The 112,195-nt window shown below is 55.6% G+C and carries 114 protein-coding genes, 27 tRNA genes and 1 other RNA gene (2 of these 142 only partly in view); 52 read left to right on the forward strand and 90 right to left on the reverse strand.

All coding sequences use genetic code 11. The features are described 5' to 3' along the window. A protein-coding gene (locus tag FHS27_RS03235) for a UvrD-helicase domain-containing protein (RefSeq protein WP_184301676.1) crosses the window boundary here: on the forward strand, positions 1-1,414 show its 3' portion. The gene continues 50 nt to the left of window position 1, outside the view; 1,414 of the gene's 1,464 nt are visible here — the last part of the coding sequence; its start codon lies beyond the left edge, outside the window; the stop codon is at positions 1,412-1,414. A 150-nt stretch (positions 1,415-1,564) separates the two neighbouring features. On the opposite strand, the gene FHS27_RS03240 is transcribed toward FHS27_RS03235, so the two are convergent. From FHS27_RS03240 to FHS27_RS03405, 34 genes are all read right to left on the reverse strand, one after another. Then, the gene (locus tag FHS27_RS03240; RefSeq protein ID WP_184301679.1) at positions 1,565-2,380 is read right to left on the reverse strand and encodes a metallophosphoesterase family protein; all 816 of its coding nucleotides are present in this window, start codon (positions 2,378-2,380) and stop codon (positions 1,565-1,567) included. A gap of 117 nt (positions 2,381-2,497) precedes the next feature. Next, complete coding sequence (locus tag FHS27_RS03245) at positions 2,498-4,156, reverse strand: TROVE domain-containing protein (protein ID WP_184301681.1); 1,659 nt, start codon at positions 4,154-4,156, stop codon at positions 2,498-2,500. A 562-nt stretch (positions 4,157-4,718) separates the two neighbouring features. Beyond that, positions 4,719-5,090 carry a hypothetical protein gene (locus FHS27_RS03250; protein WP_184301684.1) on the reverse strand — a complete coding sequence of 124 codons (372 nt, stop codon included), beginning with the start codon at positions 5,088-5,090 and terminating at the stop codon, positions 4,719-4,721. Between the two features lie 968 nt (positions 5,091-6,058). Then, positions 6,059-6,129, reverse strand: a tRNA-Cys gene (locus tag FHS27_RS03255). Positions 6,130-6,204: 75 nt separating this feature from the next. Then, positions 6,205-6,402, reverse strand: coding sequence for an SEC-C metal-binding domain-containing protein (locus tag FHS27_RS03260; RefSeq protein WP_246419046.1), 198 nt, complete (start codon positions 6,400-6,402; stop codon positions 6,205-6,207). Positions 6,403-6,711: 309 nt separating this feature from the next. Continuing rightward, on the reverse strand, positions 6,712-7,569 hold the full coding sequence (locus FHS27_RS03265) for a slipin family protein (protein WP_221224846.1): 858 nt from the start codon (positions 7,567-7,569) through the stop codon (positions 6,712-6,714). Positions 7,570-7,733: 164 nt separating this feature from the next. Further along, positions 7,734-7,805 (reverse strand) — tRNA-Arg (locus FHS27_RS03270). Positions 7,806-7,830: 25 nt separating this feature from the next. Next, a tRNA-Thr gene (locus FHS27_RS03275) sits at positions 7,831-7,904 on the reverse strand. Positions 7,905-7,919: 15 nt separating this feature from the next. Further along, a tRNA-Arg gene (locus tag FHS27_RS03280) sits at positions 7,920-7,991 on the reverse strand. Between the two features lie 13 nt (positions 7,992-8,004). Beyond that, positions 8,005-8,090 (reverse strand) — tRNA-Ser (locus FHS27_RS03285). Positions 8,091-8,277: 187 nt separating this feature from the next. After that, positions 8,278-8,350 (reverse strand) — tRNA-Val (locus FHS27_RS03290). A gap of 10 nt (positions 8,351-8,360) precedes the next feature. Next, positions 8,361-8,436: transfer RNA gene (locus tag FHS27_RS03295), tRNA-Leu, on the reverse strand. A 175-nt stretch (positions 8,437-8,611) separates the two neighbouring features. Continuing rightward, positions 8,612-8,695: transfer RNA gene (locus FHS27_RS03300), tRNA-Leu, on the reverse strand. 13 nt (positions 8,696-8,708) lie between these two features. Then, a tRNA-Leu gene (locus FHS27_RS03305) sits at positions 8,709-8,782 on the reverse strand. A 12-nt stretch (positions 8,783-8,794) separates the two neighbouring features. Then, positions 8,795-8,866 (reverse strand) — tRNA-Leu (locus FHS27_RS03310). Between the two features lie 5 nt (positions 8,867-8,871). After that, positions 8,872-8,942, reverse strand: a tRNA-Ala gene (locus FHS27_RS03315). Between the two features lie 18 nt (positions 8,943-8,960). Further along, positions 8,961-9,034, reverse strand: a tRNA-Leu gene (locus FHS27_RS03320). Positions 9,035-9,098: 64 nt separating this feature from the next. Then, positions 9,099-9,368: a hypothetical protein gene (locus FHS27_RS03325; RefSeq protein ID WP_246419047.1), complete on the reverse strand. Its 270-nt coding sequence runs from the start codon at positions 9,366-9,368 to the stop codon at positions 9,099-9,101. 50 nt (positions 9,369-9,418) lie between these two features. Beyond that, a tRNA-Val gene (locus FHS27_RS03330) sits at positions 9,419-9,490 on the reverse strand. Between the two features lie 19 nt (positions 9,491-9,509). Next, positions 9,510-9,580 (reverse strand) — tRNA-Trp (locus FHS27_RS03335). Between the two features lie 123 nt (positions 9,581-9,703). Further along, positions 9,704-9,787: transfer RNA gene (locus tag FHS27_RS03340), tRNA-Ser, on the reverse strand. A 21-nt stretch (positions 9,788-9,808) separates the two neighbouring features. Then, positions 9,809-9,883: transfer RNA gene (locus FHS27_RS03345), tRNA-Glu, on the reverse strand. A 107-nt stretch (positions 9,884-9,990) separates the two neighbouring features. Next, positions 9,991-10,063: transfer RNA gene (locus FHS27_RS03350), tRNA-Asp, on the reverse strand. Positions 10,064-10,157: 94 nt separating this feature from the next. Then, a tRNA-Gln gene (locus FHS27_RS03355) sits at positions 10,158-10,232 on the reverse strand. Positions 10,233-10,341: 109 nt separating this feature from the next. Beyond that, positions 10,342-10,413, reverse strand: a tRNA-Gly gene (locus FHS27_RS03360). Positions 10,414-10,498: 85 nt separating this feature from the next. Continuing rightward, positions 10,499-10,570 (reverse strand) — tRNA-Asn (locus tag FHS27_RS03365). Between the two features lie 8 nt (positions 10,571-10,578). Continuing rightward, positions 10,579-10,649 (reverse strand) — tRNA-Gly (locus FHS27_RS03370). Positions 10,650-10,702: 53 nt separating this feature from the next. Further along, positions 10,703-10,773: transfer RNA gene (locus FHS27_RS03375), tRNA-Thr, on the reverse strand. A 20-nt stretch (positions 10,774-10,793) separates the two neighbouring features. Further along, positions 10,794-10,866, reverse strand: a tRNA-Lys gene (locus FHS27_RS03380). Positions 10,867-10,892: 26 nt separating this feature from the next. Beyond that, positions 10,893-10,965, reverse strand: a tRNA-Ile gene (locus FHS27_RS03385). 11 nt (positions 10,966-10,976) lie between these two features. Beyond that, positions 10,977-11,049: transfer RNA gene (locus FHS27_RS03390), tRNA-Lys, on the reverse strand. Between the two features lie 169 nt (positions 11,050-11,218). Further along, positions 11,219-11,291: transfer RNA gene (locus tag FHS27_RS03395), tRNA-Pro, on the reverse strand. A gap of 57 nt (positions 11,292-11,348) precedes the next feature. Next, positions 11,349-11,420: transfer RNA gene (locus FHS27_RS03400), tRNA-Phe, on the reverse strand. A gap of 407 nt (positions 11,421-11,827) precedes the next feature. Beyond that, positions 11,828-12,286 carry a DUF1569 domain-containing protein gene (locus tag FHS27_RS03405; protein WP_184301687.1) on the reverse strand — a complete coding sequence of 153 codons (459 nt, stop codon included), beginning with the start codon at positions 12,284-12,286 and terminating at the stop codon, positions 11,828-11,830. An 87-nt stretch (positions 12,287-12,373) separates the two neighbouring features. Between FHS27_RS03405 and FHS27_RS03410 the strand changes: the two genes are divergently transcribed. The 4 genes from FHS27_RS03410 (at position 12,374) to FHS27_RS03425 (ending at position 15,258) form a co-directional block, all read left to right on the forward strand. Further along, a complete protein-coding gene (locus FHS27_RS03410) occupies positions 12,374-12,766 on the forward strand; it encodes a CoA-binding protein (RefSeq protein ID WP_184301689.1) in 393 nt (130 codons plus the stop codon). After that, positions 12,763-13,323, forward strand: a complete 561-nt coding sequence (locus FHS27_RS03415; RefSeq protein WP_184301692.1) for a GNAT family N-acetyltransferase — start codon at positions 12,763-12,765, stop codon at positions 13,321-13,323. Before FHS27_RS03410 ends, FHS27_RS03415 begins: the two co-directional genes overlap by 4 nt. Before the next feature lie 56 nt (positions 13,324-13,379). Next, positions 13,380-14,438, forward strand: coding sequence for a hypothetical protein (locus tag FHS27_RS03420; protein ID WP_184301695.1), 1,059 nt, complete (start codon positions 13,380-13,382; stop codon positions 14,436-14,438). Positions 14,439-14,751: 313 nt separating this feature from the next. Then, on the forward strand, positions 14,752-15,258 hold the full coding sequence (locus FHS27_RS03425; RefSeq protein WP_184301698.1) for a lactoylglutathione lyase family protein: 507 nt from the start codon (positions 14,752-14,754) through the stop codon (positions 15,256-15,258). Between the two features lie 56 nt (positions 15,259-15,314). Here the strand turns inward: FHS27_RS03425 and FHS27_RS03430 are convergent, their stop codons facing one another. From FHS27_RS03430 to FHS27_RS03440, 3 genes are read right to left on the reverse strand one after another with little or no spacing between them, the layout of a single operon-like run. Further along, the gene (locus FHS27_RS03430; protein WP_184301701.1) at positions 15,315-15,869 is read right to left on the reverse strand and encodes a sugar O-acetyltransferase; all 555 of its coding nucleotides are present in this window, start codon (positions 15,867-15,869) and stop codon (positions 15,315-15,317) included. After that, positions 15,866-16,201, reverse strand: a complete 336-nt coding sequence (locus FHS27_RS03435) for a DUF1801 domain-containing protein (RefSeq protein WP_184301703.1) — start codon at positions 16,199-16,201, stop codon at positions 15,866-15,868. The genes FHS27_RS03430 and FHS27_RS03435 overlap by 4 nt, the downstream gene beginning before the upstream one ends. 11 nt (positions 16,202-16,212) lie before the next feature. Further along, positions 16,213-17,004 (reverse strand): tRNA-binding protein, encoded by a 792-nt coding sequence (locus FHS27_RS03440; RefSeq protein WP_184301707.1) that lies wholly within the window; start codon positions 17,002-17,004, stop codon positions 16,213-16,215. 260 nt (positions 17,005-17,264) lie between these two features. Between FHS27_RS03440 and FHS27_RS30710 the strand changes: the two genes are divergently transcribed. The 3 genes from FHS27_RS30710 to FHS27_RS03455 are packed head-to-tail and all read left to right on the forward strand — an operon-like array spanning position 17,265 to position 17,958. Further along, positions 17,265-17,468 (forward strand): hypothetical protein, encoded by a 204-nt coding sequence (locus FHS27_RS30710; protein ID WP_221224847.1) that lies wholly within the window; start codon positions 17,265-17,267, stop codon positions 17,466-17,468. A 3-nt stretch (positions 17,469-17,471) separates the two neighbouring features. After that, a complete protein-coding gene (locus FHS27_RS03450) occupies positions 17,472-17,762 on the forward strand; it encodes a TIGR03643 family protein (RefSeq protein WP_221224848.1) in 291 nt (96 codons plus the stop codon). A 4-nt stretch (positions 17,763-17,766) separates the two neighbouring features. Further along, positions 17,767-17,958 (forward strand): hypothetical protein, encoded by a 192-nt coding sequence (locus tag FHS27_RS03455; RefSeq protein ID WP_221224849.1) that lies wholly within the window; start codon positions 17,767-17,769, stop codon positions 17,956-17,958. A gap of 5 nt (positions 17,959-17,963) precedes the next feature. On the opposite strand, the gene FHS27_RS03460 is transcribed toward FHS27_RS03455, so the two are convergent. From FHS27_RS03460 to FHS27_RS03505, 10 genes are all read right to left on the reverse strand, one after another. Next, positions 17,964-18,584 (reverse strand): HD domain-containing protein, encoded by a 621-nt coding sequence (locus tag FHS27_RS03460; protein WP_184301716.1) that lies wholly within the window; start codon positions 18,582-18,584, stop codon positions 17,964-17,966. Then, positions 18,569-19,294, reverse strand: a complete 726-nt coding sequence (locus FHS27_RS03465) for a DNA alkylation repair protein (RefSeq protein ID WP_184301719.1) — start codon at positions 19,292-19,294, stop codon at positions 18,569-18,571. Before FHS27_RS03465 ends, FHS27_RS03460 begins: the two co-directional genes overlap by 16 nt. 1 nt (position 19,295) lies before the next feature. Continuing rightward, positions 19,296-19,541 (reverse strand): hypothetical protein, encoded by a 246-nt coding sequence (locus FHS27_RS03470; RefSeq protein WP_146395796.1) that lies wholly within the window; start codon positions 19,539-19,541, stop codon positions 19,296-19,298. Positions 19,542-19,688: 147 nt separating this feature from the next. Beyond that, positions 19,689-20,144: a hypothetical protein gene (locus FHS27_RS03475; protein ID WP_184301722.1), complete on the reverse strand. Its 456-nt coding sequence runs from the start codon at positions 20,142-20,144 to the stop codon at positions 19,689-19,691. Then, the gene (locus tag FHS27_RS03480; protein ID WP_184301725.1) at positions 20,141-20,950 is read right to left on the reverse strand and encodes a radical SAM protein; all 810 of its coding nucleotides are present in this window, start codon (positions 20,948-20,950) and stop codon (positions 20,141-20,143) included. The genes FHS27_RS03475 and FHS27_RS03480 overlap by 4 nt, the downstream gene beginning before the upstream one ends. Then, positions 20,922-21,941 carry a hypothetical protein gene (locus tag FHS27_RS03485; RefSeq protein WP_246419048.1) on the reverse strand — a complete coding sequence of 340 codons (1,020 nt, stop codon included), beginning with the start codon at positions 21,939-21,941 and terminating at the stop codon, positions 20,922-20,924. Before FHS27_RS03485 ends, FHS27_RS03480 begins: the two co-directional genes overlap by 29 nt. Next, positions 21,938-22,651 (reverse strand): glycosyltransferase, encoded by a 714-nt coding sequence (locus FHS27_RS03490; RefSeq protein ID WP_184301731.1) that lies wholly within the window; start codon positions 22,649-22,651, stop codon positions 21,938-21,940. Before FHS27_RS03490 ends, FHS27_RS03485 begins: the two co-directional genes overlap by 4 nt. Next, the gene (locus FHS27_RS03495) at positions 22,644-23,381 is read right to left on the reverse strand and encodes a glycosyltransferase family 2 protein (protein WP_246419049.1); all 738 of its coding nucleotides are present in this window, start codon (positions 23,379-23,381) and stop codon (positions 22,644-22,646) included. Before FHS27_RS03495 ends, FHS27_RS03490 begins: the two co-directional genes overlap by 8 nt. 23 nt (positions 23,382-23,404) lie before the next feature. After that, on the reverse strand, positions 23,405-24,739 hold the full coding sequence (locus tag FHS27_RS03500; RefSeq protein ID WP_184301737.1) for a glycosyltransferase family 25 protein: 1,335 nt from the start codon (positions 24,737-24,739) through the stop codon (positions 23,405-23,407). A gap of 13 nt (positions 24,740-24,752) precedes the next feature. After that, positions 24,753-25,325: a hypothetical protein gene (locus FHS27_RS03505; protein ID WP_184301740.1), complete on the reverse strand. Its 573-nt coding sequence runs from the start codon at positions 25,323-25,325 to the stop codon at positions 24,753-24,755. On the opposite strand from FHS27_RS03505, the gene FHS27_RS03510 reads away from it, so the two are divergent. The 5 genes from FHS27_RS03510 (at position 25,317) to FHS27_RS03530 (ending at position 28,102) form a co-directional block, all read left to right on the forward strand. Then, positions 25,317-25,610, forward strand: a complete 294-nt coding sequence (locus tag FHS27_RS03510) for a hypothetical protein (RefSeq protein ID WP_184301743.1) — start codon at positions 25,317-25,319, stop codon at positions 25,608-25,610. The genes FHS27_RS03505 and FHS27_RS03510 overlap by 9 nt on opposite strands. Then, positions 25,611-25,910 carry a hypothetical protein gene (locus FHS27_RS03515; RefSeq protein WP_184301746.1) on the forward strand — a complete coding sequence of 100 codons (300 nt, stop codon included), beginning with the start codon at positions 25,611-25,613 and terminating at the stop codon, positions 25,908-25,910. 264 nt (positions 25,911-26,174) lie between these two features. Beyond that, positions 26,175-26,702, forward strand: coding sequence for a hypothetical protein (locus FHS27_RS03520; RefSeq protein WP_246419050.1), 528 nt, complete (start codon positions 26,175-26,177; stop codon positions 26,700-26,702). Between the two features lie 27 nt (positions 26,703-26,729). Then, complete coding sequence (locus tag FHS27_RS03525) at positions 26,730-27,296, forward strand: hypothetical protein (protein ID WP_184301749.1); 567 nt, start codon at positions 26,730-26,732, stop codon at positions 27,294-27,296. Positions 27,297-27,475: 179 nt separating this feature from the next. Then, positions 27,476-28,102, forward strand: coding sequence for a hypothetical protein (locus FHS27_RS03530; protein ID WP_184301752.1), 627 nt, complete (start codon positions 27,476-27,478; stop codon positions 28,100-28,102). 125 nt (positions 28,103-28,227) lie between these two features. Here FHS27_RS03530 and FHS27_RS03535 read toward each other — a convergent pair whose 3' ends face one another. From FHS27_RS03535 to FHS27_RS03605, 15 genes are all read right to left on the reverse strand, one after another. Then, complete coding sequence (locus FHS27_RS03535; RefSeq protein WP_184301755.1) at positions 28,228-29,019, reverse strand: hypothetical protein; 792 nt, start codon at positions 29,017-29,019, stop codon at positions 28,228-28,230. Beyond that, positions 29,019-32,555, reverse strand: a complete 3,537-nt coding sequence (locus tag FHS27_RS03540; protein WP_184301758.1) for a phage tail tape measure protein — start codon at positions 32,553-32,555, stop codon at positions 29,019-29,021. Before FHS27_RS03540 ends, FHS27_RS03535 begins: the two co-directional genes overlap by 1 nt. A 238-nt stretch (positions 32,556-32,793) precedes the next feature. Further along, on the reverse strand, positions 32,794-33,294 hold the full coding sequence (locus FHS27_RS03545; protein WP_184301761.1) for a hypothetical protein: 501 nt from the start codon (positions 33,292-33,294) through the stop codon (positions 32,794-32,796). Between the two features lie 22 nt (positions 33,295-33,316). Continuing rightward, the gene (locus FHS27_RS03550) at positions 33,317-33,730 is read right to left on the reverse strand and encodes a hypothetical protein (RefSeq protein ID WP_184301764.1); all 414 of its coding nucleotides are present in this window, start codon (positions 33,728-33,730) and stop codon (positions 33,317-33,319) included. Positions 33,731-33,757: 27 nt separating this feature from the next. Beyond that, positions 33,758-34,315 (reverse strand): hypothetical protein, encoded by a 558-nt coding sequence (locus FHS27_RS03555; protein ID WP_184301767.1) that lies wholly within the window; start codon positions 34,313-34,315, stop codon positions 33,758-33,760. Continuing rightward, complete coding sequence (locus FHS27_RS03560) at positions 34,312-34,755, reverse strand: hypothetical protein (protein ID WP_184301770.1); 444 nt, start codon at positions 34,753-34,755, stop codon at positions 34,312-34,314. Before FHS27_RS03560 ends, FHS27_RS03555 begins: the two co-directional genes overlap by 4 nt. Beyond that, complete coding sequence (locus tag FHS27_RS03565; RefSeq protein WP_449224076.1) at positions 34,752-35,123, reverse strand: hypothetical protein; 372 nt, start codon at positions 35,121-35,123, stop codon at positions 34,752-34,754. Before FHS27_RS03565 ends, FHS27_RS03560 begins: the two co-directional genes overlap by 4 nt. 5 nt (positions 35,124-35,128) lie before the next feature. After that, positions 35,129-35,419 carry a hypothetical protein gene (locus FHS27_RS03570; RefSeq protein ID WP_184301775.1) on the reverse strand — a complete coding sequence of 97 codons (291 nt, stop codon included), beginning with the start codon at positions 35,417-35,419 and terminating at the stop codon, positions 35,129-35,131. Positions 35,420-35,423: 4 nt separating this feature from the next. After that, on the reverse strand, positions 35,424-36,371 hold the full coding sequence (locus FHS27_RS03575) for a hypothetical protein (protein ID WP_184301778.1): 948 nt from the start codon (positions 36,369-36,371) through the stop codon (positions 35,424-35,426). Next, positions 36,368-36,973, reverse strand: a complete 606-nt coding sequence (locus FHS27_RS03580; protein ID WP_184301781.1) for a hypothetical protein — start codon at positions 36,971-36,973, stop codon at positions 36,368-36,370. Before FHS27_RS03580 ends, FHS27_RS03575 begins: the two co-directional genes overlap by 4 nt. Positions 36,974-36,987: 14 nt before the next feature. Continuing rightward, positions 36,988-37,335 (reverse strand): hypothetical protein, encoded by a 348-nt coding sequence (locus FHS27_RS03585; protein ID WP_184301784.1) that lies wholly within the window; start codon positions 37,333-37,335, stop codon positions 36,988-36,990. A gap of 8 nt (positions 37,336-37,343) precedes the next feature. Beyond that, the gene (locus FHS27_RS03590; RefSeq protein WP_146459085.1) at positions 37,344-37,673 is read right to left on the reverse strand and encodes a DUF2190 family protein; all 330 of its coding nucleotides are present in this window, start codon (positions 37,671-37,673) and stop codon (positions 37,344-37,346) included. A 63-nt stretch (positions 37,674-37,736) separates the two neighbouring features. Next, on the reverse strand, positions 37,737-39,752 hold the full coding sequence (locus FHS27_RS03595; protein WP_184301787.1) for a phage major capsid protein: 2,016 nt from the start codon (positions 39,750-39,752) through the stop codon (positions 37,737-37,739). After that, on the reverse strand, positions 39,724-41,217 hold the full coding sequence (locus tag FHS27_RS03600) for a phage portal protein (RefSeq protein ID WP_184301789.1): 1,494 nt from the start codon (positions 41,215-41,217) through the stop codon (positions 39,724-39,726). The genes FHS27_RS03595 and FHS27_RS03600 overlap by 29 nt, the downstream gene beginning before the upstream one ends. Before the next feature lie 68 nt (positions 41,218-41,285). Continuing rightward, positions 41,286-41,510 carry a hypothetical protein gene (locus FHS27_RS03605; protein WP_246419051.1) on the reverse strand — a complete coding sequence of 75 codons (225 nt, stop codon included), beginning with the start codon at positions 41,508-41,510 and terminating at the stop codon, positions 41,286-41,288. 378 nt (positions 41,511-41,888) lie between these two features. Here FHS27_RS03605 and FHS27_RS03610 point away from each other — a divergent pair, with 378 nt between their 5' ends. Next, a complete protein-coding gene (locus FHS27_RS03610) occupies positions 41,889-46,778 on the forward strand; it encodes a phosphorylase family protein (RefSeq protein ID WP_184301792.1) in 4,890 nt (1,629 codons plus the stop codon). Positions 46,779-47,021: 243 nt separating this feature from the next. Here FHS27_RS03610 and FHS27_RS31505 read toward each other — a convergent pair whose 3' ends face one another. Further along, positions 47,022-49,280 (reverse strand): terminase gpA endonuclease subunit, encoded by a 2,259-nt coding sequence (locus FHS27_RS31505; protein ID WP_184301794.1) that lies wholly within the window; start codon positions 49,278-49,280, stop codon positions 47,022-47,024. Beyond that, positions 49,270-49,476, reverse strand: a complete 207-nt coding sequence (locus FHS27_RS03620; protein ID WP_184301796.1) for a hypothetical protein — start codon at positions 49,474-49,476, stop codon at positions 49,270-49,272. Before FHS27_RS03620 ends, FHS27_RS31505 begins: the two co-directional genes overlap by 11 nt. Positions 49,477-49,750: 274 nt before the next feature. Here FHS27_RS03620 and FHS27_RS03625 point away from each other — a divergent pair, with 274 nt between their 5' ends. The 10 genes from FHS27_RS03625 to FHS27_RS03670 all read left to right on the forward strand — a co-directional run bounded on the left by FHS27_RS03625 (position 49,751) and on the right by FHS27_RS03670 (position 53,800). Beyond that, positions 49,751-50,608: an amidoligase family protein gene (locus FHS27_RS03625; RefSeq protein WP_184301799.1), complete on the forward strand. Its 858-nt coding sequence runs from the start codon at positions 49,751-49,753 to the stop codon at positions 50,606-50,608. 306 nt (positions 50,609-50,914) lie between these two features. After that, positions 50,915-51,190, forward strand: coding sequence for a hypothetical protein (locus FHS27_RS03630; RefSeq protein ID WP_184301801.1), 276 nt, complete (start codon positions 50,915-50,917; stop codon positions 51,188-51,190). A gap of 72 nt (positions 51,191-51,262) precedes the next feature. Further along, the gene (locus FHS27_RS03635; RefSeq protein ID WP_184301804.1) at positions 51,263-51,472 is read left to right on the forward strand and encodes a hypothetical protein; all 210 of its coding nucleotides are present in this window, start codon (positions 51,263-51,265) and stop codon (positions 51,470-51,472) included. Between the two features lie 159 nt (positions 51,473-51,631). Next, complete coding sequence (locus tag FHS27_RS03640; protein WP_184301807.1) at positions 51,632-51,886, forward strand: hypothetical protein; 255 nt, start codon at positions 51,632-51,634, stop codon at positions 51,884-51,886. A gap of 5 nt (positions 51,887-51,891) precedes the next feature. After that, an RNA gene (locus FHS27_RS03645) (hammerhead ribozyme type II) lies at positions 51,892-51,962 on the forward strand. A 29-nt stretch (positions 51,963-51,991) separates the two neighbouring features. After that, positions 51,992-52,498: a winged helix-turn-helix domain-containing protein gene (locus FHS27_RS03650; RefSeq protein WP_184301809.1), complete on the forward strand. Its 507-nt coding sequence runs from the start codon at positions 51,992-51,994 to the stop codon at positions 52,496-52,498. Positions 52,499-52,510: 12 nt separating this feature from the next. Next, the gene (locus FHS27_RS03655; RefSeq protein ID WP_184301812.1) at positions 52,511-52,744 is read left to right on the forward strand and encodes a hypothetical protein; all 234 of its coding nucleotides are present in this window, start codon (positions 52,511-52,513) and stop codon (positions 52,742-52,744) included. Between the two features lie 262 nt (positions 52,745-53,006). Then, positions 53,007-53,240, forward strand: coding sequence for a hypothetical protein (locus FHS27_RS03660; RefSeq protein WP_184301814.1), 234 nt, complete (start codon positions 53,007-53,009; stop codon positions 53,238-53,240). 11 nt (positions 53,241-53,251) lie between these two features. Further along, positions 53,252-53,467 carry a DUF4314 domain-containing protein gene (locus FHS27_RS03665; protein WP_184301817.1) on the forward strand — a complete coding sequence of 72 codons (216 nt, stop codon included), beginning with the start codon at positions 53,252-53,254 and terminating at the stop codon, positions 53,465-53,467. A 12-nt stretch (positions 53,468-53,479) separates the two neighbouring features. Beyond that, entirely contained in the window at positions 53,480-53,800 is a 321-nt protein-coding gene (locus FHS27_RS03670) for a hypothetical protein (RefSeq protein ID WP_184301819.1), read from the forward strand. A gap of 57 nt (positions 53,801-53,857) precedes the next feature. Here FHS27_RS03670 and FHS27_RS03675 read toward each other — a convergent pair whose 3' ends face one another. The 19 genes from FHS27_RS03675 to FHS27_RS03765 form a co-directional block, all read right to left on the reverse strand. Further along, a complete protein-coding gene (locus FHS27_RS03675; RefSeq protein WP_184301821.1) occupies positions 53,858-54,145 on the reverse strand; it encodes a hypothetical protein in 288 nt (95 codons plus the stop codon). After that, entirely contained in the window at positions 54,142-54,900 is a 759-nt protein-coding gene (locus tag FHS27_RS03680) for a hypothetical protein (protein ID WP_184301823.1), read from the reverse strand. Before FHS27_RS03680 ends, FHS27_RS03675 begins: the two co-directional genes overlap by 4 nt. 7 nt (positions 54,901-54,907) lie before the next feature. Then, positions 54,908-56,218, reverse strand: a complete 1,311-nt coding sequence (locus FHS27_RS03685) for a DNA modification methylase (RefSeq protein WP_184301825.1) — start codon at positions 56,216-56,218, stop codon at positions 54,908-54,910. A 475-nt stretch (positions 56,219-56,693) separates the two neighbouring features. Continuing rightward, on the reverse strand, positions 56,694-58,871 hold the full coding sequence (locus tag FHS27_RS03690) for a bifunctional DNA primase/polymerase (protein WP_184301827.1): 2,178 nt from the start codon (positions 58,869-58,871) through the stop codon (positions 56,694-56,696). Further along, positions 58,871-60,532, reverse strand: a complete 1,662-nt coding sequence (locus FHS27_RS03695; protein ID WP_184301829.1) for a DEAD/DEAH box helicase — start codon at positions 60,530-60,532, stop codon at positions 58,871-58,873. Before FHS27_RS03695 ends, FHS27_RS03690 begins: the two co-directional genes overlap by 1 nt. Then, positions 60,529-61,050: a RusA family crossover junction endodeoxyribonuclease gene (locus FHS27_RS03700; protein ID WP_184301831.1), complete on the reverse strand. Its 522-nt coding sequence runs from the start codon at positions 61,048-61,050 to the stop codon at positions 60,529-60,531. The genes FHS27_RS03695 and FHS27_RS03700 overlap by 4 nt, the downstream gene beginning before the upstream one ends. Before the next feature lie 93 nt (positions 61,051-61,143). Beyond that, entirely contained in the window at positions 61,144-61,602 is a 459-nt protein-coding gene (locus tag FHS27_RS03705; protein WP_184301833.1) for a DUF669 domain-containing protein, read from the reverse strand. A gap of 2 nt (positions 61,603-61,604) precedes the next feature. Further along, complete coding sequence (locus FHS27_RS03710; protein ID WP_184301836.1) at positions 61,605-62,390, reverse strand: ATP-binding protein; 786 nt, start codon at positions 62,388-62,390, stop codon at positions 61,605-61,607. A 39-nt stretch (positions 62,391-62,429) separates the two neighbouring features. Beyond that, positions 62,430-62,699: a hypothetical protein gene (locus FHS27_RS03715; RefSeq protein WP_221224852.1), complete on the reverse strand. Its 270-nt coding sequence runs from the start codon at positions 62,697-62,699 to the stop codon at positions 62,430-62,432. Between the two features lie 79 nt (positions 62,700-62,778). After that, a complete protein-coding gene (locus tag FHS27_RS03720; protein ID WP_184301841.1) occupies positions 62,779-63,396 on the reverse strand; it encodes a hypothetical protein in 618 nt (205 codons plus the stop codon). A gap of 186 nt (positions 63,397-63,582) precedes the next feature. After that, positions 63,583-64,770: a hypothetical protein gene (locus FHS27_RS03725; protein WP_184301843.1), complete on the reverse strand. Its 1,188-nt coding sequence runs from the start codon at positions 64,768-64,770 to the stop codon at positions 63,583-63,585. Next, complete coding sequence (locus tag FHS27_RS03730) at positions 64,679-65,917, reverse strand: hypothetical protein (RefSeq protein ID WP_184301846.1); 1,239 nt, start codon at positions 65,915-65,917, stop codon at positions 64,679-64,681. Before FHS27_RS03730 ends, FHS27_RS03725 begins: the two co-directional genes overlap by 92 nt. A 148-nt stretch (positions 65,918-66,065) precedes the next feature. Beyond that, positions 66,066-66,467 (reverse strand): hypothetical protein, encoded by a 402-nt coding sequence (locus FHS27_RS03735; RefSeq protein WP_184301848.1) that lies wholly within the window; start codon positions 66,465-66,467, stop codon positions 66,066-66,068. Further along, positions 66,464-68,029, reverse strand: a complete 1,566-nt coding sequence (locus tag FHS27_RS03740; protein WP_184301850.1) for a recombinase family protein — start codon at positions 68,027-68,029, stop codon at positions 66,464-66,466. Before FHS27_RS03740 ends, FHS27_RS03735 begins: the two co-directional genes overlap by 4 nt. Then, on the reverse strand, positions 68,026-68,502 hold the full coding sequence (locus FHS27_RS03745; protein WP_184301852.1) for a DUF2924 domain-containing protein: 477 nt from the start codon (positions 68,500-68,502) through the stop codon (positions 68,026-68,028). The genes FHS27_RS03740 and FHS27_RS03745 overlap by 4 nt, the downstream gene beginning before the upstream one ends. Next, positions 68,502-68,867: a hypothetical protein gene (locus FHS27_RS03750; RefSeq protein WP_184301854.1), complete on the reverse strand. Its 366-nt coding sequence runs from the start codon at positions 68,865-68,867 to the stop codon at positions 68,502-68,504. Before FHS27_RS03750 ends, FHS27_RS03745 begins: the two co-directional genes overlap by 1 nt. A gap of 210 nt (positions 68,868-69,077) precedes the next feature. Then, positions 69,078-69,479, reverse strand: a complete 402-nt coding sequence (locus FHS27_RS03755) for a hypothetical protein (protein ID WP_184301856.1) — start codon at positions 69,477-69,479, stop codon at positions 69,078-69,080. Between the two features lie 338 nt (positions 69,480-69,817). Further along, positions 69,818-71,104: a DUF4303 domain-containing protein gene (locus FHS27_RS03760; protein WP_184301858.1), complete on the reverse strand. Its 1,287-nt coding sequence runs from the start codon at positions 71,102-71,104 to the stop codon at positions 69,818-69,820. 61 nt (positions 71,105-71,165) lie between these two features. After that, complete coding sequence (locus FHS27_RS03765) at positions 71,166-71,771, reverse strand: nitroreductase family protein (RefSeq protein ID WP_184301859.1); 606 nt, start codon at positions 71,769-71,771, stop codon at positions 71,166-71,168. Between the two features lie 892 nt (positions 71,772-72,663). On the opposite strand from FHS27_RS03765, the gene FHS27_RS03770 reads away from it, so the two are divergent. From FHS27_RS03770 to FHS27_RS03785, 4 genes are read left to right on the forward strand one after another with little or no spacing between them, the layout of a single operon-like run. Continuing rightward, on the forward strand, positions 72,664-72,876 hold the full coding sequence (locus FHS27_RS03770; RefSeq protein WP_184301862.1) for a hypothetical protein: 213 nt from the start codon (positions 72,664-72,666) through the stop codon (positions 72,874-72,876). After that, positions 72,873-73,364 carry a DUF2924 domain-containing protein gene (locus tag FHS27_RS03775; protein WP_184301864.1) on the forward strand — a complete coding sequence of 164 codons (492 nt, stop codon included), beginning with the start codon at positions 72,873-72,875 and terminating at the stop codon, positions 73,362-73,364. The genes FHS27_RS03770 and FHS27_RS03775 overlap by 4 nt, the downstream gene beginning before the upstream one ends. Further along, positions 73,361-74,935: a recombinase family protein gene (locus tag FHS27_RS03780; protein ID WP_184301868.1), complete on the forward strand. Its 1,575-nt coding sequence runs from the start codon at positions 73,361-73,363 to the stop codon at positions 74,933-74,935. The genes FHS27_RS03775 and FHS27_RS03780 overlap by 4 nt, the downstream gene beginning before the upstream one ends. Then, positions 74,932-75,351: a hypothetical protein gene (locus tag FHS27_RS03785; protein WP_221224853.1), complete on the forward strand. Its 420-nt coding sequence runs from the start codon at positions 74,932-74,934 to the stop codon at positions 75,349-75,351. Before FHS27_RS03780 ends, FHS27_RS03785 begins: the two co-directional genes overlap by 4 nt. A gap of 8 nt (positions 75,352-75,359) precedes the next feature. On the opposite strand, the gene FHS27_RS03790 is transcribed toward FHS27_RS03785, so the two are convergent. Then, positions 75,360-76,253: a hypothetical protein gene (locus FHS27_RS03790; RefSeq protein WP_184301871.1), complete on the reverse strand. Its 894-nt coding sequence runs from the start codon at positions 76,251-76,253 to the stop codon at positions 75,360-75,362. A 49-nt stretch (positions 76,254-76,302) separates the two neighbouring features. Continuing rightward, positions 76,303-76,734, reverse strand: a complete 432-nt coding sequence (locus FHS27_RS03795; RefSeq protein ID WP_184301873.1) for a hypothetical protein — start codon at positions 76,732-76,734, stop codon at positions 76,303-76,305. 188 nt (positions 76,735-76,922) lie between these two features. On the opposite strand from FHS27_RS03795, the gene FHS27_RS03800 reads away from it, so the two are divergent. The 10 genes from FHS27_RS03800 to FHS27_RS03845 all read left to right on the forward strand — a co-directional run bounded on the left by FHS27_RS03800 (position 76,923) and on the right by FHS27_RS03845 (position 91,650). Continuing rightward, positions 76,923-77,837, forward strand: a complete 915-nt coding sequence (locus tag FHS27_RS03800) for an anti-sigma factor family protein (RefSeq protein WP_184301876.1) — start codon at positions 76,923-76,925, stop codon at positions 77,835-77,837. A gap of 9 nt (positions 77,838-77,846) precedes the next feature. After that, entirely contained in the window at positions 77,847-80,174 is a 2,328-nt protein-coding gene (locus FHS27_RS03805; protein ID WP_184301879.1) for an efflux RND transporter periplasmic adaptor subunit, read from the forward strand. A 15-nt stretch (positions 80,175-80,189) separates the two neighbouring features. Beyond that, positions 80,190-84,167, forward strand: a complete 3,978-nt coding sequence (locus FHS27_RS03810) for an efflux RND transporter permease subunit (protein WP_184301882.1) — start codon at positions 80,190-80,192, stop codon at positions 84,165-84,167. 361 nt (positions 84,168-84,528) lie between these two features. Then, positions 84,529-84,693 carry a hypothetical protein gene (locus FHS27_RS30940; protein ID WP_246419052.1) on the forward strand — a complete coding sequence of 55 codons (165 nt, stop codon included), beginning with the start codon at positions 84,529-84,531 and terminating at the stop codon, positions 84,691-84,693. A 180-nt stretch (positions 84,694-84,873) separates the two neighbouring features. Further along, positions 84,874-86,553: an efflux RND transporter periplasmic adaptor subunit gene (locus tag FHS27_RS03820; protein ID WP_184301885.1), complete on the forward strand. Its 1,680-nt coding sequence runs from the start codon at positions 84,874-84,876 to the stop codon at positions 86,551-86,553. A gap of 12 nt (positions 86,554-86,565) precedes the next feature. Continuing rightward, a complete protein-coding gene (locus tag FHS27_RS03825) occupies positions 86,566-89,787 on the forward strand; it encodes an efflux RND transporter permease subunit (protein WP_184301888.1) in 3,222 nt (1,073 codons plus the stop codon). Positions 89,788-89,824: 37 nt separating this feature from the next. Further along, a complete protein-coding gene (locus tag FHS27_RS03830) occupies positions 89,825-90,190 on the forward strand; it encodes an RND transporter (protein WP_184302395.1) in 366 nt (121 codons plus the stop codon). 104 nt (positions 90,191-90,294) lie between these two features. Continuing rightward, positions 90,295-90,783, forward strand: a complete 489-nt coding sequence (locus FHS27_RS03835) for a thioredoxin family protein (protein WP_246419054.1) — start codon at positions 90,295-90,297, stop codon at positions 90,781-90,783. Continuing rightward, positions 90,776-91,378: a cation transporter gene (locus FHS27_RS03840; protein ID WP_184301891.1), complete on the forward strand. Its 603-nt coding sequence runs from the start codon at positions 90,776-90,778 to the stop codon at positions 91,376-91,378. Before FHS27_RS03835 ends, FHS27_RS03840 begins: the two co-directional genes overlap by 8 nt. Positions 91,379-91,497: 119 nt before the next feature. Continuing rightward, positions 91,498-91,650 (forward strand): hypothetical protein, encoded by a 153-nt coding sequence (locus FHS27_RS03845; RefSeq protein WP_184301894.1) that lies wholly within the window; start codon positions 91,498-91,500, stop codon positions 91,648-91,650. An 82-nt stretch (positions 91,651-91,732) separates the two neighbouring features. Here FHS27_RS03845 and FHS27_RS03850 read toward each other — a convergent pair whose 3' ends face one another. From FHS27_RS03850 to FHS27_RS03870, 5 genes are all read right to left on the reverse strand, one after another. Next, positions 91,733-92,788 (reverse strand): hypothetical protein, encoded by a 1,056-nt coding sequence (locus FHS27_RS03850; protein ID WP_184301896.1) that lies wholly within the window; start codon positions 92,786-92,788, stop codon positions 91,733-91,735. 261 nt (positions 92,789-93,049) lie between these two features. Next, on the reverse strand, positions 93,050-93,373 hold the full coding sequence (locus FHS27_RS03855; RefSeq protein WP_184301899.1) for a hypothetical protein: 324 nt from the start codon (positions 93,371-93,373) through the stop codon (positions 93,050-93,052). Positions 93,374-93,510: 137 nt separating this feature from the next. Next, positions 93,511-93,840, reverse strand: a complete 330-nt coding sequence (locus tag FHS27_RS30715; protein ID WP_221224854.1) for a hypothetical protein — start codon at positions 93,838-93,840, stop codon at positions 93,511-93,513. Between the two features lie 689 nt (positions 93,841-94,529). Further along, the gene (locus FHS27_RS03865; RefSeq protein ID WP_184301900.1) at positions 94,530-95,264 is read right to left on the reverse strand and encodes a hypothetical protein; all 735 of its coding nucleotides are present in this window, start codon (positions 95,262-95,264) and stop codon (positions 94,530-94,532) included. Between the two features lie 127 nt (positions 95,265-95,391). Continuing rightward, on the reverse strand, positions 95,392-95,757 hold the full coding sequence (locus FHS27_RS03870) for a hypothetical protein (protein WP_184301903.1): 366 nt from the start codon (positions 95,755-95,757) through the stop codon (positions 95,392-95,394). A 297-nt stretch (positions 95,758-96,054) separates the two neighbouring features. Between FHS27_RS03870 and FHS27_RS03875 the strand changes: the two genes are divergently transcribed. The 14 genes from FHS27_RS03875 to FHS27_RS03940 all read left to right on the forward strand — a co-directional run. Next, positions 96,055-96,606: a hypothetical protein gene (locus FHS27_RS03875; protein WP_184301907.1), complete on the forward strand. Its 552-nt coding sequence runs from the start codon at positions 96,055-96,057 to the stop codon at positions 96,604-96,606. Positions 96,607-96,928: 322 nt separating this feature from the next. Beyond that, entirely contained in the window at positions 96,929-98,443 is a 1,515-nt protein-coding gene (locus tag FHS27_RS03880; RefSeq protein ID WP_246419055.1) for a TolC family protein, read from the forward strand. Positions 98,444-98,697: 254 nt separating this feature from the next. Further along, complete coding sequence (locus FHS27_RS03885; RefSeq protein ID WP_184302456.1) at positions 98,698-99,240, forward strand: hypothetical protein; 543 nt, start codon at positions 98,698-98,700, stop codon at positions 99,238-99,240. Positions 99,241-99,487: 247 nt separating this feature from the next. Further along, complete coding sequence (locus FHS27_RS03890; protein ID WP_246419056.1) at positions 99,488-100,975, forward strand: efflux RND transporter periplasmic adaptor subunit; 1,488 nt, start codon at positions 99,488-99,490, stop codon at positions 100,973-100,975. 11 nt (positions 100,976-100,986) lie between these two features. After that, on the forward strand, positions 100,987-104,238 hold the full coding sequence (locus FHS27_RS03895; protein ID WP_184301913.1) for an efflux RND transporter permease subunit: 3,252 nt from the start codon (positions 100,987-100,989) through the stop codon (positions 104,236-104,238). Positions 104,239-104,278: 40 nt separating this feature from the next. Next, positions 104,279-104,947: a hypothetical protein gene (locus FHS27_RS03900; RefSeq protein WP_184301915.1), complete on the forward strand. Its 669-nt coding sequence runs from the start codon at positions 104,279-104,281 to the stop codon at positions 104,945-104,947. A 50-nt stretch (positions 104,948-104,997) separates the two neighbouring features. Then, positions 104,998-105,525 carry a hypothetical protein gene (locus tag FHS27_RS03905; protein WP_184301918.1) on the forward strand — a complete coding sequence of 176 codons (528 nt, stop codon included), beginning with the start codon at positions 104,998-105,000 and terminating at the stop codon, positions 105,523-105,525. A 147-nt stretch (positions 105,526-105,672) separates the two neighbouring features. After that, entirely contained in the window at positions 105,673-106,455 is a 783-nt protein-coding gene (locus FHS27_RS03910; protein WP_184301921.1) for a hypothetical protein, read from the forward strand. A gap of 55 nt (positions 106,456-106,510) precedes the next feature. Beyond that, positions 106,511-107,740: an ABC transporter permease gene (locus tag FHS27_RS03915; RefSeq protein WP_184301923.1), complete on the forward strand. Its 1,230-nt coding sequence runs from the start codon at positions 106,511-106,513 to the stop codon at positions 107,738-107,740. Positions 107,741-107,808: 68 nt separating this feature from the next. After that, positions 107,809-108,492, forward strand: a complete 684-nt coding sequence (locus tag FHS27_RS03920) for an ABC transporter ATP-binding protein (protein ID WP_184301926.1) — start codon at positions 107,809-107,811, stop codon at positions 108,490-108,492. A gap of 198 nt (positions 108,493-108,690) precedes the next feature. Continuing rightward, positions 108,691-109,452 carry a methyltransferase family protein gene (locus tag FHS27_RS03925; RefSeq protein ID WP_184301929.1) on the forward strand — a complete coding sequence of 254 codons (762 nt, stop codon included), beginning with the start codon at positions 108,691-108,693 and terminating at the stop codon, positions 109,450-109,452. Continuing rightward, positions 109,449-109,682 (forward strand): BON domain-containing protein, encoded by a 234-nt coding sequence (locus FHS27_RS03930; RefSeq protein WP_246419058.1) that lies wholly within the window; start codon positions 109,449-109,451, stop codon positions 109,680-109,682. Before FHS27_RS03925 ends, FHS27_RS03930 begins: the two co-directional genes overlap by 4 nt. A gap of 101 nt (positions 109,683-109,783) precedes the next feature. Then, entirely contained in the window at positions 109,784-111,217 is a 1,434-nt protein-coding gene (locus FHS27_RS03935) for a trypsin-like peptidase domain-containing protein (protein ID WP_246419060.1), read from the forward strand. Beyond that, positions 111,198-112,195, forward strand: partial view of a heavy metal translocating P-type ATPase gene (locus FHS27_RS03940; RefSeq protein ID WP_184301935.1) — the beginning only. It continues 1,477 nt past the right edge of the window; the window shows 998 of its 2,475 coding nt (coding positions 1-998); it begins with the start codon at positions 111,198-111,200; its stop codon lies beyond the right edge, outside the window. Before FHS27_RS03935 ends, FHS27_RS03940 begins: the two co-directional genes overlap by 20 nt.

Here is a 112,195-nt window from a genome sequence, read left to right on the forward strand (position 1 = left end):
GATGGTCGATCAGATCGAAAAGGCCATCCAAGAGCTTACTCCATGTCGACACCTTGCGGCCATTACCTACACCAACGCCGCTACGAACGAAATTCGCGAGCGTCTCGCTCGGCGAGTTCATCTTCCCCGCAATGTTTTTATTGGTACGACTCACACCTTCGTTAGCCGATTCATCTTAAGGCCGTTTGCTACCTTGATGAATGAGTTGCCGGAACAACGCATCTACGTGGCTTTTCAAAATGACAAGCCTCCAATGGTAAGAAACTCGATCAAGAAAAAGATGAGGGCGAAGGGGATTGTGCCCTATGAGGACATGCTTGCAACGGCCGTAACTCTTCTTTCCAATCCAAAGATCCGGGCTCGAATTGGAGGACGTCTGCAATTCCTCTTTATCGATGAATTCCAGGATGTAGACAAACGTCAGTTGAAGGTCTTCGACCAATTGCGGATTGAGAAACAGACTCGAATCTATGTGGTCGGCGATCCTGAGCAGTACATCACGAGCCATGCTTATGCCGGTACAAACATGAAGGCGCCGACATTTGAAGAATTACCCTTCAATGAGTTTAAATCGAAGTCAAGGTTGCAAGAGCGTCTGGTCAATCACCGCGCGAATGGAGAACTGGTTGAATTCACAAACCAGTTCAGGACAGACATTCAGCAAGATGCTCACAAACCCAAGCGTGGTGTTCCTGCGGTTTTCTGCTGCAATAGCCACAGGGTGCAAGATATGGTGCTGCAGTTTCGGGATGTTTGTCAGTCAATCTCTTCGCAGGAAAAAGTTGAACAACGCCTGTATCTCTCACGCCAGAATGATTGCTTTGATCCGGTCAGAGTTGAGTTTGGAATCAGGCATTCTGCTGGCAATGGCAAGAAAACAAAGACGCTTCTCGGAGACGCTAGTGAACTACTTTCGCAGGCGGCTGGTGCAAGTCCTCGAGAAGTTCAAGCAAAGTGTCTATTCGACAATCTGACATGGCGAAAACACTGCTTGTCTATTCTCCAACTGTGTCGCGAAGGCTCCCTCGACGAAGCAGCCGTATGGACTTACGCTAAACGTCAGCTCGGGCTTGATAGAAAGTCTAGCACACGAAATCTCTCTAGCTTGGTGTTCTCGCTAAATGCGGCGGTGGCAATCGGAACACGAGAAGAATCGACCGAGTTAAGCTCGTCAATTCACCGAGCCAAAGGTTTGCAGGCCGACGGTGTTTTAGCGGTTGCAAGGACGCAAAACGAACTCCTCCGATGGCTCGAAACCGATCCAAAGGAGCGAACAAGAAATAAATCGGATGATTGTCGAATTGGCTATGTTGCAGCAACACGCGCAAGAGAATTGTTGTGCTACGGATGCATGGAGCCGATTGGCTCTGATGCGAAGAAACAGATCGGGTCGTTGGGGATTGTCGATTGCTGAAGCCGCGTGCTACTCAAACATATTCAGGTTCGTTCTATCTGTTCTTTTACATCTCATTCGTAACCAGGGACCACGACGTGATCGTCGTCGCTGTGCAAATTTTCATTGCTAGGCAGTACACCTGCTCGTTAAAGAAGGTGATAGGCGGGTTTAGCAATTGTTCTCTGTCAGGATAACGACTCTTGCGTCCACGTTGAGAACCTGCGTTCCGCAGGAGAGCTCGGCGAAAGGCTCCGGCCAATGTGAATGGCCCCTGACAACAAGTGAATTGGCGGATTGCTCGAAGACTTCTCGTATGCGCGGTGATCCACGGAAGCCACTGGCAGTAGCGTCAGGTCCCTCGTGCATGAGTGTGATCGCTGGCACCTCGCACAGGAGCATGCCTAGCGTCTCGATGTAGTCGTCTTCGGTACGTCGCCAAGGACGTCTTGGGTTTCCAGGGATACCGCTCAGTCCGGCGATCGAAACGCCGCCGATCGTCACGTGATCGTTGTCAAGGAAGTGAACCGGGCCAGTGAAGCTCGGCCTGTTCGCACCGTCCGCGAACGTGTCGTGGTTTCCTGCGACGCCGGCAACCCAGTCGAACTCAGCGGCGAACGCGTCCCAGACTGGCCGTACTTCGCCGGAGCCGCCACGCTTGTCGAGTGCCGGGACAGTGTAGAAATCTCCGGCAAGCAAGACGCCGATGTCTCCCTTTGGCAGACCGAGACTGGGAAGTACATCCGCTCTCAGCATCGCCGGAAGGACTTCGCCTAGAAGCCGCAGCGGCTGTCGACAAGCCGACTCGAAAGTCTCGCGTCCTTGCAGGTCGGCGGTTGCGACAATCGCTGAAGTTCCCGTGGGCAATGCATCAACGAAGCCACGATGAACCGGAACGACATCGTTGTAGAAGTCGCCAGGACCACGACCTGCATTCAGAAACTGGATTTCGGTAAGCAGTTTCGATTCGATGGATGTGATTCTCATAGCCAACTGAGACACTATCGCCACGCATCGGTTCAGTACAGCATCCTCACGCGAAACAAAAAAACGCCCGCGGGGATTGCTCCTCCGCGGGCGTTTCGGTTTTGTTCGTCTTTTGACTTACAGTTCGACGGATTCGACTTCGCGGACGAAGCGGGATGCGTCGTTTTCTAGGAACGATGAGACGACGTTGAACACGGCGTCACTGAAGCCGCCGATGTTGAGAATGTCGTCTCGCTCGGGTGCCTGGCTGGTTCCGTAGGGTTGAATGTCGATGCAGACTAGCTTTGGATCGACAATGCCGAGTCCACGCTGGGTCTTCTTGAACTTCTCCCATTGGGTCATCACACCGGTTGAGCCGTTTTGGCCGTAGCCGTAACGACGTCCCGAGGTGATCCAGCTTTCGTTGTCGCTGACCAGCACGATGCCGGCAAAGGCTTGCTTTGCGTAGCGTGTGTTGGCTTCAACGAACGGCAACGAGCAGTCCGTTCCTCCTCCTCCGTACTTCGACAAGCGTGCTGACAGTGACAAAATCGAATCACTTGGATCGACCTTAACCTTGTAAGCTTGCGTATCGAACGGAATCACGACGCTGTCTGGGTTGCGACGCAGAATCGCTGCTGCGAACAGTGCCGCAACATCGACGCATCGCATCTTCGACGTTCCGCCGCGACCACGGTTGCCGGTGACGGCACATCCCATCGAACCTGACGTGTCGAGTCCGATGATGACTGGGCCTGGCAACTTTGGCACGTTTCCGCACGCGATCTCGGCAGCGTCATGCAACGCCGTCTTGATCTTGCTTGGAACCTCGTCCGATGCGTTCATGTAAGCCGCCAGGAACTGGTACGGGAACTGACGGCTGCGAGCAATCGCGTCGCGGTCAGCCAGTTGGCCGGCCACGTAGTCGATCACCGCGTTGTCGGTTCCTGCGAATCCGAGGATTCCAGGCTTCTTGAATGCGTCGTGACGCAGTAGCGTGTTGAGGTTCATTCGCAGTGCTTGCGGTCCCATCTGTCGGGCAATTGCCTTCCAAACGAGCGGACCCTTGGCCGCGTCGGCCAGCAAGTCCCATCGAACTTGTAGGTCGCCAGCGATCAGCGTTTGGGCTTCGGCCGTGTCGGCTGCTCGGTAAGCGACCAGCGATTGCACCGTCGATGGCAAGTGGTCAACCGTTGCAGGTGCCCACTTCTCGACTGGCTTATCGGTCAGCCATCCAAACAGTGCTCGACGAGCGTCATCCTTTGGCGTCGGACGTGCCATTCGCAAGATGTCTCGCAGGCTTGGATCGTTTCCGATCGAAGCTGAAAGCAACTTGCCAACAGACGCGTCGTTCAGCCAACGCTGGAACGCACGCTGCAGCGAAGACGATAGGCCCTTGCGACCGAACTGTCCCGAGCGAGTCATTTGGAAAACGGTGCGCAGAACGCGACCGTTGTCCGCGACTCGGTCGAAGACTTGGTGCATGAGCTTGGTGTCTCGCGTCGACAGCACGACGAGCAACGCCGCTGGCATGTCCTTCATGTAAGCACGCTCACGTGAATAGACGGCCAGCTTTGCTAGGAATTCGTTGTCGTCGATCTCGTCGATCAGCTTTCGCATCGCGTCGAGTTGGTTTTGCGCGGACGCGTAGTAGACGTTGCCGAACGTGCCGGTCGCCGCCATTTGCGCGAGCGCGTGCTTCGCGGACAACTTGTACGCTGGGCCACCTGCTTCGTTGACGACAGTCGCACGTGGCAGGACGCTGGTGATGCTTTGGAATAGAGACTTGTTGGCCATGGTGACCTCCTTACGAAAAAGCGATTCGACGAAGTTTGGTGCAGAGGTTGCTCCCAAATGAGCTTCGCCCCGGTGTGGGGCCGCGACCGAGAAACGCCTCGGCGCGGTTGGAGTCGGGACGACAGGAATCGAACCTATGGACTCCACTCCGGCAGTCGGATCGTGTGTCTTGCCACCGCGTGGAAACGCCCCGAACGAAGTGGGGCCGTTTCGCAGCACGATGGTTTTGTGTTGTTGCATCGAAAAGCACTCGGCGAAGGGTTGGTCAGAGACCCGTGTCACTTTCGTGAAAGCTAGCGGGGCGGGGCTCGAACCCGCTGGACCTTTCGGTCGTGCCATGTACTCCGAGCCGGCAGCCGAGTGTGTTTCGATGTGTTGTGTGTTGAAGTAGTGATGCAAAAAAGGCGCGATCGACGAAGTTGTGATCAGAGGGTTTACGGCGCTCTACCACTGAGCTACGCCCCTGAGTTTCTGAATGAAAGTTGGGGCGGTGGGACTCGAACCCACGACATCCGGCTCCTGAAGCATGTACTCCGAATCGGCAGTCGATCGTGTGCGCTAACTATTTCGTTTTCTTCTTCGCAGCCTTTCGCATTTGTTTCCAAAGCGAGCGGCCGTTGTCCCGGTCAAGCCGGACGAGTTGTTGCTGCCGTGTGTCGAAAGCGGTCAGGTTGCCCTTGGGTCGCTTTACATAAACGAACGGCAAGCAAACGGCGACGACTTTGTGCAGTTCGCCGACTGCACGTGGCAGGTAGCGAGTCCTTACGGGTTCGTCGATTGGTTGTGAGATGCCCGAGCAGCTCCATAAGTAGGACGGAAGCTCGATGATCTCGCTGAGGATGGTGACGTAGTCACCTTTGGCGATGTCTTCGCCAGCGATCCTGGCCGCGACGGTGGTCACGGTTTTGGATCGGCTTTCGGTTGTGGTTTTCATGTTTCCGCAATCGGTGAAAGAATGAATTGTGCATGTGTGTTCTCTGTTGAGCAGCGAGCTGGATTACTCGCGGCCGGTCGTAATGGCGAAACAGGAATGTAAAACACGCATAGTTCAGTCTCTCGAGACGATTGTGGAAAACGCGACTAACGAAGTGGTTGATCAGAGAAAATGTTCTGCCAATTAAACTACGAGCGAACCGAAGTTTGCTCGGTGGGAATCGAACCCACACCTTTCGATTAAGAGTCGATGTACTCCGATGCGGCAGTTAGTCGTGTACGGTGGGCGACGAAGTTTGTGGTCAGAGGTTTTTTCCTGAGCTACTGGCAACCTTGCGTTTGACAGGCGGGGCTTGAACCCGCGACCTCGTCGCTCTCACGACGCGCTCTAACCTATGTACTCCGAACCGGCAGTCGCCTTGTATTGTTGTTGTTTGAAAAAACGATCGACGAAGTTTGTAAACCAGACAGATTCGATGCTCTACCAACTGAGCTACGAAGCGAACACAAGGTTCACATCGGTGGGACTCGAACCCACGACACCCGAGGTGATGTAGTCCGATTAGGCAGTCAATCGTGTATTGGTGGCGACGAAGTGTTAACTCAGATCACTAACGTGTAGGAATCGAACCTACCGATCGTGTTGCCACGATCTCCAGACTCACTGGACGCAATCATTGGTGGATGGATTCCAAGCCGGCAGTCGCCATGTTTTGTAAAAGTCCAACGAAGTTGTTGTTGAGAGGGTAAGAACGTCCGTTTCAGCGGTTGCTGATCGTTGACTGGCCCCTTCGTCTGCAAGAGACTCAGACGCCATTCACTAGCCGGTCGCCCGACATCGCTACCTTAGGCTCCTCATGTATTCCCAGCAGGCAGTTGAACTTTGTGTTGTGATCGACCAACGAAGGAGTGTGAATCAGACGGGCCTTTAGCAAAGATGTAGTCCGATTCGTCAGTTGGTCGACCAAGAAACGCTGGTGGGAGTCGAACCCACTTGAACCGGGTTGCAGCCGGCCGCCTAGCCATCTGGCTCCAGCGTTTTGTCGCTCGCGGGTTTGCCACGAGCGTGTTCTTTCAGTCGTCGTCCCTAAAAGTAGTCGTCGCGGTTGACGCCATCACAGACGCCCCGATCGTAGGCAGCAACGTTTGAATCGCTGACCGCTGCCACATGGGCATCGGTCGTTGCGACCGAGCTTTTCCTCGAGCTGCTTGCCTTGGATGATTCGGACTCCGCGTTTGACTTTCGTTTCCGACGGGTAGCCTTTACGACGTTTGCTCATCGGCTCGAAAGCAGAGGTCTTCGTCGCAGTCATGTTGGTTGTCGTGTCGCATTGGTCTGCTCCGGCTTGAGAGTGAAAGTATTGAATCCTTCAAAGACGGACCGACGAAGGGACAACTCAGATGGTTCACATTTTCAAGATGTAATCCGAGTCTGCAGTCGATCAGTCAGTGCTCTCGCCAGGAATCGAACCTGGTCTACGACCTTCGCAAAGTCGCGTGCGAATCCGGCACACTCCGAGAACATAGGCAGCGCCGGCAAACATTGCGTGCCGGCACTGCGTAAGTGACATCAATCGACTCGGTATGGTTCGCATCCTTCGCGAATCATTCGTCATCGACGATTATTCATCGTGACTGACTCGGCCTCTTTCGAGATCGAGATACAGTCGTGCGTTGGCGTTCTTTGCCAAATCACGAAGCGTTTCAAGCTCAGCCAATCGCAACAGCGCTGGGTGTCCTTCCAACACTCCTGCTGCCTTCGCTCGTTGCTCGTAGGCTTGCGTTTCCGCGTCCACCTTTGCTCGCAACGATTCGGCTTCCGCTTGCTCTCGCAATCGAAGTGCTTCTGCGTCCGTCGAAGCATCTCGCCGCGTGATTTCCGCTCGCGATTCGGATTCGATCTGCTCGACTTCCGCTCGCGTTCGTGCTTCCACCAACTGGGCTTGGCTTTGTCGTTCCGCCGCCAACACGCGATTCATGATCTCCTGCAGGTTTCCTGGGAAGATCAAGTCCTTCACGTCGGCTCGACGAATCGCAACACCGTATCCATTCGCTGACTCCGTCACGTCCGAAAGGATGTCTTCACTTAACCGGTTTCGGTTGGTCAGGATTTCTTCCAGATTCATCGACGCCAGCGAACGACGCGCCGCCAATTGCACGTCGCTGTAAAGTCGATCCTCGAACACGTCCACTGTGTGGATCGCAGCCTTCGGATCGGTCACGCGGAACTGCACCAGGATGCTCACGCGAATCGCGACCTTGTCTGCGGTCAGGATTTCCTGGCCCTTGATCGTCAGTTCGCGTTCGCGGATGTCGACCAGCATGCACTCGACCGTTGGCAGTTCCTTGAACCACTGCTTGTGCGGTGGAATCTTGTACCGGCCGGCTTCGAGCACCTTGGTTAGCTTGCCGTCTTCGTAGTACAAGCCGCGGTGCGTGTCCTTGATGATGAACTCTCGTCCTGCACCTGTAATCATCATATCGCACCTCCTTTCGATGTTTGCGTTTCACGAATTGTGTAAGGAGCCTCGGAGCGGAGCCGATGTGGAGAACAAGCTTTCAGATGTGGAAATTCTGAGCGTTCATTCCGAGAGGTGATCGCAGGAACCAAATGGTTGCTCGCTCCTGACGCCGCCGAGGCAAGTAACCCGTCCAGGAATCGAACCTGGTCCGACAGTTTCGAAGACTGCCATGCTATCCAGCACACCCACGAGTCATGTTATTGGTCATTAAGTTACAAGAGCCGACGACTGGGTTCGCACCAGCATGATCTGCTTTACAAGAGCAGCGTCTTTCTGAATCGAGCCACGTCGGCTTGGTGTCGTATCAGTAGCCCGACCAGGAATCGAACCCGGAACTTCTGGTTAGAAGCCAGAGGTGATTTCCGTTTCACCATCGAGCCGTTTGCAAACAAGCGGAAGGCGAGGGAGTCGAACCCTCATCACCCGAAGGTGGCACGCGTTAGCAGTGCGGCCCGGCAAACCGTATCCGGCTGCCTTCCGTAAACTAAAATTGAGAGTGGACCGGACGGGAATCGAAACCTTCCACCGACTTTGCAAGAGTCAGTCGCCGCCTTGGAACATGCCAGCCCATTTGTTTTCATCAGAGGTCCGTCCGGGAATTGAACCCGGTCTTCGTCCATACCACAGACGCGTGCTGCCGCAACACTTACAGACCGATTGCATCAGTGATCACGGATGGAATCGAACCATCGGTCTCCTGCTTGTCACGCAGGCGTCTTAGCCGCTGGACCACGCGATCGTTTTGTGAGTAGTCGAGACAGGAGTCGAACCTGCAAAATCACAAGCCTCTCATGCTTGCCGCTTTGCCTGTTTGCGTACTCGACCATCGGAAGTAGCGGATTCGGGGGTCGCACCCGACGTGCCTGGCATATGAAACCTGGCTGGGCACTGGCCCATCCGCGTTGTTGTTTGCATTGAAAGTTGCAGGTCTCGGTATCGAGCCGAGCACACCGACCTCATGAAAGTCAGTTGGACACCTGTCGCACCTGCAGTGTTGAAGTAGCCAAGGCGAGAGTTGAACTCGCACGCCACTGTGGGCACGACATTCTGAGTGTCGCGTGTCTACCGGTTCCACCACTTGGCTGTTTGCATCGAAGTACTGCGGGAGGGAGTCGAACCCTCAAACACGAACGTTTGAAATTCGCCGCTTTGCCGGTTTGCGTACCACAGCATGTTAAATGAGTACTGAGGGCGGGAGTCGAACCCGCAAGCACTTGTTCCTAAGACAAGCGGCTCGCCGTTGGCCTACCTCAGCGTGAGTGGAGCACCGGGGAATCGAACCCCGATTTTCTGCGTGCAAAACAGATGTCTTCCCGTTGGACGAGCGCCCCGTGTTGTTTCTTTGTCAGTGCCCAGAGCAGGAGTCGAACCTGCAAACACTCGGGTTTAAAGCGAGCCGCTCGGCCGGTTGGCGTACCTAGGCGTTGATCGCTGGTGCCGCGGGAAAGGACGCGACCGACCGCGTCCTTCCCTTGGCTGCCAACGTGTTACGCATGCAATCGAGGAGCACTGTCGCCGGTCGACTTGCGATGGTTCTTGATCGCCTTGTGCGTATCAGGAATCTGGTCGCCTTCGACGATCACATCGCCGACGCACTCGACCACCCAGCCGTCGACCCAACCGACGTTGTCGTCTTTCAGCCTCAGCGCGCGGCCGACCTTCGCAAACTCGTGCGGGATGTACGATGTCGTTCGCACTGATCCGCCGGCGATGCTGCGTCTCATCGCACATTGCACGTACTTCACATTGCTGGACATTATCGTTCTCCCTTGGTAAATGAAAGCGATCGTCACTCCGACGCCAGCAGTAGTCCCGGATGGAATCGAACCATCGTTTCCTGCATGTAAAACAGGTGTCGTCGCCGTTGGACCACAGGACCATGTTGTCGATCCGAAGAGCACGTCCCCAAGGATTTGAACCCTGACTAACTGGTTTGGAATCAGCAGTGCTACCGTTACACCAGAGACGTGTGAAACTTTTCAAAACAAGTGGGAACGCAAGGAATCGCACCTCTCGCCGACTACCACACAATTAAAGGCAGAAGGGTTACAACCTCCCGTGTGGAAACGCTCCCATGTATCAATCGAACAAGCGGAAGCCGTGGGACTCGAACCCACAACGGTTTTTGACCGCAGCTGTTTTCAAGACAGTGTCCTCATCCGGCCGGGTGACTTCCGTAGTGCGTTATCAAACGCAGTGACGTGAGCGGGAATCGAACCCGCGGACTCCTGGATGAAAACCAGACGATTCTGCCATCAGAATCTACCACGCCGTTTGGTTGCTTCGATCGAAGCGAGTACCGCATAGGAGTTTCGATCTCCTTCCTGCTGCCTGAGAAGCAGCCGACCTAGCCAGTAGTCGAATGCGGCGAATTGAAAGCGATGGCAACGGGAGTCGAACCCGCAGCGACTTGATAGACAATCAAGCTTCCTTCCCAGAGGAAATTGCCACCGAAAATGTTCGCGTCAGGTGACCAACCGGAATTGAACCGGCGCCAAACTCATTCACAGTGAGTCTCTGGAAACCAACACCAGATCTGGCCACAGCACCGGAGACTGGAATCGAACCAATGAACTCCTCGTTCAGAGCGAGGTGCAGCGACCAACAACTGCTACTCCGGCGTTTGGTCTTCAATAACAACAGCACTCCGTCCGGGAATTGAACCCGATCTGCGAGCTTCAAAGGCTCACGTCGCGACTACGCGCCGGAGAGAGTTTTCACAATCGAAAGAGTGTCCTGCGGGAGTCGAACCCACCTAGCCGGATTGGAAATCCGGAACCTTTGCCGCTCGGCCAAGGACACGAAATATGCGGAAGTTTGAAGGGCGAGGTGTGGAACGAAGCGAGCTATTCCACACTTCTCGCTTCACCCTTCAAACTTCGCGAAGCTCCGGCGGATGGACTCGAACCATCACTCGTCTCCTTAACAGGGAGCCGCCTTACCATTGGGCCACACCGGATTCTGCAAAGCGCCCAGTGGGAGTCGAACCCACACTTCCGCCATGGCAAGGCAGCAGGCTACCGCTACATCATGGGCGCAAAAATGCATCACTACCAAATTGTCAAAGATCAATGACGCCGAAGCGTTCAAGAGCACCGAGCCGGAATCGAACCCGCATCACCTCGTTACGACGGAGGAGTCTTGCCGTTAGACCATCAGTGCTTGTTTCCAAATGTCTCAAGTGGGATCGGTGAGAATCGAACTCACATCGCTCGGATTAAGAGTCCGATGCATTACCTTGTCTGCCACAATCCCATGTGTGTCGTTGTTGTTTCGTTCAGTCGGCGTGGCGGGAATTGAACCCGCGACCGTCGCCTTATAAGGACGCCGCTCTCACCCCTGAGCTACACGCCGATGCGTAGCAATGGGGCCGAAGGGAGTTGAACCCTCACCGAACGGATTAAAAGTCCGTCATGCTGCCAGTTACACCACAGCCCCACTTTTTCAGTCGCGGCTATGCGTTTCAATCGCAATGAAGGCAGCATGTTGGTTTCTCTTTCGTGTTGTTGTTGCAAGTGGTAGCCCCGAGGATCGAACTCAGCGCGACCCGCGTATCAGGCGGATTTGGGCGACCAGCCCTCGACTACCATGTTGTCGTTTCAAAAAGTCGGACACCTCGGAGTCGAACCGAGAGCCTCCTGGTCCCAAACCAGGCGTGCTTCCATCTGCACCTGTATCCGATGTTGCTTGTTCCTCTCACCGCGGATGATTCCGTCGGCGCATATTTTCCTTGTCAGTGGGCCGGGAGGCGCTCGAATCCTCGTCTGCGGTTCTTCAGACCGCCGCTAGACCGTCTCAGCTACCAGCCCAAATTGGGTTCGTTGTTGGGGTTGTCCGTTCGATGCGGACACGAAAAAAGGCTCGATGTCTTGGTGACACCGAGCCTTCATGAAGAAGTCGTTCGCTAATGAAAGCAAGTGTCACATCAGACGCGGATACGCCGGGGCATTATCTGTATTCAACGGTTGCCCGCCGAAGAGACTGCCTTCGTGTATCTGTTCGAGTCGACTGGATTGGGTTCTTGATAACATCAGAAAGCTCGTTACTCGCTCGTCTGTGAATGTGACTTGTGTGTTCGGAGAGATAGACTCTCTCGCGGCCAGATGGTTCGCCAAAAATGTCAGCTTCTGCAAAAAACATTCTTAGCCGACAATGCCTCACACGAACATGAAACGCCGCTCAGACTCGAAAGTACTCATAGCACGCGAAAAAAGAATTAGTCGCGGGGTTTTAGGAAACGCAGGTGATGAGCGGCATGTGCAGTATGAATTTGCTCAATCCTCTCACGCGGCAATCGCTCAAACGCTGGATGCGGAGCGTAGTCGCCAAGGTGAGCGTAGAACCGAGCCACGCTCGCAGCGAAAGCGTCAACTTCTCGAACGTCATCCAGTTCCACGGGCGGAACGAACATCGACGCTGTACGAATTCCGCGAGGTGAATCGCCGCTGACAACTTTCGGCAAGAGGATCCGTCGCATTGCAGGACGCAAGAACGCAAACAGTGACATCCACTTCGGATAACCATCGACACTCGGATCTTGCACGAGTACCAGATGGCGGCAGATTTGCCCGAGCGACCAATTGCCACTGCGGTCGTAGCCGCTCCTCAGAAGAGACCGCGCCTCGTCAATCGCCGCGTTCAGATCATCGAAGTGTAGTTCACGCAGTTGTTCCATGAGGTTAGTTTAACGCGATAGAGCATTGTTGAAACCGTAGTTGCAAGCTTTGTTGATGCAGAGCCAACCCTCGATAAGAAACTCGTTATGCACTCAATCGAAAAGTTTCTCGCAGCGAAAACTTATGCAGTCGCCGGCGCCTCGGCCCGCACACACAAGTACGGTTACAAGGTCTTCAAAGCCCTCCTGGCCGCCGGCCGCGAGACGTATCCGCTGAACCCGGTCACCGAAGAAATCGAAGGCCACAAGGCTTATCCGAAAATCGCGGACCTTCCCATCGTCCCCGAAGCACTGTCAATCATCACGCCACCAGAAGTCACCCGGCAAGTCATCGCCGACGCAATCGAGGCTGGCGTGAAGCACATCTGGATGCAGCCTGGGGCGGAACACGAGCAGGCCAGTGAATCGGAACGCGAAGCCGGCATCAACGTCATCGACGACGGCAGTTGCATTCTCGTGCTCTTGGCCCGCCAATCATGACACAAGCCGAAGTGAAGATTCGCAACGCCACGGAGCAGGATCGCGCTGCGATTCTTGCGGTCCATATGAATGCCTTTGGCGAGGCCGATGGAGAAGTGATCGCCAAGCTCGTCGATGAGATGCTCGATGACGATTCCGGCGAGCCAATGCTGTCGCTCATCGCTGAATCGGACGGCGAACTCTTCGGGCACCTACTCTTTACATCCGCGAGCATCGAACCGGACCATGCCCAAGTCAGTGCAAGGATTCTCGCACCGCTGGCGGTTGTGCAAGATCGACAACGTCAGGGGATTGGCGGTCGTTTGATCGAAACCGGGTTACGCCTGTTGGAGGAATCCGGCGTCGACCTCGTCTTCGTTCTGGGCTATCCCGACTACTACTCGCGGTTCGGGTTCCGGCCCGCAGGTGTCCAGGGTATCCAAGCAACCTACCCAATCCCACCTCAAAACGCAGACGCGTGGATGGTGACGGAGCTGACGCCTGGAACGATCGAGAATTGCAAGGGAACCGTCCGCTGCTCAAAAGCCTTGGACCATCCGAAATACTGGTCTGAGTGAGCGAACATCTAGTTTGCTCCTTAAACACTGCCTCGCGACTAGTTGAAGTGAAACCCATGTTCCGCCACATCCATCGAATCCTTGTCACATCGCTGGCGGCGATTTCTTGCCTCGGATGCAACTCGCAGTCCGTCGACCCGCCGGTTGGCACGATGGCAGACCGCAAGCTTGGATTTGGGGTGACCGAGGGCAGCATCGGTTACGAACTCGCATTTGCATCGGCGAAAAACGCTGGCATTCAGTTCATCGAACTGCCTCAGCAATGGGACGAAGTCGAAACTGCTCCGGCGAAATACGAGAGCGAGTTTGCCGCGATGGCGAACGAAGTCTACCCAGCGATCGACACCGCCATAGTCCTATCGCTGAACCCGATCGACACCAACACACTGAGAATCCCCGAGCACCTACAGGACACGCGTTGGGACTCGCCTGAACGCATCGACGCATTTTGCAAATGGGTGGACTGGACGTTAGCTCAACTTCCCGAAGCGACCATTCAAGCGATCGCGGTCGGCAACGAAGTTGACGGCTTGTTCGCAGATCATCCTGATGAACTTGCGGGCTACACCACTTTCTTTAATGCCGTCGCCGACCACATTCGTACTCATCATCCCAATATTCCGATCGGCGTCAAAATCACGTTTGCGGGACGGACTGGCACACTCGCGTCCGAGTACGCAAAGCTTGAAACGTCGGCGGACGTTTGCATGTTGACCTACTACCCACTCGATGAGACGTTTCAAGTCCGACCGCCATCGAGCATCGAGGCCGACTTCGCCACGATGATGGAAGCCGCAGCAGGCAAGCCAGTGCATCTGCTCGAGGCCGGCTATCCAAGCGGTAGTGCTTGCGGCAGCTCGCTGGCCCAGCAGGCCGCATTTGTCGACGCGATGTTTGCCGCTTGGGACAAGCATGTCGAAGCCGTTCCGGTGATCAACTTCGTCTGGACGTGCGACCTGTCCGAGTCCGAAGTAAACGCGATGACGAAATACTACGGCGTCGAACTACCGGCGTTTGCCGAATATCTTGGAACGCTCGGTCTGCAAACCAACGATGGAAAGAACAAGCCAGCCTGGAATCGCGTGCGAGAAAACGTGGCAAATCGAGCGGACTGAAACGCGTTGACAATGCCACCCCTGCCATTGGTGCCACAACGGCATTTTTCGACGTAGTCAAGCGTACGCTCGCTTGGAGAGCGGAGAAGCGATGGGCAAAGTCGTCGTTGAAAACTAGTCACCTTCAAGAAAAGAACATTCAACAACGTCATCGACGACGGATCATGCTTGCTGGTACGATTGGCCAGAAGTTCAGCGATCTTGTATGACGTTGCAAAGGTTCCACGTGCCCAAGTCCACCGAAAGGTGCTGACCAGGCGTGATAGCCAACGCACTGCGTTCGCCAACCCCGCACTCCACCGAATATCTCCCTATGACATATCCACGAAGCTTCTCCCATATCGGGATTTCCGTCACTGACTTGGACCAGGCCGTCGAGTTCTACACGAAAACGTTGGGATGGTATGTGATCATGCCGCCCACCGAAATTAAATCGGACGACTCGGCGATTGGAGTCATGTGCGATGATGTCTTCGGAGAAGGCTGGGAGCGATTCCGAATCGCCCACCTTGCGACCGGTGACCGAGTCGGTGTCGAGTTGTTCGAGTTTAAGAACGCCGAAAAGCCAGCGGATAACTTTGAGTACTGGAAGACCGGCGTCTTCCATTTCTGTGTTCAGGATCCAGACGTCGAGGGCCTCGCGAAGAAGATTGTCGCCAACGGAGGCAAGCAGCGGATGCCGGTCCGCGAGTACTATCCCGGCGAAAAACCCTACCGCATGGTGTACTGTGAAGATCCTTTTGGAAATATCATCGAGATCTATTCACACAGTTACGAACTGACGTATTCAGCCGGTGCTTACCAGTCGGATTCCGACTGAGCGGCGATCTTCGTCGTCAAGTCGAGAACGATGGTTTTAATTCCACGGGCGTGAGGTCACGCGAGACTGCGAATCACCTTGGCCGGGTTGCCCGCAACGACGACACCAGGCGGCACGTCCTTCGTCACGACGCTACCGGCACCGATGACGCTGCGATCACCGACGCCCACGCCGGGGCAAATGACCGCCTTGCCGCCGATCCAAACATCGTTGCCGATCGTGACTGGCTTGCCGAATTCTTGAGTGCGCCGCAATTCAGCTTCGAGCGGATGCGTGGCGGCATAGATGTGAACGCCGGGAGCGATGAAAACTTTGTTCCCGATCCGAACTTCGCAAACATCCAAGATCACACAATCGAAGTTGAAGTAGACCTTCTCCCCGAGATAGATGTTGGTCCCGTAGTCACAGCGAAAGGGCGGTTCGAGCCAAACGGAATTGCCGCCGCTGCCAAACAGTTCCTTCAAGACGCTGCGTCGTAGCTTTTCGTCGCAGGGTGCACTCGTGTTGATCGTTTGGCAGCGTGTCCGCGCCATCATTCGAGCCTCGGCCAACTCCGGGTCATTCGGATCATAGAGCTCGCCAGCCAACATTTTCTCCCGTTCACTTGTCACGACGATTTCGCCCCAAGCTTTGCGGCAGCCTTCGTGAATCGTTTGACGATCTTTGCATCGACATCATCCAGGCTTTTGTACGTCAGGTGCCGTCGGAACTTGCCGCCGCCTTCGAGCAAGCCATCAGGATCGTCGAGTTCGTTTCCTTTGGCGAACGACAGTTGCACGTGTGCCTTGTACGGAAACACACCACAGAACTGCCCCTCCTTCTCGTCCGGCTTCAACGTGTAAAGCGTCCCACCGTACTTCGTGACCTTGGTCGATTTCGGTACCGCCGCCATCACCAGTGAATCGAGCAATTCAACGAGGTTCTGTTTTTCTGCATCAGTCATGGTGGTTCTCGCTATGCCAACTTGGCTCCGTTGGGAATCGACTTGTCCGGGACCGCCAGGATGACCGATCCGTCGTCGCGATAGAATCCGACGATCAGAAACTCAGACATGAACGTACCGATCTGCTTCGGCGGAATGTTCACGACGCCGATGATTTGCCGTCCCACCAGCTCGTCTTTGGTGTAGTTCGCTGTGACCTGAGCACTAGTGCGTTTCGTGCCCAGTTCCGCACCGAAATCAGCCGTGACCTTGTACGCTGGTTTGCGAGCCTTGGGAAGATTTTCGACAGCGGTGATCGTGCCCGCTCGCATATCGAGGTTCTCAAACGCCTGCCAAGCGGTGACGCCAGTTTGCATCCCCAGTTCCGCGAGACACAAGGCGATCACTTCTTCGGCGCGACGCTCCCGAGTCTCCACCTTCTTCGCCGATGAGACGCGAAGGCATTGAGCACGGCGTTTGCCGGCGGTCCATTTGTCCCACACCGACATCGCTGCATCGTTCGCTTCGAGAGCAAACCGCAACTCCTTCGGAACAACCACCGCTTCGGAGTCCGCGATGTCGAAACTGACACTTGCCGTATCGCCGGGCGAGATGCCGCACAGCTTTTGCAGCTTCTTTGACACCATGAAGCACCACTTGCCCTTGTCAGGCATCAAACCGCATTCGATCCGAATGCCATTGATTTCGCCGTCAATCCGCAGACGCTTCGATTTGCTGAAGTCCAACTGCGAAACAATGTGCTTCGGCAAGTAGACCAGCGTCTCGGTGATCTTGACGTCGAAGTTGAAGGGATAGTCACTCATGGTGTTTCAAATCGTCGGCTCGTAAGTTGTATGGCGTGATTCTAGACGATCGAACGAAGTCGCCCGAGCCCAGAACGAAACGTCGAATCGAAACGAGCCGATCGTTTGACCGACAGCAATAATCATGTATTAGTACCGCAGACGAAATTGGCGATCCACATCGCTATGACCTTCAAGATCGCTACCTTGCGCTGACCCGAACGGAATTACCTGCCAAGGCAAGTCTCGACGGTTGGATCGTGAAGGACGATCATTGCTTCATGCGAATCATCCTCGATCAGTTGTTTCAGGGCTGTTGGTACGACCATCTCGACCGACGCCTTGTCGCCTATAAACAATTGAACAACCAAAAACTCACCCAAGCGATCGCCTTAGCCGAAACCCTGCTCGCTGGCGACACAGAAATACTCGCTCACTGGAATCGTGAAAGCCTCCAATGGCGAGGCAAACTCAAAACGAACTGAATGATGGCCGATCTCAAACCCAACGAATCCAGCGACGAACTCACGCGAGGCCAGATTGACCGCATCATCATGATGGCGTGGGAGGATCGGACGAGCTTCGACGCGATCCGCGACCAGTTCGGCCTCACGCCTGGCGACGTCATCAAGCTGATGCGACGAGAGATGACCGCCAGCTCGTTCAAAATGTGGCGAAAGCGAACGCACGGCCGAACAACCAAACACGAGGCCAAGTTCGCAGAAACCAACGCTGGCGATGAACAACGTCGTTTCCGAGCCAAATCGCAGCGAGGCTAGCGAAGTGGCGAAGATCAAACGCATTCGCACGAAACCCTGTTCGCGATGTACCGAGACGAACGATGTGCTCTACCGAGTTCGCATCGAAGAGGACGGCGACTGGATCTTCGTCTGCCCGGCCTGCCTAGAGAAGGTCAAGCCAGCCAACCCGCACTATCAATACGGCGGCACCTGGAAGAGTAAGAAGCGGCACTGAGAACGTCAGGCGATTTCGCCGCTCTCACGCATGAACTGGTCCAGAAACGTTTGCATGAACGCTTCCCGGTCCTCGGCCATTCGCCGGCCAGCGTCAGTGTTCATCAACGACTTGAGCTTGAAGAGCTTTTCGTAGAAGTGACCGACACCCGTTTTGGCATCGCTCGCCTCAGCTAGGTAGAACGGTTGACCGAATGCCGCGCCGTATTCAATCGTGCGTACGATCCCGATCGCCCCAAGTGCGTCAAGCCGATCGGCATCCTGAACGACCTGACCTTCAAGCGATAGCGGTTTGGCCGACTCGCCTTTGCGAAACGAAATGTTGTCGACGATGTGAGCGACGTGTTCAATCAGATCATCCTCCGCACCCAGACCACTCAGGATCTCACGAGCGAACTCGGCACTACGCTCAACGCCGTCATGAAACTTGGCATCGCCGACATCGTGCAGCAATGCCGCCAGCTCAATGATCGCCAAATCGCCTCCGGCCTCCGCTTGAATCGCGCGAGCCGATGCCAGCACCCGCAGCACATGATCCATGCCGTGACCGGCGGTTTGTCCGTCCATACGTTCACGCACGATGGTCTCGACTCTATCAACAAGCTGCCGGGTCACTGGGTCATCCATTTCGTTCGGTCTTCCCTCGACAACTTTTCAATTGAGTAACGAAGCATCGTTCGCGGCATCGCCTTAGCGTGCTTCTTCAAGAACTTTTCCAGTTGACGCTGGTCGCGATTGCCCATTTCCCGAAGCATCCATCCGATCGCCTTGTGCATCAAGTCGTGCCCGTCGCCCATCAGACGCTCGGCAAGTTCGACGATCTCCTCGAACTCGTCATTCTTGATGAGCGACAAAGTAGCCAATACTGCCACACGTCGCTCCCACAACACGTCGCTGGCGGCAAGCCGATCCAGCACGCCACGCTCGTCAAAATGCTCCACCAACCATGCCCCAAGGATTTTTGGAGCGGTCGTGTCAACGATGTCCCAGTTGTTCACCGCACCAAGATTCGCCAAGTAGAACTCCACGATCTCGCGACATTCAAAATCGCGATGAGGATTCTTCGGTTTCGCTGCGGTCTCATACTGACCAACCAGAATCAACATTCCGGTCAATCGGCACTCATGCCAAGGGGAAGCAAACAGCTTCAGCAATTCATCCCGCGACAAATCACGAAACTGTCGAGCCACTTTTCGCTGGTCCGGCACCACGCAACCAAGAAACCGATCGCCCTCGCCGTACCCGCCGGGCACAGCCTTAAAGAACCCAGGCAAGAACGCTGCCTTATCTTCGCGAGCCACCTCACGAAGGGTTGATAGAACCTGCTTCGCCGTCATCCTAGCGACGCCGAGTTCCTGCACGCTTCAGACCCTTGGCGACGAAGTCGAACGCATCGGCTGGTTTGTAGTCTTCGAGCACGTCGAAAAAGCACGCTAGGACTCGCTTGGTCTCGGCGACGTTGATTTTCACACCTTGCGTGTCAGCTTTTCTGGCAACCTGATCGTAGATGTCGTTGAGTGTTGATGCTTTCTTCTTGGCAGGCGTTTTCTTGACGGCTGCTTTGGTTGCTTTCTTCTTGGCCACTTCGTGTCTCCATGTTGAAATGAAACGTTTCGTTACGAAGTGCTAGTTGTACATTCCGTTCAACAAATCGAATACCGGCGATGCAAAACGACACAAGCCAGCGTGATGCTGGCTTGTGTGTAAAAAGGTTTTGCGTGACTACGAATTTCAATCGTCGTACAAGCCTGGATAGCTCGGCCAATCGTCGCTCCAATCACCTGGATGCACGACGGGATAATCGGGCATTCCAGGATAGGCTTCGCCGGGGTGACCTGGCGGCAAGTTGTCAGGAGCCGAGTAGCCGGGCGGGACGTGATAGGGATGGTCCGGCGGCAGTCGCGGCCAAACGTGAATCGGCGGCGGTGACTCGATCACAACCGGTTCTTCGGGTGGAGCCGGCCAAGGGTAGTCGTCGGGCCACCACGGCGGACGTGGGCCAGGATCGGGTGTGCCTGGCGGATATTCGTCGGGCCACACCGGTGGTGGCGGCAACGGCGGCGGTGTGAGGATGATTGGCCCATCGTCGTCTTCCTCGGGATCGTACGGCGGTTCGCTGCCAGGCGGATCAAACGGCGGCACGAAAGGATACGGCGGCATTTCGGGATAGTCGGAAGGATACGTCATCGCAGGGCACTCCGTTGCAAAGGATCGGGATGGGAGAATGCGGTGCGTTTGCTGGGACACAAGCCGCACTGCGGGATGGCTTTGGTTTCGAGGAAGGTTTTCAATTCAGCGTCAGTGGCGTTGGGCGAACACGCTTGGTAGTCGCGGAAGAGTTGCCACTGAGGTAAGTCGTGCAAACGCAGTTTGGATTCGAGCTTGGCGAAATAGGCTAGTGCGGGACATTTCCAAAGCTTGCCTTCGTAAAGCTGCGTGCAAGTCTTCTGCATGCAGACTTTGAATGCGGCGTCCGGCCGTGAGTCGAACGGCATTGGTTTACCGTTGGCGACCTTGTATTGACGCATCCAGCCGCGATGCGACTGTCGTATTTTGATGCAGATTCCGGGAAACTGTTCTCGCCAACGCCAAACGAGGTGTTTGACTTCGCGGAATCGTTTGACGTATTCATCGTGCGTCCCGTGCTGGCTGACTTCGAGTCGGCAATTCGTTTCGACGAGTACTTTCGGTAGCTCGGGAAACCGATGCAGGAAAAACCCGTTGGATACCAGCATCAAGTTGCTGTCCCAATGCTGCCTCGCGAGCTTGATATGTTCCAGAATCGCGGAGTTCAACAATGGCTCGCCCCCGAGCAACGCGACCCGAGTCGGCTTCAGACGATTCGACCACCTCTGGTAGTCAGCATCGGCTTGCTCGATCGTTGGCATCGCACCGGGCAAATGATGGTCGCTGTAGTGGCTGCATTGCTGGCACGACAGATTGCAGCCATGAGCCAAGTGATATTCAAGTGCCGGCAAGTTGTAGCGTTGCATCAGCATCCTCCTTGACGCGAAGGCGGAACCGTCGAGCGTTGATTCCAAGCTGCAGCAGAAAACGGGTAAGCACCAGGTGCGACGATCCGGTTTCGGTATGGCTGAGCATTCGTCGATCCAATCTGACCGGCTCGTCGGACCAGTGGCCTGTGACAATCAATTCTGGATAGATAGCCAGCAAGTTCGCGGCGAATTGCGGTGTGAAAATCGGACCGACGTCGTATTCGGTCGGCGGATCGTCGCCCCATTGCTGCATCAGTTCTTGCGAATGAACGTTGCCTGGAAATGGCAACTCGGGTGGATCCCGCCGTTGCCAACGACAATCGCCAAGGTGATCCTTCGAGCGACCGACGAAATGATAGATATAGGATTGCATGACCGGATTGATGGCCCAGGCGGGCGAGTAGACCATGCTGACGTTGAAATCGGGCGGCAAGAATTTGATGTAGCCAGGATGATCGTTGTAGAGCTGGTTGATGATTAGCGACTCGTCGGTGGCTTGGTCGCTGGCTCCCCAAGTTGGAATTAAATGCCGGATGATGCGAGCGAACATCAGTCCATACATTTCGGTGCCATACAGATAGAGACCTCCGTTGGGGTGCAGCCAAGTGAGTGCTGGCCGAACACCGCATCGCCGAGCCCAAATCTCGTGAGCCCGCTGTTGCCAACCGCCATTGTCGATGCGATTGTTTGCAGACTGACGCTCAGCCACCAATCCAAACTGGTTCGGAGTCAGTAGATCAAACGGCGAAGGGCAGTCCGATCGGATCAGCATGTCATTGTCGAGTTGCAGCACGTGTGCCGGCCCAAACTCTTGTTGGACGTGATCGCAAACAAACATCTTCTGCCAAAACGGATGCACAGGGTGTAGGTGCTCGCTAATCCAAAGCACCTCCGCGCCCCATCGTTTTGCGGCTGCCTCATAGCTTTCCCGCACGTTCTGTGATGCTCGCCGTGGTGGCAAGTCGAGGACTGCAATGATTCGCTTCATTTCCATACGACTTTCTCCAATCCGTGTTTGTCTAATCCGGCTTTCAAAAACTCTGGTCGTCGCCGCTTGTAGCCAGTCGGGTCGACGTGCTCGTGTTTGAACGAGTGATTCAGATCGACCGCGACGTTCATGCCAGCGATTTTTGCTCGCCAGAAGAAGTCCCAGTGTTCTTCGACCTTCAGCGATTCATCCCAACGGATCGCTTGCAAGATGTCGCGGTAGGCAACAAAGCAGTTGCCGACGTAGTGACACCAGCGAATCGAGCGCCGCTGTCTGTAACTGCCGAATGCGATCCGCAGAGTTCTCCCGTCGACTCGTAGCATTCGCGGACGTTCCTCGTTGTTACTGAGGGCTGCCAGCAAATCGAGGTCGTGATGTTTGTTGAGCGTCGCGATCAAGTCGGGCAATCGCGTTTGATTCGTAACGAGGTGATCGTCATCCGCGAAGATGACGATCGGTGTGTCGCCAGCATCGAGCAACCGATTGCGACCAGCGGATAGTCCGATGTCGTACTCGGTCTCGATCAGTCGATCGACCATTGCAGCTTCGTCGGGGCACACGGCCGAGAATCGCAACTCTAGTTTTCCGTCATCGAGGACGTGGATCAGCGGACGGTTTTCGCCATAGTGTTCGTGAATGCTGCGAACGAGTGCGGCACAGCAATGCGGACGATGAATCGTCTTGATGCAGAAAGTGGCTTGATTACGCACGGACGATTTGACCTCCTGGGTAGCGCAAAGAGTGGAAACCGTGCTTGCGAAGCCCCATCGCTCGGAACTTGGATCGACCACGCAGATCGCGGTAGCCTGTGCCGGCAACGTGGGCATGGACAACCGAGCAATCAGTGGCGACCGCGATTTGAAGCTTGGCAAGGTGACTCGCTCGGTAGAAGAACTCCCAGTGCTCGTAAGTTTTCAGGGCTTCGTCCCAACGCAGCGTCGCGATCGTTTCCTTACGAGCCAGAAACGCATTGCTGACCATGTCGCACCACGCGACGGTGCCGATGCGTTTCCTTTCACCACGATGCATCCAGATGCGTTTGCCGTTCATTAGCGGCGAAAGCATCGTGGGGCGACCACCTCCACCTTGGCGTACGGCGAGGATGTCAAGTTCGTGGCTGGCGAAGTACTCGCAAACGCGGTCGATGTGAAAGTCCGCCGTGACAACATGATCGTCGTCGAGCAGAAAGATGTACTCGGTTTGCGATGCGTCGATTGCTGCGTTACGTCCGACCCCAACGCCCACGTCGTGTCGATCAAGATTGATGATCGTGCAATGCTTGGCGGTTTCTGGATACTTCTCGCTGAAACGTAGTTCCGGTCGCCCGTCATCGACGACGACGATCGTTGGGTTTGCAATGTGCTCACGCAGCGATTCGACCAGACGATGGCAGGACCACGGACGGTGAATCGTCTTGATGCAGAATGTAATGTCTGCCATTGAAATACTTTTCACCATGTTGCTCACCCAAACTTTCGGAGATCAGGATTGACGTGCTCGATCGCCGACTGGATCTCATCCTGCGTCGGCGTGATGCCGAGAAACTCGACCAGATTGCCGATCACTTCTTCGGGATACGTCACCAACTCGGCGAACTCGATCCGGAATACTGGCACGTCGGGATGTTCAGCGATGAAGTTGTCTCGGTGATCGCGGAGACTGTGTTGCAGAACTTCACACTGCTCATCGTTTGCCGCGAACCATTGGCCACGATGTTTCTCGCTACGGTTCTGCAGCGAACGAATCGAGGCCTCGATGTCTCTTTCGACGGAGACGATTCGCAGTGAATCGCCCAGCCCGGCGTGAAGGTGATTCACGAACCGACACAGATGCGGATACTTCGCCCCAGCGACCGTCTTGTCACGGTTCGCTTCCGATTTTCGACTGACGATCCACGACTTGAGCATCTGAGTCAGTTGGTCGTCGCTGACATTCGGGTCCGTCGCCGGGAAACGCATCACCTTTTCGCAAAGCTGCGACAATCCGAGTGCCTCGCCGCCTCCGGTCGCTTCGTAGCCACCGAGTTGATTGCCCATGTGTACGCCGAGATGGTGCATGACCATCGCGACGCACGAAGTGCCGGCGCGGTGCGGGCCGAGCACGGCGAAGAACGGTGCGTCCGAATGGTCGGCGTTCTTGGCGTCATTGAAGAACCGCGTTTGACTCCATTTGCGACCGCAGATGTTGGATTTCGTGGGCAGTTGTCCAACGAGCCAGCGATCGGGCGTGTAGACCGCGATGGATTCCTTCTGGATGTTCTTGCCTTGCACGAGAGCTTGGTAGCGACGCTGGATCAATCGACCGAGGTGGTGGTCGATGTGATGCTTGGTGTGCCAGTCGTTCCACGTTAGATGGCGATAGAGTGTCTTCATCGCCTCACGCCCGCGCACCATGAACGCGTGTGTGCGGTTCACGTTGTAGGGGCGATAGACATGTTCGCTAACTTTGTGAGGAGGGTTCTTGCCGGCGTACAAGTGCTGTCCGCCGAGATACGCCATGCCCCAGTCGGCTGGCAGTTCCGCAATGAACTGTTGCAGCCGATCACAGAAGTCGTCGCCGAATCCGGCGTCGTCTTCAAACACGACGTAGGAGTCGATGTGTTCGAGCAGGCATTTTTCGAGAATCAGCAGATGCGATCGGTAGCATCCCCACGCTCCGTTGCCCGCTCGCCACTGCGGGGGTGTCGCGACGCGGCGGCCGTCGATCGCAGTAAAGCGTTCGGGTTCGGGGAACGGCCACGGTTCGGGAAGCTGCCGCATCCAATCCTGCAGTCGATCGTCACGGCGATCGAGGTTCATCAAGAAGCAGCGTTCAACGATCGAATTCGTCCTCCGGATCGTCCTGGTCTGGTTCGGGTGCCCCTTCGGGGAATTTCCGCTCGTACTTGCGGATGGCAGTTTTGACGAGACTGCGGGCGACTGTTGCTGTAAACCTTCCATGGGGGAGTCCTCTTACTTGAGCTTCTTCGAGTAACCAATCGACGATGGTGTCAATGTTTCGGCGGCAACCTTCGGCACCCCAGTCGTTCATCGTGTCGACACGGGTTTCGCAGTTGCATGTTTCACTCGGCTTGGCAAACCAAGCGATCATCTTCTTGAGTTCGTTGCCGGGGCCAGGCCGGTAGCTGCTCATCTTCAGCGTTGCCGGCATCAGGTTGTCGTCCGGCAGGTAGTTGCGAAGCAGGGCTTCCAACTCGGTGACATCTTGTTTGCGGCGTTTCTTGTTGACCAATGCCATGCCGATCGTGACAACGTTGATCGCGCATGGGTTGTCGTTGGTCTGGCACGCGTTGCAGGCGACTGGCGTGGTTTGCACGCGACAACCGGCGAGTTGGCATGCCACTTCGCATTGGTTGTCGGGTGTTAAATGAGGGCAATGCATCATGCTGTCATCCCCGCTACTGCTCCATCGAATGAACCGGACGAACTGGGTGGGTCACCGGGGTCTTCACAATCGCTGTCAACCAATTCCCAGCCACACGACCAAATCCAGGTGCTGTTGCACGGTTCACTCGATCCGCTGCTGTCTTCGGAAGGTTCCTCGGTTGAATCGCTCTCGCTCGGTCGATCGGATCCGTCGCTGCTATCGGATGCACTTTCACTAGGACGATCAGAACCGTCGCTGGGTGGATCTGAATCGGATGTCGAGTCGTTGCTTTCGGATGGTTGATTGCTGTCGCTGCCAGATGAATCGCCGACGCTCGGATCATCACTAGTGCTGGGACGATCGCTGTCAGAACCATCCGATCCCGATTCGCTCGTCGACCGTGAGGTTGAATCTGAACCAGATCCACTCGATGAAATTGGCACACTGGTTGAGTCATCACTTCTCGAATCGCTGCCAGAATCTGAAGTGCTTGTTGATCGTGAATCGGAACCCGATCCGCTTCCGGATGCTAAATCGCTCTCGCTGCCTGATCCTGACCCACTGCCTGAATCCGATCCGCTGCCTGATGTAGAAACGCTTTGACTTCCGCTGACTGAGGCACTGTCCGAATAAGATCCCGAAGCACTCGCTGAGTAGCTTTGCGAGTCAGAACTGCGGTCGATGCTTGATTCGCTTTGAGAATCGCTTCCCGACTCACTGGCTGACGGCGATGTTGATTCAGATTGCGACTGGGAATCCGATTCTGACTGACTCGATTCAGAATCGCTTGCGCTGCTCGTTGACGAATTCCAACTGTAGGAAGGCACGCTCTCCGAACCTGACTCGCTACGTGATTCACTTTCCGACGTGCTTGATTCAGACTGGCTTGATTCCGATGTCGATGATTCGCTGGTCGACGACTCACTCGCGGATGTGGACGATTGCGAACTGCTGATGGATGGCGTGCTGCTTGATTCGCTTGACTGTGAGGTGGATGAATCGCTTGACGAACCTGATTCGCTTGATTGCGAGTCGCTCGACGACGATTCACTCGCCGATGAACTCGATCCTGAAACACTTGGCAGGCTGATCGACGTACTGGAATCGCTCGATTCGCTTGTCGATGAGTCGCTGGACTGGGAATCGGACGAACTATCTGATGAATCGCTGGATGCGGACGAGGATCCCACGGAGCTTGATGAACCACTGATGCTGGGCAGACTGGTCGATGTACTCGAATCGCTGTTGGATGAATCGCTCGATTGCGAATCCGACGAACTGCCTGACGAACCGCTCGATGCCGACGACGAACCGTCTGAACTGGATGAACTGCTCACGCTTGGCAGACTCGTCGATGTACTCGAATCGCTGCTGACCGACGAATCGCTCGATTGACTACTGCTGTCGCTGCTTGATGAGGACTTGGAACTATCGCTTGAATCGCTGCTACTGGATGCGGACGAACTAAGGGAGGAATCGCTGCTGTCGGATGACGAAGAGTCTGAGGATGAATCGCTGCTGGGTGACGACTTCGATGAAGACGAAGAACTGCCGGAACTGCTACTTGATGAGGGGCTGCTTGATGACGAACCACTGCTCGACGAGGAAGACGGGCTGCCGGACGACGATGAAGACGAGCCGCTACTCGACGAACTAGATCCAGACGAACTGCTGCTGGATGACGACAGGGAACTGCTGGAACTCGACGACATGCTCGACGAGCTTGAACTACTCATGCTCGAACTACTGGACGAGCCACTGCTGCTCGATGAACTTCCCGATGACGAGGATGACGAGGGCGACGAAGAACTGCTGGACGATGAGTCGCTGCTAGAACTACTGCTGGAACTTGAGCTCGACGAGCTGCTGGAGCTTGATGAACTGCTCGAACTGCTGCTTCCGTCGCAACAACGGCAACCGATCGTCAAGTATGCCGACGTGTCTTCGTGGAAGTGGCAGACGATCTGTTGGCTCGCCAACAACGCGTAGTCGCAAACGTTGTAAACCGAAACGGCAGGACCGATCGGCTTCCATCCGCCATCAAACCGTAGCTCGCGAGCCGTTCCCCATGACTTTGCTTTGATACGTTTCGTTGGCTTGCATAGAAGCGTTTGTTTCGGCGGGTCGATCACCCAAGATCGCTGGCCGTCAAATTGCACTTCAAGGTATTGTTTCGGCGAATCGGCGATCGGTCCGCGAATACGCTGCGCCGAGTGATTCCGAGCGGTGATTCGTACTGTGTCGCCTGCCGGATCCTTGACCGCTTCGATCTCGCCTGCTTTATCGAGTTGATAGAGGTCACAGTCTGCGCTGCCGGTCCGCATCCCTCGTCGGCCAGCGATGCCACCAATCGGAACCTCGACAAGGTAAACCGGATCAGCGGGCCGACCGACCCGAACGACTGCCCATTGGTCACCGAGTTGGTTGAGGTCGCGTCGCCAGAGAATCTGTGCCGATCCATCCGGTTTCGATTGCAGTGTGTCACCGGCCGATTCGCCAACATCCGCAAACTTGTGCCAAGTTTTGACGACGTTGACTCGCGCGGCCACAACGCCATCGAACACCACGCGTCCGACTTTGTCTTCCGCGATCGGTTCGATGGCGACCCCAACGCGACCAGTGTGTTCATCTTCTGTAGGCCGAACGCATCGGATTGTCGCGTCGCGAACGAAGCGGGCCAGTTCCATCGGCCCAACGGTCGGATCGGTCAGCGGCGACTCGAAACCAACGATCCCGCCAATTGGGACCGTCGTTGCCGACAGGTTGTGGACGCGAACGGTTGCAGCATTCCGTAAATGCGTGCGTGGACCACCTCCGCCTGGCAGTCGATTGCGATGCGAGGCTTCCGCAGCAACGAGCAGACGGTTGTATTCAGCGGCGGTGATCGCGAACTGATCGCCTGGTTTCACGCGTCGGGTCATCAGTTGATTCCCAACACGTTGAAGTTTCCTCCGTGATAGACCTGCTCAACGTAAGCTGCCTCAGGAACTTGCAGCACGCGATCGCCGACCACTTTCTCGCCGTGCTTGACCCACAAGTAGTCCCAACCTTGCTTCGTGATTCCGGTGATGTTGCCAACCGTCATCGCGAACTCGTTCGGTCGAGCGGCGAAGTGGTAAGTCACGTCGACCCAGTTCTGTTCGTCTTCGCCGCCTTCGCCACCAAGGAACAGAGCTTCACCGGGAGAGAAGATCGACCACGGCGTCGAGTTCACTCGCCCGGTCATCGCAACCATGGCGAGCAGATATCCCGTCGAAACGAACTCAAACTTCTTGCGAACGGAGAATTCAAACGCAGGGACAGTGATGTCAACGCCGGCGACGCCAGAATCGCTAACGCCGATCGCACCGTGATAAACGGGGGCTACGATCCCCGGCGCGGAGTAGATGCCACGAGTCTGCAGCGATTGATTCAGATGGGTTGTCGCTCCGGTTGTACTGAACGAGACCGGATCGAGTTTGGTTTTGTTGATCGTGACGCTAACCAAAGCGTGCTTCTGGTTAATGAACTCCGAGTCGATTTGCAGATACGGAATCAGGTCCTTGTGATTCGCCTTGTAGTATTGATACAAAGAACTCGCAGCGGCAGCCGGATCCACAGCCCCGCCGTTCGTCGCGACGTAGGAAGTGAAATCGGAATGCAATTTCCCCCGCGACGCCTTTTCGGAGAGAGCCGCAACCTCAAAGTTGTATCCACCGGTTGAGAGCGACATCAGCTAAACACCAACCCTCCCGACTGTGAACGTTCAACAAGTCGTCGAGTGTTCTCGGCAGTCTGGATGATTGCCCGCTTCATGTCCTCACTGAATTCGCCACCGGACATCGCAGGCAGTTGTAGCTGCGACGTGCTGCTAGTGATCGCGGAGTCAAACGCAGCGAGTGAACGCCCGACGGAAGCGAATGCTTCGGTAATTGCAGCAATGTCGAGTGTCGGCGCGGTTTCGAGGTCAGACCGACTTTCGGAATCCAACAGATCGGGCTGATTGTTAGCTTCTTGCAAGTCGACCGTCGCATCGCTTTCGTGAACGATTGGCGGATCGACTGATTGCGAATCGGTTTGCACCGAGACACTCGGTGGATTCTGCGCCGGCGACTCGATGTTGATCGGTTTTTGGCTGATCGCGACCGAAGGCGCATTGACCTCCGGAACAACCATCTGGGGCGCGGTGACATCGGGCGTGTCCGACGCAGGTAACTTGACGTCGGGTATCTGAACATCAGGCGAAGCGATAGCCGGATCGCTCGCAGCATTCACGACGACATCTGGCGCGGGCACAACGGGTGCGTCCCCCGCGACTACTTCGACGCTCGGAGCATTAACAACGATGTCGGCAACGTCGTTTCCTGGCTCGCCAATCGGGTTTGGCTCGTTGGCCTGCTCAGGCTGCAGTTTCAATTGTGGCGCGACGATGACTTCGATGGGATCATTCTCTGCCGCAATCGGATCGAGTTTCTTGAGTGGTTCAGGAGCCTTTTGCGGAATCGTCGACGCTCCACTGCCAAGTCCCAAACCACGCGCATCAAAATTGCCGGCGACTTCGGTGCGGTCGGTTTCCGGACCGTTTGCGAACTGGTCCATCGCCGCTTGAGCGTCTGGGTTCAGGTCGAGACGGAGGTCTTTTGCATTGGGAGGTTGCAGCTCGGGATTGTCGATGCCGGGCAGATCGACGCCGGGAATTTCGACTGCGCCGGGCTCAGGCATTTTGGGCGGAGCGACCGGAGGTTCCGGGGGAGCAGCGTCGTCTGCATTTGGCGCAGCGTCCGAAGGGGGCGTCGCATTGTTGGCACGTTCTACGGCAGCATCAAAGTCGGCCTGAGCGGTCGAGATTTGCTCGTCGCGTTCTTTGCTGCGATCTTCAGCCGTGGGCCGCTCTGCTTCGCGTGCGGCTTTCGCTTCCGCTCGCATCTGATCGAGCGTGCGTTGCACCCCGACCGTTGTGTCGTCGATGATTTGTTGACGATTGGACTGCGCCGCGTCGTTTTCGCGAAACTGTTGCTCCTTGGATTGGTCAACAACCGCGTTCTTCGCGTCGGTCTCTTCGTCGATCGCCCGCATATCAGCGTCGATGTCCTGCCCCTCACGAGCCTTGCGACGGGCGTCGAGTTGTGCGGCGATGCCTTTCTGCATTTCGACGCGATTGGCCTCGATCTGCTCCTTTCGCTTCGATCGGCGGCGCTGACGCTCGATGATCGCTTGCTGACGTTGTTGTTCTTCCGCAGCATCGGCCGCTCGAGTGTCAGCGTCAATCTTCGCCATCTCGACATCGACATTGATGTCGTCGTCGAAGAGGCCTTTGAGTTTGATCCATGCTTTCTTGAGGAATCCAACGGTTGAATTCCACATCGACTTCACTTGGCCGACGAACACGGTCCAGGTGTCGGCAAGGTAATCGACGGTTTCAACCCATGCGTTCTCAACGCCGGCCAATGCGTTGATGAGCACTCCGCCGATCTGTACTGACACATCGCCGGCGATGTCAACAAGTTCGTGAAGTTTGAGAAACCCTTTTTTGAGGAACCCGATCGTGTTGTTCCAGCCTTTCTGCACGGCAGACGTGAGAATCGTCCAACCATCGGCCATGAAACCGAGCGTGCTGTTCCAGACGCCAGCGAGTCCCGACAAGGCACCAATCAGAACATCCCCGATCGCGTAGGCGGAATCAGCCCACACATCAGAGATATATTGAGTGAAGTCGGCCCAGAGGCCTTTGATGTAGGTCATCCCTTTGACCCACTGGAGTTTCAAATACGTCCACAGGACCTCGGTGGCCGCAGTGATGTCGCCGGCGGCCAGTGCATTGGCGATCGCACCGAATGCGGCGAGGGTATCAGCTTTGAGTGTCTCGAAAACACCTTTGAGATACTCGACTGCCTGGCCGGCGATCCCAGTTGAATAGAGAAAATAGCCACCGAGCGCGGCGACTGCCGCGACAACGAGGCCCAGCGGCGTGAAGAGAAGTCCAACGGCGGAGACGATCACGCCGATCGAAGCACCGATGAATGAAAAGATCGACGCGAGTCCACCGACTGCGAATGATGCAACGGCAGCGAACGAACCGAGGGCGAACAATGCCGCGCCGATCGTGAAGATAGCTACGGCGCTCGCCGCAGCGATCTTCACGATCTTTTGGTTCTTGTTGATCCACTCGATCACTCCTGACGCCGCGCGACTGAAGGCTTGCACCATCGTCGTGACGCTGCCTTCGAGCGATTCACCGATGGCGATCGCGACTCCCTCGATGGATGATTTGAGGATTCGGAACGCTCCGCCGAGTCCGCCTTCCATTTCTTCAGCGGTTTTGCCAGCGATGCCGCTTGCCTTTTGCAGTTCGGAATACAACTCGCGGGTATCGGAAACGCTCTTCCCGATCGAACTGGCCGCGGTGATGCCGAGCAGTCCGAAAACCTCGTTCAGTTTCTCAGCTTTTTCGGCCGTTCCCATTTTCGCGGTTGCTGCAGCGACTTCGCCAAGAATATCGACGAGTGATCGAGCGTTGCCCTTCGCGTCCTTGGTTGTGACGCCAAATGTAGTTTTGAACTTCTCGCTTTCGGCGGCACTGATCGTCAGCAACCGTCGCATTGCGTTACCGGCAGAAGAGCCCTGGATGCCCATGTTTCCGAGCGTGCCAAGGATAGCGAGCGTCTCTTCGAGGCTCATGTTCGCGTCGGCGGCGACCGGGCCCGCGTAAGACAACGCCTCGCCGAGAGATTCCACCGTATTAAACGACTTGTTTGCGGCAGCGGTCAGGCCATCGGAAACTCGTGTCGCTTCGCCAGCTTCCATCCCGAACTGGCGAATCGTCGCAGCCATGATCCCAGAGGCCTGCGTTGCATCCGTGCCAGTGGCACGAGCCATGTTCATCACGGCGGCAGTCATCTTCTCGATCTGCTCCGGTTTGAATCCGGCGCGACCAAGTTCGGTCATCAAAGATGCGACTTCGCTGGCAGAGTAACTTGTCGTTGCTCCGAGCTTCTTCGCGGTGTTGCGAAGTGACTCAAGTTGCGATCCAGTCGCCTGGGTGATCGCAGCGACGCCCCGCATGGCGTCGTCGAAGCTGGAGAAGATGGCGACGCTGCCGGCCAGTGGTGCCGCCGCAGCCGCCCCGAATCCCATCAGTTTGGTGCCAAGCAACCGCGTCGACGCACCGAACGATTCCAGACGCTTCTGAGCCGACCGCAAACCCTTTACAAATGCTGCATCCTTGGTCAGCAGTTCGACGTAGGCGGATCCGGCTCGGACTTGGGACATGGAGAATCGTTCTCACGGGGTTGGAATCGTGTGCCAAGCAGATGGGCGACTTGTTCAACAGTGGCTTTCACCGGAACGGACCGCGTGACTGTGTAGGGATTGAAGTCATCGGGCTTGAACGGTTTCCGGCGACGCTTTCGATCGCGATTGATTTCGGCAGTCAGCGCCATCACGCTGCTGGCGATGTGCCAGTCGTGCTGGCGTTTCGCTTCGGCCATTTGGACAAGCTGTCGAAGCGTCAGTGGTCCGGGGTCGACTCCGATGATGCCGGCGAGTCGGATGATGAGTCGCTCAATGTCGGCACCGCGAGTTTGCGCTCTAGGTCCTCCACAATCCGGTCCACCAGATTCGGATCGTCCAGTCGCTGCTCGATCGCCGCCAAGCCCCGCGTCTCGATCATCTTCTGCTTGTCGGCCGCCTTCCGCAGAAGACGGCGACGGGACTCCGGGAAGTACGCGACCAACGCATCGACCAATGCCTTGCATGCTTCGTCGATCGAGTCGCCAGCCAGGCCCTCGGCGAACGACTCGTCGTCAACGTCTTGTTGGTCAGCTTGTGGTTTGCAGATGGCGAACAACACATCGCCCAGCAACAATGGGTCGCTCGACAACCGAGTGACCAGGTCACCGTCGATCGCGTCGAGCAATCGCACGTCGGTGAGAGCCTTCACGCGGCGAAGCGTGGTGTTGTCGATATCGACGATCCAGACGCGACCGCGACGATCAATGAATTTCTGCATGGAGTTCCATTCCGAGGATTACTTAGGGCGTGCCGCTACCGACGTTCATGCCGCTGCCGGACGATGATTGGGTTGGTTTCAAGGTGACGTCGGCCGACACGACTTCTTCAAGGTTTTGATTGACATTGAAGTTCATGACTTCACATGTCAGCGTCAGCGAGCCACCGGCATCAGAAATGCCAACGTCTGTCGGCGTTCCGCTGCTCCATAAACCTTGCAGCATCCCGAACGCGGTGTCGCCGTTCTTATTGAGCACCGTGAATTCGATGGACGCGTCTTTCAGAGTGCCGACTGTGGCTCGCCAGCCGTTGTTGTCACGAGTCGATGCGTCGGCCTCGGCCTTTTCGAGATTGACCGTCAAGTCTTTGACGTTCTTGATCTCGGCCCCGTCGATGGTCAGAACGGCATCGAGACCGAGTTTCACTTCTGCTGACATGTTTCGATTCCATCCTGGGTCGAGAGACTATTTCACCGAGTCGCGCCAGAACTTTGGCAGGCGAGCTTGGTTGGCGATGAGGGCTGGTTTCATGAACGGGCGTTTCGGATAGCGTCGTGGCTTGCCGGCTCCACGTCGTTCGTTCTCTTCTTCGATCAGTCGTGTGGCTCGGTTGGCTTGAGAGACCGTCAGCAACTTGATGCGGGCGAACTTGCCGGGCTGTTTCGCTCGGATCGGACCGTGCTCGCCGACGCGAAACCGATGTCGCTTCAGTTTGCGTCGCTTGGTAACAACGCCACCGAATTCGTGCAGGTTCCATAACCGGCCAGCGATTTCATTCACCGGACCGATGACGGCTTCTTCGCGTTCGCGGTCCACCTCGTAGCGGAGTACGCGACGAAGCATTCCGGTCGGCGAACTGGGCGGAGATCCGGGGTTGGATGGCTTCTTGCGTTTGCGGATGGATCGTTTGGCGGTTGTCCGGACAGTGCCAGCTGCATGACCGAGGCTTTTGAAGGTCGCTTGGTTGACCTTCTTTTTCAGTTGGCCCGGTGTGAAATGCACGCGAGCCCGAATGTGCATCATTTCGCCAGCTCAAACGTCAACGAAAGCAGACTCGTGAATTGGTTGAACTGAGTCCAATGCTCGGAGGAGTACAGGACGGAGTTTTCAACTTTGATACAGCGGGCCGCCACGAACGAATTGAGTCGTTTGAGCCGGAAGTAGTCGGCCAGTTCTTCGACAAAGAACACCAGCGGGTCAATCTCTTTGGCATCGCCCTTGCTGAACTTCTTCTGAACTGCGACGTCGATTGTCGCGTGATACTTGTTCGACGCACGATCGAGCGGCAGGTATTCAACCTCGCGAGGTACAACGGTGACCCGCAGTTCCTTCATGTCTTCGAGATCGAAGTTGGGGACGTAGAGTCGCTGCGCGGAGAGGTTGGTCTTGCTGAAAGAGCCGGCGTTGATTTCCGCGACGACGCTTTCGGCAATTTGAATGACGGTGGCAGGCGTTGCTGTCATGTGATCGTGTCAACCAGTTTGGTGTGGATGCGGAGTTTGACGCGAAAGGGATCGCTGTATCGCCATGGCGGCTCATTCCCGATCGACATCAGCTCGTAAACGAAGGTCGTGTCGCCATCGGTTTCAAGGATGCGATCGCCACGTCGGGGCCAAGTGCCGATGTCCGATTGCAGCAAGTCCTTCGTGTTAATCAGAAAGTCGCGGACCTGAGCACGCGTGATGACACCGTCACCGTCGTCCTGTTCGTATTCCGACTTGCCGATCGTGGCGGTTAACTCGACGGAGACATCGTCGCGTTGATAGACCACGTCTTGCGAGGCATGCTTGGTCAGCTTCTCAGCCAACCAGGACTGCCCGCGATGCAGCATGTCGGTCACGATTTGCGTGCCGCTGGTTTCGCTGGGGCTTTCAACAATGTCGATGCCTTATCACTCAACTCGTCCAGCCACGCTTCGTTGGATCGCCGTTGGTACTCGCTGGCGATCGCATCGGATTCCTCCTGCAATTGCTGCTCACGCAGATTGACTGGAGTTGCTGGCGATTGAAAGGGATTGAGAACGCTAGCTGCCTGATTGCTGTCCTTGTCACGCGTTTTCGATGGCAACAAGGCGACGGCAATCAACAGCAACACCACGACGGTTGCGATTCCGGTTAGTAACGTCATTTGCTCACATACCTCGCTTGATGAGAATGAATCCGAGTAGAAAGACGGCAAGCACGATCATCGCGATGGTTGCCAGTTCGCCTGCCGATGCCCAAAGCAAGGCATTGCGAGTTTCGTTCGCCCTGTCGAAGAGAACGTCACGCACACCATCGCGATCTCGGTTACCCGGTCGCCAGCCGTCGGTCGGTTCAACCGGACAGTACCCGTCGGGGCAGTCCTCGGAGTTGAGTTGCAACTTCGGCGAGATCGCGTCGTCCCACGAATAGCCTCGCGTCTTCAGTGCGCCAGTCTTTTGGGCTTGCCGAGTCTGTTGGTAAAGTTGATAGCCCTGGTGAAGATCGGCGTACAACTCAGCCGCCGTGGCCGGCAACATCGTTCGGCCTGCCGCATGAACGTGTCCGCCTGTGTTGTCCTGAAACAGCACGACAGGAAACTGTTCGACGGGAACAATGCTGGCGAATCGCGTTTGATAGAGTGCATTTCCAGACGTGTAGACCTGGAAGTCACAGTCCGTCCGTAGCTTATACAGCTTCGGATCATGGTTGAACCAATCGAGTAGTTGCTTGCTCTTCGCATCACTGCCGATAAACAAGGCGATTTGATACTTCTTCTTTGATGGTTGAGGTTGCGGTGCTGCGACCGGCACCACGGGTTGTGGAGCAATCGTCGGTGTGTAGATCGTTGTCGGCTCGCATGTCGGACAGATCGAAACCGACTGCTGTTTGATCTCGCCTTGAGCACTCAGGTTTACTGACTGCGGCTCGTCAAGCTTTTCGATCCTGCCTACGCGCGGAGCAGGCGGCACGGCATTGGGGACACTCCAAGCATCGTCGTCGGGCTGGACGGTTGGACACGGACGAAGTGCCGTGAACACGGTGCCAAGGAGTACGGCGTGAATGATCGCCAACGCGACGAGCCCCAGGCTCAATCGAATCCGAATTCCATCGTTCATTGAATCACCTCATAACTTCGATAGGGCAGGGAACTGGCTGGGTCGTCGAGGACCGTGAGTGCGAATCCGCCATAGCCAGCCCAAAGGCGAACGAACTGTTCGCGTGGCGTGAGTTCAAACCGGCCGGGATAGTTGTTGTCGAGAATCGCTGCGTATTGCCGTCCGTCCCGATTCACCCAGCCGACGAAAGTGCAACAGTGGGCTGGCTTCCACCACAGAATCGCTCCGCGTCGTGTCGCCGTTGCCCAATCGAGAAAACGCGGGTCGGCTTTGATCGTGTAGCTGTAGTCGATGTCGGCCGCATTGAGTCGGCTTCGCAAACGCGAGTCATATTCACCGTCGCTGTACGTCGACCGCCAACGTTCGCCGAGTTCAAACTCGTTGAGCCAACGCAAGTGATTAACCAGCGACGCGTGAACGCAACTTCCTTGATTGAGTTTGCCGGTCCAATTGCGTTGATGCAGCTTGTTGGGCAAGTTGGCCGCGGGTTGCTCCGGCGCGGGGGCTGGAAGCGGACGCACCTGGATTGGTCGCTCTGGCAAACAACCGCTCGCCAGACACAGGACGCACGCGGCAATGATGGCTCGCAGTGTTGCGTTCATGCAGTGAGTGCTCCTTAACTCTTGAAAATGACCCATAGGATCGGATTGATTTGTTCGACTGTCGAAACGAAGCGAATGGGCAGTCCACACATCACTTCCGGCTTCAAGTAAAGCGGCTTGGACGTGTTGAAAAGTTTGCTGCCCGTTGTGGACGAGCGAACGTAGTAACCGAGCTGCACGATTTCTTCGTCTGGCAATAAAGCTTGCACCCGCCACGTCGCTTCAGTCGAAGCGACGGCGATGCAGAAGCACGTTGCGAACGGCGATGCCCTAAGCCACTGGCTGGTCTTGCGGTCGTCGGCGAACACGAGACGTTCGATCGCCTTGGCCCGGTCGGCCGTTACTTGGCTGATCGACGCCATGACCACCCTTATTGACTCAGTCGAACGCGGACGGTCGGTGTGTTGGTGCCAGCGGAAAGCACGGCCTTGCCGAGCAGCTTGTTGCCGGTCGCAGTCGTCACCGATTGGCCAGCGGTCGCGTCCCAGTACACCTTGGCACCGGCCGACACCGAGATCGCGGGATCCTTGGCGACGTCAAAGACCCCTTCGACGCTGATTGCGCCCAGCACGTTGGCTTTGATGTCGTGTTTGGTGATGCCGACCAGTTCGCCTTGAACGACGACACTGCCGGCAGGGAGGTCGGCGTCGGGTGTGTAGTCGACCGCCGCTCCCTCTTGAACAAAATCTGCTGCGGACATGAGAACCTCAAACGAGAATGGATGGTTTTGTTTCGACGACAGGCAAGATGCCTATCCCACGGATCACGCTTCGCCGGTGACCTTCACTGCGGCGCGGTGATCTTGAGAATTCACACCGAAGTCGATGTAGGAGCGGAATCCCATGCCGAGCATGTTCGGAGGCATTTCGACTCGTTCGATCACCGGCGTGCGACGACCATTGAGGAAAACGATCTCGAACGCAGGCAGGATGTTTGGGTTGGCGAACAGAAACCAAGCCTTGCCGCTCGCGCCGGTGTAGTACGAGTCCGACAAATGCGGGGTGCTGATGACGCGGTACTTGTTGCGGTGCGGGTTGTCGACGGGAATCTTGGTCGGTGAGCCCTGAGCGTCGATCATCAACTGAGCTGAACCCATCAGCAGTTCCGCCTCGGTTTCCAGCTCGACTGGAACGACCAAGTACTCGGGCCGAATGTTGATTGGCTTTTGATCCTTCGGCTTGTTGCCAGGGCCAGCCTTCTGTTTACGGAACGTGGTCTTGGCAACGGTCAAACTGTCCGGCCCGAACTTCGTGTCGGTCCCAGTGAGCAAGTTGCCATTTCCGCCACTGAAGAATCCCGCGTTCTTGAGCAGTAGTGTGAAGAACAAGTCGTCGATTGACTCGGCACCCGAGCGTCCCATTTGACGCGGGATGTCCATGAAAGCCGACAAGTCATCGTTGATGATGTCTTGCCGAGTCAGCATCAAGATTTGACCGTAGGTGTCCGCCTTGTTGCTGTACTTCTGCTCGGACAACTTGCCGTGTTTCAGTTCACCGTCGGGAGCAACTTGTTCAAACCCGCCCGTTCCGAGCAAACGGTAGCGTGAGACTTCCTTGAAGTCGGACACGGTGCCGACGCTACACAGATCAAATGCAGCGATCGGCGTGTTGGTGTAAGCCGCCAGCAGCGTCTTGTTCATCACGTTTTCGAGGATGCTCGGCAGGCTCATCGTTGAGAACCCAGCACGGATCGTCGCGGTTCCGTCACCAAAGACACGCGGTACGTCGATGCCTTCCATGCGAGCGCACTCTGCGACCAGCTCTTTCAAACCAATGTTTCGCATCGGATCAGCCTGGTTCAAGGTGCGTTCACCATAGCTGGCAAGCAACGTTTTTTCGTCAATACCGACCGACAAACATGCCGCGGCTTCGAGGATTTCGCGAGTGAATCCGGGTTTAGACGTACCTGACTCAGGAGCTTTCGGTCGTTCGCTTCGCAAAACAGTCAACTCCGTTTTCGTGACACTCCATCCTTGTTCAATCGCATCGGCCTCGATTGACGCGTGTTTGTTGTCACACACCTTGCGAATCCCGGCGATGCGACGCGACTCGGCCGCGGCCTGAGCCCGCATCTCGGCAACCGGCGATGATCCTTGATTGGATTTGGGCTTCGGCTTCGTGCTCATGTTCAAACTTGCGTTAACGGGTTCGAGGTCGTCGGTTTCTTCGTCCGTGTCGGTTGATTCGTCGACGTCGGCGTAGTTGCCAGCGGCGACGCGGGCCTCCGTATCGTCGTCGGCTCCGAGAGCGACGAACGAAACCTCGCCGAGCGTTGACTTGCGAGCGACATAGACCGGCCCTTTGAACTCGCGGCCGTTGGCGTTCGCCGTTTTTCCTTCAGGGATGAAGACAACCTTATCGGCACTCGCACCCAGTGAGGCTTGCCAGGGAAAACCGTTTTCACTGGTCGCGATCACTTCCTGAGCCGTCGCACCCACGCCCGAAATCACGCCAGCGACTTCGAGCGACTTGTCAGTGATCGCGATGTCGTCCGTATGCCCAACGATGCTGCCACGATCGTGGTCTTTCAGAATCGGACGAGACTTCCGAGTCACACGCAGACCGGCTAGGTCAACAACGACCGGATATGGCCAACCGCCAAGCCGCATTGCACCACCGGTGTAGGCGGTCATGGAGAACTTACGCAGCGAAGGCTTGCCCTCTTCCGGCGTCTCGGCGGCAGCGAGCGTGATCGTCGCCGCGTCATCACAAACGATTCGCAGCGAACTTGGGACGGATTCGGCGTCGGCTTCAAGCGGCGCGTGCTGTGTCTTCGGCATTGTCTTCCGTGACCTTGGTTGAGGATTGGGGTTGAGTTTCATCGCTGGCCGACAGACCAAGCTCACGCATCAGCGACACTTCTTTGGCCCGCTGTTTGAGTTCCGTCTCCCAATCACGCCCCTGCCGCGCGAATTCGATGGCCAGAGTTGTCGTATGACTGGCGAGACGGATCTTTTGAGCATTGGCCTCTTTGGCGGGATCCACATGCTCGTGACCATCCCAGAACCATTGATGCTCGAACGTAGAATCGAGTGTGCGAAGCGAATTGGGCAGATAGCCCTCGATGAGAATGGCTTCGCGAAGCCAAGCACTCAACAAGCGATCCAGTACGACGCGAGCGAGTTGGGTTTGCTCAACTCGGATCGACTTGAAGTAGGTTTGGTGATCGAGACGCCCTGACGCGTAGTTGTATCCCGAAGAATTACCGGCGGCGACGTTGAAGGGCATATTCAAACAACGAGCGATCTCGTTGAGAATCTCTTTCTTAAACTCGGCGTACGTCGTACTGGGCTGCTCCGACTTCATCTGAGCCATCTTCCAGCCGCCGGGCATTGTGAGCAGCATTCGCTTCTCAAGTTCGATCGGCTCGAACGGCTCGGCGGAGTCGGCTTCTCCATTCGCCGGAGCGTCGGTGTACAGGATGCCGGCGAACTCGGCAGCAGTTTCGGCGGCGGCAAGTACTGCCAATGTGAAGCGTCGCAGTTGCGCGAATAGAGGCAACGCTGGCGTGATGTCGGGAATGCCGCGAATTTGTCCTGGTCGATCGCAGCGAAAGTAATGCAGCACTGCAGCGGCCGGCACCGTGTCGAATTCTTCGTCGATCGTGAATGTCACATCGCCAGGATGTTCACGCAGGACGTCGTAAGTGATCGGGTTTCCGTCGTCATCAAACTGAATGCCGTCGATGTATCGCGAGCGGTCAGCAACCAGTGTTGGTGAGGCAACTTGGTCCGCCTCGATCAATCGCAGATCGAGTTTTACTTTTGCGTCGATTCGCTCGTTGCTAGTCAGCAACCCGAACGATTCACCGTCCGAAACACGAGCAAGCCGCATCGTCCGCAGCTTTTCGGCCAATCCAACCGCCTCGGCCCACCCAAAGAATTCCGCCTCGACGAAACGATTCGCGGCATCGTCCGGTGTCAACATTTGCAAACGCGGCCCGGTGCCAACCACGTCATTCGCCAGCGTCAGCGTGATCCCGCGAGCGTAACTGTTGTTGGCAACCTCGTATCGCGACCGATTACGAAGCGTACGTCGCACGTCCGTGCTATTCGCAGCCGCAGCCGACAATCCGTCGGCACGCGACCAATGTTTCATGTTGTCGAGAGTCGTATTCGCGGCATCGTACTTCGCACGAAGCCGCGAAAAGAAGGGCTGCCGGGATGAGCGTCCCGGCGCGGATGAAGAGCGGGAAGGCCCACCACGCCATGCTTGCTCGATAATCCCTGACAACATCTTCAACATCCGTGTTGTAATCCTATTGCCTTCCCCGGCAGCCCTATGCACTTCGCAAAACGGAAAGAAAAGAAAGATCAACCAGCCGACGGCGGCACGAACTTGTTAAAACGCAAACCACGATTCGGCTTACGAACCGCGTCCTTGCCAGCGAGATGCTTGTCCGCAGCGATTTGCTCAGTCAGCTTGTGCTGTTCAACCGAACCGGCATCGCCAAACGCTTTCGCCGGCCCCGATGCGTTCTCGCGAATCTCGTCTTTGAGGTCGTCTGGCATTTCGTCGTAACCATGAGGTGAAACCAATGTCTCTCTCAGGGTTACTTAGGCGAAGCGAGTGGTAGGTAAACCAAAAAATGTGCTGCGAAACGAGCATCCTCCTCTGGTATCTCTCGCGAGGAACCACAATTCGCGTCCCAAAGCGTCGCTAAATGACACCCAAAGTCCGAGAACAGTAAGAATGCTCCGGTGTCGGCCGCCGGAGCGCGCAATGAGGCGGATCCCGGTGTGTTGGATCATCTGTGCCTGCGATTCTGTTCCTGTAAAACGCATTGCGAAATCTTGTCGTGCGAACGTCTTTTCCGGATGACGTTGACGAGTGGCGATGGGGATACCGACAAAATCTGCCGTCGGTGTTACAGTTGCATCTGGCAACTTGAACTTCGTTGGGGAATCCAGACAAATATGTCAGACACGATCAAAATCGAAGAAATCGACGGTCGTATCGATTTCGCCGTGCTAACGATTAGAGATGACGAATTCCGTGCCGTGCTTGATCGGTTCAAGCCGTCTCGCACCGTGCTGGGTGGAAAGCTTATCTATGAATTCGCGACTCTCACGAACCGAATTGGCGAGGAAATCACCGTTGTTGTTTCGCGGACAATAGATCAAGGTCATGGTGCCGCTCAGACTCATGCACACAGCATCATTAGTGACCTTTCTCCGTCTTGGTTGGTTCTTGCGGGAATTGCCGGTGGTTGTCCGGACAAGGAATTCACGCTCGGCGATGTGCTTCTTGCGAGCCGTCTAATTGACTTCTCGGTTACTGCAGCAATACAAGACGAAGGCCTAGAGTTCAGGACGACTGGCGGTCCCATGCACCGGGACGTTGAACGCCTTCTTGGTTGGTTACCGGCAAAAGGTGACACTCTTGGCCCATGGAATTCCAACGAATCGCTCAATGCAGCGAAACCACGGATCGAACTGCCCAGTTCCACTGAAGATACGAGCTTGTACGGTCCGACCGACTTCCGAAAAAAAGTGCTTGACGCAATAGAACACCATTTCCCCTCGAATGGCGATCTGCGGCCGCCGATTTTCCGGCCAGATGTACTTGCAACTTCAAACGTACTCCTCAAGCAATACGAATTGCTTGAGGAATGGAAGAAGGCAGCACGGCAAATCTCTCATGTTGAAATGGAGGCAGGGGGTGTATACCACGCCGCCCGCCACGGAGGCGAGCACGAGATTCCGCTACTCTGCGTCCGCGGGATCAGCGACATCGTCGGATATAAACGCAGTGGTGAGTGGACAAACTTCGCGTGCCAGTCGGCTGCCGCACTATTCCAAGCGTTACTCATCCAGTTACCGAGAGATGTTTGGGGTAATTCACTGTCTAACAGTCGGCAAATCTCGGTCGGGCCAGAAAGTGCTCGCGAGAGTACGATGCCGACCGTGGGAGCTATGTCCGCCGCATTCAAGCAGTCGTCGCAGACGCTGATGTCAATGGTAGTTGACGATGACGAGCGAATCGAGCGTGTCGAAGAAAATGAGATTGAATCCACACTTAATGAAAAGACAACAGCCTTACTCCTTGGTCCACCGGGTAGCGGAAAAACGTGCCTTCTCGCAAAGGTAGCGCAAGATGCGACTGATCGCGGCCTTGTCACGTTAGCTTTGAAGGCGGATATGTTCCCGCATGATCTTTGCTTTGGCGAATGGGGGAGACGAGTCCTCGATTTGGATGTCGCTTTGTTTGACGCCGTAAAGGCAGTGTCTACAAATACATCCGTGTTGGTCGTTGTCGATCAACTCGATGCTCTTGCGAGTACAGTTGATCTTACGTCGAGTCGGCTGAACGAAATCGTCGAGTTTGTCGCCCGATGTTCCGAGCTACCAAATGTGTCTGTTCTTTGTTCGTGCCGCGACTTCGATTACACGTATGACACTCGTTTTCGCCGGCTAAACTCCAAGACAATCTCGCTCGCTCTTCCTACGTGGGAAAGTGTCTCCGAACGTCTCACCAGCCAGGGCATACCCAACGCCAATGATTGGTCGGACGAATTCAAGGAAGTTTTGCGAACTCCTCAGCATCTCGGTGTATTTCTCCGAAGCTACTCCGATACTGGGAATGTGTCGCCGTTCGACTCTTACCAAACAATGCTCGGTGACTCTTGGTCACGCGCCGTCGTGTCGAATGAGGAGCGACAACTGCTCCAAGACCTGACGAAAAAGCTAGTAGCGACCGAGTCAATTTGGACTCCCCTCGTAAGTTTTCAAGAGTGTTCGTCAACAATCACAGCACTGCAGGCAAAAGGCATCTTGCGTACAGAAGACCAATCTCTTGGTTTTGCACATCAAACTCTCTTGGAGTATGCGAAGGCACGGTTCTTCACGGAGTCTGAAGTTTCGCTCTGCACGTTCGTATTGGAGTCAGGACGGCAAGATTCCGTTTTAGTGAGACCAACGGTTTGGTCCGTGCTTACATATCTACGTCGTGCGGACGAACGCCGCTATCGCGAAGAGATCGAACGTCTTTTTTCCAGCGAACTGCGGTTGCATCTTCGATTTCTTCTGATTGATTTCGTGTGCCGTCAAGACAAACCCCATGAGTTTGAAGTTGCCTTGATCGGAGTGCGACTCTCGCAACCGGACGAGCGTACTAGAATCTTGATCGCGATTCGCGGCAAAGAGCGATGGTTTCGTGCATTTCATGCAACGCACTTTCCAGATATCATGCGACTGGAGCCTTACGATCAATGGCCGATGGTCGCATTAGTATCTGAGTCATGGGACTTCGCCTTTTCCGAGTGCCTCAAGCTTGTCACTAAACATTGGCTGCCGCACGAAAAATTTGACCAGCTGACACACCGAGTAATTCGTGAATGCGGACGCTGGACCGGCGAGACAATTGCAGTCGTAAATCGACTCATTGATCGCGACAACTCGGACGAAGCACCATATTGGATCGAAGACCTTGTAGCGACTGTTTCCGCGAGTGCACCAGAAAAAGCGGGAGCACTCTTCGTTCGTGCAATGACGAGAATCGAATCGAACTTAGATGCGTCCGATCGTTCCCCAAGCCGCTATGACAGTCCAATCGAGCGATCAAAGGGATGGTACGACTTACCAGAAATCGCGAAGGCGTCGCCGTCAAGCTTCTTGTCTGATGCATGGCCATGGGCTGTCAAGGCAATTCAAAAACACCATAAAGAACACGTTGGATCGGTGCTTTATTCGTACGCTGGGTATTGTCTGGCGATGGAGGAGAACGAATGGCGTCGTGAGTCGTCTGTCCTTACGGCGATAGACGCGGCAATTGATGCGGTATCACAGGATGATCCAAAACAATTCATCGAGATTACTGAACCAACTTGGCGATCTGAAAACGCCGTTGTCCATCGACTCATCTGTCGCGGACTCGTCAAATGTGCAAGATCGCATCCTGGCAAGTGCCTTGATTACCTACTCGGCGATCGCCGACGAATGTCCGTTGGACGGTACGCCGAAACGCGTCAGTCAGACTCCGTTGCTGTAATAAAAGCTATTTACCCTGCATTGGACAAATCGGAACAGACGCGTCTTCTTAACGCGATCCGAAGTTGGTCAAAGTATAGGGATGATGTAGACCAATGTGAGGATCAAAAAAAGTGGGACCGCGAAGACCGGCTTCATTTACTAAGTGCGATTCCTGGCAATCTGCAGTCCCCTGAGCTAGCGAGTCAGATCGCAGACGAAAAGATAGCGATACCAGAATGGGATCGGGAGCGAATTCGGTCGCGTAGTGGGTTTGTCCGCCAAATACCACCAATGACAACCGATGAAATGCGATCGGCTAGCGATGCAGAAATCGTTGATGCGTTCAGTAAGCCTACCGTCGATCGGTCTATGCGAGAGAGGAAGGAAATTGATGGCGGATGGGAAGAACCTGGTGATGCTACGGCATGCGAGGGTGAGCTCGCTGAGTTAACCAAGGAGAACCCACGACGTGGCATGGCGATTATGCGAACACTCGCGAATGCCGGGCGAGTTCAACATGTGGGGCGTGCGTTTCGAGCGCTTGGTGAGTCGGATATTGCGTCACAGGACATATTTGATTTCATCGTCGAGATTGAGCCGTACGGACGGACGTCTGAGGATTTCCGATACGACGCTTCTTTTATGCTCTACCATCGGAGTGAGCGCAAGATCGGACTGCCAGATGAAATATGCGATTTGCTCGAAGAGTGGCTGCAAATGCCATGGGATCATGAGTCAAGCACTTTGGTCAAAAGTGACCCGAAGCCCTGGGAAGGAAAGGAGACTATTCTTTGGGAGCGGACTGGCGGCATCTTGGATACCGACAAGTCATTCTTCACTCTGATGGCACTTACTGCTGGCCTACTCGATGGAACCCCACCCGATTTCGACGAATGGATTCGCGTGTTAACTGAACATCTGAGTCGAGAAGTCTCATCGTCAACATGGCAGACGTTTTGTCCGGAGCTTCGCTGGTTGAGACTTGAGACTTGTGATCGTGACGATGCTCGCACGCTGTTGACGACCGTTTTTTCAAAATTTCCAAGTCTCCCAAGGACTGCGTCAGGTTTGCGTTTGATTGCTTATGTGAGTGATCTTCTTGAAGAAACCGAAATGCAGACGCAGTTGCGTTCTATGCGGAATTCGGACGATGCGTTGACGCAGCAAGGCTACGGTGAGTTGCTGACTGTACTCGCGATGCGGGAGGACGAGCACAGATGGGCAAGCGAATGGCTAGATGCTGAGCTTGCGAGCGTATCAGGCAATGCTGCGTTAGAACCGGTTGCAGTTGGCATCGGATTTGCCGCTTCACGTCTTTGGAGCGAACTTGACCAACCAGGCAAAGCATCATCCATACTCGTCCAGCTGTTGCGTTCAAGTAGCGAGAAAGTCTGGCATGCCACTGGTACTGTATTCTGGATGAGCAAATCCATAGAGGCCGGAGAGCCCACTGAAAAACTACTTGGTGCGTTTGCAAATTACCCCCTCGCTCTCGATGCGCGTGCGACCTCGGAAATGCTTGAGCATGCCTGTGCAATCCTGCCCCATTGTCGTTCCGCAATTCTAAGAGTCTGCCAAGCATTGGTTGAGACTCGGTATGAAGAACTAAAACAAATGGGATTTGACGCATACACCGTTGGACCATCACTCGTGGAGGTTTCAATGACGCTTCAGCGATTCCAGGACACAAGGTCCGGTGGGCTCGCATTGCTAGAGAACCTGCTTCGAGCTGGCTTAGACGATGCAGATGCCGTTCTTGATGAAGTTGACCTTCATCCAAAAGGAACGAAAAGCAAACCCCGACGCCCGCGACGAAAAAGACGCCGCAAGAGCTAGTCCCCATGATCGCGTCAACAAATAGGGATGAGAGCATTCAAAATGCTTCGGGTTCATTGTCCGACTCAGATTGGAGAATCATCAAAGCGAGCGAGGTTCGGCAACTTCCGGCGTCCAATTGAATCCGTGAACTCTACATGGTTTGGAGACTTAAGCGTTTTTTGCGATGCACCGCCAGAACGCACCGGTGGCCGACGCCGGAGTAATTCAGAATCGGGAATCGCCTACCGAAAACGATTTAGATCATCCCCTCCGCCTTTGCTGAAGTTCCTTGAAACTAACTCGTCCTCGTCGAATTCCAGCCCGATTGTCTGTGCCAAACAACAACGCCCCTTGCATCGACGACGCGACGGCGGTGCCGACTAGGCAGTCGAGCCAGTGGTTGTCAGGTTGCTCGGGGCGGGCTTTCCATTCGTCGACGGTTCGGCCGCGGCCTTCGGTTTTGATGTAGTACTCGGCGGTGATTTGTTCGGCGAACATTCGGTGTTGCTCGGTACGGTCTCCGAAGATGGAGAGGCAGCCTCGGTCGCCCATGGCGACCGCGAGTCGTGCGTGCGTGAAGGACTTCCACCAATTTGTGTCGTAGATGACGTGGCGAATGGCTCGCTTGCCGTGGACCGAGGGTACTCGCCAATTGAGACCGACGCGATCGCCGGGCCGGCGTTTGTATTCGCTGAATGGACTGGACGATGCGCCGACGAAACGACCGTGCGAGGGAAGTAAGATTGAGGCGTGTGGGCTTTGTCGGCAGAACTGGTAGACGACGTTGGTGGAGTGGCCCCAGTTGGCGTCGATGAGGCAGCGTTCGATCTTCATCGCTGCGCCATCGTCGCGTTGCCATTCACGGCCTAGCAAGTCGGTGGTTAGCTTTTCCATGCCGGCGTAGAGCGAACCTTCGAGACCCGTGCCTTCGGTGGCGAGTGTGTGCCGGGCGTCGCGGAGCGTGAAGTAGGAGCGTTTTTGGTCGGGGAATGAACCGTAGTCGACGATGTAGCCAGTGAAGTCATCTTCCCAAGCGGCGACGACGTAGAAGAGCAGTTTGCCTTGGACGTCGATGAATGCGGTGAGGTGATTGGCGGCGATGGGGATACAGCACCGATCCATTCCGTTGATCTTCTTCGCGACCTGCTCGGCGATGAGTTGGTCGGCGTCGACCGTTTCGGCGGGCAGCGGTTCGTTTTGGTATTCGGCGAAGAACGCAGCTTCGTCTTGAAGCTTCAAGTTCATCGCGTGTTGGATCGCGGAGAGTTCGTCGTGGTTGAAACGTTCTTTCCATGCGACGTCGGCACCTTCGTCCATCGCTGTCTTGTTTTTGCGATAGAACTCGGTGCCCGCCGCTCCGCCATCGCCGGCACGCAATCCTTCGGCACGGATCTCGGCGTAGCGTTCCCACAAAGTTTCGTTGGTGGGAAACGAATTGACCATTCGCGTTCGCGAGCCGTTCCATTCGGGATGCTTGTCGCGGTCGAGAATGCTGTCGGCCATATCGCCAGGGCGAATGACCGTGCACGGCATGATGCCGGAGATCTTTTTGCCTGGGCCGGCGAGCCCGAGTACCGCGCCAGCGAGGATCGCTTCGCGGTTGGCACACTGTGATAGCGAACGAGCGGACTCGTCGGTTTGCGGGTCGTCGAGCACGACTAGGGACGGCCGAACGGTTTTGCCGTCGGGGCGTTTGAACTTCATGCCGCGGATTCGGCCGGTCAGGCCGGCGACTTTGATGATCGCGCCGCTGGCTTTGCTGCCTTCGATGCTGGGCAGTACGACTTCTTTGGCGGTCCAGCCGATTTGCGTGCGTTTACCTTGGTGCAGTTGTCCGTTGGCTCGGTTGGCGATTCCGTCGAGGGCTTGGATCGGAAAGCAGACCTCGGGGTAGTCGGCCAAGAGCAGATCGTTGCCGTCTAGTTCGGTCTTGATGGATTCGAGCATGTCGCAGGCGTGACCTTCGTCGCTTCCGATCAAGCATACGAAGTCACGATAGCCGTTGAGGACTGCCCAGATGCAGGCGACTTCGGCCAACGAACTCTTGCCGCTACCTCGCGCCATCGCCAGCGAGAACAAACCGCCTCGAACGACGGCTTCCTCGATCTTGTTGATGACGGCGATGTGGTCCGGAGACCAAGAGAGATGGAACGTCAGCGAGAAGTAGGCTTCGCAAAAGTACCGGAAGCTGCCGGCGGCTTTTGCTTTGCGTTCCGGATCGGCGACCGGCGGAAGCTCTCCGATGTCGCGACCGGCGAGTGACTTCGCTGCGTTTCGTTCGCGCGAGTAGTCCTTGTGTTTTTCGTAGGCATCGGTGTCGTCGGCTTTGGGGCGGTGGCGGTCTTCGATCAACAGGCCAGCGAACTTCAGCAAGTGAACGCTCTTGCCGTCACCGATGCGATGACCTGCGCGCGTGCGATAGCGATGGAGTTGTCTTTCGTTGATGACTTCGCCGAGCGGTGTGCTGTTGAGTAGTCGGCAACACTCGCTCGGTCGTAGCTTCGCTGGGTCAAGTTGCACGTCGTGTCTCCTGGAGTAGCCACGCCACGTAGGCGACCACGTTGAGCGTTCCGTCGGCGTTCGTTGGTGCGCCGGCGGCAACGTCGGCCTCGATTTGCTCGGGCGTGATTCGCGTTTGGTAGGCGTTACTGATCGCCGTCGCGGCGTCTTTGATCGGCAGCGAGTTAATCGTCACTGATTTGCGTTTGTCTTCCATGACGGCTCTTGATTTGAGGGCTTCGCGACACGCCGCACACGTTGGCGACTGTCGCAAACGTTTGCATGTTTGGCATGGTTAGCCGCATGTTTTTGCACGGCACGTTGGGCCAAAACTGGCCGCGTGTTCGCGTCTGAAAAAACATGCGGAATCATTCAAAACGTTGGGCTGACTTCGCTTGATGTGTTCCGAAACCCATGGCTCATGTGTCACACGCGGCCGGCAAAACGCCACGCGAAACACAACCACCTAGCCACCTTTCGGAGACACAACCATGCACGCCAACGACATCGCCTTCGGTATCGAAATCGAAACTCACCTGCCCGGAAACGACACCACGCCGATCGGCGGATACCACAACGGGTTGCCGGTCGCTTGGCTGCCCGAAGGCTGGAAAGCAGAACGCGACAGCAGCATTCGCACGCCGGTAGGACGCAAGAACGCCGAGTTCGTATCGCCTATCCTTCGCGGATACGAAGGACTTCAGAACGTAGAGCGAGCGGTCGACGCGATCAAAGCACGCGGAGCTCGGGTCAACGAAAGCTGCGGCCTTCACATCACCATTACTTGGAACGGCGACGCAGCGGCCTTGGCTCGGCTGATAAGCCTGATCGGAAACCACGAGCGAGCCATCTACGCTTCGACGGGTACCAAGCGACGCGAACGAACTACCTGGGCAAAGCAAATCAAGAGCTACGGCAACAAGGACGCAGCAAAACGAAACTGCGAAACCGACCGCTACCACCTTTTGAATTTGACGCACCTCGCTCGCCGCCGAAACCGGATCGAGATTCGAGCCTTCGCCGGCACGCTCAACAAAACCAAACTGCTCGGCTACATCCAAATGGTATTGGGATTGGCCGAGTTGGCTTTGACGACGCGACGCTGCAGCGGCTGGGACTACACCAAGCGGCCTGGAACCAAGAGCTGCTGGGATCGCAACGGCGCGGGCGAAGGCGAAACGGAACTCAACCGGCTTTACTACCGCCTTGGCTGGACCATCGGCTGGCGTAAAGGAGCCCTTCGTACCAAACGATACGGCGAGCTTTCGGCCGGCGAACAAACCTGCGACTGGAAACCGGTCAAGAAGAAGCTTTTGCAAATGGCTCGTAAGTACGACCAAGCGGTCTAAACGGCCGGCCAACGTCTTTCCCTCCACGCCGCGGCCTTCACCGCGGCTTTTCTTTTGCGCATTCGTTTCCTTCAAAACGTTGGCGTTTTCTGGCGCACGTGTCGCGTCGTTCGCATAAGTAACCCTAAGGGGCCGAGTGTTTCGATGACGCCGACACGAGGCCTTTGTGGGGCACGTCGGCGAGATCAAGAAACATGCAAAAAGACTGCATTTTGCAGGGCGAATGCGATTGCTGTCTCTCGAAAACCATGGCTCATGTGTGTCATCGCAAGACGAATTTTCCTTCCTACCAACGGAGACCCAACGATGACGATTGACGCCCTGATCGAACTGCTGAGCGAGTACCGCGAACAACACGGGCCAGATGCCGAAGTGCGTTTGATGACGCAAGAGAACTGGCCCTTTGAAAACCGAATCGCTGGCATCACGAGCGGCGCGGAGATGAACGAAGCGAGCGAGGAAGACCCCAGCGAGTACTTCGACGACCAAGACGTCGCCGAAGACGCGATCGTCTACATCGTCGAAGGCGGACAGATTTGCTACGGCAGTAAGCGAGCCTGGGAAACCTGCCGCGATTGCTAGTCGCCGACCTTGCCAACGCGGGCTTCGCTCGAAGCCCGCTTCCTTTCCCTTTTTTAACCAAGAGACATAACCATGGCCAACGCCAAGATCGAACACGCCTACACCGCCGCGCACATACAAGCCCTGACCTTGCTCGAAGACCTGCACGAATCGGTCGAAGACTTGCCGGCACCAGGCAGCGAAACCGCCCCACTGAATTGGGAGCACGTCGGTTCCTTGCAGCACCTTTGCGAACAGCTCCGCGAACTGAAGGAACATTTCGGGAAAAACTTTCGAGCATGAATTCGCCACACGTTCGGGAGTTATGCGAGTTCTGGAAAAACGTTGAAAAACATTTCCAGAACTCGCCGAGATTTGCTTGATGTGCTTTGAAAACCATGGCTCATGTGTCTTAACGCCCAGCGGCAAAACGTAACGAACCTTTCCACCGGAGAACAAACCATGGCCATGAACGAAACCCAAACCGCCCGCGCCGAAGCCCTTCGCCCGCTCTTCGCAAACATGGACCCACACACGGCCCAAGAGATTCGCGAAAGCTACTACCGCATCGCCGAGAACCTTCGGCCTTTGGTGAACGCCCTCGAGATCGCCGACCTTGACCACGGCGGTCCGGCCGGCCCGCTGCTCGAAGAGCACTACATCTTTTGCGAGCTGCTGGAAAAGCTCGACCAGAGCGTTTTGGGTGCGGTCCTGTAAACCGAAGCCGAAACGCCAGCACGGAGGCTTGGCGTCGCGGCGGGTGGTACCCGTCGCCTGACGATGGCAGCCAACCACGAACCTTTCCCTTTCGGAGAACGAACGATGAAGAAGGCAGACGTAAAAGTAGGCGGCGAGTACTACGCCAACGTGACCAACAAGAAGGTCGTCGTACGAATCGACTCGACCAACACGGCCGGCGGCTGGAACGCCACGAATCTTACGACCAACAAAAAGGTCCGGATCAAAACGGCTCAGCGGTTGCTCGGTAAAGCACGAGCGACGACATCGGCCAGTGCGGCCGGCGAAACGCGAGCCCCCAAACGAGTCGCAAAGAAAACGAACGGGGCCGACGCGGGGAGTGTGGCGGCGACGGCCGGCGACAAGAAGCTTTCGTGTATCGAGGCGGCGTTGAAAGTCCTGGGCGAAACCGAGGAAACGATGAACGCCCAAGAAATGATTGCCGCGATGACGGACGCCGGCTATTGGACGAGCCCCGGAGGCAAGACGCCTCACGCGACTTTGTACTCGGCCATTCTTCGCGAGCTTTCCAAAGGGGAAGACAGCCGTTTCATCAAAGTCGAACGCGGTCGCTTTGCCGCGCGAGCGTAGGGGGATCGAACCATGAAGCATTTCTACGACCTGCGGACCGTCGAGGACTTGGAAGAGGGCGAAACCGCGACGCCGGAAACTGGCCTGAGATACGAACTGCGGTCGATCCGCAACGAGATGATTGACGCCGGGCCGGTGCGCGACGTCATACGACGCGGCGACGCCTTGTACGCCAGAACGGACGCCGGCGAATCCTTCCCGGTGACGGGGGCCGACTCGCACGTTTTGGTACCGATCGGCTTGTAACTGGCCGTATGTTCTCTCTTGGCGAAACTTCGCCGACAACGCCCGACGTTTGTAACGTGCGGGCGTTTCGTCGTGACGGGAAACACAACGCCGACCTTCCAAGCGACGCGACACGAGGCCACGTCGCGGCTCGTTGGGCGTGTCGGAAAAGAATGCGAATTCTGAGGTGAGTTTCGCAGACTTCGCTTGATGTGTTTGGAAAGTCATGGCTGATGTGTGGTTGTACGAACGGTTTTTCAAATAACACGAATGGAGAAACGAAATGGCAAAGATTGAAACCCTCGTCGCGCGGCCGGTCGAACCGGCAGCGGCTTACGACAACGCTCACCAGATTGCTCGCGACCTTTTGCAACACATCGAGTTGCAACTAGACCGAATGATTAGGCCCGACAACAAGGCCTTGCGATGGACGCACGTGCGAGCGTTGAACTTGGTCAACGCTCAACTTTCTGAGGTCGCCGCGCTGGTTGACGAAACCAACAACGCTCGCAACTAGGAATTGAAACTATGACAACGAACCTCAAGGTGGGCGATCGCGTGCGGCTGATTTCCATGACCGACGACCCTGATCCGATTCCCGCCGGCACCATCGGAACGGTGGCCGGCGTCTATCCGCATAGCGATTGGACGCAAGTCGATGTCGATTGGGACGGCGGCCGGTCGCTGATGCTTTCCATTCCTCCGGACGTCGTCAAGCGACTGCCGGCCGACAAAACGAACTAAGGATCAACCACCATGTCCACACGAGCGACGATCGCCGTCCGCCGCGCCGACCGAACGTATGCAGCGGTCTACCTTCACTACGATGGCTACCCCGAACACACCGGAGCACTTTTGATGGCCAACTACCAAACGACCGAAGAAGCAGAAACCTTGATCGACGGCGGCGACATCCGCTGCTTGGACGCCGAAATGGGAGAGGCCGAGCGTTTTGCCGACGGTGACCCTCCAGCGATGTTGCCAACGCACGATTCGCTGTTGGACTTCGCAAGGAACAGCGGTGCTCAGTTCGTCTATGTCTTTGACGACGGAGCTTGGTCCTACAAGGAACTCTAGCCACGAATAATCTCCTTACCTCATTTCTGTGAATAGTCATCTCACGAGACCTATTGACTATGAGGATGCCGAGAACGCGGGGTCGGCATGAGCCTCCAGTCGCACGACTGTTTCGCAGTTCTGTCCGTGCCGACCGATCACCTCGACGGTGCAATGAGCCGGCAGAGTCGTTCGCAACTCCTTTGCGATATCCTCTTGGCAGATCGCTTTCCCACGAACGAAATCGGCCATCTCCTCGATATCCTCGACCCGGACGAAGCGATCGGTAGTGACTCGTAGCGTGTAGTAATCCCAGACACCGTTGATGGGACATCGCCCATGAATCGTCGTTTCATGCGTATTCATTCTGCTTCCAGTTCAAAAAGAGTTTGAGTTTCAGTGACGGGTGTCCAAACGCTTGGTGAGCGTGTGGCTTCAATTCTCGATGCGATCACTTCGCGCCGTTGCGCCTGCGTAGGTGGCTTGTACATTCCGAAACGAGCGAGCAGTTGGCTGTTTTGAGCAACGTTGGTGCTGTCGGCGGAATGGAATGGATAGCGAGCTACGATTGCCGGATCCAACATGCGTAGTCCGTGCAGTTTTGCTCTTGGCATACCATGCTCATCGCACAGAACACTCATCGCGTCAGACATGCGGCGATTCCAAATCTCGCTCCTCGGTTTGGAGTACTGACCGCTGCTTCCGAGAGCGACGACCGACCATTCTTCGGCAAGCTTTTCCAGTCGCTGGAGCGATTCATTCAGGTGCCAAACGGGAACCCCAAAACGTCCCACCGCTGAACAGCGAAATTCTTCAACTAGCCGATCGTTCTCCTCTTCAGTACCGTCGATGACATCCGGTATGAACGCGAAGTCGAAACGCGGATTGCGACACCACGCTTCTACCCATGCGTGGTACGATGCCCAGTCAGCGATTGTCTTGCCTGTTTTCCACGCTGAAAAGGCACCATTGTCGAGGCAAAAACCAGTGCTGGCCTCAGCAACGATTGGCAAGTCTTCCTCACGCCCAAATGGCACCAAGAAATGCCGGTTACCAGTAGCGATAAAGCGTGCAACCGAGTCGCGAGTTCCTCCCAGCGGAGTACCGTGGTAATGTCGCATTGGCTGGCTACCGCATTCTCTCCTCTCGCTGTTTCATCGCGATCGGTGATTTGCCGGTGCGTTCCAATACTGCCGGCTTGCCAGTGAAACGTTGGTAGCGATCGACGATCACGTCGCAGTACGGTGGATCCAGTTCCATCAAGAACGCCTTGCGTCCAGTTTGCTCGGCCGCGATCAGGGTCGAACCGCTGCCGCCAAACAAGTCCAGCACGTTCTCGCCCTTGCGGCTTGAGTACTGCATCGCCGTCACCGCAAGTTCTGCCGGCTTGCCGGTAAGATGCTCCAACTGTTGCGGCGGGATCTTCTTGACGTGCCAAAGGTCGGTTGCGTTGTTTGGTCCGAAGAACTTGTGGCCGGCTCCTTCACGCCAACCGTAAAACGCCCATTCGTGTCCCGACATAAAATCTTTTCGATTGATGACCGGGTGCATCTTGTCCCAGATGATCGTTTGCGACAGATACAGCCCACTGGCCGCCAACGCCGGCGGGTAACAGCCGATGTTGGAGAAGCCGCCCCAGATGTAGAAGCAGCGTCCGGGTTGCAACACGCGGCCGATGTTGCCGAACCAGGCTGAGAGCAGTGATGCGAACTCCGCATCGCTGACTTTGTCATTTGCAAGGACTCGATCCTTGGCCCGCATCTTCTTCTCGCCGGCTTTGCTTTTGCCTTCGCCGGCAGGGAACGAACTGTTGCCGGCCGCGATCGCGTTCTTGCTTCGCGGTTCGACGTTGACGTTGTACGGCGGATCAGTATTCACCATGTGAATCTTTGCGCCGGCGAGCAACCGATCGACGTCGTCGGCATTCGACGAATCACCGCAAAGCAATCGGTGGTCTCCGAGGATCCAAACATCACCGAGTTGCGTCACTGCTTCGTCCGGCGGCTCCGGCACGTCTTCGGGATCGGTCAGACCTTGTGTGACGCCGGGATCAAGCAGCTTGGCGAGTTCGTCATCGTTGAACCCGAGCAACTCGCAATCGAAACCCGATTGCTGCAGCTCACCGATTTCGATGGGCAGCAAGTCCCAATCCCACTCGGCGTTCTCGCCAGTTCGATTGTCGGCGATCCGGTACGCCTTCACCGCTTCGGGTTCGAGGTCCGTTGCGACGTGCACGGGAACTTCGGTCAGCCCGAGCTTCTTCGCAGCTTTGAACCGCGTATGGCCGACGATGATGACACCATCGGTATCGACAACGATTGGCTGACGAAATCCAAACTCGTTGATCGAGAGGATGACGGCATCCACGGCATCGTCATTGATGCGAGGGTTGTTCTCGTAAGGCTTGATCCGATCAAGCGACCACATTTCGACCTGCATGGCAGCGTCCTTTTCCAAAGGTGAAGAAGCGGAAAAGGTTCGGTCGTTCGCTGGTTGGTTGGGTGGATGGCTGGTGATCCGATGCGCTGAAACACACGCTAAATTTCATTCGGACAGATAAAACAAACTGTGTCTAATAAGGCTGCTGTTCCCGTAGCCCTGACCAGATACACGATCGGCCGGGAGTACCTAAACGCCTTGCCGGCGGTCCGTCAGGACAATCCTTCCCTCGAATCCTTCCCCAGCCCCGTGCGAGGGCTGGCGGTCGGGAGTTTGGTCATTGCGGGCATGAGCGGGGGAACAGGGGAAGTATTCGTAGAAAGAGAGAGATTGTTCCTATATTTGTTAGTCAAACGTCCTTTGAAATCCTTCTCGAATCCTTCCCCAACGCAGGGGAAGGTTTGGGAACGATTCGTTGCTTTCGGGTCGAATCCTTCTCTATTTGGAGAAGGATTGGGAAGCGGCGGTGAAGGTTTCATTCGGCAACGACTCGCTGGAAGCCGCTCGCGGTCTTGGTCGCTGTTGGCATGGTGACGGGTTCGATCTCGCCTTGTTGCACGAGCGTCAAAATGATCTGGTCCAGGTCGGCGGCTTTGCACTTCATGTATTTGAGAATGTGTTGTCGTTGCATTCGCTGTTCGGGTTGCTCGCCCAGCCGTTTGAGCAGCTTCAAGCACTCGGCATGAAACGGGTTCTCGGCGACGTGAACGGATGCGAGATACAGTTGCCTGCGGGTTTGATGCATCGCGAACTCGGTCGCCCACTCGACTGCGGGAAATCCAATCAGCGGTTCGATGTGGTTCTCGCTGCACGCATAGATCAATGCCAGCTTCTTGGCGTGTTCGCACGTACGACTCCATGCCGTACGTGCGACCTCATCGAGCGCCTCTTCCGCTGCGTTGTATTCGTTCTCAGTCATCAACCGCAGTTTGTCGATCGCTTCGGCAGCGTCTGGCGTGGCTTGCACCACGAGCGGCTTGGGGTGGAAGTTCAGGAAATTGCCCGTGCCAGGCTCGAAGTCGGCCCACCACTTTGCAATGTCCAGAATCTCCTCGGGCAGGTCACGTGCAGACCCCGGCGATTGGCCTGAGCCACGTTTGCCGACGTCGATGATGTTGAGGCGTGCGAAAAAGCCATTCGTGAGCATTCGCTTCGACAGCGATTCGTAGAAATACTGAGGCGTCGCGGTTCCGAATAGCGTCAAGTGTGGTTGGTCGACGTGGATCGCGTCTTTCTGATTCGCTTTGACTCGAATCGGATAGACGTCACCGGCTGACGTGTACAGCGTGAGCAGAATATTGGGGATCGACTCGCGGCTGTTTTCGCGGTCGAGATTGATTTGGCGTAGCACCCCGTCCATCTCGTCATTTTGAAACAGCATTCGGCCAGTGCGGACGAGGGCGTCTTGAATGCCTTCGCCGGATGCAAATTTGTCGCCCAAGGATGCGGACATACCGATTTGAAACAGAATCTGTGAGTTGACTTTGCGAGGAAACTCCTTGCCGGTCCCGCTGCTGGCGAGAGCGAGAAGATACAGATTCGTTCGCAGGTCACCCGACGTGCAGACCTTTCGACCAGCGAGAAACGATTGAAGTGCCATCGCACCGCAAAACGCGAGGCCGATATTCGGGTAGGGAGCATTCGCGAGCGTGAAGTCCATGACTCGGCGGACGAAGCCAGGCACGTTGAATAGTCGCTCTGGTAGTTGTCCGGGATCGGGCGTTGTTTCGGCCGGCGGAGGCTGAGCAGAAACCGCGGGTTGAGCATTTCCGACCATGAACCGGCTTAGGTCCACATCGTTGTCGATCGGCTCGATCGGACCATCGTCACGAAGCCAGCCGAATGGGCGATCGTGCGGTTTCGTTGCTGCTTGGTTGACCTTGTGTTGCAGTTCCTTGTCGGACCAAGGCGGGCTGCAGCGTGGGTTGTAGTGATTGGTCAGAATCGCGAGCGACACTGCCGGATCGAGGCCGAAACCGTGGACGAGCGCCGTCGCGGCGGCATAGGTTTGCGAGTGACCGCCACTACCGGCGATCGCTGGCGGCATCGCGTTCAAGTAGGCAACCGCCCGGGATTCCACGTCGTTGCCCACACGAGGCGACTGTGGCGGCAACGTGGCGATTTGGTGCGATGGCTTCGCTGTTCCACGCCGATGGACGACAGCCTCAGCGAGTGCTTTGACGCACGCTGCCAACATGAGAGAGGGAGCGGGGGCCGGCTCGCCATCGAGCGTTTCGTAAACTTCACCGTCGGGATGGATACTTGGCCCGACGACGGTTTGCGTTCCGGTTGAACGCAATTCGACGATCATCGAGCCATCGCTCGGATCAGTATGCTTTTCAGTCGTAGCGCCAACCGCGATGTACCAACGATGGGATCGTGGGGCTGACGGCCGGCCCGTGATCGCTGGCGTTGGTGGCAGGTATTGATCGGCAAGCTCGATCGCCTCGTCGCAATCGAGGTCAACATCGACGAGCCATCCCGCAGGCTCGCCAAGGATGATTCCGATATTGCCTTGATCGGGAAAGACCTCCGGGTTCAATCGAAGATTCGTCCAATCGCGACGTGCCGGTGACTTTGATCGCGGGCGCAGCGGCACGCAGTACCAGCCACGCTGACGATAGATCGCAACCTGCTCCCGCACATCGGCCATCAAAAGGGTGCCTCTTCCAATGCGGCGTTTGGAATCTCACCGAGCTTCTGTTTAATGATGCGATCGTATTTTTGGCCCGCGATTGATCGGACCGTGAGTGTTTCGGCTGGTGCGAGCAAACCTGAATCGGCAATGTCGATCGCTTCTTCCGCGTTCGTTGGACACGGATCGAGACAGCGGTCACGCCACCACGCTTCGGCTTTGCGTCGGGCGTAGCCAGAATGCTCGATGCAGACGAATTCGCTCTGCCACTTGTCCAGGCCGATCATGTAGTCGACTCGCAAACAGCGAGGTGCGTCTTCGTCGGCGTCACGTTTTCGGTGGATGCGATAGATGATGTCTTGGACTTCGTATTCGACGTCGGTGACTTCACCGGACAACACTCCGGCCTCGCTAGCCTCAGAATCGTGGGCTTCTCGCTGCCGTGGTGGAAACGGATGACCGCATTCGGGACAGCTTGCATAGCCGCACGCGACCAAGGCGTGACACTTCTCGCACTCCTTTGCAGGTGCTTCTTGATCGGGTCGTTTGGCTTTGTCCTTCGGTTTGATTTGGTCAATCGGACCGTGGCGTTCGATGTTGCCGCCGAAATCGAGAACGAGACAGTCTTGTTTGTCCGGATGCAAACGAAAACCGCGGCCGACGCATTGGTAGAGCAACCCAGGTGACATCGTGGGACGCAGCATCACCACGCAATCGACTCGGGGTGCGTCAAATCCGGTGGTGAGCACGTTCACGTTGCAGAGGAAACGAAGCGGTTCGTTTTCAATTAGCGTGGTCGGAGCATCGCCGCGAAAGCGAGCCAATAATTCGTCTCGCTCGGTGGCCGGTGTCTCGCCAGTGACGAAACCGCACTCGATACCGTGGTTCTGCTGCAACACCTCGACGACACGCTGCCCGTGTGCGACGGACGACGCGAAGATCAACACGGCCCGCCGATCGGCCGAAAGTTCCACGATCTCGGCACACGCGGCCGACACGAGGGCATCGTCGTTAACCAGTGATTCCACTTCTTCGCTGACGAACTCGCCGGCGCGGATGTGCAGACCGCCAAAATCGGCTCGGTGGACGCCGGCTTTGGATACGAGAGGGCTGAGGTAGCCATCGCGAATCAATTCCTTGATGCCGATCTCGTAGCAGACTTGGTTGAGAAAATGATCCTTGGAGCAGATCATGCCTGAATCGAGGCGGAACGGAGTGGCAGTTAATCCGATGACGCGAACGTGCGGATTGATGACCTTGCAGTCGGCCAGGAACTGCCGATACATGCCGTCGCCCTTCTTTGAAATCAGATGGGCTTCGTCCACGACGATCAGATCAAACGGATCGAGGTCACACGCTCGTTTGTAGATGCTCTGAATGCCGGCAACTAGTACAGACGTGTTCGTATCGCGTTTTTTCAATCCCGCAGAATACAGCCCGACCTTGATTTCCGAACACAGTCGGCGAACCTTGTCGGCGTTCTGTTCGAGCAGCTCTTTGACGTGAGCCAAGATCAATACGCGACCGTTCCATTGCGTGACAGCGTCGGATGCAATCTGTGCTAGCACGAGACTCTTGCCTGCACCCGTTGGCAAAACGGCAACGGGATTGTCGTCGCGGTTGCGAAGGTGATCGTAGACCGCATCGACTGCGGCTTGTTGGTAGGAACGCAGCTTCATGTTATCCGCGCTCCATTGCGATATTTACGACCACGAGCGATCGGGACGAACCCGGTAAGGCGACTTCGCCAACGCGTGCATTCCTCGCAGAGTCGATTGCCTGGGCCGAGCGAATAGAACTCGTCATCGCAGCGAAGACAGAATCGGTATCCAGGCTCGCCCAGCTTTGCCGGCACGCGACGGACGATGACCTCGGTTCGTGGGCATTCCGTTTCCGGATCGAACTTTTCGACCGTCAATCGAACGATCTGACTGTCGTCGTCATACGCTCCGCCAGCTTGCAACGCATCGAGCAACGCCTTGAGTGAATTGTCCACGTCGCGGCGACGCCGATCCGCTGGTATCAGGCGAATATCAACGATCAAGTCGCCATCGTGCTTCCTCACCTTTTGATGCTTCATCAGACTGCGAACCGTCGAACGGTACTCGCGACCTTCTTTACTGACGAGCACGCGGGTGCCGACGTGTCGCCAGTAGCGATTGACTGAGGGAGGAAACGGAAGTTGCAGTCGCAGCATGATGTATCACTTGGAATAGATCGGCAGACAAAAAAACAGCCGACCGGAATTGGGAGGCCGGCCGGCTGTCGGGCTTGGAAACGGTGACCGAGATCAACGTTTCCAAGGGGCGTCCGTGCCGCTGACTTGCGACGCGGCAATCGGCTGAGCGACGGCGTCCTTCTTCGAGTAGCCCTTCACCTCGTTTTGCAACTCGCCCGTGTCGTTGCGGCGTTTGACTCGCACGTGAATCACGCATGGCAAGTTGTGTAAGTCCGCCGAGTCGGTTGGCACCAAGACGCCAACCGACCGGCAGATCGCAGACAACTCCCGCCGGGCAATTTCCACCGCGGTCGCGTTGGGGTTGTCGAGGTTGAGACGCACCCAGAGAAGACGGTTTGCGTACTCACCCTCCACGATCTGAAACGTCAACTGCAGGTAGTTGCCCGTGCCAGATTTCGTGGGTTTCATTTCGCTGTCGGTGATGACAGCGATGTACTTGCCAGAGGGGATCGGTTCGAGTTCGTCGGCTGGTTCGACAGTGTTGGCATCAAAGCCGTTGAGGTTCGCCATGGTTAGTTACCTTGGGTTTGAGGAGCGGGTGAGTTGTTGGACAGTGCATTCACGAACGCGGACCACGAGAGCGGCAATTCTTCAGCGATTCCGTAGCGATTCTTGGCAACGCAACTGGGCGAACCGTAAGCACGCACGACGCGTTCGCCGCCGTCTTTGCCAATCGCATGAGCGATGGTGCGTTTGCGGTTGAAGCCACCGTCTTCGCTTTGCGTTCGCATCTTGCGAGTCGCGAACAGCACGGCGTCGCACCATTCCTTGACGAGGGCCGCCGCGTGCTTGTGCAGTCGTGGCGAATAGCGGTCGTAGGGTGAGGATTCGGGATCCTCGAACCGTTCAACCTTGGAATGGGCGATCAGAACGATCACCATGCCGCGAGAACGCAGCACATTGAGCAGATCGAGTACTTCACGCCACAGGGAGAGGGCGTGCATGTAGCCGCGAGCGTACCCGCCGTCGACCTTTTCGATCGACTCGACGGCATACTGCTGACAGAGTTTGTCCCAGACGAGACGCTCCAGCCAATCGAGCGAGTCGATCACGATAGATTCGTAATCGTGCTTCTCGTTGACGAGCGTCTTCAGGGCTGCGATGACGTCATCGAACTTCGTCGCCAGCGGGAAGCGATCGCAGTCGATTTCGTCGAGACCGTCTTCGGTTTGAATGAAGATCGGCTTGGGGGCTTCGCTGCCGAATGTCGACTTGCCGATGCCTTCGACACCGTATAGCAAGACACGTGGCGGCTTCGATTGCCGGCCTGTTTGGATGGTTTCGAGTAAGTTGGTCACTGGATTGATAATTCCTTGATGGATGGGTGAAACGGTTGGTTAGAGGGTTTGGATTTGTTCGACGTCGAAATTGCCGTGGCGATCGCTGGACACCAGGTAGTGTTTGAAGTCGCTTTGCACGACGAAACGCTCCGCATTGCAGAGTTGTTGGCGGAGCGATTTGCAGGCTCCCGTGAATTCCTGCGAGGCTTCGTGTAAGCGTTCGGTGGATCGCAAATAACGTCCAACAGCGAGCGAGAGCGCAACGCGGCGTTCGATATCGAGTTGTTTCATGGGTTCTCCAGTGATGGCGTTGATTGGTGTATGCAAGACAAGTCCCCTCCTGGGTTACTTAGGCGAACGGGACGAGGGTATGACCAGAAAATGAAGAGCGACTTTTGAAACGCCGTTATTTCCAGCGTTTGTCGCGAGGCGGTGTGATGCCGGCATCGACGAACCGCTGCTGGATGTCCTGCAACATCGTGTGGAAGGCGCGACGCGTCATGCCAGACTGCTTTTGTGTCGCAATGCGTCCGTGTTCCATGACCTGTTTGCAGAGTTCCTGCTGCGTTTCGGGCAACTGATCGAACACTCGACGAAACGCTTCGACTTCCTCGAAGACCGCTTCTTCGCTGCGAGTCTCTCTTCCGATGGCGCGATCACGATCTTCATGTGAGAGTGCCGAGGCCAATTCCATCGGCGGACCACCATCGGGATCGTCGACCATCGTTGTGAGTGAGACGACGGGGCCGCCTGGCGGAGTGCGAATCGCGGTATTGCGAGCCTCAAGGATCTTGGCGAGTGCCCGCGAAACGATCATGTCGATGTACGTCTTGAACGTCGCTCGCTCGGGCGTGAAATCGGCGAGATACCGCTCGACCATCGTCCACAACGATTGTTCGATGTCGCGGAGTTCCTGCCGGCCGTACGCACCAGCCTTGTAGCCACGCCAGGCTTTACAGCGGATATTGGCCTGGATGTACTTCCAGTCGATTCCGTTGTCTGTTGAGACTTCCAGAGTTTTCAAACGAATATCCTCCGGCTGGAGGTTCGTTCGACGACTCCGGCTGGCGAAAACCGTGCTGCGAACCAACGATTGTTCGCAGAGAAACACGGGCCAGTGGGATCAGCTCGAAGGCGAATCTCTCAGCTGGAGTCACGGCGACTCATGGCGTGAGTCTTTGGCACATGGCGTGAGTCGCTGAGAAGTTTTTCAGAATTCCCAATTGGGATCAGCATCCGGCCGATAACACATCGCGTTGCCTTTGAACGCGAGCTTTAGGTGTTCAGCCAAGTCATCGTGATGCTCAGCAATACGCTTGATGTCGCGAGTAACGGCCTGCCGGACATTTTTGCGTGACTTGGATTCGTCGGTGAGCACTCGGGCCTTGCCGTTCTTGCCTGAGTCTTTCTGAAGTTGCGAGAGGATTTCGTACTGTTCGGTCTGCAGCGTTTCAAGCGTCCCTGCATCGTTGTTGCGTTCAGATTCCGCGATGCGAGCACCCAGGTCCGCCAGCCGACGCTTGTAGTCGCGGCGAGCTTCTTCGTCAAAAGCTTCGCCAGTTCCGCTGGTAGAAGACCGAGCAGCTATCCCTGTGCGGGCGTTCTCAAGTTCGACGGGACTCAATGTCTTCCCTGGACGCGATAAAAATTCAGCGAGATACCACATGCCGATCGCGTCGGAGAGCACGAACCGGGTCTTCTGGAAACAGATCTCCCAATGGTCGCCCGTCATGCGGAACGAGTTTGGTGGTGAATCATCACCCAGCCCGAGTCGGTAGCGAAGCTCGGCCAACGCCGCAGTGCTCGCGACGACAGTCCCCTCCTGGATGAAGAACACTTCATCTGCAGCGATGACCGTAACCTCAAATGTTCGCTCGATCGAGCCAAGGTCGATGCCAGTCCCAGCGAGCGACGGGACAAGCAGTACCGTCTTCGCACCGACACTCATTGCCGTTTCGATGAGTGACGTTTGATCGGTACGAGCGTGAAAGTGCATCGTCGTCGATGCAAACCGAGGTGATAGTCGGCCCAGTTTCTGGACGGATCCATTCGGAATAGTTGATAAACTCTCGGCACGCCCACCAATCAACGGCATCAACGTTATGGCGAGTTTTGCGATGCTTAACGTGCATATCGTCAACTCATTCCGTTCGACATCGAACGTTTCGCCTTGCAGACGATTGATGCCAACGAAGGTTCCGTCATCATGCTCGACGACGTCGCACGCGGTGACACCGTCACTGGCCAGCGTCCATGCAGCCAGGTCGGGCGTCGCGGAGAGGAACTGGTGGCACAGTTCCCAATGTTCACCCAGCTCGGCCTGCCACGCTCGCCGTGGTGCTCGCAGGCTTGGGATCCGAGAGAGCGTTTGCCAAAGGCGTAGGTGTTGAAGGGTCACGAGGCAGTCCGGTGGTCTTGATTCCGTGGTGGTTCATCCAGGCCTCGATGAGTTCGACGCCGACCTGTCGTGAGTACGAGATGATGTTGCCCGAGTGAATCGTTGCCATGACCTCGGGGTAGTCCCGCAACGCAAATCGAAATTTCGCTTTCGTGATTCGGGTACCGAGAGTGAGTTGCTGCTGGTGTTCACGCAGCTGGACGAAGATGCGTCGCCCACGGAAGGTCTTGGTCAGGTTCTGACTGCCCATGAACATCTCGGTGACTTCATCGAGCTGAACGGATTCGATTCCGTCTATGAAAGCGGGCGATTCAATGTCTTCGCCAAGTTCATGAATTGGAGACAGGTCGAACAACTCCGACGTGGGGAAGAAGTCCTCGTCACCGAACAGGTACTCGCCAATCAAACGGCAATACTCACGGTGCTCGCTGATTAAAGAAGCGTGAACATGCAACTCGCCGAGCAATTTTTGAACGAGGACGGTGTCGTAACCGGCCGGCCGTTGGACTTGATAGCGACTCTTTTCGCCTTCGATGTATTCGCCTCGTTTCAGGTTCTCGCCACGACGGACAACGAATGCCAGCACGTCGCCAACGTCATGCATCCACAACGCTGTCCCGCCACCGCGGTGTCGATCGCGGTTGAATGTCGACAAGCGTTTCTCCATCGCATTGATGACGACCGTCGTCGGCAACTGAAATGGCATCGGCTTCTCGTGCCGATTCATATAATGACGAAACGAACGTTGACTGGTCGCGATCCGCTCGTAGTTCGATCGTCGCAGCAAGTTGGGATGGTTCATCCACGTTCGCATCGCTAGGTCCGCCGGCGTTAGTTCGTCGTCGGTTGGCAGCGGGATGCCGGCTTTGGAATAGGCCAGGATCAAGGACTCCATTCCTCGATCGTTGGCGACTTCGTCGATGTGAAATTGAGCTTCGATCAGTTCGCTGGGCGCGGATCGAGTGGGAGTCCTCAGCAGACGTGCGAGTGTCTTGAATTGCTCTTCGTCCAGTTCGGTCGAGGCGGAGATCGGAAATTTCCGCTTTGCGAAGTACTCAGCAAACGGCAGCAGGAAATCACGAAGCAGGGAAAGGTCAACGGAACCCAGGGCATGGTTGAGGAAACTTGGTGGCTTGTAAGCGGGCATGGCAGACTCAAAAAACGACGCTGGTTATGAACATCCTTGGGGACGGTTGGGTGACTAGCGTTTGCTAGCAAAATCCGTGCACCTGTTTATCAGACACATGTCTCGTGACACGTCTGGTCCCTCGTCGCCAAAATATTCTTCGCAGTCGTTATGACCGGACCCGTTTGGGTGATCCGGCAGCCCGCAGTTTCGCCCACAAAACACGTTGCTTTTCCCAGTCGATTTCCATCGTGAGCGGTCGCAAATGTTTTTCCGAAATTTGCGGTTTGCCCTTCTTCATCCGAGGCAAGAACAGCAGCTCTTCCTGAATATCGGGAGCCAACAATGTCAGGCTTAGGATTTGCGAAACACGAGGCTGCGAGACATGCCCGATCTCAGCAATGTGTTGCAACCCGGTCGCGCGGCCCGATCGAAGCAACTCGTCAAACCGAATCGCCAACGCCATCAGCCGCGTGATTCGCGGCAGCGTCCCAGGCACCGCTTCCTTCTCGTCAACGACTTTGTGGCGGCGCGATGTCGTCACCGCGATCGTTTTGCGAACCGTAATCATGCGACCGATTCCTCGCACTCTTCAACCAGCGCGGTGATCGCCGTCGGGTGATACGAGATCGCCATGGAACCGGCGTCAGGTTCGTAGACGACTCGCGCAACTAGAAGCTCGACGAGATGAACGCGTTCCTTCGCCGTCAAAGAAGCCCAAACCACTTTGAAGTCCGACATTGCGATGTCGATGTCGAGCCGCGAGAGTTTGCGAGCGGCCACCTGCTTCAGTTTTTCTGTCGCAACAGCAAGATCGGCTTCCGTCTTCGTGATCCGTGCCTTCAGATCCTCGACTCGCACATCATTCAGATTCTCGAAAACTTCGTGCTTCAATATCCGTCGAACCTCCTCCGTGTCGCGGTTGATCTGAGCTTTCAACTGAGCCAAGTGCGTTTCGATCTCGGACTGTTCGACGTCAAGCAATGCCTTCGATCCTTGGTACACGGCGTCACGCAAACCTTGGTCATCAACAACCACTCGGAGCTCATCAACGACGGCAGCTTCGATCATTGCTGCTGATACGGAACCCATCTCGCAAGCATCGGCCCCACTCTTCACCGTCGTTTGGCAAGCGTAATACCGATACACGCTCGACTTTCTCTTGGTCGTTCTGTGAACCATGCGGCACTCGCAAAACGGACAAACAAGGATGCCTTTCAACAGTGCCGAATACTTGTTGACCAATCGCTGTGCTCTCCCTTTCTGGTGCGACTGCAGCATTTTGCCAACCTCGTCAAACGTTTCCTGGTCAACGATTGCATCATGCTCACCTTCGTAAATGTGCTCTTTGTAGGCAATCTTGCCCACGTACAGCGGACTCGTGAGCAGTGAGTGGACCGCCGGCTTGTCGAACACCCTCCCGCCGCGTGTCCGCCCAGCACGAGTCCGCCAGACCTTGTTCGGCCAACCGAGTTCTTGGAGCCGTTTTACCACCGGCAGCAGCGAACGATACTCCAAGTACAGCTCAAAGATTTTGCGAACCTGTTTTGCTTCAGTAGCGTTCACAACCAGCTTCGGGCTTGTCCCACTGCGGTCAACATCGAAGCCGAGTACCGGCATCCCGCCGGACCATTTGCCCTTGGCTCGCATCGCGGCGATCTTGTCGCGAATCCGCTCGCCAATGATTTCACGCTCGAACTGGGCGAACGACAGCAGAATATTCAGAGTCAGCCGGCCCATCGAATGCGTCGTGTTGAACTGCTGCGTCACCGAAACAAACGAAACCCCGAATTTGTCAAACGTTTCCATCACCCGCGAAAAGTCCATCAGCGACCGGCTCAGACGATCGACCTTGTAGACCACGACGCAATCGACTTTTCCGGCCTCGATGTCCTCCATCAGCCGCTTCATTGCCGGCCGCTCGAGGTTGCCGCCCGAGAATCCTCCGTCGTCATACATCTCCGGCGAGCAACGCCAGCCCTCGGCTTTCTGACTGGCGATAAACGCTTCGCCCGCTTCGCGCTGTGCGTCCAGCGAATTGAACTCTTGCTGCAATCCTTCTTCCGTAGACTTGCGAGTGTAGATGGCGCAGCGAATCGTTTTTGTCGAAGACGTTTCTTGTCTATTGCTCATGCGTGTTCTCCCAATTTGAAAAACCGGAAGCCGCTCATGTGGTTTCCTGTGATGGATTTGGCGATGGCCGACAGAGAGTCGAACCGTTGGTCTTCATACTCAAAGCCCTCGGTCAGAATCAGCACACGCCGAATCTTGCCCTTGTATCGCCGCTCGACAAAGCTGCCTGGTGGCGGAATGCGAGGGTCCCAGTTCGGCGGCATTTTGGTTCGCACCACGTCGCCACCGACTTTCGGTTTCGGCGGAGTCACTCGAATCACCGACTCGTCGGCGATCGGTCCGGCACGGAGCAATGCTCGTTCGCTCAGTCCGCCTTCTTCGTTGGCTTGAATTCGCCAAGCGATACGGCGGACGATAAAGTTGCGATTTCGGGAACGACATTTTTCTTTGTGAACGACCTCGAACTTCGCCACCAGTTGGTCAATCGTCAGGTCGGCCAACTCGGCGATTTCAAATGCTGCACTAGGACTCATCAGCAACCTCCGGTGTGCTCGGCCGCTGGGATGTGTCTTGCTTGCTTTTCGCCGCCTTCTTGTCTAGCGTTCGTCGAATCGCCCGCGCCAATATGGTCGCGATCTCCTCGCGTTGTTGTTCGCTCAATTGGATCACCGTTACTGTTTGAGAGTTCATCGCGGACCGTCTTGCCCGTTGCAAAACAGTCGCCGCGAGACACAGTGATCACTGACGGCGGAGAGATCTCAAGTCCCGTTTCCTCAATCTCGCGAGAACTTTCCAAAGTCTCTGGAATTTCGCCGCGTTTGACCCGAATCGTCACCAACTCCAGCAATTTCGCCACTTTCCGCACCTGAACGGCAGGCTGGATATAGTCCAACGCCATATAACCCTTTCTCCCAAAACCAATCCCTAGCGAACCGAACAAAACGGTTCCGCCCTCAGGGTTATGTAGGAGAGAACTCGATAGGGTTAACCAGATTCTCGCGACGAGAGACTCAACGGCCTTGCGAAAGCCGGCCTGCGTGAATGTCGCGGATGATTGGATTGGCTCGAATTTTATCGGCGGGGATCAACAGCGACAGACATTGGGCTGCTAAGAGAGAATCTCTGCATTGGGCAGTCCCGCTCGCAGCGATTGTACTCCCCGCGGTGTAAGCTGCGTATCCGCGACGTCGATGTAGTTCAGAGCCATTGCGACGAGGGTGGAAACCGATGCGTCTGTCACCAGCGTTCCGCACAGGTTGAGTCGCGTGAGTTGAGGGAGCTGTGCAATCAGCTCGATCGCTCGATCGGAAACGCCGGTCTCCCAGAAGCTGATCCCCTCGAGATTAGGAAGCGCCAGCAGCGGCTCGACGTCGGCGTCGGTTATCTCAATTTTGTTGAAGTCGACATCGACGATGTCCTCGTTCTGGATCTTCTGTCGGCTGCAAAAAGGTTCGCCGAGGAACGTGAAGCGAACTCCTCGGTCCGTCAAGGCGATCAAAGCGGCATCCATCGAACCTATTCTCCATCCTGTACCGTTTGGATGTGTAGCCCATCGAGAAGCAAACGCCCCGTCTGTGGACATCTCACGGATTGCATACGCAGCCCTATTTCGCGGGCGATTCTCTGACGTTTACGGCCGGCTTTCGCAGGTGCTTCTGTCTAACGATTCAGTCTTGAACGCTGGCCCCTACCAATGCTTGTTTCATAGCTTTTCAAATTGAACAGTGGTGATACGTCCGCGAAATGTGACGTTTGTCAGCTCATCCTTCATCATATCAAGAACTGCGTCAGCCGAACCGCCACCCGTTCCTGCCCCGATCAGGGGAAAGTTTCCGGCCCGCGATTCATCTATTCAAAAACATACGTCGCTGTAATTCTCACTTCACGATCAGGGTCCTCTTTCAAAGCCCACATCTGATCTCGGTATGGCTTCGCAGCAGATTTCCAATCGTTTAACGACAACAGAGCCAACCGTCGAATCGTTGCGTTCCCATCTTGCAGTTGCTTTGCCAACTCGGGGAGCACTCGCTTGCTCGCTTTGCTTCCTAGTCCACGGCAACCCAGCAACATCACAGCGTGCTGGCGGATCGCCAGATGTTCCGAAGTCAAGCCGCGAAACGCCTCGTCTATGTCTGCAACTTGAATGTCATCAAAGGAACTGCCTGGTTTGATTTCATCGACGATCAATGCTTTGACTTCTTCGCTGCCTTCGCCAAGAAGCCTCTCTACCAAGCGGTAGTCCAGCCTATGCTGCTCAAAGCGTTTCAAGCCTCGCACAATGGCGCGAACGACGTGGGGAAACGTGTCGGGATCGGCGATCAAAGGAATCAGAAAGTCCGTGTCACCTAAATCGAAAAGGGCATTGGCGATGGCTCCCGAAGCTTTCGATTTCTCGAGAATTGAAGACCTCAACGCGGTCATTACCTTTGTGTTACCGTGACCAAGTTGTGCTAGAAGGTCTGCGGCAAAGTGACCATGCTCTTCCTCCAGAAAAGCAATGAGCGGATCAATCGCTGAATCACCCAGCTGAAGAATCTCGTCCTCATAGTTCCATATGGCTTTGAGATATTGCTGCATCAGTTCTGTGGCTGAACTTGATGTTACAGTCGCAGTTTTGGGATCCAGACTAGAAAAGTACTTGTCGAACAATCGCTTCGGAATGCATCGCTTCAACGTGTCGAGGTCACTCATTTCCTCGCTCAGATAGACGACGAATTCTTTGGTGGTTTGGGAATCTGATGCGAATTCTTTCCGCAACGCCTTCGAAACCCGAACCATGACTGCGAGAAAACGTTTCTCGGTCGCGAGCCACTGCTTTTGACTTCCACGATTCGCCTCGTCGTTGAGCTCCGTTTCTAAATCACCGACAGACGCCGCATCAACACTATCGATATTTGGCCAACGCCAATCAGCCGGATTCCACTGCAGCTCAACATCTTCGGTTCCCTGCAATTCCTGGAGAGCCTCAAGGCTGTTGACGGCCAACCACGGCAGGCGAATTACCTGATCAAGTTCACGGTATCCTTCGTGAAAGGCTAACGCATACACGTGTTGGTTTGGATGGTCCGTCAACCATTTACGAAACGTCAATTCCCATGCATCTAACAGCCGCTGTTCAAATTGTTTCCAATCCAAGTTTGTCTCTCGCTGTATTTTGAGAATCGGTGCAGGGGACCAGTTAAGTTAGCAGAAAGTATCAGAACCCGTTTTCAACGACGACTTCATCCAGTGCTAGTTGGCCAGGCTTCGGCCAAGCTTCTTTGGTGCCTTTGCCGATGGCGACCATGGGTCCCATGACGTAGTCGTCGGGGAGGTTGATCAGTTTGGCGACTTCTTCGATGTCGAAGCCGATCATCGGGCAGGATTGGTAGCCCATGCCTTGGGCGGCCAACATCATGGTTTGCATCGCGATGCCGATCGAACGCTGGGCTTCGTCGCGTTGGAGCCACTCGCGGCCCTCGTGGAATGGTCCCATCCAGTTGACCAACATTTCGGCCACTTCCTTTGGCGCGTTCGCAAAGTAGCGAGACGGCTCTTTCTGCCATGCCTTCATGTCGGCGGTGAACAAGACTAGCAGCGAGGCATCGGTCATCTGGGCTTGGTCGTTGCCGAAGTCTTTGCGGATCTTCGCTCGCAGCTCGGGATCGCGCAGAATGACGAACCGCCAGTGCTGGATGTTGAAGCTGGTCGGAGCCTGAATCGTGGTTTCGAGCAGTTCTTTTTCCTCGGCGGCTGACATTTTGTGGTCGGCGTCGAAGTGCTTGATCGCTCGGCGGTTGAAGATGGCGTCTTTGACTTGCATATCGGATGTCTCGAAGGTGAGTTGAGATTTTTGGAATCTAGGAATCTGGTTTTGTATCGGACGTCTCCGTCTAGGACGACTCTAGGAACGTTGACCACTTTCTCCGGATAGCACTCCGGGACTTCATAACCTGGAGGTCAAATAGTACAGAGACAAGAGAGACCTTTGGCCGAGATCGCGTTAGAGACCGTTTCGCCGGCGGCCCGATAGTACTTTCCCAGAGCCCCCCGGAGAGATCTCTCGCGGGCCAGCGATGACGTAAGTCCTTGCCCAGACAGCGGTAAAGCACGAAAAAAGCCGACGCCAGTCCTGAAGACTAACGTCGGCTGATTCGATAACCCGGCGGTCGGATTAAACCGACATGCCGAATTGAAGTTGTGGGCGACCAGCGGTTTTCAAACTTGCGCGGGATTCTAACCGTTGGTCAACACACTCGGCAGATTATGCGGTGATTTTCTTGTAGGAATTGCCCGATCACGGGGATCGGTTTGTACGTTGCCGTTCCTGAGTGGGGTGGATGATTACTTGTTGGCTTGAATTCTACTTTGGCGCGCACGCGGGCGGAAGGACGGCATAGGTAACCAGGGAGGGAGTGTTTGGTTGCTCCCGGTTGCTTGTTGTTCGATCAGAGGGTTGCGTGTGGGTAAGCCGGATTTGGATGTGGGTGAGTTGTCGCCAGTTGAGCGAAGGCGGGCGGTGGCTGAATTGCTCGGGCGCGGCATGGGGCGTTGGAAACGCTTTTGCTTGGAAACTGTTTCGGGAACTCTTGAAGACTCTGTGGGAAAGCCGCTTGAGCCGGGTCGGTTTCCAGGGCTCTCTGTGACGGACGCGGTTTCTGAACGGCAGATGACCGAGGCCGAATCCAATCCTTCTTTCACAGAGGCACCCATTCATGAGTGATGCAAGACGCAGCGATATCGCTGCCATTCTTTCGCGAGCGCTGGCTCGCCGTAGGACCAAGGCAGAGCAACCTGCGACCCAATGTGCGATCTACACTCGCATGTCGAATCGAGTCGATGTCGAACACGAATCCGATTCGCTCGACACCCCTGATGCGTCGGTCGTCTCCGAAACTGAGCAATCCAACACGGAGGTGAGCCGATGACGGATGAAACTCGAATGGCAGTCGCTTCGCTTGAAGACAAGACAGTCAATGAATTGCGAGCGCTCTACGAAGACGTTTTCGATGAAGTTTGTCGCAGTCGCCACAAGAAGTACTTGGTTCGACGCATCGCTTGGCGGTTGCAAGCGTTGGACGAAGGCGGGCTGAGCAACGAAGCGAAACAGAAGGCTCGCGAGTTGGCGGCGACTTCGGATCTTCGCATGACGGCTCCTCGCGAAGACGTCCTAGACAACGTTCGTCGGGTCAAGCCTGAAGAAGACGGATATGTCGACTGGGATCCTCGTCTGCCGCCGCCGGGCAGTTTCTTAGAACGGCGATACAAGGGCAAGATGGTCCGAGTGCTCGTATTGACGGACGGATTTGAGTACGAGGGCAAGCGATTTCGTTCGCTGTCCAAAGTCGCTGGCGAGATCACCGGAGTCAGCTACAACGGATTTCTCTTCTTCCGACTCGGAAGGAGACAGAAATGAAAAAGGAAACGGAATCTGAACGGCGGATCATTCGGTGTGCGATCTACACTCGCAAGTCGACTGAGGAAGGACTTGATCAAGAGTTCAATTCGCTGGACGCACAGCGTGAAGCCGCGGAGAACTTCATCGCCAGTCAATCGCAAGAAGGCTGGAAAGTTGTTCCGACACACTACGACGATGGTGGATACTCGGGCGGCAACGTTGACCGGCCGGCGATGAAACGATTGTTGGAAGACATCGCGGCGGGCAAGATTGATTGCGTGGTCGTGTACAAGGTCGACCGACTGAGCCGCAGTTTGCTGGACTTCTCGAAGATCATGGAAACGTTCGACAACCATGGCGTCTCGTTTGTGTCCGTGACGCAGCAGTTCAACACAACGCACTCGATGGGTCGGCTGACGTTGAATATTCTGCTTTCGTTCGCCCAATTCGAGCGTGAGATCATCGGCGAGCGAATTCGCGACAAGATTGCGGCTCAGCGACGGCGTGGCAAATGGGCGGGCGGTGTGCCCGTGCTGGGCTACGACGTCGACCGATCCGGGCCAAGCCCGAAGTTGGTGATCAACGCGGACGAGGCGGCGAAGGTGCGGCGTATCTTTGGTTTGTATCTAGAGATGGAGTCGATGACGCCGGTGGTCGAGGAACTTGACCGTCGTGGCTGGTGCTTGAAGTCTTGGACGACGAAATCGGGAAAGACGAAAGGCGGAAAACCGTTTGATAAGTCTTCGTTGCATATGATGTTGACTAACCAGACCTACATTGGCCGGATCAAGCATAAAACGCAGACGTTCAAGGGTGAGCACTCGCCGATCATTGATCAGAAGTTGTTCGATGATGTTGCGGCGATGATGCGGAGTCACGCTCGCGGCGGCGGCAACCACCTGGTCAACAAGTATCAGGCGTTGCTGAAAGGACTGATCTACTGCCCGGCGTGCAACTACTCGATGGTCCACAACGTGGCTCGGCGAGGGGCGAAAGTGTATCGCTACTATACGTGCGTGACGGCGATCAAACGCGGGCGGAAGTATTGTCCATCACCATCGTTGCCAGCGGCGGATATTGAGGCGGCGGTGGTCGACCAGATTCGCTGCATCGCCGACGATCAAGGATTACGCCGCGACGTATTGGAGCAATCGAGTAAACGTTGCGAAGCGGAGTTGGCGGAGTTGAATACGCAACGAACGCAACTCACTCAGCGGTTGAATCACCAGCACGATCAGATGAAACATCTGACGATCTCGACCGATGCTGGGTCGGGCGATTCAGAACGATTGGCCGCGTTGCACCAAGAGGTAGCCGGCATCATTGAGTCGCTTGAAATCGTTAACGGAGAGATCAAGCGATTGACTGCGGAACAGATCGATGATCGTGATGTGAACGCGGCCTTTTCGGATTTTGGCAACGTCTGGAATGAGCTGAACATACGAGAGAAGTCCGCGGTGCTAACGTTGTTGATTAGCCGGATCGAATTTGACGCTGATGAAAGCTCGCTTTCAATCTCGATGCACCCGGCGGGCATCAAAACCTTTTCTGCCGAAGCGACCGAACAACAACAGGAGGCGAACTCATGATCACGGTCAAATGCAAAATCAATGTGAACCTAAAGAAGCCAACACAGAAAAAGACAACGGAACCGAGTGACGAGCCGCCGGTGAAACGGCGGGGAAAGGTGCCGAGGATTTCACGCTTGATGGCACTCGCGATTCGGATGGACGAGATGCTGCGGTGCGGCGAGGCACAGGATACGATCGAACTTGCCGAGTTAGGCAAAGTCTCGCAACCCCGTCTCACTCAAATCCTTAACCTATCACTGCTCGCACCCGAGATCCAAGAGGCGTTGCTGTACCTGCCCCGCGAGATGACGGGGCGTTCCAAGATTCACGAAAGGAATCTCCGCCCGATCACGAGTCAGCTATGCTGGGAACGCCAACAAAAAATGTGGAGCGAGCTGATTCGCTCAGTTGGTACGCTGGAGAACGACGCTTGACGCCGCGTTCAAAACGCAGGGGGATTGATTCCCTTGGCTTTTAGGTCGGCGAGGTATTTGTCTGGTTCAGCGACTAGCTTTTTGGCGCAGCCGGGGCAGCAGATAAAGACGGCTTTGCCGTTGACGTTCACCTTGCCAGGGACGCCCATGCCGCCGAGTGGTTCGTCCATCACGGGGCAGGTCTTCTGGGCGGCGATCGCGGCGGCGTCGGCAAGCGTCGATTTGAACACGCCTTCGCGGACTTGTTCGCCCTTGGCGGTGTAATACTTTGTGAGGTACTGGTCGGGTGAGGCTTCGACTTTCTTGGTGCAGCCGGCACAGCATACGAAGAGCGACTTATCACCGATCATGATCTTGGGTGGTTTACCCATCGAGCCGAGAGGTTGGCCGCTGACGGGGCAGGTAGCTTGAAGGCTGATGAGCAACTCATCAGAAAGCTTGCCGCTGGCGAGTTTTCCCATCGCGTGGAAGACTAGCGGCTCGCTGCCGATGTTTGTGATCTGGACGTTCATGTGAAGTTGTCGGTCGACAACTTTAGATAGGTCCACGCCGACACCGATGGCAAGGTTCTTAAGCGTCTTCAGTTCGTAGGTGTATTCCTTTTCGCTTTCGCCGACTCGCAGTTTTAGTGTTCCTGTGGCATCCGGCGGTGCGATGGGTTGATCGTTCTTGCCAAGGATCATGAACATGATGCCTTTCTCGGCGATCACCGTTTCGATTCGGCGGTCACCAACGGTTTGCACTGTTCCACCATGTGGGCCAGTTGCCTCAGCGGCGTGGCTGTGGCCAGCGTGGTCGTGTGCCGCATGGTCATGCCCGGCGTGGGCGTCCTGTGCGGTTGTGAGTTGGGGCGACGTTAGCAGCATGGCTGCGACGATTGTGGTGAGGATACGATGTTTCATCGAGATCGGCCTTGGAAAATAGTGATGGCGTTGGGCGGTGAGCGCAGGATTATTTATTGAGTTTTGCTAGGTACTTGTCTGGGTCGGCGAGCAGTTTGTCTTTGCAGCCGTCGCAGCAAATCCAGACCGAAGTTCCGTTCACGTCGACTTTTTCAGGTGCTCCCATTGTTCCCAGCATTTCGCCGCTGACTGGGCACATGTGCTGGGCCATCGCGGACTTGTAGTCCTTTGGCGACAGCTCTTTTAGGCCCGGCATCATCTTGGCCATCGGAGAATCGGCATCGGCATGGTCGCCGTGATCGTGATCGGCGTGGTCGTGGTCGGCATGGTCGCCATGGTCATGGTCAGCATGGGCGTCAGCGGTATCGCTGGCGGGAGTCGCGGGGGGCGTCACAGGGTCGGATTCGGGCGAGTTACACCCGTAAATGCCGAGAATGAGCATCCCGCCGAGCAGGAAAGGGATGAATTTCGTAAGTCGCATGGGGATTTGCCTTCGCGGATCAGGAGGGCGGAGTTTTCGATCGACGTGCATTTGGATGCTTGGGCGGTCGCTTTCTTCACGCGGCGCGTAAGAATTCTTCTATTTCCCCCAATTGCGTGAAGAAACGGCAACTTGGGGCATCAAAAAACACATAACAGCAGAAACGTCTCGCGGAGAACGAGTGGCTTATGTCAACCAACGATTGCAAAACCGTGCAGCCATACCTGTCGGCATATCACGACGGCGAGCTTTCGGCTGGACAAGCGGCAACTGTGGCACAACACGTTGAGGCGTGCGAATCGTGTGCATCGGAGCTTCGTGCGTTCGAGTCACTCGGGTCGGCTTTTGCGCAGGCTCCTATTCCCGCCAAACGGGACGATCTTTGGCAGCGGATTGAGCGTGAGCTTCCGACAGCCAATGAGCCGGTGACACTATCGCGACGGTTCAGCGTTTGGATTCGCGAGTCGCCGTATGGTGCGGGACTGGTGTCGATGGCGGCGTCCATTCTGTTGTTGCTTGGCTTTGGCCTTTGGTACGGCGGCAACAACAAACACGAAATGGCCGGCAACGGTGGAGCGATGGCGATGCACGGCAACGACGGGCATACCCATGACGACGAAATGTCGGCTGAGCACATGGCCGAATTCGCTGGCGTAATGGATGACTATTTGCAGAAGCTGCCAAGCGATCCGGATGGAGCAGAACAGATGCTGCTGACGAAGTACGACGGTGAGAAAGTCGACGCAGAGGGAGCAGTGAAGTTGGTCGGTTATCGACCGATCGTCTCCGGCGGATTGCCAGAGGGCTATTCGTTGGCGTCGACAAGCGTGTTGAAGATGCCTTGCTGCACCTGCGTGAAAGCGGTTTGCAAACGGAATGACGGTTCGACGTTGGTTTTGTTTGAACACGACGACGAAGAAACGGCTTGGTTTGGCGATCGTCGCCAGAGCATGGCAACATGCGGCGACAAGGACTGCTGTCTCGTTGATCTCGATTCCAGCATCGCGGCGACTTGGAAGCAGGGCTCGCGGAGCGTCACAGCCGTTGGCGTTCGTGACCAAGACGAAGTGGCGAAGCTCGTGACCTGGCTGAACAAATCCTAAAGCAAACTCATGAACGAATTCTTCAAACAACACCGCGGAAAGCTCTGGATTGCACAAGCGGTGGCGTTTGTGCTGCTAGGTGTTTTCGTCGCATCTTGGTTTAACGGAGGCTCGGGCGGGTCAAAAGTCTCCGAGACTTCCGCAACGGCGAACTCGGAGGCAATGCAAAGCACGCCTTCAATTTGGACTTGTTCGATGCACCCGCAAATACGTCGCGACGGTCCGGGCAGTTGTCCAATCTGTGGCATGGACTTGGTGCCAGTCAAGGAATCGGCCGGGGGCGTTCGCACGGTTTCGATCAGCCCGGAAATCAAGAGTCTGATGAACGTGCAGGTCAGCCCCGTGCGTCGACAGTATGTCACCGCCGACGTTCGCATGGTTGGCAAGGTCGAATACGACGAAACTCGTCTTGCCCACATCACCGCTTGGGTGCCCGGTCGATTGGAACGCATGTTCGTCGATTTCACTGGTGTCGAAGTCAACAAGGGCGATCACATGGTCCAGATATACAGCGAGGCACTCTACACCGCGCAGGAAGAGCTGTTGGCGGTGACCAAACGCGATCGGCCGCAGAGTTCCTCTCGTTTTATCGAACCGCTCGATCTTGCCGAGTCCGCTCGCGAGAAGTTGCGTTTACTCGGTTTGACGACGGAGCAGATTCAAACAATCGAAGAGCGCGGTAAGTCATCCGAAACAGTCACGATCTATTCGCCCGTCGGCGGTGTGGTGGTTGCGAAGAACAAACAAGAAGGCGACCGCGTCCAAACCGGCGACCGCATCTACACGGTCGCCGATCTGAATCACCTGTGGGTTCAAATGGATGCGTATGAATCGGACCTGGCTTGGTTGCGATACGGGCAAGACGTCGAGTTCACGACTGAAGCCTATCCTGGCGAAGTTTTCCGCGGCCGAATCGCGTTCATTGACCCAGTGCTAAACGAAGACACGCGGACGGTGAAAGTTCGTGTCAATGTGTCGAATGAGGATGGCCGATTGAAGCCGGAGATGTTCGTGCGAGCGATCGTGAAGTCGAATGTTGCTTCGGGCGGTCGTGTACTCGACGCATCGTTGGCGGGGAAGTGGATCAGTCCGATGCACCCGGAAATCATCAAAGACCAGCCGGGCGATTGTGACATTTGCGGTATGCCGTTGGTGCGGGCGGAATCGCTTGGCTACGTCACGGCGGAACCAACGAGTGCCGCGAAACCATTGGTCGTACCGGCGTCAGCCGTGTTGCTGACCGGGACGCGAGCGATTGTGTACGTGCAGATTCCCGACGCCGACAAGCCGACTTACGAGGGTCGCGAGATTGTGATCGGTCCGCGCGCCGGCGACTTCTACCTAGTGAAGTCGGGGCTCGAAGAAGGCGACTTGGTCGTGACCAACGGCAACTTCAAACTCGATAGTGCGCTCCAGATTTCTGCAAAGCCCTCGATGATGACACCACAAGGTGGCGGCGGCGGTGGACACAATCACGGAGGCATGGAAATGCCAAAGGCAGACGAAGGCGTCAAGATGGGTGCGGGTCCGATGGACCTGGTGCCAGCGGTACGTGATGCGATGCAGGGCATTGTTGAGCAATTTAAAACGATTCAAGCAAAGATCGAAGCGGCGAACCTCGCGGAGATTCGCGCAAGCTACGACCAATTGAGCAAAGCTGTCGAAGCGGTGCCGGCGGACTTGATCGGTCCTCAAATGCGACCGCAGTGGTTCGAGGTCGGGATGCTATTGCGGAACGATGTCACCGAAGGACGCGAGGTCAATTCCATGCGTCAAGCCGATCGAGTGTTCGCGTTGACTCGCCAGCACGTCGATCAAATGAAGGCTCAGTTTCCATTGCCGATGTCACACGACGAAATGCAGATGCCATCCATGACGAACATGGCCGCTCCGGCAGAAGTCGTCGAGCAACTCAGTGGTTTTGTCGCACCCTATTTGCAACTTAGTCAAGCACTCGCGGCAGACGATTTGGATGCCGCGAAGCGAGCGGTCGAGCCATTGCATCAGCGATTGGCTTCATTGCTGCCAATCGTCTCCGATGACAAATCGGTCGAAATGTGGAGCAAAGAGAAACGCGACTTGTCCGAGATCATTGCAAGATTGCAGAAGGCGAACGACCTCGCCACCTTGCGGAGCGGGTTCGCGTTGCTGTCCGAACAGATGTTGAGCCTCGAGCGGATGTTCGGCCTACCGACTGACCTAACGCTTCATGAGCTTCATTGCCCGATGGCCTTTGAAGGTCGCGGTGCCTCTTGGATTCAATCCGATGATGCCGTTCGCAATCCGTACTATGGCGCTTCGATGCTGAAGTGTGCCGACAAAGTCGAAAAGCTGTAGGCCGAAACTTCCAACATGACTGACAACGATGCAACAATCGAAAACGCGAAACGCTCGGTCCTCGGCCGGCTGATTTGGTTCTGCTTGACCAACAAGCTAGTTGTGTTGTTGCTGGTCATCGCGACGCTTGGTTGGGGCGTCATGGTCGCTCCGTTCGACTGGGACACCGGAGCATTGCCTCGCGATCCGGTACCCGTCGATGCGATTCCTGACATTGGCGAGAACCAGCAGATCGTGTTCACGCAGTGGATGGGGCGCAGCCCGCAGGACGTGGAGGACCAAATCGGTTATCCGCTGACGGTCGCGCTGCTGGGCATTCCCGAAGTCAAGACGATCCGCAGCTATTCGATGTTCGGCTTTTCGTCGATCTACATCATCTTTGGCGAAGACGCGGACTTCTATTGGTCCCGAACGCGGGTGCTGGAAAAACTGAATAGTTTGCCGGCCGGCACGCTGCCTGATGGTGTGCAGCCGACACTGGGGCCGGACGCGACGGCACTGGGGCAAATCTATCTCTACACGCTCGAAGGCCGCGATCCTGATGGAAACCCGACGGGCGGTTGGGATTTACGAGAACTGCGTACGATCCAGGATTACTACGTTCGTTATTCGTTGACGTCGGCCGAAGGTATTAGTGAAGTTGCGTCGATTGGTGGCTTCGTTCAGGAGTACCAAATCGACGTTGATCCCGATGCGATGCGGGCCGCTGGCGTGACGTTGGCCAAAGTGTTCGAGTCCATTCGGATGACGAATGTTGACGTGGGTGCTCGGACGATTGAACTGAATAAGGCCGAATACGTCATCCGTGGTCTGGGCTTCATCGAAGACATTGACGACATCGAAAAGACAGTCGTGAAGGTTACCGACAACGTTCCGATCACGGTCGCCGACGTTGCCCACGTGTCGCTTGGGCCAGCGTTGCGACGTGGTGCGTTGGACAAATCCGGTGCCGAAGCCGTCGGCGGCGTCGCGGTCGTGCGCTACGGGTACAACCCACTAGCGGCGATCAAAAACATCAAGCAACGCATCAAAGAAGTCTCACCGGGTCTGCCCACAAAGGTGCTTGTCGATTACACGAAGACGTCGGCCGACGAAGTTGACTTGTACGCCGATCGCCATGGGTTGGAAACGATCACCGGAGCGACGACCAGCAGCGACGATTGGGTGAAACATCTTCGTGGCATGCCTCAAGAACAGTGGCCGAGATGGATAACGACCAGTCAAGTCGCGGTCGTTCCCTTTTACGATCGCACTGGTTTGATCTACGAGACATTGGGTACGTTGAACACGGCGCTCTTTGAGGAAATCCTCGTCACGATCATTGTGATTCTGGTGATGGTCATCCATTTGCGCAGCTCGTTCCTCATTAGCGCGTTGCTGCCGCTGGCCGTATTGATGTGCTTCATCGCCATGAAGACCTTCGGTGTGGATGCCAATATCGTCGCCCTGTCAGGCATCGCAATTGCAATCGGGACCATGGTCGACATGGGGATCATCCTCACCGAGAACATTCTCAAATACCTGGATGAAGCTGCGCCCGAAGACGACAAGTTGACGGTGATTTTCAAGGCGGCTCACGAAGTCGCCGGTGCGGTGCTGACCGCCGTGACAACGACCGTGGTCAGTTTTCTTCCCGTGTTCACGATGATCGGTGCGGAAGGAAAGTTGTTTCGACCGCTCGCTTTTACCAAGACGTTTGCACTCGCAGCTTCCGTCATCGTGGCGTTGACCATCATTCCGCCTGCGGCCCACATTTTGATGGGTGGCCGAATCGAATCTAAGAGCCTGCGCAGGGGAGCGTGGTTTGCATTGCTGATCCTGGGCATTGCCGCGTCGATGCTACTGACATGGTGGGTCGGTGCTATTTTGATCGCGCTGTCGGCCTACAAACTGAATGAAGAGAGGATTCCCGAGCGTTACCACCGTTTTGGGCCGTACGCAGCCAGTGCACTTGCGGCGTTGGTCGTCGGCGTGTTGCTGACTCAGGAGTGGTTGCCGCTGGGACCACAGAAAGGTTTGCTGTTGAACTTGCTGTTCGTCGGCGGATTGATTGGTGGCATCCTCGGGTTCTTCACCATCTTTCAACGATTCTTATACGAACCGATCCTGCGTTGGTGCTTGAACCACAAGCTAGCGTTTCTTTGCTTGCCAGCGGCGATCCTGCTTTTCGGCGGATCGGCTTGGTTGGGCTTCGACAAGGTATTCGGTTTCGTCCCCAAGTCACTCTCGATGATTGGTGTGTCTGAAACGACAGTTCGTCAGTCCGGTCCTTGGAAAGCTTCAACCAACGTGTTACCGGGACTCGGCAAAGAGTTCATGCCGCCGCTTGATGAAGGCTCGTTTCTTTACATGCCAACGACGATGCCGCATGCGTCGATCGGCGAAGCGATGGATGTTTTGCAGCTGCAGAATCAACTGTTGGTGTCGATTCCCGAAGTCGAATCAGTGGTCGGTAAGATCGGTCGCGCCGACACGCCGCTCGATCCCGCTCCCGTGTCGATGATCGAGACCTACATCACCTACAAGTCCGAATACAAATCGGACGAAGACGGTCATCGGCTGAACTTCCGCTACGACGAGGAAGCCGGCGAGTTCGTCCGCGATGACTCCGGTGAGCTGATTCTCGATCCCGCTGGCCGACCGTTCCGCCAATGGCGTGACGAGATTCGCACGCCGGATGATATCTGGCAAGCAATCACCGCGGCGGCCGAAATCCCAGGCACGACATCGGCACCCAAGCTGCAACCGATCGCAGCTCGGATCGTGATGCTGCAAAGCGGCATGCGAGCACCGATGGGAATGAAGGTCAAAGGCCCGGACCTGGAAACAATCGAGCGAGTTGCCTTGGAATTGGAATCGCTACTGAAACAAGTTCCGACCGTTCAATCCTCCGCCGTCATTGCTGACCGAATCGTCGGCAAGCCATACCTGGAGATCGACATCGACCGTGATGCGATCAAGCGATACGGGTTGCACATCCGCAGCGTACAGGATGTGATCGAGGTCGCGATCGGTGGCCGGCAAATCACAACGACGGTCGAAGGTCGCGAGCGGTTCCCTGTCCGCGTGCGTTACGCCCGAGAGTTGCGAGACGACCTCGAATCGCTCGAACGTATTCTCGTTCCAACGCCAGCTGGCGCACAAATCCCGCTCGGCCAACTAGCCGACATTCGCTACACCCGCGGCCCGCAGGTCATCAAGAGCGAAGACACATTCTTGCTCGGTTACGTACTGTTCGATAAGAAGCCTGGTGAAGCGGAAGTCGACGTGGTCGAGGATGCTCAAGCATTCTTGCAATCCAAGATCGACTCGGGCGAGTTCACGCTGCCGGCCGGTGTGACGTACACGTTCGCGGGCAACTACGAGAACCAAATCCGATCGCAGAAGACGCTGGCGATCGTGCTGCCATTGGCACTTGGGGTCATCTTCCTGATTCTGTATCTGCAATTCAAATCCGCCATCACGACATCGCTCGTTTTCAGTGGCATTCTGATCGCTTGGGCAGGCGGATTCATCATGCTGTGGTTGTACGGCACCGACTGGTTCCTCGATTTCAGTCTACTCGGCACCAACATGCGTGAGCTTTTCCAGGTCAAGACGATCAATCTAAGCGTCGCCGTCTGGGTCGGCTTTCTCGCCCTGTTCGGCATCGCCAGTGACGATGGTGTCGTGATTGCGTCCTACCTCGACGAAAGCTTCCGCAAGGACCGAATCGAAAATGCCAAGCACGCTCGCGAAGCCACCGTGACCGCCGGCATGCGCCGCGTACGCCCGTGTTTGATGACCACAGCAACGACTTTGCTGGCATTGATTCCCATTCTGACATCCACCGGCCGAGGCAGCGACATCATGGTGCCAATGGCCATTCCGAGCTTCGGAGGAATGGCCATCGCAATCATCACGATGTTCGTGGTCCCGGTGCTGTACTGTGCCGCGATGGAGTGGAAGCTGCGACTAGGAATCAAGGACGAGCGGTTCGTAAAGGACGCTTAGATAAGCTTCATGCAAATGGCAGCCGTAGCCGAACTTACCTTGCCGTAACCGCTTTTCCAACCTACACTGATTACTTAGAGTCTTATCAATCTACAGGTTTCCCATCCTCTTGATGTTCCGTCTTCTGTTCATCTCGTTCATCACACTACGTGTGGTTGCGTGCCCCGTATTTTGTGCGGTGGGTGGGGATGTTGCGTCGACAGCAGGAGTTGAGAAGGTTTGTAGCTGTCACTGTGGACACGAACAATCCACTCCATGCGATGACCGTCAGTTGCCGCCGGGAAATGCCCCTTGTGACAACCCTTGCCCCTGCGACACCGGCTGCGTTTGTCTGGTAACGCCGGAGTCAAATTCCCGCACTGTGTCGGCGGACTTCCAGCTATTGTCGGATTGGACTCCGCTGTGTCTGGAAACGCTGGACCTGTCCAAACTGCTTGCCAAACGCTGCGAAGAACGACATCCACAACGGTTTGATCTGCAAAGCGGGCGAGACGTGCGTCTCGTTTACGCCTCTCTATTGCTGTAGGCCACTGCTGGCCCACGTTGGTTGACCGTCGAAATCGGTTTGTGATCGCGATTGCGCTCGCCGCATGTTGCGACACCGCGTTCGAGTTCATTTCTGGTCGGCCTGTATCCGTTGGTTAAGTGCTTGAATTGCATTTGTGCGGTTCGCGCTTGTCCCGTCCATCCCAGCAGGAGTTCTGCAATGAGTCACTCAGTTGTCAATGCGCCGGAGAAAAATCCGCGTCCCGCCTCCCCCGAAACCTCGGCCAACGGACGGGCCGTGCATGCTCCCCAGATTGAGACGCCCACCAGAAATGTTAGCCCCATCCGGCGATTTGTCTCGCTTGCCCTTGGTAGCATCGGGCCGACGTTGGTTCTGATTGGCTTTGCCGCGGTCTTCTACTATGGGCACCAGAACGATTGGCGAATTCCTAAGTTCGCCGCGTTGACTGGGAGTGTCGAGACGGTCGCCGACGATTGGTGTGAAGAACACGCCGTGCCGGAGTCGATCTGCGTCGAGTGCGATCCCACCATGATGCCTAAAGGCCCCGACTACGGTTGGTGCGCGGTGCATGGCGTTCACAACTGCGTGCTGGATCATCCTGATGTAGCACAGATGAAGGAGACGCCGTCGATATTGCCGAGCGATCTGGAGCGAGCCGCTCGAGCCTTGGCCGTGGCTCCGCGAAAAGAGAACAACAGTGCCTGCAAGATTTACCAGAACCGCATTCAGTTCGCTTCCATTGAGTCAGTGAAGCAGGCTGGCGTTGATGTGGAATTGATCGAACGTGCTCCGATCGTCGAAGCGATCGCCGGCAGCGGGGAGATTGTTTACGACCCCACGAAACAAGCGAGCTTGGCGTCGCGAGTTCCTGGCAGCGTTTGGTTGGTAACCAAGGGCGTTGGCGATTTGGTCACCAAAGGGGAAGTTCTCGCCGTCGTGGATGCGGCACAAGTCGGTGATTTGAAAACAAGCCTTCTGCGGGCGTTGGCCGAAGAAAACCTGCAACGACAAAACGTCTCACGGCTGAATCAAGCTCGAAGTGCCATTGCGGGTTCGCGGATCCTCGATGCTGAAGCTGCCTTGTCCAAAGCTCAAGCGGATGTGTTGTCCGCTGAACAATCGTTGCGAAATCTTGGATTGCCGATCGACACCGAATCGCTGCGAGGATTGTCTGAGCGACAAGTCCTCGACAATCTACGTTTGCTCGGAATTCCCGATGAGATTCGCGCCCAACTCAACAGCAAGACAATCACCTCGAACCTAATTCCGATTGTTTCGCCGATCGAAGGCTTCGTCACGCAACGGCATGTTGCTCCGGGTGAAGTCGTAGACCCGACTCGCATTCTGTTTGAAGTCGCGAACACCAGCCAAATGTGGCTCACACTCAATGTTCCACTCGAGAACATGGATCAGCTTGCTGTCGGGCAACCGATTCGCTTTCAAGCCGATGGCAGTCGCCATGAAGTGGAAGGCAAATTGGACTGGATCAGCACGGCGGCGGACTCGCAAACGCGGATGGTGCAGGTGCGAGCCATCTTGCCGAATGTCGATGGGAAGTTACGAAGCGAAACGTTCGGTACGGGCCAAATCATTTTGAGGGAAGAGTCAGACGCCATTGTGATTCCCAATGGGTCGTCGCACTGGGAAGGTTGCTGCCAAGTTGTTTTCGTGCGTGACAAGCACTACTTCGACAGTCCCGACAGCTTCAAAGTCTTTCACGTCCGTTCAGTACGCTTGGGTGCAACGAACGGGGGATTCACGGAAGTCATTTCTGGTGTGCTTCCCGGTGAAGTGATCGCCGCAGCGGGCAGTGACGTACTGCGAGCTCAATTACTAAAAAACAATCTTGGTGCAGGCTGCGACTGCGTCGCCGAATAAAGGAGAGCACGGATGCTAAATTGGCTAATCGACGTATCACTGCGCCATCGTGCGCTCGTGATTCTAACGGCGGCGTTGTTCGCGGTTGTAGGCGTGTTCTCACTCCAGCAGCTCGATATCGACGCATTCCCGGACACCACACCGGTTCAAATTCAGATCAATACGGTCGCCCCGTCGCTGGCGTCTGAGGAAATCGAACGGCAGATCACCTTTCCCGTCGAGCAGGCAATCAGTGGATTGCCGGGACTCCACGAATTACGTTCAATCTCCAAGTTCGGTCTGTCACAGGTCGTGGTCATCTTTGATGATGGCATCGACATCTATTTTGCTCGTCAGTTGATTAACGAACGGTTGTCCACAGTCGAGCTACCCGACGGCATTAGCCGACCGCAGATGGGGCCAGTTTCGACCGGTCTGGGCGAAGTCTTTCACTACGTTCTGGTTTACGACGGTGTTGACTTCTCGGAAGCCTCTCAGGCCGAGCGTGTCAAACGCATGACCGAGTTGCGAACGATTCACGACTGGGTGGTCAAGCCACAATTGCGATCGGTTCGAGGTGTGGCCGAAGTGAACAGTTGGGGCGGGTACGAGAAGCAATATCAGATTCGTCTCGATCCCGAAGGGCTGTTCAAGTACGGCCTGACCTTCGAGCAGGTATCTGATGCAATTGAAACGAACAACGAGAATGTCGGCGGCGGTACGGTCACGGACGGCAGCGAAATGCTGCTGGTGCATGGAATTGGCCGAACGGTCAATATCAAGGAAATCGAAGACATCGTCATCACTTCCAAGGATGGCGTGCCAGTTCGCATTCGCGACGTCGCCGATGTGATGATTGGGCATGAGATTCGCCGGGGCGCGGTCACGGCAAACGGTCGCGGCGAAGCAGTGCTGGGGTTGGGCTTCATGCTGATGGGCGAAAACAGCCACGACGTCACTTGGGCCATCAAAGAAAAGATCGAAGGTATTCAGGAATCGCTCCCTGCCGGCGTCAAGATTCAAACCGTCTACGACCGTACCGAGCTCATTGACCATGTCATTCACACGGTCCAGAAGAATCTGTTCGAGGGCGGTTTGCTGGTCGTCGCAGTGTTGTTCATCTTCTTGGGGAATCTGCGAGCCGGAATCATTGTGGCACTCGCAATTCCGCTGTCGATGTTGTTTGCGTTCTCAGGAATGCTGAAGTTCGGCATCGCTGCCAGCTTGCTTAGCCTCGGTGCCATCGACTTCGGATTGGTTGTCGATAGTTCAGTCGTGATGATCGAAAACTGTGTTCGTTGCTTGGCTCACAAGTCGGACGGTCGCAGTCGCTTGCAGATCATTCGCGATGCGGCGGTTGAGGTTCGCAAGCCGACCATGTTTGGCGAATTGATCATCATGATCGTCTACTTGCCGATCCTGACGCTCGAAGGCATCGAAGGCAAGCTGTTTCGACCGATGGCAATCACGGTGATTATGGCTCTTGCCGGGTCGATGGTTCTTTCACTGACACTGATGCCCGTGTTGGCGAGTCTGTTCCTTCCCAAGAACATCAAAGAAACCGAGCCGCTACTACTTCGCGTATTGAAACGCCTCTACGCACCGGTGTTGCGGTTCACGATGCACCACAAGACGTTCATTATCGGATCGGCCTTGTTGTTACTCGTCACCGTGTTTGGCCTCGTCGCTCCGAATCTCGGCAGCGAGTTCGTCCCACGACTTTCTGAAGGTGCTATCACGATCAACGTGGTGCGACTGGCGGGGACGACGCTGGAAGAATCCATGCGTTACAACACAAAAATGGAACAGGTCATTCTGGAGAAGTTTCCGGATGAAGTCGCACAGGTCTGGAGCCGTATCGGAACGGCGGAGGTGGCGACCGACCCAATGGGTACGGAGTTGACCGATTTGTTTCTGACACTGCATCCACGTGAGAAATGGACGCGAGCTGAGACGCAGGATGAATTGGTGGTCAAGGTGCAGGAAGAGCTGCGTGATCTACCCGGTCCGCGACTGGCCATGTCGCAGCCGATTGAAATGCGAATGAACGAAATGATCTCTGGTGTACGCTCGGATGTCGCCGCAATTCTTTACGGCGATGACTTGGACGTGATGGTAGAGAAAGCCGAAGAAATTGAGCGGGCACTCAACTCGATTCCTGGTTCGGAAGACGTGAAGGTCGAACAGGTTTCTGGTCAGCCGGTTTTGCAAATTCGCATCAACCAAGACCAGATTGCTCGCTACGGAGTACCGGCCAGCACGGTGATGAATCTTGTCCGCTCGTTGGGCACGCATAACGTCGGCGAAGTCTATGAAGGCCAGTTGCGGTTTCCACTGATTATCCGACTACCCGAAGAAGCTCGCGCTAGTCCAGAGGCCATCAAGCAAATCTTGGTTGCCACGCCATCTGGCGAACGTATTCCGCTTTCCCGGCTGGCCACGATCGAAACCGTGGAAGGTTGGAATACGATCAAGCGAGACTGGTACCAACGTCGCATTACGATTGAATCGAATGTCCGTGGTCGCGACCTGGGCAGCTTCGTTGCCGAAGCTCAACGTGTGGTTTCTGAAAAGGTGCAACTGCCTGCCGGACGCTACCGCATCGAATGGGGCGGGCAATTCGAGAATCTGCAGCGGGCTCAAACCCGCCTGATGATCGTGGTGCCAATTGCACTCCTGATGATTCTTTCGCTGCTTTACATAACGTATCGCAACTGGGTTGACGCGCTGCGAGTTTTTACAGGCGTTCCATTCGCGTGGATTGGCGGGATTCTGGCGTTGTGGATTCGCGACATGCCGTTTTCGATTTCGGCAGCGGTTGGATTCATCGCATTGTCCGGAGTCGCGGTGCTCGATGACATGCTGCTTGTGTCAACGATTCGACAACTGCGGCGAAAAGGGCGTTCGCTTGACGAAGCGGTCGAAGAGGCCGCGATGACACGTTTGCGTCCAATCTTGATGACGACGCTCGTGGCGAGCCTTGGCTTTGTTCCGATGGCGTTCAGCACCGGGATGGGAGCCGAAGTGCAACGGCCACTGGCAACGGTGGTGATTGGCGGTGTGTGCAGTGCGATGGTGATGAGTTTGCTCGTGCTTCGAGTGCTCTACGTCGTGTTCAACACGCCGGTGGAAAAGCTACGCAGTGATGCTGATGCAGGAGATGACGACGACGGAGACGATGACGGTCATCGTCTTGAACCCGATGAACCGATTGACCCGGAAATCAGGCGCGTGCCTGAAACGGCATCGGTCTAACTTTAGTTCGGCCATGCCGAAGGAGAATTTTACGATGATGATGATGAAATGGATGACTAGCTTCAAAGGCATCTCGCTTGCAGCCATCGCCGTCATGGCGATCGGATTGAGTGGATGTAGCAAAGACCAAGTCACAACCGACGGTGCAGCGGAACCGGTCGCGGCAACCAACGTCGATCACAGCCACGGTGGTTGGTGGTGCGTGGAACATGGTGTGCCCGAGGAAGAGTGCGCATTGTGCGACACATCCTTGGTGGCCAAGTTCAAGGAAGACGGTGACTGGTGCGACGAGCACGATCGGCCCGAGTCGCAGTGTTTCATTTGCAGCCCCGCAAGATTCGACAAGTTCGCATCGCGATACGAAGCCAAAACGGGGCAAAAGCCACCGCAACCGGAGGAGTAGAACGGCCCGACGTTGTGGCTGGGGCGTCGCCTATTTTTGACGTAGCGGTCAGCTCGTGCAACGCCTCAGCGACACGTCAAACCATCAATGCCGGAACGAATTTTATGAACTGGTCTACCAAGCTCACAATAGCCCTGCTGCCAATCGTGTTTGCGGTTCTCCAAATGGGATGCGACTCTCGCGTTGCAGTAAAACCATTGGATGATCCGAAAGCGAATGGCATCAAACCTGTCCAGTTGACCGATGCGAATTTCCAGACGGAAGTGATCGAGTCGGATATTCCGGTATTGGTCGATATGTGGGCACCATGGTGCGGGCCGTGCATCGAAATGAAACCAACGTTGCGATTGGTCACTGAACAACTGACTGGTCAAGCAAAGATCGCGGAACTCAATATCGACGAAAACCCATTCATCAAAGAGAAGTATGGCATCGACCGCTATCCGACGCTGTTGATCTTTCGCGACGGCGAGGAAGTCGATCGTTTGATTGGTAAAAGAACTGAAGGCGAGCTAATAGAAGCTCTTTCGTCGTTTCTCAGCTTGTCAATCGAAGCAGAAGACGACATGAGATCGAAGGCTAAGCATGACTGACTGCGGATGCGAATTGGAAGCAGAAGGCGACGCACAGCGAACGACGCTGCGCGTGGTTTTGGCAATCAACGCTGCAATGTTTGTCGTCGAGATTGTCGCTGGCGTGCTTGCCAGTTCGACGGGCCTGATCGCGGACTCGCTCGACATGCTTGCCGACGCGAGCGTCTACGCAATCAGCCTGTACGCCGTCGGTCGGGCTGCCAACATCCGCCGTAACGCCGCGACAGCTAGCGGTGTATTGCAACTGGCGCTCGGCTTTGGTGTTTTGATCGAAGCGGTTCGCCGCTTCATCGGTGGCGGGGAACCAATCGGCGTTGCGATGATGGTGATGGGCTGCGTTGCTTTAATCGCCAATTCATTTTGCTTGTGGCTAATTGCCAAGCACAAAGGCGGTGATGTCAACTTTCGAGCTTCTTACATCTTCTCGGCCAACGACGTGATCGCCAACATTGGCGTCATCGTCTCGGGTTTGATCGTCAAACTCTCCGGCTCGCAAATCCCCGATCTAGTTATCGGCATTCTGATCGCTAGCGTCGTCGTGCGAGGTGGCATCAAGATTCTCGGGATGGCCGGTTCCGGCGAGGAAGCGAGTTAAGCGGTGACGGTAGGTTCCTTCGCTGCGTCAACTGACGGTAAGAGATGGACTTCTCAAAGCCGTTAGGCTTGGTGGTGGTCCGTCCATTCTGATTGGGCCGTTGTTCGTGGGTGGACTGCTTGGCTGTGCTGGACGGTCGCGAGGAGCTTCGTAGCGTGGAAGCTCGGGAACTGCGTTGCGGTTGGGAAGCGTTGGTGCTGTCATCGGCTGACGATCAGGTGTTCCGAAAGTGGCGACAGGTTCCGGTGGCTCGGATTCACTTGGTCGTGTAGATGCCGATCTTGGATAGTTTCTACCTGTTGCCTCACGACGCGCGCGTTCGCCGAGTCGATGGCAGTTCGTTCGCAAGCCGTTCTATTGAACAGTCGGCGGAGGAGGTGAATTGCCCAGCGGAGCCGCGTTTGGCGTGCTGGGCTGCGGAGCATAGTTTTGGGTAGGAGCACTCTGCGGAGCATAACCCTGAGGAGCACGCTGTTGTGGGGCATAGCCTTGCTGTGCGCCCTGCTGTGGTGAGTATCCTTGTTGCACGCCTGGTGGAGGCGGAGCTTGCTCTACTGCTCCGCTCCCCGCGGAATTTGGCGGCGGAGCCTGGCCTGATTCGGAGACTCCAACGTCGTTCATCAAGTGATGCAAAGTGGATTCGGCAATTTCAATTTTAGAGATCAGACCGAGTGTGCCGATTTGGCGGTGATGAATTCTCGTCCAACCTCGAACATCATCTTGGATGTGATGAAACAGCCGATCCGTTCCGAGAAGCTTGGAACGCATCGCTTCGCGGTCATTGTTGTGCTCGGCGGCATGAATGAACTTTGCTACCCCCAGAAGTTCATACCCTTCCCGGTAAGTTTCTGCGAATCCGGGATTGTGGGAATAGTTGTGGTGCATGTCGAGCAATATCTCATTCACCAGAGTTTCGAGACGTCCAGAAAGATCGCTGTACTGGGTGAATCCACCGAAAGGAACGATCGCAGGGCGTGCTGCCACATGTTGGCCCGCCGGTGGTGCGTAGTAATAGTTATTGCCTTGGACGTAGTACTGGCCCGTCGAATAACCACGAATGGTATTGGGAACGATGTGTGACCAATTGTTGTGAACGACGTCATGATGTTCTCGACCGATGACGTGCCCGTGCCCGTGCCGATCTCGGACGATGTGGTCATGGTGATCGACATGCGTGCCAGTGGATGGAATGACACCATGCGAACCACCGTGAATGACATCGTGATGTTGAATTCCGCGGATGTGCCCATGAGAATCGCGGATCACATGATCGTGATGGTCGATGTGCGGCTGGACGATTCCGCCATGACCATGATGATCGTGACCAGAGCCGATTTGGATTCTGAATTGCGCTGACGCCGATGTCGTCATTGCACAGAGACACGCGGCAAATAGTAGCTGAGTTTTCATAGGGAAGCTCCGATAAGCGGTTTGAGTTGCTTCCGATGTCGTCGAAACTCGGGAGCCATGGGAACGCGGTGAACTAAAAGTCTAAGTGGTTTTGACTTGGTGGATGTTGAGTTCTTTTGAACCGAGCATAAACCGGGTGTCATAGGTTGGGCTTGCGACGAATATGCCTGTGGCAAAGCCTACTTACCACGAAAACCGTCCCAGCCAACCAAATGGTCGGCCGAGACGGCTAGCTGCGGAGTTTGAACACTCTGTCGCACTCTAGTGATGCCAGTGGCCGCTACGATGCACGTCGTAGTGTCCCGGCTGCACGTGGAAGTGATTTCCATGCCGACGGATCGTCGGAGCGTGATAATCAAGGTGTGTGGTGTCGTGGTACGTCGGCTGTTGCCATCCGAAGTTGGGGTAGTGCGTTTGATGTCCGTGACCCCAATGCGAAGGTGTCACTGGCTGATAGACGTGGCCACTATGACCATGACCGTGTCCCCAACCGTGACCAAATTGCGCTTTTGCCTCACCGCCGAAGGCGAAGGTGAGAGCGGCGACCAGTGCGAGTGCGGGGAGAAGCTTTTTCGTGTTGAACATGACTGAATCCTATTGTGTTGCGGGATTTTTTGACTGTTCCAGATCACCGTGATCTGTGAACAAAAGAACGTGCGAAATCTCTGACGAATCCCCTTAACCAATTCCTAAGAATTTGCGATTTGGGGTGCTCTCAAACTTTAGTGATGCCAGTGGCAGCTGCGATGCACGTCGTAGTGTCCCGGCTGAACGTGGAAGTGATTTCCGTGCCGACGAATTGTCGGAGCGTGATAATCAAGGTGTGTGGTGTCGTGGTAAGTCGGCTGTTGCCATCCGAAGTTGGGGTAGTGCGTTTGATGTCCGTGACCCCAATGCGAAGGTGTCACCGGCTGATAGACGTGGCCACTATGAAAGCTGCTGTGACCATGTCCCCATCCATGACCATGCTGTGCTTGGGCTTCGCTACCAAGGGCGAATGTGAAGGCGACGGCAAGTGCGATGACAGGGAGGTAAATTTTCTTGTTCGACATGACTGAATCCTTTGTGTTGTGTTGCGGGGTCTGTCTGGAAGGGACAGTTGGCGGGAAACTTCATGTGAAACATCGCATGCGCCGTGCCAATCGCTATTAGCAGCAGTATTCCCCGTTTTTAAGCCTTTTTGAATGTTTTGACGCAAGGACCGCCGACATCCAATTGAGTACACCGTGTGATCGAATTGAAATCAGATGGCGACTCGGAACTGATTTTCGGTCATACAAATGGCTGGCACTGGCAGCTCTTTGTGAGATCGGGACATTCGCCTTGCAGATGCGCACGTCTCCGCATTGGTAGGAATCAAAGCGAACGGACTTTTGATTCCAGCTCGATGAATCAAAGTCTCTCTGAGCGGCCGCCCTGGAGATGTGCGACTTCGATCAACTAGACTCTGTTGATCGGCGGTAAAGATGCGCCCCGCGACATGGATTCACGACGCTTTGTTTGGCAGTTTCTATTGTTTGGAAGTCGCAAACTTGCGTGCGATAGGCAGCACAAGCCGGTAAGCCTGGCTGTTCAACCTTTGGTATTGACGCGTGATTCGACACAAAACGCTGAACGATTTTTTTTGTCCACAATCGAGGCGGTTTTGAGTCGGGAGGCGACGAGAGCCGTGAGTGATGCCGCCGCTTTCAACGACATTGACGGATGTGAATAGGACGTAACGGATGACGCACCTGTTATATCAACTCACGGTACGAGATGGTTGTCCTGAAACGGTTAGGCTTGGAGGCGGACCGTCCATTCGGATTGGACCATCGTCCGTTGGTGGACTGCTTGGCGGTGCCGGACGGTCGCGAGGCGTTTCATAACGTGGACGATCTGGAACCTCATTACGCTTAGGAAGCGTTGGTGCAGTCATCGGCTGACGGTCGGGCGTTCCGAAAGTGGCGGCTGGGTCTTGGAAATTTGGATTCACCGGGCTGTGTGAATGTCCGTCGTGTGAATGTCCGTCGTAGGAGTTTTCGCCATGGTCGTGGCCATCATTGGCATGGTGGCCGTGCTCGTTACCCGCTACGCCATTTGGGATTTGATTCTGACGGGGCGCACCGAAATACGGCGCGTCCAAGTACGGTGAAATCGGTTGGGAGAATCCACCAAGTGTCGGCTGGTAATACTCCAATGGGCAACCGACATCGTCGGGACAGTACATGTCGGCTTCGCCGTGAAGTCTGTTCAGCGGTATGTCAACGTATCCATGAGCGATCGGTGCGTGACCATAATAGCTGTCTGGGTAATCGTAAGAGTAATCGTGGACGGAGTAATGATCGTCATAGTAGTGCCCGTGAAAATTCCCATGGCCGTTGTGGTGATATGCGCCGTGACCATGCCCGTGCCAATATTGAGCCGTTGCTGGTTGAATTTGAAAAATGGCGACGATTGCGAATGCGGCGATCGTAACGACGGATGGTTTCGGCATGTTTTTCATTTCGTTGTAAGTTTTGCACAGAGACAAAGAGACTTAGACAAGAAGGACGGACGAGACTTGCTCGCCCGTCCAACTGATTCAGAACGGTCGGTAACATTCGCAAGCGAACAACGCTTTATTAGTGATGGCCACCAACACCTAGAACATGGAAGCGTCCGATATCAATGTGCAATCCACCGCGTTGACGAAAAGGCTGTGATCGGTAGGCAGGAGCGTACTGTTGCTGGTATTGCGGTTGATAGCTCGGTTGGTACGTTTGGCCGTATCCATAACCGCCGTAGTTCGATGAATAGCCGTAATTGCCATACGTTTGAATGGGTGCGTGAGCGTAGCCGCCATGGTGACCGCCACCGTGATGGCCGCCGGCGTAGGCGTGGTGTCCGCCGTGACCACCATGAAAGTAGTCGCTAGCGGTGGCACCGGTATTACCGGCAAAGACGAACAATCCTGCTGCGAGAGCGGCAATTGCGAAGGCACGATTCATAAGCGTCAGTCCTGACATTTGAGGGGAGGTTCACGGCAAGTGCCGCTGGTTAGCCTTCTAACGCATTGCGTGTGCCAAACCGAAAATCCATTGATTGACGCGGGTTTTGCCAGATGCCGCGCAGTCACATTGATTACTCGGCGTCGCGAATGAGACGACAGAATGAGAATCGTTGGAAGACTGACATTCTTCCCCTGCCCCTCGGATGGTCTGTTAGACTAACTCTTGGTGGGCGATGTGAATGGTCCGACGGATTGTGATTGTCCCACAGAAATCCCCTCGTAAGGAGTTGATTTGATGAGACGTTTCTTCACCATTGTCGTTGCCGTCGTTGCGTTAGCCACCACCGCTCAGGCCCAATGGGTCGTGCCGCACACGACCACGCATCAACACTATGTGCCGCACACGACGACACACACCGACTATGTCCAGCATGGCAACCATGTCGATGCCGTGCCTCATACAACGACGCACATCGACAGCGTTCCTCACACCACCACGCATTTCGATCAGGTTACGCCGTACAACCGCTACCCGACCGTGACGCAGCCGTATCAGCAATACCGATCGGCTCGTCCGGTGATTCAAGGTCAAGTGTATCCTCAGCAGGGACGTGTCATTTACCGAAACGGCATTCGCCAGACTTACACCCAACCGTATCAGTCGTACCGACCGTCGTATCAGCAACCGCATCTGCACACGCAAACGCACACTGACTACGTTCCCCACACCCAGACGCATATTGACTACCAACGACATGGCAATCATCTGCACGCGGTTCCTCACACGACCACGCACATCGACGCCGTTCCCCACACAACGACGCATGTTCATGGTGGCCATCACTAGGCTGAAATTAGAGGGACAAGAGATGCAATGACGTCCGCCGGAACGGAATCCGGCGTCACGCGGCCACAAACTAGGCGCACTTCTGCGGGTTTCTTCCGCACAACCGGCATCACCCGACCTGAGCAGGTTACGATTGGCCGGATTGCAAGGGTTCGACGTGAAATTCCAATGATGGCGTGCCGATGGAAACCAACGGCTGGTCTAATTTTTCACGGAGGAAAACGCGGTGATCGCAACACAACCGACCAGCAATCGTTCTCGTCAATCGCGGCGTCGGCGGTTGCGTGCGGCTCTGAGCATGACATTGACTATAGGCTCAGCGATGAGTTTCACGGCAGGTTGCCAGAGCATTGGTAATTACGTTGCGACATCAGCTCCCAGTTCCGCAACGCACCAATCGACGCAAGCGAACGTCCCCTCAACACCGGCGGCAGCCGTCGTTGCCGCACCCGTGATGACCGTCGCATACACCGACAAGTCGAATGACGAAAATCCTGGAGCAACTGAATCCGCCGGTTCCTTTCGCGAGATCATGTCGCTTGATTCGCCCGAACCATCGCTCAGCGAGGTCGCCGTTGTGCCATTCTCAACCGGCAATGATGACTACATCAGCGAACAGCCCGCCGGGTTGACGCTCGAAGCGATCGAGTCGATGGCTTTGGCGAACAATCCGACGATCGCCGAATTGGTTGCGACAACGCAAAAGGCCGCCGGTTTCAAGTGCCAAGTCGGTCTGCGTGCCAACCCAACAGTCGGCTACAACGCTACCCAAATCGCCGACCGAGGCACCGATCAGCACACGGTGTTCATCTCGCAAACGATCATCACAGGCGATAAATTGGCATTGAATCGCGCTGTGCTCAACGAAGCATTGCGTGCGCAACTGATGCAGCTCGAAGCCCAGAAGTATCGCATCGCGACTGACATTCGCATCACGTTCTACGAAGCCTTGGCGGCACAACAACGAGTGAATTTGATCCGCGACTTCCAATCGGTTGCCGACAAGGGAGTCGATATCGCCGAGCAACTTAAAGAAGCGCAAGAAGGCTCGCAGCTGGAAATCGTCCAAGCAAAGGTTCAGAAGAACGAGATTGACTTGGCTCTGCGGCAAGCCCAAATCCGTTTCGACGCCGCATGGCGAGAGATGGCCGCATTGGCGGGCAACTCTGACATGATGCCCGTTCCACTACAAGGCACGCTGCCGGGGGCGGAAACCACCTTGGACTGGTCGATCGTTGCATCCACCATGATCGCATCCAGTCCCGAAGTGCAGACGGCACAGGCACGAATCAACCAAGCTAGAGCCAATCTTTGCCGCCAACAGGCTCAGCCGATCCCGAACTTGGATTTGCAGCTCGCATCGGGTTATGACAACGGCACGGACAACGGCTTGATTAACTTCCAGGTCGGAGCACCGATTCCGGTCTTCAACAAAAACCAGGGCAACATCTCAGCGGCCCGCGCCGAGTACGTGCGTGCATCACGCGAACTCCAGCGGATCGAAAATTCGATTAAGGCACGCCTGGCCCAAGTTTCGCGAGATTACGACTCTTCACTGGTCGCCGTCGATCAATATGCCAACGACATTCTGCCCAACGCAGAAGAAGGTTTGAAGCTCGCCGAGCTTGCCTACAAAGCTGGCGAGACGAGCTTCGTTCAAGTCCTAGTCGCACGCCGAACGTACTTCGATACGAACCTGCAATACATCGTGTCGCAGCAGCAACTCGCTCAAGCCCGCGCCCGAGTTGATGGCTTCGTTTTGACGGGCGGCTTGGATGCCGTGGTGGACAACAGCGGCGACGATAGCTTGCGAGGATTGACGCTTAGCCAGCAGTAAGCTGACTGCCGATTCCACTTGAAACCGTCTCAGGATGGGACGGTGTCGAGGTCAGATTGATAACATGCTCAAAATTTATCAGACATCTCTTTTGCGGTATTTCCCAACGATTCGCAGTAATTTTTTGATTGGCACGACTCGTGCAATACCTGACCGCTGAAGATTTCGGTATAGCCCCTAACCGGGAAAGCCGATAGAACTACTGCGACGATTAGGCGCAATACGCCGATTGTCCGTGTCCTAACAAAGCGACCATGTTTCACAAAATCCTCACCTATTCGACGATGACTGCCGTAGTGCTTCACGCACTGCTGGGTTGTTGTGTGCATCACGCTCATGCGGGTCACACGCACAGTCACGATGTTGACCAGGTGATGGTGGACGTCCCGCACGTGGTCGGTTTTTGCGACGGTGACCACGATCACGATGGGCATTCCCACGAAGGTCACGAAGCTTCGTGCCAACATCAGCGCAATGCAGATGGCTCGATCGCTTGCGCTTGCTTTGATGACGAAGCGAGTGAAGTTGGTTCCGAACAGCCTTGTTCAGAATCGCCTTGTTCGGGTTCACATGGACCACATGAATCCTGTGACGAAGCGGACTGCAACATCGTTGCCGATCAACGAGACAACGACATTTCGTTGATCTTGACCTATGATTGGTCGCCCTTGCTGACGCACTGTTTGTCGTTGTCGTCGCAAGACATGCTCGCAGCACGGACGGTGTACGGTTCGCCGCCCGATCCGCACGACGTGCAGTCACCTCTCCGCATCAAGACGCAAGTCTGGCGTCTGTAATGGTCCGCTCTCGTCCGTGATTGGATGAGAGTGACTGTGCCTGTTTGCCGTAACGGAGGTCGTCAAGACTTTCGATCCTCGTGCATCGGCTCCGACACTCTTGGCGAATTTCGCTTGCGCTGATTGATTCAGCCTGCATTCGCCGGTCATCTGCCACGGACGCTTCTTCGCGTTGACCTTTCTCTGATCCACACACATTGAATCGTGGGTTGGTTTCTCCGGCAGTTGTTCCGTTGGTTTCGTTACCATGAAAATCCGTATGCCCAAAGTGCCCATGAAGTGGGTTTGGTTAGTCGCCACGCTGATACTTGTGATCGTCGGTGGTTTCACCTGGCAGCGTTGGTTCCCGGCCACGAAGGCGTGGGTCGATCAAACCGCTGTTTCGTTCCGCAACAGCGGCGGCGAATCGCACGAGGGTGAGGCGGCTGGCGAGGTTGATCCTCATGCCGGTCACGATCACGCGGCCCACGCCGGGCATGACGCAGCGACTTCGTTAGAACTGTCAAAGCAAGCGATCCGCAACATTGGATTGTCCGACGAAACGATCCGCCCGATCAAGTTGGAAACCTTCCGCCGCTCCATCACGGTGCCTGCTGTCGTCGTCGAGCGTCCTGGTCGCTCTCGAGTCCAAGTTGCGACGCCGATGACCGGCGTCGTCACGCACGTTCATGCCGTGCAAGGCGAAGCGGTCGAGCCGGGAAGTCTGCTGTTCCAGATTCGCTTGACACACGAAGACCTTGTCAATGCACAGACCGACTTCGTCCGCACACTCGGTGAACTAGATGTCGAGAATCGTGAGATTGCACGTTTACAACAGGTCACACGAAGTGGTGCGGTCGCTGGCAAAGTGCTGCTGGAACGGGAGTACTCCCGAGACAAGCTGAATGCAAATCTGGGCGCACAGCGCGAATCCCTTCGATTACACGGCTTGTCGGATAATCAAGTCACGCAAATCGAACGCGAGCGACGACTGCTTCGTGAGCTACAAATCTTCGCACCGAGCGTCGATAGCCACGGTGAGGAAGAATTGCGGTTAACCCAGCATGTCATTCAAGCGAGTTACGTCAAGGCCGACCAGAACAATCACACTGGCCCATTGATCTTGCAAGACTTGGCCGTGCATAAAGGCCAGTCTATCAATGCGGGAGAAACGCTCTGCATCCTAACGGACTACGACGAACTGTTCATCGAAGGACTCGCGTTCGAGCAAGACATCAAGCAACTTCGGAGAGCGTCGCAAAACGGCTGGAAAGTCGATGCGATCTTGGAGGAACCAGGTTCCGAATCTCGTGTGATCGAAGGCTTGGAAATGGCGTACCTCGCCAATCAAGTCGATGCCCAGTCGCGAACGTTGAACTTCTACGTTCGCCTTCCCAACGAAGTCGCCAAAGATCATCGCGCCGACGGCAATCGTTATGTCGAATGGCGTTACGTTCCCGGTCAACGGATGCAGTTGCGAGTACCGGTCGAAGAAATGCCGGAACAGATCGTGGTGCCTGTCGAGGCGGTGGCGAGCGAAGGAGCGGAAACTTTCGTGTTTCAGCAGAACGGCAGTCACTTCGATCGCGTGCCGGTACATGTGAAGTACCGGGATCAGTATTCCGCCGTGATCGACAACGACGGATCGTTGTTCCCCGGTGACGTCATCGCAATGCGTGGCGCTCATCAGATGCAAATGGCTCTCAAAAACAAGTCTGGCGGTGGAGTTGATCCACACGCGGGCCACAACCACTAAAGGGCCATATCATGCTTAACTCAATCATTCGATTTGCGCTCAAACAACGCTTGCTTGTCATCGCCGTTGCCCTGTTCCTGGTGGGATTCGGGACTTGGCAGGCGATGCAGGCTCCAATTGACGTTTTCCCTGACCTGAACCGCCCTCGTGTAGTCATCATGACCGAGGCACCAGGACTGGCACCGGAGGAAGTCGAAACGCTCGTGACGTTTCCAATCGAAACGGCAGTCAACGGAGCGAATGGCGTACAGGCCGTTCGCAGTGCGTCGGGCGTTGGCATTTCGGTCATCTATGTCGAGTTCGATTGGAACACGGACATCTACAACGACCGTCAAATCGTCGCCGAGCGGTTGCAACTCGTTCAAGAACGGATGCCGGAAGGCGTCAAGCCAACGCTCGCGCCGATCTCTTCCATCATGGGTCAAATCCTGATGCTGGGAATGTGGAGCAACGACGGTGCAACCGAACCGCTGGAACTGCGAACACTCGGCGACTGGGTGGTACGCCAACGATTGCTGACGATCCCTGGTGTGTCGCAAGTGTTCACGATGGGCGGTGGTCGCAAGCAGTTTCAAGTGCTTGTTGATCCCGACGCAATGTTGCGGTTCGGTGTCGCTCTGCACGAAGTCAAGCAAGCGGTGCAAAACAGTAACGAGAACGCAACGGGAGGCTATCTGGACGAACAGGGGCCGAATGAGTTGCTCGTTCGCGGGCTTGGTCGTGTCCAGAGTATCGAAGACCTGCAAAAGGTCGTCGTCACGATGAAGGAAGGCCGACCGATCGCGTTAGGGCAAATCGCTCGTGTCGTCGAAGGCCCGCAAGTCAAACGCGGCGATAGTTCGGCATGGGTGCGAGATGAAGACGGGCAGTACAGTGGCGGACCGGCGGTCATTCTTACGATCAACAAGCAACCGGGTGCCGACACGCGGCGAGTGACTGAGGATGTGATGGCGGCCATTGAGGAATTACGGCCTTCTTTGCCGGGTGATCTTCGCATCGAACCACTCTACACGCAAAAGTCATTCATCGACCGTGCGATCGAGAACGTCGTCGAAGCTTTGCGAGACGGCGGCATCTTGGTTGTTATCATTCTGTTCCTGTTCCTGATGAATGTTCGCACGACGTTCATCACACTCACTGCGATTCCGTTGTCGTTGGTGATGACAGCGATCGTTTTCGCGATCTTCGGATTGTCGATCAACACGATGACCCTGGGTGGTTTGGCCGTTGCCATCGGCGAACTGGTCGATGATGCGATCGTGGATGTCGAGAACATCTATCGGCGACTTAAAGAGAACCGGGCGAGCGATAATCCCAAGCATCCATTGCTGGTCGTTTTCCGAGCCAGTATCGAGATTCGTAATTCGATTGTGTTCGGCACGATGATCGTCATCCTCGTATTCCTGCCACTTTTCGCGCTTTCTGGCATGGAAGGACGTTTGTTCGCTCCGCTGGGTGTCGCCTATATCGTTTCGATCCTGTCGTCGCTGCTTGTGTCGCTGACCGTCACGCCTGTACTGTCGTATTGGCTGCTCGGTAAACAAAAGCTCAAGGGACACGAGAAAGACGGTTTCGTCCTGCGAGGCATCAAGTGGATTGGCGACAAAGTCATCCGCTTCAGTTTGACGGTTCCTCGCTTCAATCTAGCCGTCACAGCCGTACTGGTCGCACTGGCCGGGATGTTCCTGATGAGTCTCGAACGCGACTTCCTGCCGCCGTTCAATGAAGGAGCCGTGCAACTCAACGTCGTCTTGCCGCCGGGAACTTCACTGGCTACTTCCAACGACATTTCTGGCCGCGTCGAAACTCGATTGCGAGAGATTGAAGACATCGAAGGATTCATTCGACGTACAGGACGCGCTGAGTTAGACGAACACGCCGAGGGCGTGAATATGAGTGAGTTCATCTTGGAACTCGATCCCGAGTCGCCGCGTTCCCGCGAAGAACAGCTTGAAGAAATCCGCGAAGCGATGGCGGATATTCCCGGCATCGTCACTGCGGTCGAGCAACCAATCGCTCACTTGATCTCGCACATGATCTCAGGTGTGAAGGCGCAAATTGGCATCAAGATTTACGGTGACGATCTTGACATGCTCAGGCGTAAGGCAGGCGAGATGGAAGCGGCGATGAAGGCAGTGCCCGGAACCAAGGATGTGCTGGTCGAACCGCAGGTCATCATCCCGCAACTACGGATCGAACTCGATCGTGACAAGCTGTTGCTCTACGGGCTCAGTGCCGTTGAAGTCAACGAGTTCATCGAAACGGCTCTCAACGGACAAGTCGTTTCCGAAATCCTGATCGGCCAACGCACATTCGATTTGATGCTGCGTCTTGATGAGGATTACCGCGAGAACATGCAAACGCTCAAGCGGTTGACGATCGACCTTGCCGACGGCGGCAAATTGCCCTTGGAATCGGTCGCAAACATTTACGAATCAGGCGGCCCGAACACAATCAATCGCGAAGACGTTCGTCGCCGGATCGTGTTGCAATGCAACGTCTCCGAGCGTGGCGTGGTCGATGTGGTGCAAGACATACAAAAGAAGGTCCAACCCATCGTCGAGTCGTTGCCGCCGGGATACTTCGTTCAGTACAGCGGTCAGTTTGAAAGCCAGCAATCCGCATCGCGCGTCATCGGCATCCTGTTCGCCGTTTCGTTGGTGGGCGTGTTCTTGGTGCTGTACACGATGTTCCGCAGTGTCAACCTCTCGTTACAAGTGATGATGGCTCTGCCAATGGCGTTCATCGGTTCGGTGATCGCGTTGGTCGTCACAGGCCAAACGCTGACCGTCGCTGCGATGGTCGGGTTCATCTCACTAGCCGGGATCGCATCGCGAAACGGAATCTTGTTGTTGAACCATTACCTGCACCTCGTCCAGCACGAAGGTGAAGACTGGACAAAGGAAATGATCGTTCGAGCCGGGCTGGAACGACTCGCCCCCGTATTGATGACGGCTCTGACGTCCGGCATCGGCCTGGTGCCGCTGGTCATGGCGGCCGGTGAGCCGGGTAAGGAAATCCTGTATCCAGTTGCGACCGTGATTCTCGGCGGATTGATTAGCTCGACGCTTCTCGACTTCTTTGTCCACCCGGCATTGTTCTGGCTGATCGGATTGAAGGCCGCCGAACGAGTTGTCAGCGAATCGAAAACTGACATTCCTCTGATTGAAGAGTCCAAAGACGAGGAATCTCACCAACAATTCAACCACTCTCGGTCAAGGACGACAGAGACCTCCCAACCCCTTTCCGAGCCCGTGACCTAAGACAGGAAGCGAACGGATCATTTTCCAAAAGGAAAGTTTTATGTTGAAACGAATTTCAAAACTACTGTGCTTCGTTGCACTCGCATCGGTTGGCAGCGTTGCCAGTGCCGAAGAGTCGATCGCATTCTGCTTGCCTGAGTGGAAAGAAATGCACTTCGACGATTCAGCCAAAGCGCAACAACACCTTGCCGCCGTAAAAAAGCTCGGCTGTGAAGCCAAGATCGACAACCACGGTGGACACACCGATGTGGTTTATCGGTCACCGAAATGGAAAAGCATGGAAGTTGCCGACGACAAGCTTGCTCACCAATGGGAATCTTGGCTCAAGAAGGCAGGATTCGAGACTCTTCACGGTCACGCGGCGGATCACGGTGGCGACGCTCATGCTGGGCATGAAGGGCACGACCACGCGGCACACGATCACGATCACGCCGGACATAGCCACGGTCCCGGACAAGTCGAAGAGGTCAACTATCGCATCACTGATTGGAAGACCATTCACATTGAAAACCAAGAACAGCTCGCGGAACTGACCGCGATGTTGAAGGGACTCGGATGCGAGTTGAAAAGCTCACAGCATTCCGGCCACGCCGACCTAAGTTTCCGCTGTCCGCAATGGAAACACATCGAAGTCGGATCACATCAAGTTGCCACCACGTGGGAACAGTGGCTCGCGAAAACGGGCTTCGAGGTCAAACACTCTCACTAACCACTTCCTCGCAATCTCCATTTACCCAACCCCCTCCCAAGAGAAATCAAATGAAACTAACAAACACTTTTTACACGCTTGCACTTGCATCCATGACCTTCGGCCTTGTCGGCTGCAAAGACGGGGGAACGACCGTTGAAACATCGGCACCTCCGGCGACCGTCGATGCCCATGACGATCACGAAGGTCATGCTCACCCGACCGAAGGACCGCATCACGGCGGCTTGATTGAACTCGGCAACGAAGAATACCACGCCGAACTCGTTCACGACGAAGACTCAGGTTCAGTGACGATCTATGTGCTCAACGCCGCCGCGACCGAGCAAATCCCGATCGAATCGACTGAAATCACGATCAACGTCAAGCACGACGGCAAGCCAGAGCAGTTCAAACTGGCTGCTTCGCCTGATGCAACCGACCCGCAAGGAAAGTCGTCACGCTTCGTCTCCACCGACGCGGAACTCGGCGAACACCTCGACGATGAAGGAGCCGATCCGAAACTAGTTCTCACGATCAACGGAAAATCGTTTCGAGGGACGATCGAGCACGACCATGACCACGAAGGTCACGATCACTAAGAAATGATGATTGGAGATTGCAGATTGGACAATTCTCCAATCTGCGTTCTTCAATCTGCGATCAACAATCTCGAATCATCAATTCCCATACGCCGGGGTGGAATCTGATGACACAACTTCTCTCGGCAATCAAAAGGAATGACGACGATGAAACGGATTTTCAATCAAACGACGATCGCACTGACGATGACACTGGTAACCGCTTGTTTCGCGATGGCCCAAACCGCTCACGCGGCAAGTCCTGCTCAGCAAGCGATTCAAGCAGCCGAAGCCAACAACCAGTTTGCCTTCGTGATGTTCTATCGCGGCAACGATGCGGCGACGAAAACAATGCACGGAACGCTGCAGTCAACACTGGCCAACCGGCAAGACGCCGTGCTCGTGCCTGTGCAAATTGGTAACGTTGCCGAGCAAGCCTTGGTCAAACAGTTCGACGCAACCCGAATGCCGATGCCAGCGGTTGCCACCCTCGCACCCAACGGAGCGGTATGCAGCGTTTTCCCACGACGAATCACGGCACAGCAAGCGGGTGCCGCGATCGTTTCGCCTGGACAGACGCAAATCCTAAAGGCGCTGCAAGATCGCAAGCTCGTGTTGCTGTGTGCTCAACCCACTGCCGGTGCCCCGGTTCCCGTTGGTGTTCAACAATTTCAAGCCGACGCACTGTACGCCTCTCGAACCGAAGTCGTCACCGTTTTGGCGAACGATCCTGCCGAGGCTGAGTTCTTGACCAAGATCGGAGTGAAACCAGGCAACCCGACACCCGTTGTTGCATTCATGGCACCTCCAGGCGTCATGGTTGGCACCTTCAATGCTAACGTCAGTTTCGATGTGTTGGCTGAGAAGTTAGCCGCCGCCGGCAAATGCTGCGACGACGAAAACTGCAAGCACCACAAATCGGCCCAGGCTTCGCAACCAGCACGACGCTAGTGCTCCTGGTCGGCAATCTCCACCCAACAACCTTCAACTAAACGGAACGGACTCCATGAAACTTCGTCACTTAATATGGAAAGAACTCTGGCAACGGCCGACGCCGATGCTCACCAGTTTGCTGGCCGTCACGCTTGGCGTCACAGCGCTTGTTGCAATTCAGAACATCACCGTTTTTTCAGAACGCAAGATCGCTGGTGACATGGAGTCGCTCGGTGCGAACGTCTTGGTGCTGCCACCCAGCGTCACGCTGCAAGACTATTACGGTGCCGACATGCACGGGCATACGATGCCCGAGGAATACGTCACCCGTCTCGCACTGGCTCGATTGCCCGGTGTTGAGAACCTTGCTCCCAAGTTGTGCGTCGAGGCGGACGTGGACACGATTCCCGTCACACTGACCGGCATCCTGCCCAAAAGTGAGTTTCAAGCTAAAGCCTCTTGGCAGGGACTCGGTATGTTGGGCAATGCGGTTGGTAGTGATCGCGGTTGTTGTGCCACTGCCGCTGACACCGGCCAAGCCGACAACGATCCTAACTCGTTGGCGACGACACGCACCATCGCCGAACTGGGCGATCGCGATGTGATCCTCGGACGCGATCTCGCCAGCCAACTTGGTGCGAAAACTGGCGATACGTTACCGCTACTTGGTGAAGATTTCACGGTCCTCACGGTGCTGCCTTCGACCGGGACGATCGACGACGGACGCATGTTTGCTCACTTGCACAGCGTCCAAGACTTGTCGGGTGCAGGGCCGGTGGTAAACGTCATCGAAATCATGGCATGCTGTGAAGACGCCGCTGGCGGTTTGATTACGAACCTGTCGGCCGAACTTCCTGAAACGCGAATCGTCACGATCGCGCAAGTGGTGCAAACGCAGGTCGCAGTCAACGGTTTGATGTCGCGTCTGTCTTGGGTCTTTCTGTCGATCCTACTGTTGGTCGGTGGAGCGAGCATTGCCAGTGTGATGTATGCCAACGTGACGGAGCGTCGCAAAGAAATTGGAACGCTGATGGCAATCGGAGCCAGTCGCAATTTCGTAACCCAGATGTTTCTTGGTAAAGCCGCAATCTTGGGACTCGCCGGTGGCGCAGCGGGTTTCATCGTAGGCACGATTGTCGCCGCAGTACTGGGGCCACAGTTGCTGGGCATTCATGTACGTCCAATGCCGATGCTGCTGGGCGTGGGAATGGCATCGGCAACGATCGTCGCCGTCGTCGCCAGCCTACTGCCCGCCCGCCGAGCCGCTGGTCTCGATCCCTGCCTTGTTTTCAACGACGCCTGATCGCTGCGTCGCGTGATCAAAAGATCGTACTTCCAAAATCAAAAACACAAATCAAATCGAACCAAAACATGTATCAACTCAGTTCCGTTACCCAGACCTACGAACGTCGAGGCCAGATCGTCACGGCGCTCGACAACGCCGACCTCACGATTCCCGACAACGACTTCATTGCAATCGTTGGCCCCAGCGGCAGTGGCAAGACCACGTTGCTATCCGTCCTCGGTGGAATGCTCGCACCGTCAACGGGCGACGTGATGCTTGATGGCCAGTCGTTGTATGACCTGTCGGTGGAAGAACGCACGGCGTTACGAGGCCAAAAGATCGGATTCGTCTTTCAGTCGTTCAATTTGATCTCGTGGCTGACCGCTCGCGAGAACGTGCAAATCCCACTGATGTTGTCTGGCAAAACGGCCAAGCAACAAGAAGAGCGTGCGATGGAGATGCTCGACCGTGTCGGCTTGTCCGATCGAACCGATCACCGTCCGTCGGAAATGAGCCAAGGACAACAGCAACGAGTCGCGTTGGCAAGGACACTCGCCAACGATCCGCAAATCATCCTGGCCGATGAACCGACAGGAAACCTCGATTCAGAAACCCGCCAGCAGGTGATGAATTACCTGAATGAATTTCACCAAGACGGGCGAACGATCGTCATGGTCACCCACGACGCCGACACCGCCGCGTTCGCACACCGCACGATACGACTCGTCGCTGGAGTTACCCATGAGGTTTCGATGGCAAGAGCCGCTTAAGAAGAAGATGGGGAGAAAGGAAGTTGGGAGACAAGAAGAGTTTTCACCTTTCCCTGACTCCCAGTTCCCAACTCGAAAACTGCCGGCTGCCATTCAGCCGTCAGCTAGGTTCCCGGACCGCGTCACTCACCAGCCGATGCACCGGGAACCGTTTTGTACACAGCACTGCCGACTACTAAAAACGCAAGGTTAAACTCAATGCCCCTCAGTGAAGAATTTGTCCGTTCGGGATCATGGCTGTTCCGCTGGCGGAGCTATTTGCCATTCGTTTTGCTGCCATTGATCCTGGTCGCGGCGATGCGCTATCCGGTCATTGAGTCGTATCCAAATCTGCATTTTGCGTGGAGTCTCTTTAGCCTCTGCGTGTCGTTGATCGGGTTATTCGTCCGTTGCCATGCGATCGGCCACGCCGCCGAAGGCACCTCCGGTCGAAACACGAAATCGCAAGTCGCCGAGTCACTCAACACAACCGGTTTCTACTCGGTCGTGAGGCATCCGCTGTACCTGGGCAATTTCCTGATTGCACTTGGGATCGTGATGCACTCGTTGGCACCGTGGCTGGTCGTGATCTACATCATGGCGTTCGCGTTGTACTACGAACGCATCATGTTTGCCGAGGAAGCGTTCCTGCGGCGTAAGTTTGGTCGTGACTTCATGGCTTGGTCAACTCAAACGCCAGCTTTTCTTCCGCGATTGCGTCAATGGAAGAAGGCTGAGGTTCCCATGGACTTCCCGAAAGTCATCCGTGCTGAGTCTGCGGCAGTCGCCGTGATCGCGTTCGCATTTCCGGCATTGGAATTTGTCATGCACCATGCAACCGAAGGTAGCGTCGCGATTGAGAACTCGTGGTACGCCCTGCTGGCATCGGGTGTTGTGTTGTACGCGGTCGCCCGCGTGATGAAGCGTCAACTGCGACGCTGGTTGAAGTATGAACGAATTCTGTACGCGGCAGCAAAATGACCGATGGCAAGAATCAAATGCGATGGCAGGAAACGTTGGACGCAAAGGTGGAGCGAATTGTTCGCAAATTTGGCTTTGACAACGTCTGCGTTTCAAGCATCAAAGCCGGGCATGTCGAGTTGACCGGCACGGTTAGCGATATCAATGACCGCGCCTTGATTGTCGCTATCGCTCGAACAACACCGGGCGTTCAACAGTTCAGCATTGAGATCAAGATCGAAAACGACTGAGTACGGAAACCACACAAACATATCGGAGTTCCATCATCATGCGGAATCATTTCAGCAAGCTTGTGAGACTTGCAGTGTTCGGATTGTCAGCATCACTGGCGATGTCAACTCTGGTAGCGGTAGAACCTAAAGCACGCGACCGAACGACGGAGATCCTGTCAGCAAACAGCCTGTCGAGTGTGGTCCGTCAGGTTGCTGATGACGTTTCACCTTCGATTGTGACGGTCTACGCACTTCGCGGCCCACGCATGACGGCTCCGATGCGATGGCGTGAAGAAGCAAAGTTGCCGCAGCCATTCCACTCGCCGAATCACCAGCACGCAGCGTCGTTTAACAGCCATTCGGCTGACGACCAAGGATCAGGCGTCATCATCGACCGTCGCGGTTGTGTTCTGACATGCAGCCATGTGGTTGAAAATGCCGATGCCGTTTTCGTGCGAACCGCAGATGGTCGGAAATTCCACGCCGAAGCCGTGATCTGTGATCCGCAATCCGACATCGCAATCATCAAGCTCGAAATTGCTGAAAACCTGCCGGAAGCTAAGCTGGCCGACTCAGATGATCTCTCGGTCGGCGATTGGGTCGTCTCACTTGCATCCCCCTACGACCTGCAGCGCAGTGTCAGTGCCGGGATCATCAGTTCGACGCGGCGTTGGGTCGCAAGCTCGCCACACCCGTTGATTCAGAATGATGCGGCGACAAACCCAGGCAGCTCGGGAGGTACGTTGTTGAACCTGCGAGGCGAGGTGATCGGAATTATCGAAGGAGCATTCACGACTTCCGGCGAGTTTCAGGGCATCGGCTTTGCAACACCCATCAACATCGCCAGGAATATCGCCGAGCAACTGCAAACCAAGGGCTATGTGGAACGGGGATATTTCGGATTTGAAACCCAACCACTGACTCCCGAAATGGCATCGCTGATTGATTCCTCTGTGAACGCTGGTCTGTATGTCAAGGATGTCCAGAGAAACTCACCGGCCAATCATGCGGGTCTGCGTGAAGGTGACGTAATAACGAAGTTTGATGGCAAGCCGATCAACCAGTCGTTTGATCCAGCTACTTTGACTGCCGATACCGAACCGGGTAAGAGCCATATCATGTCAGTGCTTCGCGAACACAAGGTCGTCGAGATTGAAATGCGGATGCAACAACCACCTCGGGAAGTTGGACCGATTCAATCAGAGATGTCACCCAACGGACCGTTCGAGTATTTGGATTCGTCGCTCGGCCTGGGGCTTTCAAGTCTAAACACGTCCTTAATTAACGAATTGGAGCTTCCTGGCTACGCACACGGTGCTTTGATCACACAAGTGGTGTTCGGTAGTGATGCGTATCGTGAGGGAGTCGCCGCTGGCATGGCAATTGCTCGCGTCAACGATACGACCATCCATGACGTTGACGAATATCGCGAAGTGACAAGCAAGCTGGACCGCAAAAAGCCGGTTCTTTTGCTCCTTCAATCAAACCAGGGAAAGCATCTTGTCATGCTTCACACGAGCCGGAAAGAGAATGATGGAAAAGGAAAAAATTGAACTGAAATTGCTTCTGCCAACGGTAAGCGACTCAGGCGATGCCTGCGTCGATCGCTTGGCGGCCCTACTCACCGCAAAGATGGGCATCGACGCGGCACATGCAATTCAGTCGGAGGACGATACGCCTGGGCAGATCTGCGTTCACTACGATCCGAATGTGGTTTCGACTGGTGAAGTGCGAGAATTGGCAATACGAGCCGGTGTCGAATTGGATCAGCGATACGGTCACTGGCTCAGTAAGTCGCGTTCAACCCACGCCCGCCGTTCCTCGGCGATCGAGTCGCGACTGGGACGCTTGGATGGAGTTCTCGAAGCAGTTGTGTCACCCGATGGAGCTGTTCGCGTCGAGTACGATAAACAGATCATCGACGATTCTGCGATCGCCGGTGCTCTGAGCGAATGGACCGGCGAAACAATAGAGGTTGGCGACGACCACGCTGGGCATGACCACGACGATGAAGGTCACGAATCCGACCACGACCACTCGGGACACGATCATGCTCACGGCGGCATCTTCGGCCCCAAATCAGAACTGATCTTCGCAATTCTCTGCGGCGTGTTCTTGTTGGTCGGATGGCTGATCGAAACGTTTGCAGATCTTAACGAATGGATTTCGCTGGGTTGTTACGTTGCAGCCTATATGTTTGGCGGTTACTACACGGTCACCGAAGCGATTGAAAAGATCCGAGCTGGCAAATTCGAGATCGACTTCTTGATGATCGTCGCCGCGGCCGGTGCAGCGTCACTCGGTGCCTGGGCCGAAGGAGCGCTCTTGCTGTTCCTGTTCAGCATCGGCCACGCTCTGGAAGGCTACGCAATGGGCAAAGCCAAGCGTGCCATCGAAGCCTTGTCCGAACTCGCACCACGAACGGCTCGCGTGCGACGGGATGGCACCGAAACGGAAGTTCCGGTTGAAGAGTTGGTCGTTGGAGATATCGTCGTCATCAAGCCCGATGAACGAGTTCCCGCCGATGGCTT

Origin of the sequence: Aporhodopirellula rubra (genome assembly GCF_014192335.1) — a bacterium.
Classification (GTDB): Bacteria; Planctomycetota; Planctomycetia; order Pirellulales; family Pirellulaceae; genus Rhodopirellula; species Rhodopirellula rubra.

What these genes read in the sequence shown, in the direction of transcription:
- FHS27_RS03885 (WP_184302456.1), top strand. Translation starts at nt 98,698, where the DNA reads ATGTTTCACAAAATCCTCACCTATTCGACGATGACTGCCGTAGTGCTT.
- FHS27_RS03890 (WP_246419056.1), top strand. Translation starts at nt 99,488, where the DNA reads ATGAAAATCCGTATGCCCAAAGTGCCCATGAAGTGGGTTTGGTTAGTC.
- FHS27_RS03765 (WP_184301859.1), bottom strand. Translation starts at nt 71,771, where the DNA reads ATGCAAGTCAAAGACGCCATCTTCAACCGCCGAGCGATCAAGCACTTC.
- FHS27_RS03850 (WP_184301896.1), bottom strand. Translation starts at nt 92,788, where the DNA reads ATGAAAACTCAGCTACTATTTGCCGCGTGTCTCTGTGCAATGACGACA.
- FHS27_RS03800 (WP_184301876.1), top strand. Translation starts at nt 76,923, where the DNA reads ATGTCAACCAACGATTGCAAAACCGTGCAGCCATACCTGTCGGCATAT.
- FHS27_RS03425 (WP_184301698.1), top strand. Translation starts at nt 14,752, where the DNA reads ATGACATATCCACGAAGCTTCTCCCATATCGGGATTTCCGTCACTGAC.
- FHS27_RS03630 (WP_184301801.1), top strand. Translation starts at nt 50,915, where the DNA reads ATGACGATTGACGCCCTGATCGAACTGCTGAGCGAGTACCGCGAACAA.
- FHS27_RS03535 (WP_184301755.1), bottom strand. Translation starts at nt 29,019, where the DNA reads ATGTCGCTCTCAACCGGTGGATACAACTTTGAGGTTGCGGCTCTCTCC.
- FHS27_RS03610 (WP_184301792.1), top strand. Translation starts at nt 41,889, where the DNA reads ATGTCAGACACGATCAAAATCGAAGAAATCGACGGTCGTATCGATTTC.
- FHS27_RS03550 (WP_184301764.1), bottom strand. Translation starts at nt 33,730, where the DNA reads ATGTCAGCAGAAGTGAAACTCGGTCTCGATGCCGTTCTGACCATCGAC.
- FHS27_RS03790 (WP_184301871.1), bottom strand. Translation starts at nt 76,253, where the DNA reads ATGAAACATCGTATCCTCACCACAATCGTCGCAGCCATGCTGCTAACG.
- FHS27_RS03650 (WP_184301809.1), top strand. Translation starts at nt 51,992, where the DNA reads ATGAAGAAGGCAGACGTAAAAGTAGGCGGCGAGTACTACGCCAACGTG.
- FHS27_RS03795 (WP_184301873.1), bottom strand. Translation starts at nt 76,734, where the DNA reads ATGCGACTTACGAAATTCATCCCTTTCCTGCTCGGCGGGATGCTCATT.
- FHS27_RS03930 (WP_246419058.1), top strand. Translation starts at nt 109,449, where the DNA reads ATGACCGATGGCAAGAATCAAATGCGATGGCAGGAAACGTTGGACGCA.
- FHS27_RS03560 (WP_184301770.1), bottom strand. Translation starts at nt 34,755, where the DNA reads ATGACAGCAACGCCTGCCACCGTCATTCAAATTGCCGAAAGCGTCGTC.
- FHS27_RS03825 (WP_184301888.1), top strand. Translation starts at nt 86,566, where the DNA reads ATGCTAAATTGGCTAATCGACGTATCACTGCGCCATCGTGCGCTCGTG.
- FHS27_RS03635 (WP_184301804.1), top strand. Translation starts at nt 51,263, where the DNA reads ATGGCCAACGCCAAGATCGAACACGCCTACACCGCCGCGCACATACAA.
- FHS27_RS03925 (WP_184301929.1), top strand. Translation starts at nt 108,691, where the DNA reads ATGCCCCTCAGTGAAGAATTTGTCCGTTCGGGATCATGGCTGTTCCGC.
- FHS27_RS03505 (WP_184301740.1), bottom strand. Translation starts at nt 25,325, where the DNA reads ATGATGCATTGCCCTCATTTAACACCCGACAACCAATGCGAAGTGGCA.
- FHS27_RS03540 (WP_184301758.1), bottom strand. Translation starts at nt 32,555, where the DNA reads ATGTCCCAAGTCCGAGCCGGATCCGCCTACGTCGAACTGCTGACCAAG.
- FHS27_RS03910 (WP_184301921.1), top strand. Translation starts at nt 105,673, where the DNA reads ATGAAACGGATTTTCAATCAAACGACGATCGCACTGACGATGACACTG.
- FHS27_RS03460 (WP_184301716.1), bottom strand. Translation starts at nt 18,584, where the DNA reads ATGGATGACCCAGTGACCCGGCAGCTTGTTGATAGAGTCGAGACCATC.
- FHS27_RS03465 (WP_184301719.1), bottom strand. Translation starts at nt 19,294, where the DNA reads ATGACGGCGAAGCAGGTTCTATCAACCCTTCGTGAGGTGGCTCGCGAA.
- FHS27_RS03565 (WP_449224076.1), bottom strand. Translation starts at nt 35,123, where the DNA reads ATGCTGCATCGCGGGCAGTCCTGGTTGGCTGAGAAGCTGACCAAGCAT.
- FHS27_RS03620 (WP_184301796.1), bottom strand. Translation starts at nt 49,476, where the DNA reads ATGGAAGACAAACGCAAATCAGTGACGATTAACTCGCTGCCGATCAAA.
- FHS27_RS03700 (WP_184301831.1), bottom strand. Translation starts at nt 61,050, where the DNA reads ATGCTGCGACTGCAACTTCCGTTTCCTCCCTCAGTCAATCGCTACTGG.
- FHS27_RS30715 (WP_221224854.1), bottom strand. Translation starts at nt 93,840, where the DNA reads ATGTCGAACAAGAAAATTTACCTCCCTGTCATCGCACTTGCCGTCGCC.
- FHS27_RS03555 (WP_184301767.1), bottom strand. Translation starts at nt 34,315, where the DNA reads ATGATGCACATTCGGGCTCGCGTGCATTTCACACCGGGCCAACTGAAA.
- FHS27_RS03705 (WP_184301833.1), bottom strand. Translation starts at nt 61,602, where the DNA reads ATGGCGAACCTCAACGGCTTTGATGCCAACACTGTCGAACCAGCCGAC.
- FHS27_RS03865 (WP_184301900.1), bottom strand. Translation starts at nt 95,264, where the DNA reads ATGCCGAAACCATCCGTCGTTACGATCGCCGCATTCGCAATCGTCGCC.
- FHS27_RS03625 (WP_184301799.1), top strand. Translation starts at nt 49,751, where the DNA reads ATGCACGCCAACGACATCGCCTTCGGTATCGAAATCGAAACTCACCTG.
- FHS27_RS03745 (WP_184301852.1), bottom strand. Translation starts at nt 68,502, where the DNA reads ATGAGTCCTAGTGCAGCATTTGAAATCGCCGAGTTGGCCGACCTGACG.
- FHS27_RS03680 (WP_184301823.1), bottom strand. Translation starts at nt 54,900, where the DNA reads ATGCGACATTACCACGGTACTCCGCTGGGAGGAACTCGCGACTCGGTT.
- FHS27_RS30710 (WP_221224847.1), top strand. Translation starts at nt 17,265, where the DNA reads ATGCGAATCATCCTCGATCAGTTGTTTCAGGGCTGTTGGTACGACCAT.
- FHS27_RS03855 (WP_184301899.1), bottom strand. Translation starts at nt 93,373, where the DNA reads ATGTTCAACACGAAAAAGCTTCTCCCCGCACTCGCACTGGTCGCCGCT.
- FHS27_RS03780 (WP_184301868.1), top strand. Translation starts at nt 73,361, where the DNA reads ATGAAAAAGGAAACGGAATCTGAACGGCGGATCATTCGGTGTGCGATC.
- FHS27_RS03640 (WP_184301807.1), top strand. Translation starts at nt 51,632, where the DNA reads ATGGCCATGAACGAAACCCAAACCGCCCGCGCCGAAGCCCTTCGCCCG.
- FHS27_RS03585 (WP_184301784.1), bottom strand. Translation starts at nt 37,335, where the DNA reads ATGGCGTCGATCAGCCAAGTAACGGCCGACCGGGCCAAGGCGATCGAA.
- FHS27_RS03785 (WP_221224853.1), top strand. Translation starts at nt 74,932, where the DNA reads ATGATCACGGTCAAATGCAAAATCAATGTGAACCTAAAGAAGCCAACA.
- FHS27_RS03240 (WP_184301679.1), bottom strand. Translation starts at nt 2,380, where the DNA reads ATGAGAATCACATCCATCGAATCGAAACTGCTTACCGAAATCCAGTTT.
- FHS27_RS03655 (WP_184301812.1), top strand. Translation starts at nt 52,511, where the DNA reads ATGAAGCATTTCTACGACCTGCGGACCGTCGAGGACTTGGAAGAGGGC.
- FHS27_RS03480 (WP_184301725.1), bottom strand. Translation starts at nt 20,950, where the DNA reads ATGCAACGCTACAACTTGCCGGCACTTGAATATCACTTGGCTCATGGC.
- FHS27_RS03245 (WP_184301681.1), bottom strand. Translation starts at nt 4,156, where the DNA reads ATGGCCAACAAGTCTCTATTCCAAAGCATCACCAGCGTCCTGCCACGT.
- FHS27_RS03440 (WP_184301707.1), bottom strand. Translation starts at nt 17,004, where the DNA reads ATGAGTGACTATCCCTTCAACTTCGACGTCAAGATCACCGAGACGCTG.
- FHS27_RS03450 (WP_221224848.1), top strand. Translation starts at nt 17,472, where the DNA reads ATGGCCGATCTCAAACCCAACGAATCCAGCGACGAACTCACGCGAGGC.
- FHS27_RS03820 (WP_184301885.1), top strand. Translation starts at nt 84,874, where the DNA reads ATGAGTCACTCAGTTGTCAATGCGCCGGAGAAAAATCCGCGTCCCGCC.
- FHS27_RS03420 (WP_184301695.1), top strand. Translation starts at nt 13,380, where the DNA reads ATGTTCCGCCACATCCATCGAATCCTTGTCACATCGCTGGCGGCGATT.
- FHS27_RS03410 (WP_184301689.1), top strand. Translation starts at nt 12,374, where the DNA reads ATGCACTCAATCGAAAAGTTTCTCGCAGCGAAAACTTATGCAGTCGCC.
- FHS27_RS03840 (WP_184301891.1), top strand. Translation starts at nt 90,776, where the DNA reads ATGACTGACTGCGGATGCGAATTGGAAGCAGAAGGCGACGCACAGCGA.
- FHS27_RS03500 (WP_184301737.1), bottom strand. Translation starts at nt 24,739, where the DNA reads ATGAACCTCGATCGCCGTGACGATCGACTGCAGGATTGGATGCGGCAG.
- FHS27_RS03690 (WP_184301827.1), bottom strand. Translation starts at nt 58,871, where the DNA reads ATGGCCGATGTGCGGGAGCAGGTTGCGATCTATCGTCAGCGTGGCTGG.
- FHS27_RS03880 (WP_246419055.1), top strand. Translation starts at nt 96,929, where the DNA reads ATGAGTTTCACGGCAGGTTGCCAGAGCATTGGTAATTACGTTGCGACA.
- FHS27_RS03870 (WP_184301903.1), bottom strand. Translation starts at nt 95,757, where the DNA reads ATGAATCGTGCCTTCGCAATTGCCGCTCTCGCAGCAGGATTGTTCGTC.
- FHS27_RS03545 (WP_184301761.1), bottom strand. Translation starts at nt 33,294, where the DNA reads ATGCAGAAATTCATTGATCGTCGCGGTCGCGTCTGGATCGTCGATATC.
- FHS27_RS03260 (WP_246419046.1), bottom strand. Translation starts at nt 6,402, where the DNA reads ATGACTGCGACGAAGACCTCTGCTTTCGAGCCGATGAGCAAACGTCGT.
- FHS27_RS03915 (WP_184301923.1), top strand. Translation starts at nt 106,511, where the DNA reads ATGAAACTTCGTCACTTAATATGGAAAGAACTCTGGCAACGGCCGACG.
- FHS27_RS03810 (WP_184301882.1), top strand. Translation starts at nt 80,190, where the DNA reads ATGACTGACAACGATGCAACAATCGAAAACGCGAAACGCTCGGTCCTC.
- FHS27_RS03920 (WP_184301926.1), top strand. Translation starts at nt 107,809, where the DNA reads ATGTATCAACTCAGTTCCGTTACCCAGACCTACGAACGTCGAGGCCAG.
- FHS27_RS03250 (WP_184301684.1), bottom strand. Translation starts at nt 5,090, where the DNA reads ATGAAAACCACAACCGAAAGCCGATCCAAAACCGTGACCACCGTCGCG.
- FHS27_RS03775 (WP_184301864.1), top strand. Translation starts at nt 72,873, where the DNA reads ATGACGGATGAAACTCGAATGGCAGTCGCTTCGCTTGAAGACAAGACA.
- FHS27_RS03900 (WP_184301915.1), top strand. Translation starts at nt 104,279, where the DNA reads ATGTTGAAACGAATTTCAAAACTACTGTGCTTCGTTGCACTCGCATCG.
- FHS27_RS03695 (WP_184301829.1), bottom strand. Translation starts at nt 60,532, where the DNA reads ATGAAGCTGCGTTCCTACCAACAAGCCGCAGTCGATGCGGTCTACGAT.
- FHS27_RS03905 (WP_184301918.1), top strand. Translation starts at nt 104,998, where the DNA reads ATGAAACTAACAAACACTTTTTACACGCTTGCACTTGCATCCATGACC.
- FHS27_RS03510 (WP_184301743.1), top strand. Translation starts at nt 25,317, where the DNA reads ATGCATCATGCTGTCATCCCCGCTACTGCTCCATCGAATGAACCGGAC.
- FHS27_RS03730 (WP_184301846.1), bottom strand. Translation starts at nt 65,917, where the DNA reads ATGCCCGCTTACAAGCCACCAAGTTTCCTCAACCATGCCCTGGGTTCC.
- FHS27_RS03325 (WP_246419047.1), bottom strand. Translation starts at nt 9,368, where the DNA reads ATGTCCAGCAATGTGAAGTACGTGCAATGTGCGATGAGACGCAGCATC.
- FHS27_RS03935 (WP_246419060.1), top strand. Translation starts at nt 109,784, where the DNA reads ATGTCAACTCTGGTAGCGGTAGAACCTAAAGCACGCGACCGAACGACG.
- FHS27_RS03265 (WP_221224846.1), bottom strand. Translation starts at nt 7,569, where the DNA reads ATGATGATTACAGGTGCAGGACGAGAGTTCATCATCAAGGACACGCAC.
- FHS27_RS03580 (WP_184301781.1), bottom strand. Translation starts at nt 36,973, where the DNA reads ATGAACGCAACACTGCGAGCCATCATTGCCGCGTGCGTCCTGTGTCTG.
- FHS27_RS03600 (WP_184301789.1), bottom strand. Translation starts at nt 41,217, where the DNA reads ATGTTGAAGATGTTGTCAGGGATTATCGAGCAAGCATGGCGTGGTGGG.
- FHS27_RS03770 (WP_184301862.1), top strand. Translation starts at nt 72,664, where the DNA reads ATGAGTGATGCAAGACGCAGCGATATCGCTGCCATTCTTTCGCGAGCG.
- FHS27_RS03665 (WP_184301817.1), top strand. Translation starts at nt 53,252, where the DNA reads ATGACAACGAACCTCAAGGTGGGCGATCGCGTGCGGCTGATTTCCATG.
- FHS27_RS03740 (WP_184301850.1), bottom strand. Translation starts at nt 68,029, where the DNA reads ATGAGCAATAGACAAGAAACGTCTTCGACAAAAACGATTCGCTGCGCC.
- FHS27_RS03875 (WP_184301907.1), top strand. Translation starts at nt 96,055, where the DNA reads ATGAGACGTTTCTTCACCATTGTCGTTGCCGTCGTTGCGTTAGCCACC.
- FHS27_RS03495 (WP_246419049.1), bottom strand. Translation starts at nt 23,381, where the DNA reads ATGGCAGACATTACATTCTGCATCAAGACGATTCACCGTCCGTGGTCC.
- FHS27_RS03755 (WP_184301856.1), bottom strand. Translation starts at nt 69,479, where the DNA reads ATGGATGCCGCTTTGATCGCCTTGACGGACCGAGGAGTTCGCTTCACG.
- FHS27_RS03830 (WP_184302395.1), top strand. Translation starts at nt 89,825, where the DNA reads ATGATGATGAAATGGATGACTAGCTTCAAAGGCATCTCGCTTGCAGCC.
- FHS27_RS03805 (WP_184301879.1), top strand. Translation starts at nt 77,847, where the DNA reads ATGAACGAATTCTTCAAACAACACCGCGGAAAGCTCTGGATTGCACAA.
- FHS27_RS03835 (WP_246419054.1), top strand. Translation starts at nt 90,295, where the DNA reads ATGAACTGGTCTACCAAGCTCACAATAGCCCTGCTGCCAATCGTGTTT.
- FHS27_RS03670 (WP_184301819.1), top strand. Translation starts at nt 53,480, where the DNA reads ATGTCCACACGAGCGACGATCGCCGTCCGCCGCGCCGACCGAACGTAT.
- FHS27_RS03675 (WP_184301821.1), bottom strand. Translation starts at nt 54,145, where the DNA reads ATGAATACGCATGAAACGACGATTCATGGGCGATGTCCCATCAACGGT.
- FHS27_RS03590 (WP_146459085.1), bottom strand. Translation starts at nt 37,673, where the DNA reads ATGTCCGCAGCAGATTTTGTTCAAGAGGGAGCGGCGGTCGACTACACA.
- FHS27_RS03405 (WP_184301687.1), bottom strand. Translation starts at nt 12,286, where the DNA reads ATGGAACAACTGCGTGAACTACACTTCGATGATCTGAACGCGGCGATT.
- FHS27_RS03895 (WP_184301913.1), top strand. Translation starts at nt 100,987, where the DNA reads ATGCTTAACTCAATCATTCGATTTGCGCTCAAACAACGCTTGCTTGTC.
- FHS27_RS03685 (WP_184301825.1), bottom strand. Translation starts at nt 56,218, where the DNA reads ATGCAGGTCGAAATGTGGTCGCTTGATCGGATCAAGCCTTACGAGAAC.
- FHS27_RS03415 (WP_184301692.1), top strand. Translation starts at nt 12,763, where the DNA reads ATGACACAAGCCGAAGTGAAGATTCGCAACGCCACGGAGCAGGATCGC.
- FHS27_RS03750 (WP_184301854.1), bottom strand. Translation starts at nt 68,867, where the DNA reads ATGGCGTTGGACTATATCCAGCCTGCCGTTCAGGTGCGGAAAGTGGCG.
- FHS27_RS03435 (WP_184301703.1), bottom strand. Translation starts at nt 16,201, where the DNA reads ATGACTGATGCAGAAAAACAGAACCTCGTTGAATTGCTCGATTCACTG.
- FHS27_RS03660 (WP_184301814.1), top strand. Translation starts at nt 53,007, where the DNA reads ATGGCAAAGATTGAAACCCTCGTCGCGCGGCCGGTCGAACCGGCAGCG.
- FHS27_RS03595 (WP_184301787.1), bottom strand. Translation starts at nt 39,752, where the DNA reads ATGCCGAAGACACAGCACGCGCCGCTTGAAGCCGACGCCGAATCCGTC.
- FHS27_RS03570 (WP_184301775.1), bottom strand. Translation starts at nt 35,419, where the DNA reads ATGACGTTACTAACCGGAATCGCAACCGTCGTGGTGTTGCTGTTGATT.
- FHS27_RS03475 (WP_184301722.1), bottom strand. Translation starts at nt 20,144, where the DNA reads ATGACGTATCCTTCCGACTATCCCGAAATGCCGCCGTATCCTTTCGTG.
- FHS27_RS03735 (WP_184301848.1), bottom strand. Translation starts at nt 66,467, where the DNA reads ATGATTACGGTTCGCAAAACGATCGCGGTGACGACATCGCGCCGCCAC.
- FHS27_RS03485 (WP_246419048.1), bottom strand. Translation starts at nt 21,941, where the DNA reads ATGAAGCGAATCATTGCAGTCCTCGACTTGCCACCACGGCGAGCATCA.
- FHS27_RS03575 (WP_184301778.1), bottom strand. Translation starts at nt 36,371, where the DNA reads ATGAACGATGGAATTCGGATTCGATTGAGCCTGGGGCTCGTCGCGTTG.